We start from the raw sequence: 115,343 nt of genomic DNA on the forward strand, positions 1-115,343 counted from the left end.
GTCCATCAGGATATACAGATGAAGTGATAAGCTGGGTGGAAGGTAGGATGCAAGAACTTGGGGTAGAAACGAAACGAAATCATAAAGGTGGACTTATTGCTTCGATCGAAGGCACTGATTCGTCTCGACAGCGCATGTTAACGGCTCACGTCGATACTCTTGGAGCTATGGTAAAAGAAATTAAGAACGATGGTCGTCTTCGTTTATCTTTAATTGGTGGTTTTCGCTTTAATGCGATCGAAGGCGAATACTGTGAAATTATTACCGGGGATGGTAAGCGCTTTACTGGTACAATCCTTTTACACCAGACGTCTGTTCACGTTTATAAAAATAATGGTGAGATCAAACGAGATGAACAAAATATGGAAGTGCGCTTGGATGAAAGAGTAACTAACGCTGAAGATGTTAAGAAATTAGGAATTCGCGTTGGAGATTTTACTTCTTTTGATCCGCGTGTACAGCTAACAGAAAGTGGATTTATTAAGTCAAGGCATTTAGATGATAAAGCAAGTGTTGCTCTGCTTCTAGCAAATATCAAGAAATTGAAAGAAGAAAACAAAACGCTACCCTATACAACGCATTTTCTAATTTCCAACAACGAAGAAATAGGTTACGGAGGAAATTCAAATATTCCCGAAGAAACGGTTGAATACATAGCTGTTGATATGGGAGCGCTTGGGGATGGTCAATCGTCAGATGAGTATACTGTTTCCATTTGTGCGAAAGATTCAAGTGGTCCTTATCATTTTCGTCTTAGAGAGCATTTGGTCGGCCTTGCAGAGGAGCATCAAATTGAGTACAAGCTTGATATTTATCCTTATTACGGTTCAGATGCATCTGCGGCGATCCGTGCTGGTGCCGATGTTCGGCACGCACTAATTGGACCTGGTATCGATGCTTCCCATGCTTATGAGCGTACACATCAGGATTCGATGCTTCATACGGCTCATCTTATTTATCGCTATCTTTTATCCCCTATGATCGATTAAAGTAAAAGCCAGCCTTTCTCAAACGAAGGCTGGCTTTTCATTGCCCAATGATTTGATAGGTATGTATTGATTAGAATTGGTGAATGATGGAAATGAGGAGGGGGACCTATGTCTCAAAAAGAAATCATTCATCCAGTTAGTCATTCATTTGAAAAAAATATAGACTTTCTTCATAAAGAATTAGGAGTCGGTAAAAGCTTTGATGTGATTCAACTTGATTTGGACTATGCAGGGCGTAAAATGGCGATGTTCTTAATTGATGGTTTTGTAAAGGACGACATTTTACATTATTTAATGAAGTTGTTATCCAGACTTGAGCCCGATCAGCTTGAACCCGATCCGCTCGAAAAACTTATGAAAGTGCATATTCCATACGTTGAAATTGATCGACAGAAAGATCTAGATGTGGTGATGGATCTTGTTCTATCAGGTCCGACAGCTCTTGTAGTGGAAGGCATGAGTGAAGTCATCATGATTGATGCAAGAACATACCCTGTTCGTGGACCTCAGGAGCCGGATTTAGAGCGTGTAACCAGAGGGGCTAGAGATGGATTTGTTGAAACGATTGTATTTAACACCTCACTGACGAGGAGAAGAGTGAGGGATAAAACGTTAAGAATGGAATATATGCAAGTTGGTAGAAGGTCTAAAACAGACATATGCATTAGTTACATTGAGGACATAGCAGACCCTGAAATAGTAAAAAGAATTAAGGACTCTGTTAGTAACATTGATACTGATGGTTTACCGATGGGAGAAAAAACGATTGAGGAGTTTATTTGTGGTAGGCATTTAAATCCGTATCCTCTTGTGAGGTATACAGAACGACCAGATACTGCTGCTATTCACCTGTATGAAGGGCATGTTCTCATTTATGTAGATGGATCTCCCAGTGTACTTATAACGCCAACTACGTTTTGGCATCATTTGCAACATGCCGAGGAATATCGCCAAAAGCCGCTTGTAGGTGCCTACTTAAGACTGGTTCGCTTCATTGCTGTATGGATAGGTATTTTTATCTTGCCTCTATGGTATTTATTTGCTACAAATCCAAGGCTACTGGGGTCAAATATGCAATTTATTGGTGTGGATCAAGGGGGAACCCTACCGCTTTTTGTTCAATTTTTGCTGATTGAGCTTGGAATCGATATCCTTCGAATGGCGACAATTCATACACCTACCTCTTTAGCGACAGCACTAGGTCTTGTATCGGCTATCTTAATTGGTCAAGTAGCGGTGGAGGTTGGGTTATTCATTAATGAAGTCATTTTATATCTAGCCCTTGCCGCTTTAGGGACTTTTGCTACGCCGTCATATGAATTAAGCCTTGCCAATCGACTATTCCGTTTACTATTACTTGTTTTAACAGCCGCTTTCGGAGTAATCGGATTTGTTGTTGGTTTCACATTATGGATGCTGTTGTTATTACGTACAAAGTCTTTTCATATTCCATACCTATGGCCGTTTATCCCATTTTCCTATCGATCATTTCGAGATGTTATCTTTCGCTCGCCAATGCCTCTTAAAAATCGAAGACCTACCGTGCTGCATCCGAAAGATCCAGATCGTTAAGGGACACATTCTTTACTAAAGAATGTGTCCTTTTTGTGCGTATTGATTTTTTTTAAGGCTGTGGCTTGCTATAATAACATAGGTGAGGAAAATGAAAACATTCTATGATATTCAGCAATTGTTAAAACGCTTTGGCATGATTATTTATACGGGTAGTAGACTCGGAGATCTTGAGTTAATGGAAGATGAGGTGCAAGAATTGTATGAAATGAAAATCATTGAAAAAGAAGATTACCTTGTCGCCAGAATGATCTTACGAAATGAAATCAACAAGGAGAGAGACAAACATGAATGAAACGATCGAAACGATGTTCGCTCATCGATCAATACGAGCGTTTAAAGATGAACCATTATCAGAAGAGCAAATTCATACGCTAGTTAAGGCCGCGCAATCTGCGTCTACGTCAAGCTATATACAGGCATATTCCATTATTGGTGTGAAAGATAAAGAGAAGAAGAAACAATTAGCAGAGCTAGCAGGTGGGCAGAGTTATGTCGAAAAGAATGGTCATTTTTTCGTTTTCTGTGCCGATTTTAATCGCCATCAAGCAACTGCAGAAATGCATGGAACCGATGTGACGGAGACAATTCAATCAACTGAAAAATTTATGGTAGGATTAATTGATGCGGCTCTTGCAGCGCAAAATGCTAGTATTGCTGCTGAATCAATGGGGTTAGGAATTTGTTATATCGGTGGCATTCGAAATGATCTAGAAAAAGTAAATGATTTGTTGAACTTACCTCAATACGTAGTACCACTATTCGGCCTCTGCGTCGGATATCCTGATCAAGATCCAGATGTGAAACCACGGTTGCCTCTAGAGAACATCTATCATGTTGATGAATATGAACAAAATGAGGAAGTTTTTAAAGAAGAATTAACAAAATATGATGATGTCATTTCAGCTTATTATACCGATCGAACTGCAGGACAGCGTACAGGGGGATGGACAGCGATGATGGCTCATAAGTTAACGACTCCTGTTCGTACTTACATGAAGAAGTTCTTGGAAAACAAAGGCTTTCCGTTAAAGTAAAAATCGAGAGCATGAAAGGTGGATGATGATGAAAGAAGAAAAATGGTTTATAGGTGTTGATCTTGGAGGCACAACAATCAAACTTGCCTTCCTGGATTTTTACGGAGAAATCAAAGAGAAATGGGAAATCCCAACAGATAAATCGGAAGCTGGTCGTCACATTACCATGCATATCGCTAGGGCAATTGACGATAAAATGGAAGAAATGGCGTTAAGCAAAGAAAAGTTCGCTGGAATTGGAATGGGAGCACCTGGATTCATTGAGATGGAAACAGGCTTTATCTACCATGCTGTGAATATCGGATGGCGAAACTTCCCTTTAAAAGATAAGCTAGAAGTTGAAACAGGTTTACCGGTAATCATTGATAATGATGCAAATATTGCAGCACTCGGAGAAATGTGGCGTGGCGCAGGTGATGGTGCACGTGATTTGCTTTGTGTAACGCTTGGTACTGGAGTAGGCGGTGGCATTATTACAAATGGGACGATTATTCACGGTACGAACGGTATGGCTGGAGAGATCGGACATATTACCTCCATCCCTGAAGGTGGTGCTTCGTGTAACTGTGGTAAAACAGGTTGCCTTGAAACCGTTGCTTCTGCCACTGGTATTGTTCGTATTGCGATGGAGAACCTTAACTCTAATCAAGATAGCGTCCTTTATCATACATATAAGGAACAAAATCAACTTACTTCTCGCGACATTTTTGAGGCTGCTGACGCCAGTGATGTTTATGCTGAAGAAGTAGTAAACAAGGTCACCTTCCATCTTGGATTAGCCATTGCTAATTTAGCGAATGCTTTAAACCCATCTAAAATTGTCATTGGTGGTGGGGTTTCAAAAGCGGGGGATGCTTTATTAAAACCATTAAAAGACCAATTTGAAAAATATGCCTTACCTAGGGTTATGGAAGGCTCTGATTTTGCCATTGCAACACTTGGCAATGATGCCGGTGTGATTGGTGGGGCATGGTTAGTGAAAACAAAGATAGTGAAATAGTCCTAATTGTTCGCGTTTATTCCTATTGTTGTAGGGGTAAAGAAGAGATCAGTGGAGTCTGATCTCTTCTTTTTTTATGATTTTTTTGCACAGATGAAACTTTTTGGACGACTTATTCGTTATTAATAACGAACGCACTAAATAGAATCAAAATATTGTTGAACGAAATACTAAAATAAGGACAAAAGTTAGTTGATTAAATTTCGAAAACATACTATCATAGCGATTATGTATGGTCGTAGAAAGATATGGTAGCTTTTCCTTATATTCAACTAAGGAGGTACTAAGAAAACATGAAAAAGCTACAAAATAAGTATTCGTTTTTCCTCGTAGTAGCATTTATGCTGTGGTTAAAAACGTATCTTGTGTATGAATTTGCATTTAACATTGAACCTGAAAATAAAATGGAAGGATTTATCTTGCTTTTAAATCCGATTAGTTCTGTCTTGCTATTCCTGGGTTTTGCATTATTTGCCTCACCTAAATATCGCAACAGAGTGTTACTGGTCATTGATTTTATTGGTTCATTTATTTTGTTCGCAAATGTCGTTTATTACCGTGAATTTACAGACTTCATTACAATACCACTTCTTTTTCAAACGAATAACATGGGTGAACTTGGTAACAGTATCGCAGAGCTTGTAAGCGGATATGATTTCTTGTTGTTTTTAGATATCATTCTTCTCTCAGCTTACTTATTTGTACGTAAAACAAAAAGTTATGCTGTTAAGAAAAAAGAAATTGCACTTGTATTTGCAAGCGCTATAGCTCTTTTTGCAATAAATGTTGGACTTGCTGAAACCGAACGTCCCCAACTTTTAACTCGGACGTTTGATCGTGAAATGCTTATCAAATATATCGGTACTTATAACTATCATGTTTATGATGCTGTGCTTCAATCAAAAGCAAAAGCACAGCGTGCCTTTGCAGACGGTAGCGAAATTGTCGATATTGAAAACTATGTGAAAGCGAACCATGTTGAACCAAACCCTGATATGTTTGGTAAAGCGGAAGGTAAAAACATTATTCTCGTTTCTCTAGAATCCACACAAAGCTTCGTGATTAATGAAGAGGTGGATGGAAAAGAGATAACGCCATTCCTGAATGATCTGATCGAAGAGAGTTATTATTTCCCTAACTTCTATCACCAAACAGCACAAGGGAAAACTTCTGATTCTGAGTTTATTTTAGAGAATTCTCTATATGGACTGCCGAGCGGAGCGGTGTTCTTTACGCATTCAGGAAACGAATATAATGCATCTCCAGAAATTTTGAGTGAAAATGGTTACTATAATGCCGTTTTCCATGCGAATAACAAAAGCTTCTGGAATCGTGATGTCATGTATGACTCTCTTAAGTACGATAAGTTTTATGATATCAATGATTTTACAGTCACGCCTGATAATTCAATCGGATGGGGATTAAAAGATGAATATTTCTTTGATCAATCCATTAAGTATTTAGAAACGCTACCAGAGCCTTATTATGCGAAATATATTACTCTTACGAATCATTTTCCATTTACACTTGAATCAGAAGATGAATATATTCCAGAGTGGACATCAGATGATGGCACGGTCAATCGATATTTCACAACCGTTCGATATCAGGATGAAGCTGTTAAAAAATTCTTTGAGCGCATGAAAGAAGAAGGACTTTATGAAGATTCAATCTTTGTGATGTATGGGGACCACTACGGAATTTCTGAGAATCATAATAAAGCAATGGGTGAGTTTCTGGAAAAAGAAATTACTCCGTTTGAATCGACCGAATTACAAAAAGTTCCTCTTATCATCCATATCCCTGGTCAGGAAGGTGAAGTGATGGAACAAGTCGGCGGACAAATAGATTTGAAGCCTACTATTATGCACCTACTTGGAATTGAAACAAAAGACATGATTAAGTTTGGTAACGATTTGTTTGCTGAAGAACAGGATAACTTCACAATTCTTCGTGATGGAAGTTTCATTACAGAAGACAATCTTTATACTAAAAATGTTTGTTATGATAAGGAAACTGGAGAAGAAACGGATAAAGCGGCTTGTGAACCATATATGGAGAAAGCAAAGACAGACCTTGCTTATTCAGATAAAATTGTTTACGGCGATCTTCTTCGTTTCTTAGGAAAGCATAATGGGGAACAAGAAACCCAAGTGGAAAAATAGAACATTTGATAAAACCACACTTTTTAAAAAAAGTGTGGTTTTTTGCTCTCTCAAACCCCAAAAGACTAGGGTTGAGTAAACCATGTTAATAGAAAACCTTTATTCACGAAGCATAGGAGTCCCTTCTTCGGTCATATCATTGTAAGAAGGATATGACATGTGGGGGAGGGTGAAGCATGAGAATAAGAGTGAAAAGTGGGGACAGCCTTTGGAAATATAGTCGTGTTTTTCAAATACCACTCCGTCTTATTTTAGATAGTAACAATCTTGAAAATCCTGATCAGTTAATGATTGGAGAGCAAATTCAGATCCCTGGTTATGTAACAAAAAGTTATACCATTAAACAAGGGGATACATTGTGGAAAATAGCGGGTTGGTATGGAGCACCTTTAGACGGTGTTTTATTATTAAATGATAAAAACCCTTTTTCACTAAAGCCGGGTGAGAAAGTGAACATCCCCATTCGTGTCACGTGGTCACTGATAAATCCTAATCAAAGTTACGATTATGGGACGCTTGTTAATGATATCCGCAAAATACTTGGTGTCTACCCGTTTATTAAACAAGGGCTAATCGGTGAGACAGTGATGGGAAAACCAATTCCTGAATTAGTTGTAGGAACTGGTACGAAAAAAGTTCACATGAATGGCTCTTTTCACGCAAATGAGTGGTTAACAACAACATTAATCATGAAATTTGTCGATGATTATGCACGTGAATTAACAAGTAGTCAGCAGCTTAGTGGGGTCTATCTTCCTACTCTATATGAATCCACTTCTTTGTCACTCGTTCCAATGGTTAATCCAGATGGCGTTGATCTCGTGATTAACGGTTTACCTCAAGAGGAGCCATATCGCTCTTTAGCAAATGAAATTAACAATGGTAGTGACCAATTCAGTCGTTGGAAAGCGAACATTCGAGGCGTCGATTTAAATAATCAATACCCAGCTAAATGGGATATAGAAGCTGAACGTAAACCAACGAAGCCTTCTCCAAGAAATTACCCAGGAAAAGCACCACTAACTGAACCAGAAGCAATAGCCATTGCTGATTTAACTACAAGAAAGAATTTTGACAGAGCGCTAGCATTCCATTCACAGGGGGAAGTAATTTTTTGGGGATTTGAAGGACTTGAACCCCCCGAGTCCGAAATCCTTGTAACAGAATTTTCTCGATTAAGTGGCTACTTACCTATTCGGTATGTTGATAGTTTTGCAGGTTACAAGGATTGGTTTATTCAGGATTTTAGAAAACCGGGTTTCACCGTTGAAATTGGTAAAGGAGAGAATCCTTTACCAGTTAGCCAATTTAACCAGATATATCAAGATACGATAGGCATTTTTCTGTCTTCACTGTATATGTAGTGAGCTTGAATTCTAAGAGCTTTTTTGTCATAATAATAGTAATTTCATAATTTCTAAGACTAGGGGTGCCTTCATGTAAGGGAAGGCTGAGAAAAAGAAACCGTTATTTCTTTTACCCTTGAACCTGATCTGGTTGATACCAGCGTAGGGAAGTCGGTAGCGGTGTTTTTATACTACCCCCATTCCATACGCGGAATGGGGGTTTTTCACGTCCTAACGTCTTTTATCTCGTTTTTATAGAAATGTGAAGTAAGTCATAGCGATAATGGAGGAAGACAATCATGAAACAGTTTCAATTATATGTAATTACAGGAGAAGAATTTCATCCAGGTCGAGATGTAGTTGATGTAATGGAGGAAGCCATACGAGGTGGAGCAGACATTATTCAGCTACGCGATAAAACAAATTCAAAAAAAGTAGTGCTTGAAAAAGCACTCAAGTTAAGAGCGTTAACAAAAAAGTACAAGATCCCGTTCATTGTGAATGATCATATTGATATCGCGCTAGCTGTTGATGCAGATGGTATCCATTTAGGCCAAGATGATTTGCCTTTAGAAGAGGCAAGAAAGATCATAGGAGCTGATAAAATAATCGGAATTTCTACTCATCGTATCGAGGAAGCGCGTGCTGCAGAAAAAGGAGGAGCTGATTACATTGGTGCGGGTCCAATTTTTCCAACTAATAGTAAAAGCGATGTGGTAGACCCTGTTACGACTGAATATATCAAGGAAGTGATTTCTGAAATTTCCATTCCATTTGTAGCGATTGGAGGTATTAAACTGCACAATGTTTCTGACGTATTGCGTGCTGGCGCAAAACGTATTTGTGTGATTAGCGAAGTGGTAGGAAGTGATGATGTGAAAAGCACATGTGAACTATTCCAGCACGCGATTAATAGTGAGGTGATCGAGAAGTGAGGTTACAAATAAATGGCGAAGAGCACGATTTAAATGTCGTTACTTTGAAGGATGTCGTGAAGCATTTTGGTTTGCAAGAAGGACTGGTTGTAACAGAGGTGGATGAAGTCATCATTGATCGATCGGACTGGAACGATATGAAAGTGCATGATGGCATGAACATTGAACTTGTTCATTTTGTAGGAGGAGGTTGAAGCAATGATGAATGCACTCACAATAGCTGGAAAACAATTATCATCGAGACTTTTTCTCGGTACAGGAAGATACCCAAATCCCTTTGTTCAAAACAAGGCAATTGAGGCTTCCGGAGCGGAAGTTCTGACGTTCGCGATTCGAAGAGTGAATCTTTCAGCACCAGACGAAGATGCTATTCTTCAACATATAGAAAAACCTTTTCAATACTTACCGAATACTTCAGGAGCAACCTCAGCAGAAGAAGCGATTCGAATCGCTCGTTTAGCAAAAGCTTCCGGTTTAAGCGATTGGATTAAGATCGAGGTGAGCCAAGATGAAAAAACACTTATTCCTGATCCAATTGAAACACTAAAAGCAACGGAAATCTTAGCGAAGGAAGGGTTTGTGGTATTGCCATACACATCAGATGATCCTGCCCTTTGTTATCGATTACAGGAAGCTGGTGCTGCGGCAGTCATGCCAGGTGGGTCTCCAATTGGTAGTGGTCTAGGTATTTTAAATCCTTACAATATTGAACTGATTACGGAGCAGCTTACAGTACCTGTTATTGTAGATGCTGGTCTTGGAAGTGCTACTGACGTTACGCAAGCAATGGAACTTGGAGCGGACGGAGTATTGTTAAATACAGCGATAGCCAAAGCGAGAAATCCAGTAATGATGGCAGAGGCCGTTAAATATGCGATCCATGCAGGAAGGTTGTCGTATATGGCAGGGCGAATCCCTAAAAAGAAGTATGCAACAGCTAGTAGTCCAGTTCAAAACTAACGAAGGAGGGGGATCATGGCCAGAATCACAATTATTGGCGGCGGGGTGATTGGTTTATCCATCGCGTTTGAATGTCGTAAAAGAGGGCATGAGATTACTCTAGTAGAAGCGCAACAATGTGGTGGACAGGCTTCTGGTGCAGCTGCAGGAATGCTTGCTCCATATTCTGAAATCGAAGAAGACCCTGACGATTTTTTCCGGCTATGCCAAAGGAGTTTGCAGATTTTTCCTAAATGGCAAGAGGAGGTTAAACGTCATTCGGATATTGATTTTGAGTATAACGAAAGTGGCAGTCTGTATTGCATTTATCATGAAGCTGATCGCCTTTCTCTTGAAACAAAACAAGCATGGCAACAGAAATTTCATGTGAAATCGAAGCTCTTAACTGCAGAAGAAGTTAGGGAAAAAGAACCAGAACTTTCGGAAGACGTGGTTGCGGCATTATGGTGTCCAGAAGAGTCACATATTTATGCCCCTGGCTATGTGGCTGCGCTTTTACAAGCGTGCCACAATTTAGGAGTACGCATCATTGAAAATGCTGGAGAGGCGAAACTTGAGAATGGTTCTGTTGTGACGAAGGATGAACGAATAGAGAGTGAGGAGGTCGTCCTTGCAGCAGGAGCATGGTCAATGTATTGGGAAAACGAGCTTGGCTGTTCATTACCTATTTTTCCAATTCGTGGACAAATTTGTGCCTATGAAGCGCCGGTTTTAAATCACATTATCTTTACAAGTCAGGGTTACCTAGTGGCGAAAGCGAATGGTTCTGTAGTGGCTGGCGCCTCAGAGGATATAGCTGACTTCGATACAAACGTAACAGACCATGGAATTGGCCGTCTCGAAAAGTGGAGTAAGAAAGTGATGCCAGTCCTTGATAAGATGGAACCATTTCATAAATGGGCTGGTTTAAGACCTGCTACGCAGGATGGTTTTCCGCTTATTGGAAGGGTAGTGGAGAAACCAGGAATTATTTTGGCGACTGGACATTATCGAAACGGTATTTTGCTGAGTCCAATTACGGCAAAAATTGTTGCCGATGAGATCGATCAGATTCCCCAGCAAATCGCAATTGGCCAATTTAGACCTAATCGTTTTCAGTCTATTTAATAAGGAGAGGTTTTAATGTATAAAGCACTAACGATTGCTGGCTCAGATAGTGGAGGGGGGGCTGGTATTCAAGCAGATTTAAAAACATTTCAAGAACGCAATGTGTATGGGATGAGTGCGATTACAGCACTTACGTCTCAGAATACGGTTGGGGTACATCATGTATATCCCCAATCGATTGAAGCTGTACAGTCGCAGCTTGACGCTGTCCTTTCCGATATTGGAACGGACGCTGCTAAAACGGGTATGCTTTTTTCGAGTGAAATCATTCTTGCGGTTTCGAAAAAGATCAAAGAATATCAAGTTCCAAATCTTGTCATTGATCCTGTGATGATCGCAAAAGGTGGGGCTTCCCTTTTACAAAATGAAGCGATAGTGGCTATGAAAGAAAAGCTCTTTCCGCTCGGGGCCGTGATTACGCCGAATCTTCCTGAAGCAGCCGAGCTACTAAAGTGTGAAGCAATTACTTCTGTAAAGGAAATGGAGCAAGCGGCAAAAGCTCTACACGGAAGCGGTGCAAAAGCTGTCCTTATAAAAGGAGGGCATATGACGGATGATCACTCAATCGACGTTCTGTATGTAAATGACCGCTTCTATCATTATGAATCAAAGCGTATAGATACAAAACATACACATGGCACAGGCTGTACATTTTCTGCATGTATTGCAGCGGAGCTTGCAAAGGGGAAGTCTATTCCAGAAGCAATTTCGCTTGCAAAAGAATTCATTACAACTGCGATTAGACACGCTACTCCAATAGGAAAAGGAATTGGACCTACGAATCATGCTGCTTTTCGTCAAAAGCAGTCACCCATTTTGAAACCTTAACCCTGCCCTCGCAGGGTTTTTGTGTGTGATTAAGGTTACTTTTCGAATGAGGAGGGGAATAATACATAGACTAAGCAAGGAACTTTGAGAATGATGTTAACATGTGTTTGATAAAGCAATCCGATTTTCAAGAAAGGAAGTTCAATGAAAAAACTAATCGAAGTAGATCATGTATCAAATGAACGGGTTAGCAATGTTCAATTTTCATTAACGGAAGGCAGTTTAACAACAATTATCGGACCGTCAGGTGCAGGTAAGAGTAGTTTGTTACTTCTGCTAAATAGACTAGAAGATCCGGATAAGGGAGAAATCCACTTTAAAGGGAAAAAAATTAGTGATTTCCCTATATCGGAGCTGCGTCGAAACATTGGTATGGTATTTCAACAGGCTCATTTATTTGATGGAACGGTAGAAGATAATTTAAAATTTGGTCCTTCTCTTCAAAAAAAATGGGAGCCGAATGATGGTGTTAAGTTATTGGCGAAAGTACAGTTACCTGAAGAGTTTTTAACGAAAGAGGTGGAAAATTTATCTGGTGGCGAACAGCAGCGAGTGGCATTTGCAAGAACGCTTGCTAATAACCCTGAGGTATTATTGTTAGACGAGGTTACGAGCGCACTTGATATGCGGACGGTAGAGTTGATGGAAGAATTGTTACATAAGCTCGTGCAAGAAGAAGGGAAGACGATTTTAATGATTACACATGATCTTAAGCAAGCAAAAAGACTTGGAAGCTATACCCTTTTTATGAATGAAGGGAAGGTTGAAGAGCAAGGAGAAACATCTAGTTTGTTTCAACAACCGAAAACTGCTGCTTTAAAGCACTTTTTTGAAGGATAAGTTATGACAAACATATCGAACCTTTCTTTACTTACCATGATATTATTTGTCATGATACCTGTGTCGCTTTCCTATTTGTTCTCACTAGGGATTGGCAAGTCAGCTATTTGGTCTTCTATACGTGGCGTTGTTCAACTGTTTTTTATAGGGTATGTTCTCACATTTCTGTTTTCAATGCCAGATTGGCAGGGAATAGGCTTGTGGGTAGCTGTTATGCTTGTCATTGCTTCTCTTCAAGCAGCAAAAAGAGGAAAGGGAATACCGTACGCTTTTCTCCTATCACTCTCATCGCTTATTCTAATAGAAGTGTTTGTTTTGTCACTATGGATCGCATTTGATATTATTCCATTTCAATCTGAACAGGTTATCCCGATGAGCGGAATGATTATTGGTAATAGCATGGTGGCCACTGGTCTTGCATTTGAAAGAATGAAGAACGAATTTCATGACAGTAAAGGGAAAATCCTTGCTGCACTGTCACTCGGAGCGAATGCTTCACAGGCTTCCAAAATGATTATTAGGAAAACGATTCGCGCTGCAATGATTCCAAATGTTGATGGTTTAAAAACAATAGGACTTGTGCAATTACCTGGGATGATGACAGGACTAATTCTTGGAGGGGCTTCGCCGATTGAGGCCATTCGCTATCAGATTGTGATTTCAATTAGTATCTTTTCATCTGTATCGATTTGTGCGATGATTATTTCGTTAGTAACGTATCGGTTTTTCTTTAATCGGAAACTGCAGTTACTTGAAGGAAAGGGAGGAAGAAAATAATGGCGATTGTAGATGTTACCGTAATTCCAATTGGGACAGAAACACCAAGTGTTAGTAAGTATGTAGCCGATGTACAGGAGATTCTTGAATCCTTTTCGGATCGCATTACCTATCGTTTAACACCTATGAGTACCCTTATTGAAGGAGATATTTCTGATCTCCTTGATGTTGTTAAAGCGATCCATGAGGCGCCTTTTCAAGCTGGCATCGAGCGTGTAGCTACAAATTTACGAATTGATGATCGTCGAGATAAAAAAGTGAGAATGGATGATAAACTCGAATCAGTTAAAAGACATTTAAAATAAATGTTACGTGTATTGAACGTGTTTTGGTAGTATCAATGCCTTAAAATTGAGTATAAAAAAACAGCCGAAATGGCTGTTTTTTTTAGTGGCCTCCGCCGCCACCAGATCCGAAAAGAATATCGATCATTGTAGCAACAGTAAAGGCGCCGAATACAAGCACTGTTAATCCTGCAAAGGCAAGGCCCATAAAGTTTTTTTCACGAAGAGATCGAAAAACGCCCCAAACGCAAAATAAAGTAACGATTGCAAAAATAACTGCTAATCCCATTTGGAATACCTCCCTATCCATGCACTCTGTATCAGTATACCCGTAAAATGGCTGTTGCATGGTTGAATCGTAAATTTTTTTAACTTTCTGGTATGTACAATAAGTCCTTTCTTATTTTAACCGTTTTCTTTTCGTTTGTCGAGGTGTTATTCGCTCCATAATGTAAGTTCTATGTTGTAGGCTCGAGCGATACCCTCCATTAATTCAATGTGCATTCGATCAATAAAAAAGAGATTTTCATCCTTGCATATGAGGTGTTCCTCCATTTGCAAAAGTGCCATTTCTCTCTGCTGATTGTCTCCTTTATTGATCATAAAGTAAGAAATCATTTCTTTATAGAGATAGTGTTCGTTATTTTGAGAAGTAAATCCGTAGTCTGTAAATGAGCTCCTTAATTCCGAAGCTTGAGATAGATGAATAAGTGGGTAAAAACCTTCAAGTACATCTTTTGATTGATAATAGTTCTGAAGCGCGTTTGCTTCTTCTCGAGTAGATAGGATGACAAGCTGCTTATCTCGATCCAACACTTTTGCCATCTCAGCTGTTTTCTTGACTAGTTGTGCTATGAAACCAGGGAGTTTATGAACAGGTGGTTTCATCTCAACTCCAAACACGATATTCAATCGAAACATCTCCTTTTAATCCATCTTTTGTTTAGTGTAGAATAAGAAACATAATCTTTCAATGGAGGCGAACGTAATGAAATGGAAACAAATGGCTGTAGGCCCTGTGCAAGCAAACGCCGGAATCATCTGGAATGAAAGTAAGGAAGCCCTTCTCATTGATCCGGGAGCTGAAGGTGGACGGATTAAGAGAAAAGTGGAGAGCCTTGAAATAAAACCATTGGCTATTCTATTAACTCATGCTCATTTTGATCATATTGGTGCCGTTGATTTATTAAGAGAGACTTATAAGGTACCGGTCTATTTGCATACATACGAATCGAACTGGCTTTCAGACCCTTCTTTAAATGGTTCAAAACTTTTCCCGGTTGTTGAAAACATTTCAAGTAAGCCTGCTGATCATCTCTTTGAGGGAGAAGGGGATATGAAAATTGGTTCATTTGAATTTACAGTGTTTGAGACGCCGGGGCACTCACCAGGTAGCGTTTCGTTTTATTTTCAGAATGAGAATATTGTTTTTTCAGGTGACGCGCTTTTTGCAGGAAGTATAGGAAGAACAGATCTTCCAGGTGGAAATCAAAAACAATTGCTAAAGAGCATACATGATCGCCTTTTGGTCCTTCCTGAACATACCATCGTCGCGTCTGGACATGGGCCAACTACAACAATTGAAGCTGAGATGACTGAAAACCCATTTCTGAATGGCTTTTCTTTATAATCAATGTCATTAAAAAATATCATCATCAATGAAATCGAACGTAGTTCTGAAGAGTTCATTACTTTCGAGCGGTTTATGACGCTTTCGCTTTATCATCCAAAACTTGGTTATTATCAAAAGGATGTACCCAAAACCGGTATAAAAGGTGATTTCATTACCTCAACGAGTGTTCATGACGTTTATTCGCGCGTAATGGCCCGAGTCCTCATAAATGAGATACAGAGCAACGGGTATGCTCCGATCATTGTCGATGCGGGTTCTGGTGATGGAAAATTCATTTCTTCCTTTCTTGATGAAGTAAAATTCGTTGACCATCAATTTTATGAAAAGTTAACTTATTTTGTACTGGAATCCAGTCCTTATCACCAGCAATTAATTACAAATCGTACAAAGCAACATGATGTGGAGATCTTTCCTTCACTAACGTCAATGAAGAAAGTGCTCCCCAAGTTAAATGGGATACTATTCTCAAATGAATTGCTTGATGCGTTTCCTGTTCGTGTCATTGAAAAACAACATGAACTGGTTGAAGTATGTGTTGGTTTGGATGAGAATAATTGTTTTACAGAGGTATACAGGCCCTGTACAGACCCTGTAATTCTGAATTGGACTGCACGTCACCAGCTTCAAATTAGTGATGGTCAGAGGATCGAAATCCCACTTGCCATGGGAAAATGGTTGGATGAAGTTGGAAATTGGTTAGCTAATGGGAAAGTTATTACAGTAGATTACGGTTATACAAACGAAGAGTGGAAATCCCCAGAACGAAAAAGAGGCAGCCTTAGGGGATATAGAAATCATCAATTGATTGAGAACGTCTTACAGACCCCAGGGGAAATGGATATAACAACTCACGTTCACATTGATGCGATAAAAAACATAGGTTTGAGCCACGGAATGAAGTGGGTAAGCTGTATGCCTCAAGGAGAGTTTCTTTTAAAAGAGGGTTTACTTCAATTTCTTCAGCAAACTAGTCCTAATAATCCTTTTTCCAAAGAACACAAACAAAATCGGGCAATAAGGTGGCTTGCAGAGTCAAATCAATTTCTAGTAATGATCCAAGAAAAGCGCCAATAAAAAAAGACGATGTGTGAGCATCGTCTTTTTTCATTCCAATTAATGACCGCCTGATCCAGGCGTCATCATGAACACTGACCAGTAGGAAAAACCGACCATAAACAAAGTTAAGTATACACCAAAAATATACAAATAAGTACGTTCTGTTAAGTTTAAATAACTTAACGCTAAAAACATGCCGGCCTGGCCAAGGAACAGCAATCCCAATACAGGCATCTCACCAATGAAGCCCATGAGTGAGAAAATACCAGTCCAGAAAGCTAAAACTCGGTACATTCTAGGCATAAAAGTTCCTCCCTTGCTCGTTCATTCCCCATACATATCGTATTATATATGAGTTCTTGTGGAAAAGTAAATGCTAGTCTCATGGCAAAATAATGACTTTCCTTATTTAACCTTGAAAAGGGTTCCAATTTATTATCCCAAATCGTTCACAAAAATACAAATCTTTTTCTTGTACAATATTTGTTTAACTGTTGTATAATGTGGGTAAAGTTAGTTATCAACGGAAAACGAATCGGGGAGGATTTAAATTGGAAGATAAATTATTGTTTTATACGTACCCAAGCTGCACATCTTGTAGAAAAACAAAAGCATGGTTAAAAGAAAATGGTGTTGATTTTGAAGAGCGTCACCTATTCAAAGACACCCCTTCAATTGAAGAGCTAAAAGAAATTATTACATTATCCACTGATGGCATTGAAGAAATCCTTGCAAGAAGAAGTACCTCGTTCAAGAAACTAAATGTTGAAATCGACGATCTTACTCTTAGTGAAATGCTTGAGCTCATGCATAATGAACCAAAGTTATTAAGAAGACCAATTGTTACAAATGGAAAGAAATTAATTGTTGGTTATAACAAGTCGGGTTTACAAAATCTTAAGCAACGTAAAAAGAAACTTGCTGTCGTTTCTTAACTGGGCTAGCTGGATTCGAACCAGCGCATGACGGAATCAAAATCCGTTGCCTTACCGCTTGGCTATAGCCCATTAAATTCATGCACTAGTAGTATGATCGGTGACTTAAAAACTTATACTTATTTTTGTAAGAAGGATGGAATGTCCGGTCAATTAGTGGAATAAGATAACATCATAATCCATGTCACAGCGATATGCGGAAATGTTTCTGCGTATCGCTTTTTCTTATTGTCTTGTTAAAACAGTACGGGAAAAATCATATAAAATGAGTTATTCTAAAGTTAGTGGTAGAAAGTAGGTGATAAGCGCAGTGAAAACACTCATGATATTAGCAGTTTCAACCTTTCAAATGTTGATTATCGTCATGTTTTTTATCCGTATATTTTGGGTTCCATATGTAATGATCGGATATGCGCTTTCACTTGGTTGCTTGATTTATTTACTAGTAAAGGACCGAAGAAAAATGGAAAAGGAGGAACGAAATGATGATGATCGTAACTACTGATCATGTTGCAAACAAAACCATTAAAGAAGTCATTGGATATGTTAGGGGAAGTACTGTTCAATCGAAGCACGTCGGGAAGGATATCCTTGCAAGCCTTCGGACGATTGTAGGTGGCGAAATTACAGAATATACGGAAATGATGACAGAAGCTAGACAGAGGGCGATAGCGAGAATGGTAAAGGATGCTGAGGGTAAGGGGGCCAATGCAGTTGTGGCTTTCAGATTACAATCTTCAGCGGTTATGTCAAGCGCATCCGAAATTATCGCTTATGGAACTGCGGTGGTGATCGAGTAAATGGTCTGATGGGGGTGAGTTAGAATGTGGAAACAGCTTTTTGTCCAAACAGAACGAGGTAGATTTGAGGTGTTTGTAAAAGGGACTGGTCCACCTCTATGTGTGACGCACCTTTATTCTCAGTTTAATGCAAGCGGTGATTATTTCGCCGATGTGTTTACTAGAGAACACACTGTATATTTAGTGAATTTAAAAGAAGCAGGTAACTCTGATTCTGTGAGATCGCCTTATGAATTCTTTATGCTGGAAACAGTGTTTGATCTTGAAAGTATACGTGAAGCGCTTCAAATTAAAAGATGGATATTTGCAGGACACTCAACTGGAGGAATGCTTGGCTGTCTCTATGGGATTCATGCTTCTAATTCGCTCGACGCATTGTTGATTGTAGGGGCTGCTGCTAGGGAATATGCCACATCTTCTTCCGCTTGTATCTATCATGTTGAACACCCTCACTATAAGATGATGCAGCAGTTTATTGAACGGTTAAAAGATCCTTATCTCGAGGAAAATCAACGGCGAAAAATAGCTGAAGAGCGGACGAAACTTTCTCTTTATCGACCAGATCACTATAGCTCCTTTTTTTCAAAACCAATACATAAAAAGATGTCAGCAGCTAGAATGAATTTTTTCGCAAGAGAAATATTGCAGTTTGACGTAACCAAACAGTTGCCTGTCGTTAATACGCCTACTTTTATTGCTTGTGGGAGATATGATGTGCAATGTCCACTTCCTTTTTCCGAAGAAATGGCCAATTTTATTCCTCATGCACAATTAGTTATTTTTGAAGAAAGCAATCATTATCCATTCCTGGAAGAAAAGGAATTGTTCGAAGTAGTCATACAGGAGTTTCTAAAAACTAAATGTTTAAATTAAAAAAATCGATACTCAAAGAAGGATTTACCAGGAAACTGGCGAATCCTTTTCTTTACGATTTCAAAATCGTGAAAATTGACGGTAGGAAGGTGTGTTTTTGCTAAATATAGAAGAAAAGGGGAAAGACATTATTAAACAAGCGATGGAAGTAGGGGCATCAGATGTTCATTTTCATCCTAAGGAGAAAGGGGCATCCATTCAATTCCGAGTCGATAATCGCCTTTACGATGCACTATGGTTACCAATGGTCGTTGCTGAAAAGGTTTTGTCTCATTTTAAATTTCTGAGCGGAATGGACATTGGTGAAAAACGTCGTCCCCAAAATGGAGCCATGGATATGGTTCTTTACCCAAGAAAACTTCATCTCCGCCTTTCCACAATTCCCACTCCTTACCACGAAAGTCTCGTTATTCGCATATTGCCACAAGATGAAACTCACTCCTTTAAAGAACTTTTTCTTTTTCCCTCCATTGCAAACCGACTTCTTCAAATTGTTAGCTGTAATAGCGGTTTATTTATGATCACAGGTCCTACTGGATCAGGAAAAACGACAACGATGTACTCCTTATTGCAAACGTTAAGCGTAAAGCGACATCGACGCGTCCTCACAATCGAAGATCCGATCGAAAAAAGAAATCCGGATTTTATTCAAATGGAAGTGAATGAAAAGGCTGGACTTTCTTATTATGAGGGTTTTAAAGCCGGTTTAAGGCATGATCCTGATATTCTTGTCGTTGGAGAGATACGCGATGAACAAACGGCTCAACTCGCAATACGAGCTAGTATGACAGGCCATTTGGTTGTTTCCACACTTCATACGGGTAGTACTTTGGAATGTATTCCAAGATTACTCGAATTCGGTATCCCACTTCATAACATTACCCAGACCCTAAGAGGGGTTGCGACTCAGCGATTAGTGCCTTTAAAGTGTCCTTACTGTGATGTATGTTCTCTTGAATGTCTTAAACGGAGAACCCGTAGAAAACTCGCTGTTGTTGAAATCCTCGCTGGCCTACATCTTCAGAAAGCCCTCGATGATCCTGTGCTTTTAACCATACCAGGTCAAACCACCATTAAAGACTATATTCTTAGAGCTTATGCCCTTGGCTATATACAAAAAGAAACTGTTGAGAAGGAGTTGGGTTTATTTAATCGTGAAACGATCCAAATGGAAGCTTGATCGAAAAGCGGACTTTCTTTGTCGGATAGGGAAAATGCTTGAAGAGGGATACTCACTCTCGAAGTGTCTGGAAGTATACGCTCTATATCAAAATGATCATATCAGGTCAAATATTGAAATGATTATAGCAAGGTTAAAAGGTGGGGATTCTTTCCATGATGTACTCGCTGAGTTTCAGTTTCCTGGAGATATTTTATCTTACTTATACATGTCTGAACAGCGCGATTTTGCGACTGGCATATCTGCATCAGGACAGTTAATGAAAACGAGAAGTGAATGGCAAAAACGCTTGCGTAGTACGCTTGCTTACCCGATCTTTTTGTTTTGGATGACAGCCATCATGTTGTTTGTTGTAGGAAAATACCTCTTGCCCCAATTTAATGCCTTGTATTACACCCTTGATGTTCCTCTTCCTTTTATTTCGAGATTTTTTATGGAACTTGTTCGCTTTATGCCTGCTATTGTGATTGGTTGTGTTGTTATTGCAATTGCGCTTTATCTTTCAACATTAATGAAGAATAAAAAGATTTCTGCAGTAAAAAAAATGATGATTTATAGTAAGATCCCCTTCGTTCACCTCTTTATTCCTCTCTATCTCACGCATCATACTTCACTTCACTTAGGTCTTTTACTTCAAAGTGGTCTTTCCATTGCAGAGGCTTTTTCGCTGTTAACGAAGCAATCTCATTTCATTTTCTTTCAAGAAGAAGCGAAACGTGTATCTCTGTCGTTAATGCGCGGAGAGAAGTTAGAAGTATTATTTGATCGTACAAGTTTATATGTTCCTGAGTTCAAAGAAATTTTAATGCATGGGCAGGTAAGTGGCAATCTTGGAAAAGAGCTTATTCTATATGGGGAGGTGGTGGGAGAACGATTTGAGGAACTCGTGAAAAAAGGGTTTATGATTTTGCAACCTGTTAGTTTTGTCGGTGTTGGGCTTGTTGTCATGTTGATGTTTATGTCGATTCTTATGCCAATGTTTTATTACTTGCAAAATATTTAAGGGGGAAATGGTTGGTGAAATTAAGAAAATGGTTGCGACTAGTTAAACAAGAAAAAGGGTTTACGCTTATTGAAATGATGATTGTGATTATGATTATTTCAGTACTTCTTCTAATTGCAGTGCCAGGATTAACAAAAAATAACGATGTAGTTGAAGAAAAAAGTTGTGAGGCAACAATAAAAGTGGCTCAAACTCAGGTAGCGGCATACAAAGCAAACGAAAATAAACTTCCTGCTTCGATTGATGACCTAGTAGCAGATGAGTATCTTGACATGGAAGAAACGACATGTCCGGGTGGGGAGACGTTAACAATCACTGGTGGAAAAGTAGCATTAGCTACTAGTGAATAAAAAAATTCATTATTACCTAAATTCACTTGGCTATACCCTGATGGAAATGATGATGGTTCTTTCCGTTTTATCCCTTCTGTTGACTCTGGTTTTTCTCCATATTACACCTACGCAAAACGCTTCTTCGACAAGGCATTTCCTTGAAGATATTCAATCGGATCTCAGGTATACGCAGCAACTCGCTTATGTGAATGGCTCATCTTACCGTTTCTCTATTTCCCAAAGTAAAGGAACTTATAGCATTCAAAGTACTGCTTCTACGATTGTAAGAACAAATAAGATTCCAGAACATATCACGATCGATGAAGGAACGATGGGTTATCAAATTGTTTTTGGCGGTAATGGAAATGTTCAAAAAGCAGGAACACTTTATCTGAAGACGGGTAAGGAGGAATACAAGCTTGTGGTACAGGTGGGAGCAGGGCGCTTCTATATTAAAAAGTTGTAAAGGCTATTCTTTGCTTGATGCTTTAATAGCCCTTTCTATTCTAACTGTTTTATCTTCAAGTGTATTGCCGATATACAAGCACCTTTATGAAGAGCGAATAACGATCCTTAAGCGAAAACATGCCGTTATCCTTCTTGATGATTACTGGAATGATTTCGTTTTTAATCGCGCTTTACCACCTAAAGAAAAGATTGTTGAAGGTGTTGCTTTTTCCATTTTGGAAACACCAACTGAGTTGTGCGTCTCTTATCATGAACAGAAAAAGAATGACAACCTTATCTGTCGAAGTTTGCCTCATGAAGAATGAAAAGGGATTCACCTTACTTGAGCAGATGCTAACATTGACGGTCTTACTGGCCATTATTTGGATCATTCCTTTATTAATGAGCGCGGCTCTACAAGAGTCAAGGTCAGACTTTCAACAGGAAGAAGCAAGTTTGTTCTTTCACTTGTTTTCTAAAGAAATTCGAGAAGCCACTAATGTAGCGCATAGTAAAGGGAGTATAGAAGTAGTGAAAAGGGATGGAACGGTGGTTAAGTATGAAATGTATGGCTCTTCTATTCGCCGCCGCGTAAATAACACCGGTCATGAAATCGTCTTACAAGAAGTTCGGGGTTTTGTTATTGAAATTTCAGGCAGTAAAGTAATGATCGAGGTGGAGCTGAATAATGGAACCAAAGAAAAACAGGTTTGTTTTCAAATGTCTTGATCCATTAAATGAGCGGGGCTATATGACTGCCATGATGATGCTGATCAGTACACTTCTACTAGCATTCGTTTTTCATTTATGTCAGATCACAGTAAATGAACGCGCTTTTCTTGATCGTGAAGAGGAACAGTTCAAAAAGCAGTCCTTGCTCGTGCTGGGAATGAAAGATACAATTTCATATATACAGAAAACAGGTGCGAGAACGACTGAAAAGACATTTACTTATCAAGAAGGCACGGTTCATGCTGCAATTCAGTCTTTCCCCTCAGAAATTGTTCACATTACGTTAAGTGGAACAACGCGAAATGAAGCGCATATTTTTGCGGTGATCCAATACAATCAAACTTTGCAAGAAGTCGTAGAATGGAGTGAAGGATAAACATGAAAGCAATTTACTTAACAGGATTCATGGGTTCAGGGAAAACAACTGTCGCTGAAGCGTTATCGAAAGAGTTAACTCTTCCTGCGATTGATACGGATGAGCACATAACAAAAATGCAGGGAAAAACCATTTCAGCTATTTTTGAGGAGGATGGCGAGAAAGCATTTCGAGCTTATGAAACAGCTTCGCTCGAAAACCTACCGTCTGAAAATATTATTATTAGCACTGGCGGCGGCATTGTCTTAAACGAAAAAAATCGTTCTTATATGAAACGGAATGGTACATTGATTTACTTACATTGTGAACCTGATGAAATTGTGAAACGATTAGAACATGATACTTCAAGACCAATTCTTGCTGGAGGTAACAAACAGAATAAAGTGAAGACGCTCTTTGCTGAGCGACTTCCACTATACCGTGAAGCTGAATACGAAATCGAAACGACGAATCGTATAGTGAAAGACATTGTAGCGGAAATTTGTAGCTTAATTGGTTAAAATATTGAGTAAGTGGGCACCCTTAATGAGGAAGACCATTATAAAAGGGTGATCAAAATGTCATCAAATGATCTTGTGAAATATATGACGCAACAAGTTGTCTCATATATCGATCAGCCAAAAGAAGAAAGACAGCAGCAGCGTGCTGTAAAAAAGGCAAAGAAACAACCATTTTTGTTTCGGTGGTTTGGGATCATTCCAATGTCAGTAACCATGTTCATGAAGAAAAAGAAACGTGAAAGCTCGGACAGTTGAGTCCGAGCTTTTTTAAGTGGGATAGGGTTGTGATTCGATGCCGGGTACAAGGTGGAAAATGCCTCCATTAATGATTTCAGCAGTAATGGTTGGTTCATACTGTTTCCTTAAAGCCTCTTTTTCTACTTCATACCGTTGATCATTCGTATTACCCTGATAAAATTGGTCAAGAAGGTGCTGGTCCGATGCCCATCTCAACCTTGCTTCTTCTGCCCACTGTACATCTTCCTTTGCAAGCAGCATTTCAACGACTCCTTCAAGTCTTTTTAAGCCACTTTCAGGCTTAATGATAGGTGTTACTGTAAAAGCATAATCAGGGATTTTTGGGGTAAGTGCTTTTTTTAGTAGCAAGTTGTGAAAATCATCGACTACCGCTCCGCTAACAAGGTGGAGACCAAGTGAAAGAAGACGGTGTTTTTTTCTGTCACATTGGTACGAAATCTTTATATTAAGACCGAGCCACGGATGAAGAGGATATTGCTGTTGATAACTCGTTTGCACATCCTCATAAAGACGAATGGAGGAGGCGAGTTTTTTTGTGGATGAAAAAATTTGATGCAGTCTTGGTGCACCAAAATGAACAAACTCTCCATTTTCTTCAATATTTTGGTTGGTGATTAAAGTAAGTGTCATCGGTCGTGGCGTTCCACCGGTCTTTTCAAGATAGTGCCAATAAAAAGGTCGGTTCATTAATTCTTTATCAAGTTCAATGGTTAGTTGTACATTCAGGAGGCCAGGTTTTTCTTGTAGGATGCGACAGTCATTTGCAAGAAAGTATGAACGTAAATAGTTATGAATATTTTCTTGATGCATCTGAATCCTCCTTTTGATAATTAATAAGTTCTTTCATATTATCCATCTTAATCCGAATTTCACCCTCACTTTCAGAGTGAAGGAGAATATCAGAAATATGTTTTTCGATATCCCGCATGCCAAGTCGAGTTAAGATTTCATCTAATTGCCCTATGACACTTTCAAACAATTGGATTTTTTCATATAGCAGTGTAAGAATATGTTCTTCTACGGTATGTTTTGTAGCGAAATTATAAATGTGAACATCACCTTCTTGCCCCAGACGGTGAATTCGACCGATGCGCTGCTCAATCCTCATAGGATTCCAAGGAAGATCATAGTTAATCACGTGCTGACAAAATTGGAGGTTGATTCCTTCTCCGCCAGCTTCTGTAGCAATAAGGACTTTGGCATGGTTTTTAAATAGCTCTCTCATCCAATCTTTCTTTCCGCGTTTAAATCCCCCTCGAAACGGAACAGAAGTAATGCCGTGCTCTTTCAAAAACCATTGTAAATAGAGCTGCGTTGCTCGATATTCGGTAAAAATAATCACTTTTCCTTCAATCGATTGAATTAATTCAAGGGCTTTTTGAGCTTTTGAATTTGTTGAAACACCCTCAATCTTTTTAATTAAAGAATGGATAAAGGCTCGTGTGACTTCATCCAGAGCCTCTTTCTCAAGCATTTTTTTTAACGTCATATAAGCCGCTTCACGGCTTGAACAAATTTCCCTTAATAAGGTAATAATTGAAAATTGGCTTCGGGTAGAAATTGGCTCCTTTTTCAACGCTTCAACTGAACGATAAAGATCTTCTTCTTCAGGAGAGAAAGTAATAGGTATCGTTTTTACGATACGTTCTGGCCAATCCATTCCCGTATCTTCACGACGGTTTCTTACCATTACTTTCTGAATAAGAGTACGAAGTCTTTCTTCGTCTTCCGGATTTTTTTCTTTTCCTTTGTAATCCTTCTCAAAATTTTCAAAGCTACCCAAATGTCCGGGCTTTAGTAATGATACTAGGTTGAACACTTCATCAAGGCGGTTTTGGACAGGAGTAGCTGTTAAGAGAAGGCAGAATTTCTTAGGTAAATGTTGCACAAATTCATAGTTTTTCGTTCGACTGTTTTTTAACCGATGCGCTTCATCAATGATAACCATGTCATATTGCTGTTCATAAACAATTGACCGATGAGGTTCTCTTTTTGCTGTATCAATCGAAGAAACGACGACATCACACTGATCCCAAACATAGCTTTTCCTTTGGACGACAGCAGGAATATAAAATTTTGTATTTAACTCAATGGCCCATTGAGAAACTAACGAAGCTGGGACAAGAATAAGTACTTTTTTGACTAATCCGCGAATCATATATTCTTTAATAATGAGACCAGCTTCGATTGTCTTTCCGAGTCCAACTTCATCTGCTAGAATCGCTTTTCCGTTCATATCCTCAACAACTCGACGTGCTGCTTCGAGTTGATAAGGATGAGGGGTTAAATGAGGGAGGTGGGAAGGGGCTTGTAAGCCGGTAAACGATGGGATTGCGCGATGATTTTCAGCTTCAATGGCCAGTTTGAAAAGTTCCCAGTTAGCCCATGGTCCATCCTCATCTATTTGTTTGAGAAAGTGATTTGTCCACTCTTGATTGAATTGTAGTTCTGTCTTCAACATGAAAACCCTTTCTTTCAAAACTTTATTTACGAATGATATGTGGTTAATGTATAATATTGTTCGTGTTTATTATGTTAGTTGAAATACTCTTATTATTAAAAAGATTGTTGCCAACGCCACTATGGTAGTGGTAGGATTGAAATCGAAAGCATTAATAGTATGAATCAATCCGTATAATCCAATACCTTAAAACTGAAAATAGGCGAATGAAAGCAAGAGGAGAGACTGCTAAATGCAGCGCCGAAGGAGCAAGCAAATTTGTGAATCTCTCAGGCAAAAAGACTCTTGCTAGACGCACCTCTGGAGAGAGCTTCTAAAGCCGCCAAAGATGTAATTCTCGCACGATGCGAGGAGAAACTTTCAGGTCAAAAGGACAGAGAAAACGCGCTACTAATAGCGGGTTTCTCTGTCCTTTTTTCATGCTCTAAATCATTTGGTTTACATGGTTGGTTTTAGAAACGATGGTGTATGAGGTGAAATAGGTTGAAATGAATGTTTAGGAGGGAAAAACATGAGCGAATTATTGAAAACCCCGTTGTTTGAAACGTATAAGTCAATGGGTGCTAAAACGATTGACTTTGGTGGTTGGGCACTGCCCGTTCAATTTTCTAGTATTAAAGAGGAACATGAAGCTGTTAGAACGAGAGCAGGTTTATTTGATGTTTCTCATATGGGAGAAATCGATGTTAAAGGTGAACATGCGCTTGATTACCTTCAGAAAATGATGACAAATGATATTAGCAAACTTAAAGAAAATGGCGCTCAATATACCGCAATGTGTTATGAAGATGGTGGGACTGTAGATGACCTTCTTGTCTACAAGCATACTGAAGAGCATTACTTACTAGTCGTAAATGCTGCTAATACGGTAAAGGATTTTAACTGGCTGGAAAAACATCTCATTGATGGGGTTTCGCTAAGCAATGTTTCGAATGAGATGGCTCAATTAGCTATTCAGGGTCCGAAATCAGAAGTCGTTTTGCAACGTCTCACTGATACTGATCTTTCATCAATTGGCTTCTTTAAATTCCAAAATGATGTCTTGATTGCAGATGTTAAAACACTCGTTTCTCGGACGGGGTATACAGGCGAAGATGGTTTTGAGCTATATACCGCTTCAGAAGATGCTCCAGCGCTTTGGGAAGCTATCCTTTCTGCGGGAGAACCTGAAAATATTTTGCCGTGTGGTCTGGGGGCCCGTGATACTCTCCGCTTTGAAGCAAAGCTTGCGCTTTATGGACAAGAATTAACAAAGGATATCTCTCCCCTTGAAGCGGGTATCGGTTTTGCTGTTAAAACGAGTAAAGAGGCTAATTTTATTGGTAAATCTGCTCTCCTTCGTCAGCGTGAAAAAGGACTGGAGAGAAAGTTGGTTGGGATTGAAATGATCGGGCGAGGCATTCCACGGACGAACTATTCAGTTTATAAAGGTGATCAATTGATCGGTGTGGTGACAACAGGGACACAATCACCGACACTAAAGAAAAACGTTGGACTAGCGCTCATTAAAAAAGAGTATACAGAAATAGATACTGAGATTGATGTGGAAATTCGCAATAAGCGTGTACAAGCAAAGGTTATTCCGTCACCATTTTATAAACGTCAGAAATAACCGGATACTGAGGAGGAGAGAACTTATGAAACATCGCTACTTGCCAACAACTGACCAGGACAGGAAAGAAATGCTTGAAACGATAGGAGTGGACTCTGTTCAGGCTCTTTTTGAAGATATTCCAGAATCCATACGTTTTAAAGGCGATCTGAAAGTAGAGAAACAACTGTTTGAACCAGAATTGATACGTTACATGTCAAAGCTTGCATCAAAAAATGCTAATACTCTGGAAAATGCGTCTTTCCTTGGTGCAGGGGTATATGATCATGCGATTCCTTCTGTCGTTGACCATGTCATTCGTCGTTCTGAGTTTTATACGGCTTACACGCCATATCAACCTGAAATCTCTCAAGGTGAATTGCAAGCCATTTTTGAGTTTCAAACGATGATTAGTGAATTAACAGGTATGGACGTTGCGAACTCCTCCATGTACGATGGACCAACCGCTCTAGCAGAAGCGGGGCTGCTAAGTGCTGGACAAACTAAAAAGAAAAAAATCGTGGTATCAAAAACAGTTCATCCTGAAGCCCGTGCCGTCATTGAGACTTATGCAAAAGGTCAACGCTTAACGGTGGTTGAAGTTGATTCGAGCAATGGCGTTACTGATTTAGAGAAGCTAAAGCATGAAGTTGACGAACATACAGCATGCGTGATGGTGCAATATCCAAATTTCTTCGGCCAACTTGAACCATTACCTGAGATCGAAAAACTTGTACATGAGCAAAAAGCGATGTTTGTCGTTTCGAGTAACCCACTGGCACTAGGGCGCTTAACACCTCCTGGTGAGATGGGAGCGGATATTGTTGTAGGAGATTGTCAGCCATTTGGTATCCCTGCTCAATTTGGTGGGCCACACTGTGGCTATTTCGCAGTAACGAAAAAGCTGATGCGGAAAGTTCCAGGACGTTTGATTGGACAAACAACTGATGATAATGGACAGCGTGGTTTTGTACTTACGTTACAAGCAAGAGAACAGCATATTCGCAGGGATAAGGCGACGTCCAATATATGTTCAAATCAGGCACTTAATGCTCTAGCTTCCTCAGTTGCTATGAGTGCGCTCGGAAAGAAAGGCGTACGTAAAATGGCAGAGCAAAATATAAAAAAAGCTCATTATGCGAAAGCACGTCTTGAAGAAGCAGGTGTAGAGACTGTGTTTAATGGCGTCTATTTCAATGAATTTGTTATTAAAGTTAACGGTCCAATCAAGGAATTGAATCGCAAATTATTAACCAAAGGAATCATCGGCGGGTATGATCTTGGACGCGATTATCCTGAACTTAACAATCACATGCTTGTCGCAGTAACAGAAAATCGAACAAAAGCAGAAATTGATCTATTTGTAGAAGAAGTGGGGGGAGCTAAATGAGTAAGGACCAGGCATTAATATTTGAACTAAGTGAACCGGAGCGGATTTCATACAGTCTTCCTGAACTTGATGTTCCTGACATTGATTTAGATGAATGGTTACCTGAGGAATTCAATCGCAAAACTGAACCGGAGCTACCAGAAGTATCGGAGTTGCAGCTAATGCGTCATTATACCGCTTTATCGAAACGTAATCACGGGGTGGATTCTGGGTTTTACCCGCTTGGTTCATGTACGATGAAGTATAATCCGAAAATTAACGAAGATGTGGCAAGATATCCTGGTTTTGCATTTGTCCATCCGCTTCAAGAAGAGGAGACCGTTCAGGGTGCGCTAGAGATGATGTACAATCTTCAAGAAAACCTTGTCGCTGTTACAGGTATGGATGAAGTAACTCTCCAACCAGCAGCGGGTGCTCATGGCGAGTGGACCGGTTTAATGATGATTCGCGCTTATCATGAAGCGAATGGAGATTTTAATCGGACAAAAGTGATTGTTCCAGACTCTGCCCATGGGACGAACCCTGCATCTGCTACCGTAGCAGGATTTGAGGCAGTTACCGTTAAATCAAATGAAAAAGGTTTAGTTGATCTTGAAGATTTAAAGCGTGTTGTCAATCATGACACGGCAGCTCTTATGCTTACAAACCCGAATACACTTGGTCTATTTGAAGAGCAAATTACTGAGATGGCGACAATTATTCACGACGCTGGTGGAAAACTCTACTATGATGGTGCGAATATGAATGCTATTATGGGTGCAGCTAGACCAGGAGATATGGGCTTTGATGTGGTTCACTTAAATCTGCACAAAACCTTTACTGGACCACACGGTGGAGGGGGACCCGGTTCAGGACCTGTGGGAGTTAAATCAGATCTCATCCCATACCTTCCGAAACCAGTTCTTGTCAAAGAAAATGATAATTATCGTTTTGATTATGATCGTCCTCAATCGATTGGACGAGTGAAACCTTATTATGGAAACTTCGGAATAAACGTTCGTGCTTATACGTATATTCGTACAATGGGACCAGAAGGGCTAAAGCAAGTATCCGAAAACGCGGTTTTGAATGCAAATTATATGATGAGACGTCTTCAAGATGCTTTTGTTCTGCCGTATGAACAGCACTGCAAGCACGAATTCGTTATTTCTGGTAAGAAACAAAAGAAACTTGGTGTTCGAACGTTAGATATGGCCAAGCGTTTGCTTGATTTTGGGTATCACCCACCTACGATTTATTTCCCTATTAATGTCGAGGAGTGTATGATGATTGAACCGACAGAAACGGAGTCAAAGGAAACGCTTGATGAATTCTGTGATGTTCTACTTCAAATTGCTAAAGAAGCAGAAGATAACCCTGAAATTGTTCAGGAAGCTCCTCATACCACTGTCATTGGTCGATTGGATGAAACGACCGCTGCTAGAAAACCAATATTACGATACCAAAAGGCGTAACCTACCTCTCGTATCAGCATAATTAAATACTTTTCGAAAATAAAAAAGCAGCTGCCATGCAGCTGCTTTTTACTTCTTCTTTACTTTTCCGCCCCATTTTTTGAAGCCGCCTTTTAACTGATAAAGGTCCTTGATCCCGTGTTTTCTAAGGATGCTTGCAGCGCGAGCTACAATAATTCCGTTGTAATCATACATATAGACTGGCTGGTCTTTGCGAATTTCTTTAATACGCATTTTAAGTTGACTAACAGGAATATTTCTTGCGCCGAGAATATGGCCGTTATCAAATTCGTTTGGTTCACGAACATCAATCAGTTGGGCTTTACGATAGCCTGCTCGGAATTCTTCCTCCGTTAACGTTTTCAAATTCCTTTTTTGTATGTAGCGAGTAATGACAACATACACAATGATCGCGACGAGTAATGCGATAATCCATTCCATATACTTTGTTACACCCTTTCAAGTAAAATCGACAACCTTAAGTTTACACGTCTTTGCTCCTTTCCGCAAAAGAAAAAAAGAATTTTTGTGTAAATAATCAATGCCGAGTGGGGACTCTCCACTTTTTCTAATACATTAGTTGAAAGGGAGAGAAAAGTCTTTACTAGAGCAATCTTACTTGGCAAATAGTTGAGAGTGTTCATTGGTCATCCATTTTCACCTCTGCTAGAATAGGAGAGGTGTTAGAAATTAACTGTGATAAAGGAGTACCGATAATGAAGCAATGGGCATTTATTGATTCAGGAGAACGTTCTCCAGCTTATAACATGGCCTTAGATGAAGCGTTATTGAAATGGCACAGTGAAGGTGCCATACCACCAGTTATTCGATTTTACGGTTGGGATCCCCCAACTCTATCAATCGGGTACTTTCAGCGTATTGAACGAGACATCGACATGGAAGCCGTGGATAAACATGGATTAGGCTTTGTGAGACGGCCTACAGGAGGGAGAGCTGTCCTTCATGATAAAGAAGTTACATATAGCGTTATTGTCTCTGAAGATTATCCTGACATGCCATCAACAGTAAGAGAAGCGTATCGAGTTATTTCGGAAGGCTTATTGATTGGTTTTCAACAACTCGGATTAAATGCTTACTTCTCTGTTCCTGAAACTGAGGAAGAGAAAGAGGAGCTCCGGGCGCCGAGGTCTGGTGTGTGCTTTGATTCTCCCTCTTACTATGAACTTGTTGTAGAAGGAAGAAAAGTGGCCGGAAGCGCTCAAACACGTCAGAAAGGCGTTATTCTTCAACATGGTTCGATCTTGCTAGATATAGATGAAGATAAGTTATTTGATTGCTTTAAATTTAAAAATGACCGTATTCGTGAACGGATGCAAAGAGGATTCAGAAACAAAGCAGTTGCCATCAACGCTCTTCGTGATACTCCTGTATCCATTTCGGAAGCGATAAAAGCTTTTTATGATGGATTTCAAAAAGGTCTTGGAATTGAGCTAGTCCCGTATGAATTATCATCAGAGCAAGAAGCTTATGTAAACCAATTGGCGTTGGAAAAGTATGCAAATAAGGAGTGGAATTTTAGTAAATGAGCACCTTCTCTGGGTGCTTTTTCCTATTGACGAGAGAGGAACAAATGTTCTAAAGTTATCTTTGTTGTAAGAATGAGTCACTTTTTTCTTTAAACATAAAGTTTCATTGAAAGACAGAATGTGGATAAATGCGCAATAGACAAAATTCGTCTTTTTTCTCTGTTCTCGTAATGCAATCTTGATATATCGGGTAAAATCTTTAAATTTCACTCGATTTGAAAGTTGACAAATCGATAAGGTATCCGTTGTTTTACTATATGTAGTATTGGGTAAAGAATTCTGAACACTATATATGGTTAAAAATGATTGTCTGCGTCATGGACATGTGCTACTATTAATCAAGACGATTTATAACAGTTACATACATCTAGAGTTGCTCTTATATGTATAAATGTCGAAACGGAGGGGTTTATATGACAATACAAACCAATGAAAAAAGAAGGTCCATTAACATTGAACAGCTGAATAAAGATATTGAGATGTTTGCGCAAGTGCATCCAATTACAGAAGAAATGCACCTTAGTCACAAAGGTGTAAGTCGTCTTGTCATGCTAGATCGCTATGCCTTTAAAGACACAGAGAAAAAGACATTACAAAAAGGTGATTTTGTTGTTTTAACCATTAAGGAAGATCCGAAATTTCCAGCTAGAGGTCTCGGGTTTATTGAACAACTTGATCTAGCGTCAAAGAAGGCAACTGTTGCTGTTCATGAAGACTACGTAGGCGTACTAGATACAGAGGAAGAGAGAGAATCTGGATTGATTGTGCGCTCATTGGACGTTATTGAAAAGCCTCTAGAAGTTTATTATGAGCAAATTGCACGAAGGAACGCTCGCGGTTTAGCAGATGTGGAGAAGACGGATGGGGAGAAAACATATTGGGAAGATCGTTTTTATAATGAACTATCTTCAATGAACTTTGTTCCGGCAGGCCGAGTACTATATGGTGCAGGTGCTGACACAGAAGTAACGTATTTTAACTGCTATGTGATGCCTTTCCCACAGGATTCAAGAGAAGGCATTTCAGAACACCGCAAACAGGTTATGGAGATTATGAGTCGTGGAGGCGGGGTAGGAACAAATGGATCAACGCTTCGTCCAAGGAACACTCTTGCAAGAGGCGTTAATGGAAAGTCCTCGGGATCCGTTTCATGGCTTGATGATATTGCGAAACTTACACATCTTGTAGAACAAGGCGGATCACGCCGTGGGGCACAGATGATCATGCTTGCAGATTGGCATCCTGATATTATCGAATTCATCATTTCAAAAATGCAAAACCCACGTATCCTTCGTTTTCTTGTGGAAAACACAAAAGACGAGCAAATTAAAAAGCTTGCAGAAGATAAACTGAAATTCACGCCTCTTTCTGATGCAGAAAGGTCGATGTACCAGAGCATTTTAAATTATCGGAGTATCCCTGGTACAGGTGGTTTTGAAGAAAAAGTAATGCAAGACGCACAGGAGAAATTAGCGACTGGTGGTACGTATTCTGTTCATAATCCAGATTTCTTAACTGGGGCAAATATTTCAGTTTGTCTAACGAAGGATTTCATGGATGCAGTGGAAAACGATGCTGAGTATGAGCTGCGCTTTCCTGATGTAGAAAACTATACGAAAGAACAAATGAGTTTCTACAATGAGAACTGGCATGAATCAGGTGATGTCCGTGATTGGAAAAAACAAGGATTCCCTGTAAGAACGTATCGTAAAGTTCAAGCAAAAGAGCTTTGGGATCTTATCAATATTTGTGCAACATACTCTGCAGAACCAGGAATTTTCTTTATTGATAATGCAAATGAAAAAACAAACGCGACATCTTATGGACAAAAAGTGGTAGCAACGAATCCTTGTGGAGAACAGCCGCTTGCGCCTTATTCAGTTTGTAACCTTGCTGCTGTAAATCTTGCTGAAATGGCAGATAAAGAAACGAAAACAGTTGATTTCGAAAAATTAAGAGAAACTGTTGAAGTAGGCGTAAGAATGCAAGATAACGTTATTGATGCAACGCCTTATTTCTTAAAAGAAAACGAAAAACAAGCTCTAGGTGAGCGTCGCGTCGGTCTCGGAGTAATGGGTCTTCATGATTTATTGATCTATTGTGAAACAGTTTACGGCTCTGAAGAGGGAAATAAGTTAACTGATCAAATATTTGAAACAATCGCTACAACGGCTTATCGTGCTTCAGTAGACCTTGCTAAGGAAAAAGGTAGTTTCCCGTTCCTTGAAGGCGAAACTCTAGAAGAAACAAATAGGTTACGTGAAGCTTTTGTTAACACTGGGTATATGCAACAAATGCCGAATGACTTACGTGACAGCATCATGGATTATGGCATTCGAAACTCACACCTACTAACTGTAGCGCCAACAGGAAGTACAGGAACGATGGTAGGCGTTTCTACTGGTCTTGAGCCATACTTCTCATTCTCTTATTACCGTAGTGGTCGTCTTGGGAAATTCATTGAAGTGAAGGCGGATATTCTTGCTGAATATTATGAGAAAAATCCAGAGGCAAATACAGAAAAGCTACCAGAATGGTTTGTTTCCGCGATGGAACTTGCTCCTGAAGATCATGCTGATACACAATGTGTCATTCAGCGCTGGGTAGACAGCTCGATCTCTAAAACAGTCAACGCACCAAAAGGATATACGGTAAAGCAAGTTGAAGCTGTGTATGAGCGCCTATATAATGGAGGGGCTAAGGGTGGCACGGTTTATGTGGATGGTAGCCGTGATTCTCAAGTTCTAACGCTTAAAGCAGAGGAAAATTCATTCGAGCAGCTTGAATTTGAAGATGGTATGCAGGAAAAGAAACAAGTGGTTCTTGTCGATACGATTACTGATTTGCGCTCAACGGATGTGACAATTGGCTCTGAAGTAGGCAATACGTGTCCTGTCTGTCGAAAAGGGCAAGTAAAAGAAATCGGCGGCTGTAATACGTGTGATAATTGTAGTGCCCAATTAAAATGCGGGCTTTAAGATCGAAGAGTGAAGGATAAACGTTTTCCGTTTGTCCTTCATCTTTTTGTTAGACCCTATTATGTCATTTACCAAGACGATGCTCTTAATAAAAGCAAACGGAACCTTTCCTTGTATCCGCCCATACTATGGTGTATGCTTTTATTAACTGGCTTAAATGGAATAAAAGATGGAGGGAATCCAATGGCCACTACTCCAAGTATGGAAGATTATATTGAACGTATTTATGCACTAATAGACGGAAAAGGGTATGCTCGCGTATCAGACATTGCGGAAGCACTAGAGGTACATCCCTCCTCGGTAACGAAAATGATTCAAAAATTAGATAAAGGTAAATATGTCGTTTACGAAAAGTATCGCGGCTTCATGCTTACTCCCAAAGGGAAAAAGCTAGGAAAGCGACTCGTTGATCGCCATGCTTTGCTTGAACAGTTTCTAGGTGTTATCGGGGTTAATGAAGAGAACATATACGAAGATGTTGAAGGGATTGAACATCATTTAAGCTGGGACGCTATTGATCGAATTGGAGATCTCGTTCAATATTTTGAAGAAACGAATGTACGAGTGGATGAACTTAGAGAAGTTCAGCGAAAAAATGAAGACGCTCACGAGGAACAATCCGAGGTGTAATCGGATTGTTCCTTTTTTAGTGCTATATTCCGGCTTTGTCTATATGAATCAATTTCCTCTTTTTTGTACTAAATCTTACCGTATAAGATTAGGCTTTAATAAGGTCGGAAGGAGGTAAGATCTTGCATATTGACGGAGTGTTTTCAGGTGGGGGCGTTAAAGGAATTGCACTTGTTGGAGCCCTTCAAGCTGTAGAGAAGAAAGGTCTTGCATTTAAAAGAACAGCCGGAACGAGTGCGGGCGCTCTCATTGCAGCATTGATTATGGCGGGATATAACGGTAATGAATTAGAAAGTACGTTACTTGATACAGATTTAACGACATTGTTAGAGAAAAACTCTGGTTTTACCTTTCCGCTACTTCGCTGGCTGATGTTATATTGGAATCTGGGTCTTTATTCAGGCAAAGACTTAGAAGCCTGGGTTGAGGAGTTATTAAAAAGAAAGGGAATTCTAACATTTGGTGATTTACCTGAAGGTTCACTTAAAATCATTGTTTCTGATATTACGAAAGGAAGACTTGTCGTAATACCGGATGACCTTGCTCAATATGGATTCGTACCAGAACAGTTTTCTATAGCTAAGGCAGTGCGAATGAGCGCGAGCTTACCTTTTTTCTTCAAGCCTCAGCCTCTCTATACTATCAATGGGAAAAAACATTATATGGTAGATGGTGGAATATTAAGTAATTTTCCTTTGTGGGTTTTTCAGCCACCCGACAATAAAAAACCACTTAGACCGGTTTTGGGTTTTCAATTGAGTGCTAATTTTAATCAAATGAATGAAAATCACATTTCAAATGCTGTTGATATGTATCAGGCTCTCTTCGAAACAATGAAACGAGCTCATGATGCGCGTTATATTGAAGAGCAAAAAGCTCAAAATATTGTATTTATCCCAATTAATCAGGATCTAACGACTGCTTTTAAATTAGAAAGACAAGGACAGAAAAAATTAATCATGTTAGGTAAGGAGCGTACTTCTCAGTTTCTCAATACGTGGAGGAAAATGCCAGAAATAAAAAGAAAGGGTGGTTGATCGTCAACCACCCTTTCTTTTATTTCGTAATCATACTCTTACATTTAAATCTAAGCCTCTGCTAAAAAATCAAAATTCCCCGTGATTTTAGCACGGCAACAATTTTTAGAATAGAGCTCTATTTTTCTTCTTCCCTTTACGACCTTCAATGACCGTGAAAGGATTTTGTTTCTTATCTTCTTGTAATAAACGCTTTCTAGGCGTAAGTCGTTTGGAAGGAATGACCCTCAGGTGGGAGGCATTTCTTCTAGGTGCAGCTTTTTTCTTTTTCAATTTTGAAGATTGTTTTGCAGCTCTTTGATAGGCAGTTGATTGTTGCCCCATTTTTTTTGCCATCAGTTTTTTGGCAATAAAGATGATCACGACGGCAATGGCAGCAGTGATAAGGAGCTGCTTGAATAGTCCGCTTGGGTCTGTGAATATTTTCCATAAGAAACCAATAGCTGCGAGACCAATAACTAAATAAATCAGAGGTTGAACAACACGGCGCGACAAATGATTCACCTCCTGTTCATCTTTACACAACTTTAGTGCTTGAATCATCTTCCTCTCGTACTTTATCTCGAGAAAGTAGTTCGTTAAATGAGTGGATCGCCACATCTACTTGCTTATCGTCCGGATTTTTAGTCGTTAAGAGCTGAACCCACAATCCGGGATAACCAAGAGCTTTCAGAACTGGAATGTCTCTCACTTTATTTGTTAGCTGAAGAACTTCAAAAGAGACACCAAGGACAACCGGTATTAATGCTACACGATATAGTAACCTTACCCATAATGGGTCAGTGGGAACTAATAGATAAATAAATACGCCAATTACTACTGTGAAAAGAATAAAGCTACTTCCGCATCGGTAATGGAGTCGTGATTGTTTCTGAACATTATCAATTGTAATCGGTAACCCTGCTTCATAAGCATTGATTACTTTATGTTCAGCTCCATGGTACTGAAAAACTCTTTTTACAATGGGGGTAAGCGATATAAAGTAAATGTAGCCAAGCAGTAGAATTAGCTTAATAAAACCTTCAATTAAATTCTGAACTACGTGTCCAGGAAAAATAAACTCAAGTGAAGCAGCAGCAAGCGCAGGTAACAATGTAAAGATAGTTTTCACAAAAGCGAATGAAATAACGCCTATGGCAGCTGCACCTAATAAGAGAGTTAGTTTCGAAGGTTCTTCTTTACCAAGAACCTCCTCATCTTCAGAAGGATCGACATCATAACGCTCGCTAGAGAAGTTCAAATGCTTTGTTCCGTTTCCACTCGCATCAATTATCGCAACGACTCCGCGAATGAAAGGAATTTTTTTTAGCTTTGTTCGAATCGGTTTCGGCTGCTTAGGGACCTCTAGATAATCAATAGAGCCATCCTTTCGCCGAATAGCGGTTACAGATGTATGTTTCCCTTGAAACATGACACCTTCCACAACCGCCTGCCCGCCATATGCAGGCTTATTTGTATCAGACAATATCTCTCACCAACCTATAATATGAAGTAGAATGTTTTGAATCGATTATACTCTAACAAATGTACTTTATACCATTCTACAAGAAATAGGCAAAAACCTCTAGACAAGAGATGCTAATATTCATTTTCCCCAACGATAGCGATTTTAATCTTTTCAATACACAAATTTCTAATAAATAATTTTATCTTCATCAGGAAAAGCTAGGTGCGAGGTGAATGGAATGGAAAAAGAAAAGAAACAAGACTCGAAAGAGAACGAGCAACTTGAACAAAATAAACAAGAACAGCCTCTTTCTTTTACATCAAAAATTGTTACGATAGGAATTGCGGGTGGGCTATTTTGGGGGTTAATTGGCTATCTCACTTATTTATTTAAATTTACAAAGGTTCCACCTTCATTAATACTATCCCCGTGGGCACTTGGAGAATGGAAAAATGAGCAGCTTGGACAATGGATAGGTATTCTTTCAATTGGGCTAATCTCAATCCTTGTAGCTTTTTTGTATAAAGTAACGCTTGTGAAAATCAATAATATGCTTCCAGGGCTTGCATATGGTGTAGTGCTATGGGTGATTGTTTTTTATTTACTTAACCCAATGTTCATTGACCTCCCAACAATTACGAAGCTTGATCGCAATACGATTATTACAACACTCTGTTTGTACTTACTTTATGGCGTTTTTATAGGGTATTCGATATCGTTTGAATATCATGAGAATCAGCAAAAGCACACTTCCTATTCAAACAAATGAAGCTATGGTAGAATGTTCATGGAACATTCTCTTTTTTTTACACAACATAGGAGTCAGATGGTACTTACTAATTATTTGGATCAGGGAGACTTGCATGAAAACATTTTATGTCATTAATGGACCTAATTTAAATCGCCTTGGTAAACGTGAGCCTGGTATCTATGGAAGTGAAACGCTTGAAACATTAGAGCAACGATTGTCTCAATTAGCTAGCGAAAATGAGGCTACTGTTATCTTTCATCAATCCAACCATGAAGGTCAGATTATTGACTGGATTCATGAAGCAGAGAATGCTTCAGGAATTATTCTCAATCCAGGCGCCTTCACACATTATAGTTATGCCATACGTGATGCCATTGCTAGTGTTCCGACTCAAGTTGTAGAGGTGCACATATCAAATGTACATAAGCGAGAGTCATTTCGACATACGTCTGTCATTTCACCTGTTACAGAAGGACAAATTGTTGGGCTAGGGTTAAAGGGTTATGAACTAGCATTGCAGTCATTTTTTTGATTCTAAAGGAGGACGAAGTTGTGGAACGTATTGAAAATCTACGTCAGTCATTTAAAGAGTATGATATTGATGCGATGTTAATTACCTCAGCAAGCAATCGCAGGTATATTTCGCAGTTTACCGGAAGCTCAGGTGTTGTCCTAATTACTGAGAAAGAGGCGAAGTTTATAACAGACTTTCGCTATGTTGATCAGGCACAGGAGCAAGCAAAGGGTTTTGAAATTGTACAACATAAGGGTCCTATTGTAGAAGAAGTTGCGAAGTTAGCGAATGCACTAGGAGTAAAAAAGCTAGGTTTTGAAGAAACGCAAGTTACATACCAGGTCTTTAAAGCTTATGAAGGCAAAGTTGAAGCTAGTCTTGTGCCTATCAATGGCCTTCTTGAGAAACAACGTATGATTAAAGATTCGAGTGAATTACGCGTTTTGAAAGAAGCTACTGAAATAGCGGATGCTGCTTTTCAACATATTACAAGCTATATCCGTACGGGATTAACAGAACTTGATGTATCCAACGAGCTTGAGTTTTTTATGAGAAAAAATGGCGCAACCTCATCTTCTTTTGATATTATAGTTGCGTCGGGTATTCGCTCAAGCCTTCCCCACGGTGTTGCAAGTGATAAAGTCATTGGAAAGAACGAACTAATCACACTTGATTTTGGCGCTTATTATAAAGGGTATTGTTCTGATATAACACGTACAGTGGCTGTTGGAGATCCTGGCGAAGAGCTTAAAGGTGTTTATCACACAGTCCTTGAAGCTCAGCTTAAGGCAATGGAAGAGATTAAGCCTGGAATGAGCGGCAAAGAAGCAGACGCAATATCCAGGGATCTTATTGCAGCCAAAGGGTATGGCGACTACTTTGGTCATACATTGGGTCATGGTGTTGGTCTAGAAGTACACGAAGGCCCAGCGCTTTCAACAAAATCTGATACAGTGTTAGAACCGGGTATGGTTGTGACCGTTGAACCAGGTATTTACCTCTCTGGTAAGGGCGGAGTACGAATAGAAGATGATACAGTCATCACCGAGACAGGAAATGAGACATTGTCTCATTCCACTAAGGAATTGCTGATTCTCGGCGAATAATGAAAGTGAGGGACTACTTATGATTTCTGTTAACGATTTAAAAACTGGTCTTACGATTGAAGTGGATAATGGGATCTGGACAGTAATGGAATTTCAGCACGTAAAACCGGGTAAAGGAGCAGCTTTCGTAAGAACAAAGCTACGCAACCTTCGTACTGGTGGAATTCAAGAAAAAACATTCCGTGCTGGAGAAAAGGTTTCAAAAGCTCATATTGAAAATCGTAAAATGCAATATCTTTATGCAAGTGGAGATATGCACACATTTATGGATACAACAACATATGAGCAAGTGGAACTTCCTACAGAGCAAATTAATTATGAACTTAAATTTCTGAAGGAAAACATGGAAATTTCGATTCGCACCTATGGTGAAGAAACTATTGGTGTGGAATTACCGAACACCGTTGAACTTGTCGTTACTGAAACTGAACCTGGTATTAAAGGAGATACAGCTTCAGGGGGTACAAAGCCAGCAACTGTTGAAACTGGTTTAACTGTTCAAGTGCCTTTCTTTGTAAACCAGGGAGATGTTCTCATTATCGATACTTCTAAAGGTGAATATGTGTCCAGAGGTTAATCATTGTGAAACCGCTCTGTTAGAGCGGTTTTTTTTGATGAAAATAATGAGTGATTACTCACTTTACTATCAGAAAACTCGTGTTATAATAATAGTGAGTAATCACTCATTAGGAGGGATCATATGAAAACTTTTCCTGTTCAAGCTCAGGTAACGAAACGATATGGCAATACAACCATTCTAGACAATATTAAAATGACACTTAACAAAGGTGAGATATTTGGTCTTCTTGGCCCCTCTGGATCAGGGAAAACCACATTTGTGAAGTTGCTTTGCGGCATTGAAGAGGCTACTGAAGGTAAGGTCATCGTCCTGGATAAGCAAATGCCTGATCTTAATGTAATGAAGCGGATAGGTTACATGGCACAAGCGGACGCTTTGTATGGTGAATTAACCGCTTATGAGAATTTGGAATTTTTTGCAACACTTAGTGGGGTGCGTCGTGGTGAGCAAAAGGATCGCATTTTATCTGCTATGAGGCTAGTTGATTTAGAAAAAGAACTTCAAAAAAGAGTAGAAGATTTTTCAGGAGGTATGAAACGTCGTTTATCACTTGCAATCGCGTTATTACATGATCCTGATATTCTCATACTAGATGAACCAACTGTTGGAATCGATCCTTCCTTAAGACAAAAGATATGGGATACATTCGAAGAACTGCGAAGCAAGGGGGTCCTTATTCTTGTTACTACTCATGTCATGGACGAAGCTGAGAGGTGTTCAAGGCTTGGGATGATAAGAGGTGGCCACTTGATTGCTGTAGGCACACCTGAGGAATTAAAAAACCAAACAGATTCAAAGACAATTGAGCAAGCATTTCTATCGTATGGGGTGCAAACAAATGAGAATTAATGCAGTGGTAAAACGTATATTGAAGCAGTTTATTCATGACAAGCGAACAATGGCCTTAATGATTGTTGCTCCAATCCTTATTTTAACGATGTTATCCCTCGTGTTTAACGGAGAAGATCTTGAGTTGAAAATTGGCGTTCTAAATATACCTGATCAGCTCGTTGAGAAAATGGAACAGCATGCTATTGTTAAAAATGTTCCTTCAGAAGATGCTATTGAGTCACTATTGAAAGAAGATTATGATGCTGTAGTTGAATTTAGCAACGAAGAAAAGAAGCTATATCTTGAGGGGAGTAATCCTTCTATTAATCGAGCAGTCATTGAGCTCGTTAAAAATAGTGCGACGAAAAGTGACGAAAAAGTTAATATGAATATATCTTATTTATTTGGATCCGGTGACATGACATCATTTGATCATTTTGGTCCAGTACTGGTTGGTTTCTTTATTTTCTTTTTTGTATTTTTAATTGCAGGTGTTTCTTTCTTAAGAGAGCGAACTCAGGGCACGCTGGAACGTGTTTTAGCTAGTCCTATTAAACGGTGGGAGCTCGTCATTGGGTATGTGATCGGTTTTGGATTATTTACAATGGTCCAATCAGCGATCATCGCCCTATACAGTGTGTACGTAATTGATTTAAAGATGGAAGGCTCATTCTTTTATGTGCTGCTTATTACGCTCATGCTAGCATTGAGTGCCTTAACTTTAGGTATTTTACTTTCATCATTTGCAAAGAATGAGTTGCAAATGATTCAATTCATACCACTTGTTGTTGTACCACAAATCTTCTTTTCTGGATTATTTAACCTTGATACGATTTCAAATTATTTAAGTTGGATTGGTCCCTTAACTCCTTTGTATTATGGAGCGGATGCTCTTAGAAATGTTATGATTAAAGGACAGGGATTAACAGATTTGTGGATTGATTTACTTGTATTATTCGGATTTTCAATTACTTTTATGATTTTAAACATCTATGCACTAAAAAAACACCGACGCATTTAGAATCAGGGGGAGCTTATGAAAAAGACAGAAGAAGGTACAGATTGGCTTTTTGATGAAGAGGTGAGCGAGTCTGGTGATTTAACAGAAAAACAAAAGCGTATCGTGAAAGCGGCGGTTGAGATGTTTCAGGAAAAAGGGTTTTCAGCCTCCTCCACAAGTGAAATTGCCAGGCGTGCGGGAGTAGCAGAAGGCACAATATTTCGCCATTATAATACGAAAAAAGACTTGTTGCTCGCTATTGTTACACCGGTTATGAGTCATCTTGTCGCTCCTTTCATCGTAAAAGATTTAGACAAAGTATTAAAATCAGATTATGAGCATTACGAAGATTTCCTTAGAGCTGTTGTGAAAAATAGGCAGACGTTCATTCGTAAGCACCTCCCGATTGTAAAAATTCTCATTCAGGAAATTCCTTTTCATCATGAACTTCGCACGCAATTTATTGAGCATGTTGCAACGGACTTGTTTGATCGGTTTGAAAAAGTGATTATACATTTTCAAAAGAAAGGTGAAATAATTCAGATCCCCCCTTCCTCTGCGATTAGACTTTCCATTACAGCTATTCTAGGTTTCTTTCTTGCAAGATATATTATGGTGCCTGAACGTGAATGGGACGATGAGAAAGAGATCGAACTGACAGTTCAATTTATATTAAACGGCTTAAAACAATGACCACCCAGCATTTGGGTGGTTTTTTTTGATATATAGGCAAGAGGCATTGTTATCCTCTTCTGAATTTTAGGATGTCATCATAAGTTGTACAAACAATCTGTGGAGGTTTGAAATGATTCATTCCATTCTCGTGATGGGGTTACTTCGCCTACTATCTGGTGTAGTCGAGCTGATTGCAGCCGTTTTAATTCTTGTTATTCATGATCTTAAAACAGCTATGATCATCAATGCTATTTTAGCCGTTGTAGGTCCCATTATACTCGTTACAACGATGACAGCCGGGCTAATCGGTCTAGCGGGAGATCTATCAATTACGAAAATTCTTTTGATTATGGTAGGTGTAGGATTTATTTTAATTGGCACTCTGTCATAGATTTGGTAGAGACATAATTCAATCTTAATAGGAATAGTAGTGTAGAGAGAAACAAGCCTGGAGAGGAGGGACATTCGTGGAAGAAGCTCTTCGCGTGCTTCCGGAAAATGTAAAGAAAATTTTGCAAGAATACACTGAGTTGGAAAGATCGACGATTGAAGAAATTCGAATGCGCATCAACCGTCCGCTCGAAATAATGCTAAACGGTAAACCGAATTTTCCTCTCTTAAACGGACAAACGTACTTTATTTCAAAAGATGATGCTTCACAAATGATAAATAAACTTAGTCATTACTCATTGTATGCGCTAGAAGAAGAGTTGAAAAAAGGATTTGTGACGATCGAAGGCGGACATCGCGTTGGTCTTGCAGGAAAAGTCATTACCTTAAATGGGAATGTAAAAGCCATTCGAGACATTGCGTCTTTTAACGTAAGAATTGCAAAACAAAAGCTTGGTATAGCTGTACCGCTCGTATCATATCTTTATGCAGGGGGATGGACAAATACAATTATCTTAGGACCGCCACAGTCCGGTAAAACGACGATGCTTCGTGATTTAACTCGAATTATGGCTGAAGGCGATCACGTTAGAAGAATTCCATCAGCCAAAGTTGGTATTGTTGATGAACGATCTGAAATTGCTGGTTGTGTGCTAGGAATTCCCCAACATCGACTTGGAGACCGTGTTGATGTTCTGGATGCTTGTCCTAAAGCAGAAGGAATGATGATGATGATTCGATCCATGAGTCCAGAAATATTAATCGTTGATGAAATTGGTCGAAAAGAAGATAGTGAAGCCATATTTGAAGCGATAAATGCAGGAATTAAGCTTGTTGTAACTGTTCACGGAACGAGCATGGATGATTTACACCGAAGGCCAAGTATGCAAGGTTTAGTCAACTCTGGATCTTTTGAACGAATAGTCGAACTGTCACGGAAAGATGGTCCAGGAACGATTCATGCGATCAAAGATAAAACAGGTAAGGAAATTCGACGTAAAAAGGTGATCTAGCATGAAGCTACTAGGTGCAGTGCTCATTATGTTAGCAAGTACGTGGGCTGGTGTGGAATGGTCAAGAACAGTGAGCGAACGATCGCGACAGTTGCGACAGTTAAAGGCAGCACTTCAATCATTAGAAGCGGAAATTGTCTATGGCATGACGCCACTGAGCGTTGCCTGTAGTCACATTTGTAGGCAGGTTGGTCATCCTGTTTCCTGGTTTTTTGATTCATTTAGGAAAAAGCTCGATGCTGGTCAGGGGACGGCTTATGATGCCTGGATGCAAAGCATGGATGAGGTTTGGAAGTATACGGCTTTTAAGCAAGAAGAGAAGGAAGTAATGAAACAACTTGGTGCCACAATAGGACAACACGATCGAGAACATGAACAAAAACAAATTAAACTCGCCTTGATTCATTTGGAAAGAGAAGAACAAGAAGCGAGAGACAATCAAATGAAGTATGAGCGGATGTTCAAGAGTCTTGGTGTTCTTGGGGGGATTCTTCTTGTCATACTATTGATTTAGTCATTGGGAGGAAACGGAAATGAATCATGATGTAAATACAATATTCCAAATTGCGGGTATCGGCATCATTGTAGCCATGCTTCATACCATTCTCAAGCAAATGGGGAAAGAGGAGTACGCACATTGGGTGACGTTGATTGGTTTTATTGTTGTTCTTTATATGGTGATTACCATCATCGATGATCTTTTTCAGAAAATACGAGGGGTATTCCTTTTCCAGGGTTAGGGGGTGACTGCGATTGATATTTTGCAAATCGTTGGATTGGGATTAATCGCTACCTTCCTTGTTATTGTTGTAAAAGAACAAAAGCCTGTGTTTGCCTTTACGATTACGGTTTTCACAGGCGCTTTGATTTTTCTTTATTTAATTGGAGAGATACAACACATTATTCAAATGTTGGAAAGTTTGGCCTCAAAAGCGAATGTTGAAATTGTCTATGTTGAAACGGTGTTGAAAATAATTGGAATTGCCTATATAGCAGAATTTGGTGCACAAATTGTAAGAGATGCTGGTCAAGGTGCGATTGCTTCAAAAATTGAGCTTGCAGGTAAACTGTTAATCTTAGCCATGGCAATCCCAATTCTTACACTTATTATTGAAACTGTGCTTAAGCTTTTACCATCATAAGAGGGAGGAAGAGGACATGCCTCACATAAAAAAAACAATGTTGATGTTGCTATTCCTCTGCTTCACCCTTATGCAGGTTCAAACTACAGCACATGCACAGGGCGAAGAAGACGAGCCGATATCTACTCAATTTGTAGACAAGCAGTTAAATACCCTCGGCTTACAAGAGATTCAAACTTACTGGGACGAAGTGATTAAAGAGTATGGAGGTTTTTTGCCTGAAAGTCAAAAAGGATCCTTCATGGAATTTGTGAAAGGTGAAAAACAACTTTCTTTAAAGGCGTACTTATTGGGGTTACTAAAATTTCTTTTCCACGAACTACTCGTTCACGGAAAGCTACTTGGAACCTTAATTTTGTTAACAATCTTCAGTATTCTTTTACAAAATATGCAAAATGCCTTTGAACATAAAGCGGTGAGCACCGTAGCATACGGCATTATATATATGGTTTTAATTATACTTGCACTTAATAGTTTTCATGTAGCGATTCAGTATACTGAAACCGCAATTGCGAACATGATGAGTTTTCTTTTGGCGTTAATTCCTCTGCTGTTAGCTTTAATCGCTTCTGTTGGTGGTGTTGCTTCTGTGGCATTTTTTCATCCGATCGTATTATTTTTAGTTAATACAGGAGGATTGTTGATTCAAAAGTTTGTGCTACCGATGCTTTTTCTATCAGCCGTTCTTGCCATTGTAAGTACAATAAGTGATCAGTATAAAGTAACCCAGTTATCTAATTTAATTCGGAATATAGCGATCGGTACACTTGGGGTATTTTTTGCAGTTTTTTTAGGTGTTATCTCGGTTCAGGGGGCATCAACTGCCGTTGCAGATGGGGTTACAATTCGAGCGGCTAAATTTGTAACAGGTAATTTTATTCCTGTCGTAGGAAGGATGTTTACAGACGCAACGGATACAGTACTTAGTGCTTCAGTCCTCTTGAAAAATACTGTAGGACTAGCTGGTGTGGTGATCTTACTAATGATATGTGCCTTCCCTGCCATAAAAGTTTTATCATTAGTGCTGATTTATAACATCGCAGCGGCAGTCATTCAACCATTAGGTGGCGGACCAATCATTCAGTCGCTTAATGTGATATCAAAAAGCATTTTATTTATTTTTGCCGCACTTGCTATCGTATCACTGATGTTTTTTTTAGCGGTAACGATTATTATAGCATCTGGAAATATCACGTTAATGGTGCGTTAGGAGGTGTGAAGTGGCCATTATTACAGGCTGGATCACGAATATCATTGTTCTGATTTTACTTGCTACTGTACTTGAGTTACTGTTGCCAAATTCGAATATGCAACGATATGTCAAAATGGTCATCGGCTTAATGCTAATGGCAGTAATCTTATCTCCTATTCTAACGATTTTCACAAAAGATTTTGATTCCATGTTAAGATCTGCTGCTCTTACAGATTCGACTCCCGATGTGAGGATGGAAAATCAGATAGAATCAAAGAAAAGTGAAATACAAGCATCCAATGCTGCATATATTGAAGAACAAATGGCTGTCCAAATGAAAAGCCAGGTTGAAAAGGAGTTGAGGGATCAGTTTAATCTTGAAATCACGCAGGTAGGGCTTGAGTTACAAGATGGAGAGGGAGAAAAGAATATTGAACACATTGCAGTCACGGTAAGCAAGGCAGTAGAATCAGATGTTCAGGAAATTGAAGCAGTAACAGTGTCAGCTGAAATTAAGGAAGAGGAAGTTCACTCAACTGATGCACGATCAAAAAAAGTTGCTTATTTTCTAGCTGATAAATGGGGATTGTATCCAAACCAGGTTGGCGTTCAGGTGAAAGGAGGAGAGTAGGAACGTGGATGAGAAACCAACAAGCTGGCTAGCTCAATTAAAAAAACCGAAGAAGAAAAAAGGAATTCCAATCTATTACTTGATTATTGCTGCAGGCATTGGCATCATCTTCATGTTTTCCGGCAGTTTCTTCTCGACACCTGATCCTAGCCAGGATGTATTTAATGAACAGGGAAGCTCCTCAGAAAGTGAAGAAGTTTTTAGCCAAAAAAAGTCCAGTCCGTCGACAATGTCAGAATATGAAAATATGTATGAAACACAATTGAAGGAAGCGCTAGACGAAGTGGCTGGAGTATCAGATGCCACAGTCATTGTTAATTTAGATTCTACTGAGCAAAAGGTTGTTGAAAAAAACAGCACTTCTACTGATAAATATACTTATGAATCTCCAAATGATGGAGGGTCAAGAAAAATTGAGGAACAATCAAGTGATGAACAAGTTGTTATTGTTCAAAATGATAATGGTCAGGGTCCGATTGTAGTTAGTACAAAGAAGCCTGTTGTAAGAGGTGTTGTTGTCGTGGCAGTCGGAGCAGAAAACATGGAAGTGAAAAAAATGATCGTTGATGCAGTGACGAGACTACTTGATGTGAAAAGTCATCGAGTGATGGTTTTGCCGAAAAAACTAAAGGGGGAATCATAAATGGTCTTAAAAAAGCAAACAGTATGGTTATTAACAATGTTAAGTTTAATTATTGTTCTATCAGCTTATTATATCATGACACCTGGTACGGATAATGTTGCATTTGTGGGAGATCAAGAGGAGCAAAGCGAGGAAGGCGTAAAAGGAGAGGAAGCAAAAGAAACGAACGGTGTTGAAGATGAATCCGTTTCGATGAATGTTTCAGGAGATGAAGTCTTTGCTGCACTGAGACTTGAGATTCAAGAACAGCGAGATGCCGCGATTGAAGACTATACAGCTGTCATTGCAAGTGAGGCTTCGGCAGACTTGAGAAATGAAGCGCACGAACAGCGTCAAGAATTAATGGCATTATCTCAAAAGGAATCAGTTTTAGAAAACGTGATAAAATCAGAAGGTTACAGTGATGCAGTCGTTTATACTCTCGATGACGAAAAAGTAAGAGTTATTGTCAAAGCGGATCAGCTATCGAATGAAGAAGCCAATAATATTATGGTGCTTGCAGAAGAACAGCTAGGCGATGGACATCGAATAGCGGTAGAATTTCAACCAGTGGCAAAATAGAGATGGGGGAGTTACTCCATCTCTTTTTTTATTAGCGCTAAGAAAATTAGTAGTGAAAACGATTTCTTTATTTGTTACTCTTAGTGAAGAAGGGTGTTCGATGTTGCCTTCTACCAAGTAACCGTAAGATATGATATGATGAATAGGCTTAGGACCAGCTGTTAGATAATGGTCTTAATTGTGAGGTTTGATGGATTGTCAGTTTTATGGGAGATACTAATGATCAACCTTATTATGCTATAATCGCTATAAGTTGGAGCGTGTCTTCTAAACAGAAAACCTCCTTACTATTAAAATTAGCAAAAAGACGACAGGGAGTGGAAATCTTGTTAAAAGTTCAAGAAATTCGCGAATTGATCAAACTAATTGATCAATCAAGCATTGATGAATTTGAATATGAAAGTGATGGATCTAAGATCGTATTAAAGAAAAATGAAGTGCAATATGCTGAAGCACCTGTTCAACAACCTGTGCAGCAAACCATTGCACAACAGCCTGTTGAGTCTACTCAACCAGCTTCTTCCCCGGTAAAAGAGGAACCTGCAGCGGTTGAAAAAGAAGAAAAACAGGATGACTCATTACATAAAATTGAATCGCCAATGGTTGGAACCTTCTATGCGCGTCCAAATCCTGATTCAGAACTTTACGTGAAAACGGGAGAGAAAGTTTCTGAAGATAGCGTGGTCTGCATCATTGAAGCAATGAAGCTCTTTAATGAAATTGAAGCAGAGGTAAATGGAGAAATCGTAGAAATGCTAGTTGAAGATGGTCAGCTAGTGGAATACGGACAACCTCTGTTCTTAGTGAAAGCATAGGTGATGATGTTATGGAGATTAAGAAAGTACTTGTAGCCAATCGAGGAGAAATTGCTGTTCGGATTATTCGTGCTTGTGAAGAACTTGGTATTGAAACAGTTGCTGTATATTCTCAAGCCGATAAAGAAGCCCTGCACGTTAGGCTAGCGGATGAAGCCTATTGCATAGGACCAACTGCTTCAAAAGACAGCTATTTAAATTTCACCAATATCATGAGTATTGCAACGGTAACCGGTGTTGATGCGATTCATCCTGGTTATGGATTTCTTTCGGAAAATGCAGACTTTGCAGAGTTATGTAGAGAGTGCAATATTACGTTCATTGGACCAAGCCCTGAGGCCATTAGTCGGATGGGTACAAAGGACGTTGCTAGAACAACAATGAAGGAAGCAGGGGTTCCGATTGTACCTGGTTCAGAGGGAATCGTGAAGGATGCAGACGAAGCGGTAGCTCTAGCGAATGAAATGGGATACCCTGTTATAATTAAAGCGACTGCTGGCGGCGGAGGTAAAGGGATTCGAATTGCTAAGGATGAAAACGAATTAGTAAAAGGAATCAATATCACTCAGCAAGAAGCATCGACGGCATTTGGAAATCCTGGTGTTTATATTGAGAAATTCATCGAAGATTTTCGTCATGTAGAAATCCAGGTCCTTGCTGATAATCATGGCAATGCGATCCATCTTGGAGAGCGAGATTGCTCCATCCAAAGACGTTTGCAGAAGCTTGTAGAGGAAACCCCTTCGCCAGCTCTCGATGAATCAATCAGAAAGAAAATGGGTGATGCTGCCGTTCGTGCTGCGAAAGCCGTTCAATATTCTGGTGCAGGAACCGTTGAGTTTATTTTTGAGCCAACAGGGAATTTTTATTTTATGGAAATGAATACTCGCATACAGGTTGAGCATCCTGTGACTGAAATGGTAACAGGGATTGATCTGATTAAAGAGCAAATTCGAGCGGCATCAGATGAAACGTTACGTTATAAGCAGGAAGATGTCACATTTAAAGGGTGGGCTATAGAATGTCGGATCAATGCAGAAGATCCCGACAAGAAATTCATGCCATCTCCTGGAAAGGTTGACATGTACCTTCCACCAGGTGGATTTGGGGTCCGTGTAGACTCTGCTGTCTATCCTGGCTATGACATTTTGCCCTTCTATGATTCAATGGTTGCAAAGCTTATAACCTACGCTGATACAAGAGAAGAAGCGATTGCTAGAATGAAGCGTGCTCTTGGAGAATTTGTCGTGGAAGGTGTGAAAACCACCATTCCATTCCATATGCGTTTAATGAATCATGAGAAATTTGTGAGTGGCAATTTTAATACAAAATTTCTTGAGAAATATGATTTGACAGAACAATCAACGAATTCTAAGTGAGGTGTTCAAAATGAATGAACTTCAATCATTTGAAATGGAAGAGCACGATACTGGGCTTGGAAAAGTCGAAATATCACCAGAAGTTATTGAAGTAATCGGGAGCATTGCTGCTTCAGAAGTTGACGGCGTTGCAGAAATGAGAGGGAATTTTGCTTCAGGTGTTGTCGAACGCTTTGGGCGAAAGGATCATCGAAAAGGTGTTAAGGTAGAACTTGATGAGGACGGCATTATTCTTGATGCATACGTTGTGGTGAGCTATGGCTTATCCATTCCAGAAGTATGTGAAAAGGTGCAGGAAAACATCCGACAGGCGCTTCTTACAATGACTGCACTAGAAATCAGCGCGGTGAATGTGAGCGTTGTTGGAATTACATTTGATAAAAAAGAATTGGAAAACGAAGAATAAGCAGCGGGGCACGTCCCCTCTGCTTATTTTTTTGCTTCTTTTTCGAATGTGACACCAGCCAATTTTACTTATACCCGCCCGATTCACGAAAGTTGCCAAGTATATGAAAACAATTGGGCATTGCAAAACCTGTATTTGTCCTCTACAATATGCTATTATTTATTGGTATAGCAATATAAGCGTAAAGGGAGTATAGCAATGAAAAGAAGACATGCAAGAGAAAAAGCCATCCAGGTATTGTTTCAAATAGATGTAACAGACACCGATCCACGTGAGGCCCTGCAACACGTTTTAAATGAGGGAGAAGGTGACGAGTTTCTATCTGAGCTTGTCTTCGGAACGCTTGAGAATCTCGAAAAGATTGATGCAGTCATTAAAGAGAACCTTGTTAACTGGACCTTTAGCCGAATTGGTAATGTAGACCGTTCAGTTCTTCGAATGGCTACATACGAAATGGTAGTGAGAGATGATATTCCAGTAAATGTTAGTTTGAATGAAGCGGTTGAACTAGCGAAATTGTTCGGTGGAGAAGAATCGGGACGTTTTGTGAATGGAGTCCTCTCTAAAATCATGCAAAAAAGCTAATACCATTAGGAGGGGATCGTTGTGAAAGCGGATCGCTATATATCGGTTACAGCTCTTACGAGACACGTGAAGCGGATGATCGATAATGAGCCAGCACTTCAAGACGTCTGGTTACGTGGTGAATTGTCGAATGTGAAGCTTCACAATCGAGGACACCTTTATTTTACTGTGAAAGATGATAAATCCCGTGTTCAGGCAGTCATGTTCGCAGGGAACAATCGTCATATGAAATTCAAGCCGGAAAATGGCATGAAAGTCCTCATTCGAGGTGAAATTTCGGTATTTGAACCGTACGGTCAATATCAGTTGTATGCTAAAGAAATGCAACCCGATGGAATCGGAAATCTGTATTTAGCTTATGAAGAATTAAAACGAAAACTCGAATTTGAAGGATTGTTTTCAGAAACCCTCAAACAGCAAATACCGCGCTTTCCTACTGAAATTGGTGTTATCACTTCCCCAACTGGAGCAGCTATTCGAGATATTTTTACCACCATTAAAAGACGTTATCCTGCTGCAAGGATAACGGTGTTTCCCGTTCTGGTTCAGGGAAATCGGGCAAAAGGATCAATTGTTCAGGCGATTGAGATGGCAAATGCGATGAAAATGATCGATGTGCTGATTGTTGGGCGTGGTGGCGGATCGATAGAAGAATTATGGGCATTTAATGAAGAGGAAGTTGCCAGAAGTATAGCGAATTCTAAAGTACCGATTATTTCAGCCGTTGGCCATGAAACCGACTTTACAATTGCAGATTTTGTTTCAGATTTAAGAGCACCAACGCCAACTGGAGCAGCTGAATTAGCAGTGCCTAGCGTAGTAGAATTGAAAGAGCGAGTTGACCAAAGAGTACATAGGCTAATGAGAGTCATGCAAGAGAAGTTAGCTACCGATCGCGATCGATTGTCAAATCTCCAAAAGTCATATGCCTTTCGTTATCCTGACCAACTACTGAAACAGAAGGAACAGGAGCTCGACTTACAAGTGGAACGAATGCATAGAAACATGAAACGATTGCTTTCTTATACGACTGAGCGAGTTGATCGTAATCATAAGCAGTTAATGAAACAACATCCACAAAAACTTCTTAAAGAGGCGAGTCGAGAGCTTGGAGAGCTTAAACACTCGTTAAATAAAGAAATGCAACGTGTTTTACTTGGGAAACAACGTGATTTTTCACTTGCTGCGGGAAAATTGAATGCTTTAAGCCCATTAAAAGTAATGGAACGTGGGTATAGCCTCGCATATAAAGAAGAAGAACTCATTAAATCTGTTCATCAGGTTCAACCTGGAGATGTGTTGAAACTTGAAATGACAGATGGAAAAATTGATTGCCATGTTTGGGGATTAGAGGAGAGTGATTCGAATGGAAAAAAATGAGAACGCGACATTTGAAGAAGCGATGGAAAAGTTAGAACAAATTGTTGGGGCATTAGAAGAAGGAAATGTCCCTCTTGAAAAGGCTATTTCTCTTTTTCAAGAAGGAATGAATTTATCAAATGTATGTCATGAGAAACTGAAATCCGTTGAAGGGAAAATGGATCAAATTGTTGAAGAAAACGGTGAGATTAAGCGTTTTTCTGTGCAGGAGGATGAAGTGTGACTTCAGATCTCAGATCCTATATGAACGAATGCAAGCAACTGTTGGATGAAGAACTTCCCGCCTACATTGAACGACTTGAAATGCCAGAATCATTAAAGAAAGCAATGCTGTATTCCATTCATGCAGGGGGAAAAAGAATACGTCCAATATTATTACTGGCTACGGTAGAAGCCTTTGGTCGATCGACTAAGGAAGCCATTCCAGTGGCGTGTGCAGTTGAAATGATCCATACGTACTCGCTCATTCATGATGATTTGCCTGCAATGGACAATGATGATTTACGTCGAGGTAAACCGACAAACCATATCGTATTTGGGGAAGCTACCGCCATTCTTGCGGGAGATGCTTTGTTAACACAGAGTTTTGAGCTTATTGCAGATTCCAATTTAGCAAGTGAACAAAAAGTTGATTTAATTAAACTGTTATCACACGCCGCCGGCCCTTCTGGTATGGTTGGGGGACAAATGGCGGATTTAGATGGTGAAAAACAAGAGTTAACCCTGGAACAACTTGAGTACATTCATCATCATAAAACGGGCAAGCTGCTTGTTTTCTCTATCATGGCTGGTGCAATCATCGGTCATGCTACAGATCAGCAACGAGAGCATTTGCGTGCTTTTGGTGAACACATTGGCCTCTCCTTCCAAATTAGCGATGATATTCTGGATGTAGAAGGAGAAGAAGGCAAGATTGGAAAACTTCCGGGTAGTGATGAAAATAACGAAAAAAGTACTTATCCGAAGCTTCTTTCTTTAGAAGGAGCGAAAGAAAAGCTCAACTACCATACAAAAGAGGGGTTAGCTCATCTTGCTGCTGCTAATGTAGAAATAAGCACCTTACAATCTATTGCAAAATTTATCGTAGAACGTGATCACTAACACATAATTGAGCATAAAACGAATGTGTGGTATAATAAAATAAGACTGAGTGGTGCAGTATTCTAGTCAGTTCGCCATTTCTGAAGGCGGGCCTAAAAATCCGCCATAGGGCACATCGATGAAGTTCCTGGTGTTGGCTTGAGTCGCCCAGACTTGGGTCGATGCTGGGAGTTAAGGTCGCAGGGCGATCCACAAAGGCATGTGGGCGTTGACCCTGCTTCCGCGGAGGCCCATTCTTGTAGCAGAGCGGTTAACGCTGCCTGCTATGAATTGGGGTATGAACCTGTTTCAGCTGCATGGGAACGCAGTTGAACAGCGTAGCCTGCCTTGAGTGGAGCTAGAGGGGATTATGGATTATTGGAAATTTGCAGCTCGGCCGGCCGCTTTTTTCCTACCACCCATATGAAATCTGCTCTGCAAAAGAGGCTAGGAAATGTGTGGAACTGTTGAGGAAAACTCCTAGACTGTTCCGAGTGACACTTAAAGGGGATTATAGTGCGGACTAAGTGGTAATCCAGTCTAGCGCATGGTGACTACGCTAAGACCGATGTAAAGGGAAACCGCCTGAACGGCGACGTTTAGGTATCGATCTGGGAAAACCTACTGGACCTAAGCCGCAGTCTTTACTCTTTAAGTGACCACTCTTCGATACATAATACAACAGGGGTATTCAATTAACAGGGAACAGGGGGAAACGAACTGACTCCTTGAGGACCTGTTAGTTGGATACTTATTTTTATGTGATTATATAATGGACAAGGAGTAGATATGAAAGCTTCCGTATCAAAATCCATAAACTGGAGTTTAGCTATTGCCGTTATCACACTTGTGTTAGCGGCTATTTTTTCAATTATATCAACAGCGGTATTAAGTGGGGTTTCCTGGGCAATTGGGATGGTTGTGGTTCTACTAATCGTTCTAATTGGGATATTCTTTGATACAATTGGTGTAGCTTCCACTGCTGCAAACGAAGTGCCATTCCATGCAATGGCAGCTGAACGCCTTACTGGTGCTAAGCACGCGATTTTTGTGACACGTAATGCAGACCGAGTTGCTAGCTTCTGTAATGATGTAATTGGAGACATTTCGGGTATTATAAGCGGTACAGCCTCTGCAACCGTTGTCGTCCAATTGACACTTCAACTTGGACATAGTGACGGATCTTTGTTTCAATATATAATATCAGTCGTATTTACAAGCGTTATCGCTGCGTTAACGGTTGGAGGAAAAGCGCTCGGAAAAACGTTTGCCATCCACTTTTCTACAGGCATTATCTTTCAAGTTGGACGATTTTTATACTTTGTGGAAAAAACATTTAAGATCAAGATGGTAGACAATCAATCCAAAAAGAAAAAGGGAAACCGTAAATCGAAATAAGAAGGGGAGGACATTCCCATGGATTTAGAAAAGATTGAAAATCCTAAGTTTCTAAAGAATTATGATATGAACGAAATGACCGAGCTTGCTGAAGAAATTAGAAGTTTTTTAATTAACAAACTTTCCGAAACTGGTGGACATCTGGGGCCCAATCTTGGCGTAGTTGAACTGACAATTGTGCTTCATAAAATATATAATAGTCCAAAAGATAAATTTATTTGGGACGTTGGTCACCAGGCATACGTTCATAAGATTCTCACTGGACGAGCTTCGAGATTTGACACCCTCCGAAAATATAAAGGGCTTTGTGGCTTTCCGAAGCGAAATGAAAGTGAGCATGACGTCTGGGAAACAGGTCATAGTTCTACCTCATTATCAGCAGCAATGGGGATGGCTGCTGCCCGTGATATGAAAGGGACAGACGAAAACGTTGTGGCTATTATTGGTGATGGGGCTCTTACAGGCGGGATGGCACTAGAAGCGCTTAACCACATCGGCCACGAGCAAAAAGACATGCTTGTTATTTTAAATGATAATGAAATGTCCATTGCTCCAAATGTAGGTGCACTTCATAACATCTTAGGAAAGCTTCGTACAGCCGGTAAATATCATAAAGCGAAGGAAGAGCTTGAGTATCTACTAAAGAAAATTCCTGCGTTTGGAGGAGCACTTGCTTCAACAGCAGAGCGCGTAAAAGATGCTTTGAAGTATTTATTGGTTTCCGGGATATTCTTTGAGGAACTTGGATTTACTTATCTTGGACCGGTAGATGGTCATGATGTCGAAGCACTAATGGAAAACATTAAGTATGCTAAGAAGACAAAAGGACCAGTCCTTATTCACGTACTTACGAAAAAAGGAAAAGGCTATCAACCTGCAGAAAGCGATCAAATTGGCGTATGGCACGGTGTGAGTCCATACAAAATAGAAGCAGGAGAACAAATTAAACCGAAAGTCGCAGCGCCTGGTTATAGCAAAGTGGTTAGTGAAACAGTGCGAAAGCTTGCTGAGAAGGATGATCGCATCTCAGTAATCACGCCTGCAATGACAGTAGGATCTAAATGGGAAGCATTTGAAAAGCAATTCCCAGAAAGGCTTTTTGATGTTGGGATTGCTGAACAGCATGCTACTACAATGGCCGCAGGGCTAGCAACTCAGGAGTTAAAACCGGTTTTATCGATCTATTCTACGTTTCTTCAAAGAGCGTATGACCAGCTTGTTCATGATGTATGCAGACAAAACCTGAACGTTTTCCTTGCAATTGATCGCTCTGGTCTTGTTGGAGCAGATGGTGAAACGCACCAGGGCGTTTTCGATATTTCTTTTCTCAGACACTTGCCAAATATGGTGCTCATGATGGCGAAAGATGAAAACGAATTACAGCATATGGTTTATACTGGACTGAAATACAATCAGGGACCAATTGCAGTGCGATATCCTAGGGGAAATGGCATTGGAACAAAGATGGATCAAGAACTAAAAGAAATTCCAATTGGTAGCTGGGAAGTTATTCGTGAAGGTACAGATATTGCGCTATTATCGTTTGGTCCTACCCTGCAAGATCTCCTAAGTGCAGCTGAGAAGTTAGAAAAAGAGGGTGTTTCAGCTCGAGTTATTAATGCTCGTTTCATAAAACCTCTCGATGAGAAAATGATTGCAGATCTCATGCAAGAAGGAATACCAATGCTTACAGTTGAAGAAGCTATACTCCAAGGTGGATTTGGAAGTGCCATTCTTGAATATGTCAATGACAGTGGCTATCAGCATGGAAGTATTCAACGAATGGGAATTCCGGATGCTTATATTGAACACGGCAGTGTAGGCGAGTTATTAAAAGAAATTGGATTAACTTCAGATGATATTGCTGAGAAAGCGAAGAAAATGATTCCAGCTAAACAAAAGAGGGCATAAAAGAGCATGGCAAAAAAAGAAAGACTGGATGTACTCCTTGTCAATCGAGGTTTAATTGATACGAGAGAAAAAGCAAAGAGAGCGATTATGGCGGGTCTTGTCTTTTCAGAGACGGAAAGAATGGACAAACCAGGAATGAAAGTGTCAGAAGATATCCTTCTTCAAATTAAAGGGGATACGTTACGTTATGTTGGGCGCGGCGGTTTAAAGTTAGAGAAGGCGATCGACGTCTTCTCTCTTGATCCGAAAAACAAAATTGTTTTAGATATTGGCTCTTCTACCGGAGGGTTTACCGACTGTGCACTTCAAAATGGTGCTTCACTCGTTTATGCACTTGATGTGGGTTATAATCAACTTGCATGGAAGCTGCGTGTAGACGATCGTGTGGTAGTGAAAGAAAGAACGAATTTTCGATATGCGGTCAGAGAGGATTTTGAACAAGGACTTCCTGATCTAGCCACAATTGATGTTTCGTTCATTTCTTTAAAGTTAATCTTACCTGTTTTAAAAGAGATTTTGAAAGAAAATGGGGAAGTCATCGCCCTTGTCAAACCGCAATTTGAAGCGGGGCGTGGAGAAGTAGGTAAAAAGGGAATTGTTCGTGATAAAAAAATTCATCATCGAGTACTGAAAGAAATGATGGATTTTGCTGAACGAGAAGGCTATAAAGTTAACGGTATATCCTATTCACCTATTACTGGTGGGGAAGGAAATATCGAATTTTTATTATATCTTGGCTGGAAACAGGACGCCATCATCGAAAATGTTCCTTCTGCTGAAGAGGTTGTTGAAGAAGCACATCAGAAACTATAGAGGATGCACGAGGTGTGTCCTTTTTCTCGTTCATCATTCCACTGGGCATTTTGAATTGGAAGCAAACGGAAGTTGCGAGTGAATATTTATGAGGGTCTATACAAAAGACGAATAGGGCTATATAATAAGGCTGTCAGATTTTACTTGCCGGAGGTTATACAATGAATAAAGGGCAACGCCATATCAAAATACGTGAAATGATTGCGAATCAAGATGTTGAGACTCAGGATGAGCTTGTTTATTGTCTAAAAAGTGCAGGTTTTAATGTTACTCAAGCAACGGTTTCAAGAGATATTAAAGAGCTTCATCTTGTTAAAGTGCCAACAATCGATGGCAGGTATAAATACAGTCTGCCAGCAGATCAGCGCTTTAATCCGCTTCAAAAATTAAAGAGAACATTAACGGACGCGTTTATTAGTATAGATCATGCAGATCATCTTATTGTAATGAAAACGCTTCCTGGAAACGCCAATGCCATTGGTGCGCTAATTGATAATCTAGACTGGGAAGAGATTATGGGGAATATTAGCGGCGATGATACGATTCTAATTATTTGTAAAAGTGCGGATGCGGCTCCAATGTTATCACAACGTTTTATTGATATGCTTTAGAATAATGAATGAAGATCTTTGAAGGTGGGAGAATATGTTAGCGGAACTATCCATTCGTAATTTTGCGATCATAGAAGCGATAACCGTTTCATTTGAGCGTGGGTTAACCGTTCTTACTGGAGAAACAGGCGCTGGCAAATCCATTATTATTGATGCCATAGGGCTTTTAGTTGGAGGGAGAGGTTCAGCTGAATTCGTGCGTTATGGAACGAAGAAAGCAGAAATTGAAGGATTATTTCATATTGAGCCGAACCATCCAACAGTGCAAAAACTTGAAGATGTAGGAATTGAGTTTACAGATGACATGGTGGTGTTACGCCGTGACATATCACATGCTGGAAAAAGCATTTGTCGTGTGAATGGGAAGTTAGTCACACTTGGCATTTTGCGAGAGATTGGTCAAACGCTTATTGATATCCACGGACAACATGAACATCAGGATTTAATGCAATCAGATAAGCACCTTACTTTACTCGATCAGTTTGGAGACCGATCCATTGGGCCAGCTCTCTTGGAATATAGAGAGGTTTTTCAAAGATACAAAAAAATTCAGCAACAAATGAAGAATCTAACTGAAAATGAACAGCAAATGGCTCATAGACTTGATTTAATCCAATACCAACTTGAAGAAATCACGAAAGCTGAACTTTCTCCAAATGAAGATGATGAATTAATGGAAGAGAAATTGCGATTAGGAAATTTTGAAAAGTTATTCTCTGCGCTTCAGGATGTTTATGATTCCCTTCATGGAGATAATAAAGGGTTAGATTGGGTTGGGCTAGCGATGTCACAACTTGAGTCAGTTGTTGACCTTGATGAGGAGTTGCGTGGTTATCACGAAGAGGTCGCTAATCAATTTTATCTTCTTGAAGAGACGGCAGGTAAATTAAATACATATCGTGATCAACTTGAGTTTGATCCAGCACGACTAGATTTTGTAGAAGAGAGACTAAACGAAATCCAAATATTAAAGCGAAAGTATGGGGATTCTGTAGAAGAAATATTGGAGTATGCGGCTTCAATTGAAGATGAAGTAGACGAGTTATTAAACAGGGAAGGCCGCGTAGACGAGCTCCAGTCTGATTTAAAGGGCATTAAAGCCGATCTAACTGTAGAGGCTGATAATTTGACCGGTCTACGTAAAAAAGTAGCTGGTGAGCTTGTCGCATCAATTCATCATGAGCTTAGAGATCTTTATATGGAAAAAACAGAATTTGCAATTCATTTCAATGGGTCTGATGAAAGTAAAAAAGATTTCTTTCATAGGTCCGGACAAGATGATATTGACTTTATGATTTCTACGAATCCAGGTGAGCCGTTGAAAGAGCTATCAAAAACGGCTTCTGGTGGTGAGTTATCTCGTATCATGTTAGCATTAAAGTCCATTTTCTCGAAGCATCAGGGCATTACTTCCATTATATTTGACGAGGTAGATACAGGAGTAAGTGGAAGGGTGGCTCAAGCCATGGCAGAAAAGATTCAGCGTCTTTCTTCCGGGTCCCAGGTTCTTGTTATTACCCACCTTCCTCAAGTAGCTGCTATGGCAGATCATCACCTTTATATTTCGAAAGAAGAAACAGGTGAAGGTCGAACAAAGACAAGTGTTGGGAATTTAAGTGCTGATGAACAAATTGAAGAACTTGGAAGAATGATTGCTGGTGCTGAGATGACGGAGCTTACGAAGAAACATGCAAAAGAATTGTTGCATCAAGCAAACCAAATTAAATCATGATTTGAAATGCTATCCAACTCAGGGTAGCATTTTCATTTTTAGAGGTTATAATAACGGCGTCTCAAGGCAAAATTATAGATACAGCCATGTTGGAGGTGTGAGCAAGAGCGAGGAGAGTGAAGGATTGAAGATAGAGATGTTTCGTAAGTTGTTGGGTTTAGTTCTCCTTGGAGTTTTAGTCGGACTCGGCTTTTCAAAACCAGTACAATTATTTTTATCCATTCCAAATGAGATTATCATGTTTGAAGGAGATCAAACGAAAATTTCATCTGTTATTCCTGCCGTTGCAACACTTGGAAGCAATGAAGTGGCAAGTTTGGATCCACATGGAAAAGAATTAACGGTTAACGGAGACAAAAGCGGTTCAGATATCCTGGATTTAACTGTTGGAAAGATTCCAGTCAAGAAAGTTGATGTAAAAGTTCTTCCAGACTTTAAAGTGATCCCTGGTGGACAATCAATCGGTGTTAAGCTAAACACGCGTGGTGTTCTTGTTGTAGGTCATCATTTGATTCATACGAATCAGGGCGATCGGTCACCTGGAGAAATAGCAGACATTCAAGTAGGCGATATTATCACTAAGATAAATGGTCAAGCTGTTCAAAAAATGAGTGACATAGGCTCGATTGTTAAAAAGGCTGGAAGCAATGGAAATGCCTTAGAAGTGACAATTGTTAGAGAAAATGAAGAACTTAGTAAGAAATTGGTCCCGGTTAAAGACAAACAAAATGAAGCTTATCGAATTGGATTATATATACGTGATTCTGCAGCAGGAGTGGGTACGTTAACGTTTTATCATCCTGATTCAAAAAAATATGGTGCTCTTGGCCATGTTATTTCTGATATGGATACGAAAAAACCAATTGTCGTAAACCGTGGTGAGATATACCCTTCTTCTGTTACATCAATTGAAAAAGGAAGTAATGGACATCCTGGAGAAAAATTAGCTAGGTTTTCTAAAACAGATCAAAAGCTTGGTACAATTACCCGAAATAGCCCATTTGGTATTTTTGGTGAAATGAATAAAGAAGTGAAAAAAGGCATGTATGATCAACCAATGCCAATTGCACTTTCTCATCAAGTAAAAGAAGGTCCAGCAAAAATATTGACGGTAGTAAAAGGCAGTGAGGTAAAGGAATATGATGTAGAAGTCATCAGTTCAATTCCTCAAAAGTTTCCTGCTACAAAAGGGATGGTTATTAAAGTAACGGATCCAGAGTTATTAAAAGAAACCGGTGGCATCGTTCAAGGGATGAGTGGAAGTCCAATTATTCAAGATGGAAAAGTGATTGGAGCAGTTACTCATGTATTTGTAAATGATTCCACTTCAGGCTATGGCGTTCATATAGAATGGATGTTGGAAGAAGCAGGAATAAATATTTATGAAGAAAGTCGTAATGAGAAGCGAACGGCGAGCTAAAAAAGCTCAATGTTCGCTTTCTTTCGTTTTCAAACCATGGTATACTTTGGATGAAGAAAATTCGACAAAATTGAAAGAGAATTCAGAAAGTGTTGTTATATGTAGTAAATTGAAGGATACTCAAGATTAATGGAGAATTAATATTGTTTTTAAATGTTTTTAGAAATTTTAGAGGAAATTTATAACTTCCGTTGAATTTCTATACTACTACGGTAACCAAACTTGTGGAAGGAGAGACGGAGCCGTGCAAAAAATTAAAGTGTGCTTAGCTGATGACAATCGTGAATTGGTTAATTTGATTGAGGAATATATGTCACGACAAGAGGATATGGAGGTAGTCGGAACCGCTTCCAATGGGCAGGAATGCTTAGAAGTACTTGAAGATCAAGAGCCTGATGTACTGGTACTTGATATTATTATGCCGCACCTAGATGGTCTTGCAGTTCTCGAACGACTAAGAGAAATGAATTACACTTGTAGTGTTATTATGCTTACTGCATTTGGTCAGGAAGATGTTACTAAAAAAGCTGTTGATTTAGGAGCCTCTTACTTTATTCTAAAGCCGTTTGATATGGATAATTTAGCAAGTCACGTCAGGCAGGTTAGTGGCAAGAAAACCACGTTTACTACAAATAGCGGATCGTATAAGCGACCGCAACGTGAAAGTCGTCCTAGAAACCTTGATGCAAGTATCACGAGCATCATTCATGAAATTGGTGTACCAGCACATATTAAAGGTTATATGTACTTAAGAGAAGCCATTACGATGGTTTATAATGACATTGAATTATTAGGCTCGATTACAAAAGTGCTTTATCCTGATATTGCGAAAAAGTTTAATACGACTTCATCCCGAGTTGAACGCGCGATTCGTCATGCTATTGAAGTTGCTTGGAGTAGAGGGAATGTAGAGTCGATTTCGAACTTATTTGGTTATACTGTAAGCATGTCGAAAGCGAAGCCGACCAATAGTGAATTTATCGCGATGGTTGCTGATAAGCTACGGATTGAGCATAACATGGATAATTATTCCCATAGCAGGTAAGCTTGCTTTCACCTTAAAAATTATTACATTTTTAAAATGTTTATCATTAAAAAACAAAACCCCTTTCTTCGAAAGGGGTTTTGTTTTTTGTTTGATTATTATTTTTTTGACGAAAATCTCGGTTGTACTTTATTTCGTTTACGATCTCTATAAAAAATAAACCCGCCAACGAAAGCAAGACCAGCGATAAGGAAAACGAGACCGAGAATAAATTGAACGATAAGAGAAGTAAACGGTGGATTTAACACTCCGAAAAGAACATCTCTCATTAATTTAATACCAATAACACCAATGATTCCGGGAATTAAGACAACAAGTAAAGCCACTAACCTCATTACTGGTGCACCCTTTCCATACTTCACTAGTGCTATTGTAGCGAAGTCTGCATGAAGTGTCTATGTATGTCTATAACTAACAAAAAAACAATGGCGATAACCGTGCATGATTTGTCAAAAATATAAAATAGATGTATGATTAGTATGAAATATATTGCATGTATAGGATGCAGGTGATGAAGAGTTGCGAACATGTATGATTGTAGGTGCTGGAAAAGGTGGAGTGGCGCTTCTGGAGATATTGCAGGAAACCAAAATGATGGAAGTTATTGCGATGGTGGATTGTAACCAAGACGCACCTGGTATACTTAAGGCTCGTAATAGTGGGATTGATGTCTTTGAAGACTGGAAAGTGGCATTAGAACATTTTGAAATCGATGTCATTGTAGAAGCTACTGGAGATGAAGCGGTTTTTGAGGAAATCAGAGACAAGCGAGAAAAGCATACTGTTTTAATTCCCGGATCAGTAGCAAATATTGTTTTAAAGTTAATCGAAGAAAAAGAAGTGTTAATTGATACATTGCTTCATCAATCTAAACAACAGGAAATCATCTTAGATTCGACACATGACGGAATGATTGCGGTTAATGTCCATGAGGAAGTAACGTTGTTTAATCGCAGTGCTGAGAAAATTACTGGGATTAGCAAAGAGCAGGCTGATGGAAGAGTAATTGGATCTCTGATGGCTTCTAGTATGCTACCTCGTGTTCTTTCGTCTGGAAAAGCTGAAATTAATCAAGAACAGTTGCTACCAAACGGAAAGAAAATAATTACGACAAGAATTCCGATGTTTGACGATGAAGGAAGCCGAATCGGCGCACTGGCTGTTTTTAAAGACATGACGGCAATCGAGCAGATGGCACAAGAGGTAACAAATTTAAAAAGTATTCAATCAATGCTTGAAGCCATTATACAATCCTCCGACGAAGCAATTTCTGTTGTAGATGAAAACGGAAAAGGACTTATGATCAATCCGGCTTATACTAGGTTAACGGGTCTCAGCCGTGATGAGGTTATCGGCAAACCGGCAAATACCGACATATCTGAAGGTGAAAGCATGCATATGCGTGTGCTTAGAACAAGAAAGCCTGTGCGCGGTGTGCAGATGAAAGTTGGTCCTAAAAAAAGAGAAGTCGTTGTCAATGTTTCGCCTGTTATTGTTGATGGACGTTTGAAAGGAAGTGTAGGAGTTATTCATGATATTTCAGAATTACACTCTCTGAATAACCAACTACAACGAGCCAGGCAAATTATTAGAACGTTAGAAGCAAAGTATTCCTTTGAAGATATAATAGGGAAATCAGATGAGATGACTTTTTCTGTTCAGCAAGCTAAACTAGCTGCCTCTACTCCAGCGACCGTACTTCTTCGCGGGGAATCGGGTACAGGGAAGGAATTATTTGCACATGCCATACATAATGCAAGTGATCGTAAATATAACAAATTTGTCAGGGTGAATTGCGCCGCTATTTCTGAATCCCTATTTGAAAGTGAACTTTTTGGTTATGAGGATGGAGCGTTTTCGGGTGCCCGACAAGGTGGTAAACGAGGGCTTTTTGAGGAAGCGAACGGTGGGAGCATTTTTTTAGATGAAATTGGAGAAGTGTCTTTAGGGACGCAGGCAAAGCTCCTTCGCGTACTGCAGGAACGTGAAATTGTACGAGTGGGTGGGGCGAAGCCGATTTCAATTAATGTAAGAATCATCGCTGCGACGAATGCGAAACTTGAAAAAAGAATAATCGATGGTTCGTTTAGGGAAGATTTATACTATCGATTAAATCGCCTGCCGATTCAAATAGCTCCATTGAGACAACGGAAAGAAGATATTGCAGCCCTTGCGAAACATTTACTAACAAAAATCAATCAAGATTATGGAAGAAATGTGAGAGGGGTAACCCCAGCAGCTGTGGACTATTTAAAATCTTATGACTGGCCAGGGAACGTTAGGGAGTTTGAAAACGTTTTGGGAAGAATTGTGATTCACATGGATGTTTCAGAAACGATGATCGAATTACACCATCTTCCTTCGCTATTAAGTGAAAAGAAAGATGCTGAACTTCTGTCGGTCGAAAGAACCCCTGATAAGATGCTATCTCAGTTAGTTGATGAATTTGAAAAGAAAACAATTCGTCAGACGCTTGAACTTTATGAGGGAAATAAGACGGCGACCGCCAGGGCGTTGGGTGTGTCTCTTCGTAATTTATATTATAAAATGGAGAAACACGGAATTGAAAAGTCTAGCATGCAATGATTTGCGCGATGTGCAATTTGTTGCATGGTCGATTCAACTCAAACCCAGTTGCAGTAAGAATTTAAAATTGGCACGGAACTTGCATAATAGTATGATGGCGTAAAAGGAGGACACCGATGAATCTAGAACAACTTGTGAATGATCTATCCGAACAGCCTAACAAAACAGTTGCCCTTGCTGCTGCAGCAGATAAAGGAGTGATTGAAGCAGTTCGCAAAGCTATTATGATGCAGCTGGCTTCATTCATTCTATACGGTGATCAGCACGAACTGAAACGAATGTTAGCCGAGGAGGGATTAAATGAATCACCATTCCTTCAAATTGTCCATGTGGAATCAGAGCAAGAGGCTTCACGAATGGCCGTTAAAGCCGTAAGTAATGGAGAAGCCGATGTGTTGATGAAAGGGATGGTATCTACCTCGGTGATTTTAAAGGAAGTATTGAATAAAGAATATGGTTTGCGAAAAGGAAAAGTCCTTTCTCACGTAGCTGCTTTTGATATCGAAGGCTACGAAAGACTAATTTTTGTAACAGACTCAGGAATGAATATTGAACCCGATTTAACGCAAAAGGTTGAAATCGTTAAGAACGCAGTATCTATCGCGAGAAGCATTGGAATTGAGCTGCCAAAAGTTGTCCCACTGGCTGCGGTAGAAGTGGTTAATCCTGCTATGCAAGCAACACTTGATGCCTCAGCACTGACACAGATGAATAAACGAGGTCAGATTTCTGACTGCTTAATTGATGGGCCACTTGCATTGGATAATGCTATTTCCGAAAAAGCGGCAGAACAAAAAGGAATACACAGTGAAGTAGCGGGAAAAGCAGACATTCTTCTTGTTCCTTCTATCGAAGTAGGGAATGCACTCTATAAATCACTCGTCTACTTTGCACATGCAAAAGTAGGAGGAGTGATTGCAGGCGCTAAAGCACCGATTGTCTTAACTTCTCGAGCAGATAGTTCAGAAAGTAAAGTATATAGTATCGCGCTCGCAGTAAGTTCAGCTAAATAACTAGAAGATAACAGAGAGGAAGATTACTTATGGAACTTTTTACTTATATGGAGAAATACGATTATGAACAAGTGGTTGTTTGTCAGGATAAAGCTTCAGGATTAAAAGCAATTATTGCGATTCATGATACAACCCTTGGACCAGCTCTTGGTGGAACAAGAATGTGGACATACGCTTCTGAAGAAGCTGCATTTGAGGATGCGCTTCGTCTAGCTAAAGGAATGACTTACAAAAATGCTGCAGCAGGTTTAAATCTTGGAGGAGGAAAAACGGTTATTATTGGGGATCCTCGTAAAGATAAAAATGAAGCCATGTTCCGAGCATTTGGACGTTACATTCAAGGATTAAACGGTCGATACATTACGGCAGAAGATGTAGGTACCACAGTTCAAGACATGGATACAATTCATGAAGAAACAGAATATGTAACTGGCATTTCACCTGCATTTGGCTCTTCTGGTAATCCTTCTCCAGTTACTGCGTATGGGGTTTATGTGGGAATGAAAGCAGCAGCTAAGGAAGCATTTGGTACTGATTCATTACAAGGTAAAACAGTAGCTGTACAGGGTGTTGGGAATGTTGCATATAACCTTTGCAAACACCTTCACGAAGAAGGCGCTTCTCTAGTAGTAACTGATATCAACAAAGAATCAGTTGATCGCGCTGTAACTGACTTCGGTGCCAAAGCAGTTGATCCGGATGATATTTATGATGTCGACTGCGATATTTTCGCTCCGTGCGCACTTGGTGCCATTATTAATGACGATACGATCAACAGAATTAAAGCAAAGGTTATTGCGGGTGCAGCAAACAATCAGCTTCGTGAAACAACTCACGGTGATCAAATTCACGAAATGGGCATTGTCTATGCGCCTGACTATGTTATTAACGCAGGTGGCGTGATTAACGTTGCAGATGAGCTTTATGGCTATAATCGCGATCGAGCAATGAAACGCGTTGATGGAATTTATGACACGATTTCAAAAGTAATTGAGATTTCAAAACGTGATGGCATTCCAACTTATGCAGCTGCAGACCGTCTTGCTGAAGAAAGAATTGAGCAAATGAAGCAATCAAGAAGTCAATTCTTAATGAACTCTCAGCATATTTTAGGTCATCGTAGATAAACGGAGGGTTCGGAGTGACAGATAAAGTATATCGACTTCTGGTAATTAATCCTGGGTCAACATCAACAAAAATAGGCGTTTTTGATAATGAACGTGCCGTATTTGAGAAATCATTACGGCACGATACAGATGAAATCAACCAATTTAAATCCATCATCGATCAATATGAGTTTAGGAAAAACACCATTCTTGAAGCTTTAGACGAAGAAGATATTAACATTTCGAGACTGTCTGCTGTCGTAGGACGTGGAGGGTTATTGCGCCCAATTGAAGGTGGAACATATGCGGTTAATGAACGTATGCTTGAAGATTTACGTAATGGTTTTTCAGGTGAACACGCTTCCAATTTAGGGGGGATAATTGCTTTTGAAATTGCTGAACAGCTCAATATCTCATCCTTTATAGTAGATCCTGTGGTTGTAGATGAACTGCAAGATGTTGCACGAATTTCTGGAGTACCAGAAATTGAGCGTAAAAGTATTTTCCATGCATTAAACCAAAAAGCTGTAGCAAGACGAGTGGCTTCTCAATTAAACAGTAAATACGAAAATCTTAACCTTATTGTAACTCATATGGGGGGCGGGATAACCGTTGGAGCCCATCGTAAAGGAAAAGTCGTGGATGTGAATAATGGATTGCACGGTGAAGGTCCATTCTCACCAGAACGGGCTGGTACAGTTCCGGTTGGTGATCTTGTCTCGATGTGTTTTTCCGGAGAGTATTACGCTGATGAGATCATGAAGAAGCTTGTTGGACAAGCAGGGTACGTTGGTTATCTTGGGACAAACGATGCCGTGAAAGTTGAGCAGCGAATTCATAATGGCGATGAGAAAGCGAAACTAATTTTTGATGCCATGGCGTATCAGGTAGCTAAAGAGATTGGAGCGGCTAGTGCTGTTCTTGCAGGAGAAGTAGATGCGATTGTTTTAACAGGTGGGCTCGCTTATGGAAAGCAATTTGTATCTCAAATAACTGAGCAAATCAAATGGATTGCTGATGTAATCGTTCATCCAGGTGAAAATGAGCTCCAGGCCTTAGCTGAAGGTGGATTACGAGTGTTAAGAGAAGAAGAACAAGCGAAAGTTTACCCAGTTACTTCAATCGAATCGATCGTATAGTGTTTGTTTATGCGATGTGTAAAGTATCTTGTTTAAGAACAATGTGGAATAAAACGTTCAACAAAGGAGAATTTGAATGGCTGAAGAATATGATCTTGTCATAATGGGTGGAGGTACTGGGGGCTATGTTGCTGCCATTCGTGCTTCCCAGTTAGGTCTAAAAACGGCAATTGTTGAAAAGCGGGAACTAGGTGGTACATGTTTGCATCGTGGATGTATTCCAAGTAAAGCATTGCTTCGCAGTGCTGAAGTCTATGCCACAGCGAAGCATGGCGAGAAATTTGGTGTCATGGCAAAGGAAATTGCATTAGACTTTAAAAAAGTTCAGGAACGAAAGCAAGGCATTGTTGATCAGCTTCATAATGGCGTGAAGCACCTTATGAAACAAGGAAAAATTGATGTGTTTGAAGGATTCGGTCGAATTCTTGGACCATCAATATTCTCTCCAATGCCCGGAACAGTTTCAGTTGAGATGAATAATGGGGAAGAAAATGAAATGTTGATTCCTAAAAACGTTATTATTGCAACTGGTTCAAAGCCACGCACGCTTCCAGGACTTGAGGTAGATGGAGAGTATGTGATGACATCAGATGAAGCCCTTCAAATGGAAAGCCTCCCATCTTCTATTATCATTGTCGGCGGCGGTGTTATTGGAATTGAGTGGGCATCCATGCTTGTTGATTTTGGGGTAGAGGTCACTGTACTCGAATATGCCGATCGAATCGTCCCAACGGAAGACAAAGATATCTCTAAAGAAGCACACAAGCTTATGAAGAAAAAAGGAATTAAGCTCTTTACTGGTGCAAAAGTAATGGGTGATTCTTTAACAAAAGATCAGGGTGTATCTATTCAAGCGGAACATGAGGGAGAAACGAAAACATTTACGGCAGATAAGATGCTCGTATCGGTAGGACGAGAAGCAAACGTGAAAAACATCGGTCTTGAAAACACAACGATCGAAGTAGATAAAGGCGTCATCCAAACCAATGAATATTATCAAACAAAAGAATCTCATATTTATGCGATCGGTGATGTGATCGGTGGTATGCAGCTTGCGCATGTGGCTTCACATGAAGGGATAACAGCCGTAGAACATTTAGCAGATCAAGATCCAGAACCAATTGATTACACACAGGTTTCTAGCTGTATTTATAGCAGTCCTGAAATGGCGAGTGTAGGTTTAACCGAAGCCCAAGCAAGAGAAAAGGGGCATACTGTGAAAATTGGGAAGTTTCCTTTTAAAGCCATTGGTAAAGCGCTTGTATTTGGTGAATCTGATGGATTTGTAAAAATTGTAGCGGATGCAGATAATGAGGATCTTCTAGGTGTACATATGATTGGACCTCATGTAACGGATATGATTTCTGAAGCAGGTTTAGCAAAAGTCCTTGATGCAGCTTCATGGGAAGTAGCCCATACCATTCATCCTCACCCTACACTTTCTGAAGCAATCGGTGAAGCTGCTCTTGCAGTGGATGGAAAAGCAATTCATTCTTAATAAAAGGTTTATTTAAGGAGGTAAAACAATATGGCTGAAAATCGTCATGAAGCATTAGGACTTTCAGATGAAAGAGTGCTTGAAATGTTTGAAACAATGTTGATGGCTCGAAAGATCGATGAACGTATGTGGTTACTAAACCGCGCTGGAAAAATTCCATTCGTTATTTCTTGTCAGGGTCAAGAAGCGGCACAGGTCGGATCTGCATTTGCAATGGATCCAGAGAAGGATTTTGTTGCACCATATTATCGTGATATGGGTGTTGTCCTCTCATTTGGCATGACAGCAAAGGACTTGATGCTTTCAGGATTTGCAAAAGCGGAAGATCCAAACTCAGCTGGTCGCCAAATGCCGGGTCACTTTGGACAGAAAAAAAATAACATCATTACCGGTTCCTCTCCTGTAACAACACAAGTGCCTCATGCCGTTGGTTTTGCTCTAGCGGGCCGCATGGAAGGAAAAGACCTTGTCACGTTCTGTTCATTCGGAGAAGGGTCATCCAATCAAGGTGATTTTCATGAGGCAGCGAACTTTGCAGGTGTGCATAAGTTACCAGTCTTATTTGTATGTGAAAATAACAAATATGCTATTTCCGTTCCAGTATCCAAGCAGTTAGCTTGTGAGAAAGTGTCTGATCGTGCAATTGGATATGGAATGCCGGGCATTACGGTAGATGGAAATGATCCTCTTGCAGTCTATGAAGCTGCAAAAGAAGCGGTAGAAAGAGGCCGTCGAGGGGATGGTCCGACATTAATTGAGACAGTATCTTATCGTTTAACACCACACTCCAGTGATGACGACGATCGCGCCTATCGCACACGTGAAGAAGTGGAAGAAGCGAAGAAAAAGGATGCGATCATTACATTTGCGGCTTATTTAAAAGAAGTTGGCGTTCTGACTGATGAAATTGAAAAAGAAATTCACGAACGTGTTCAAAAAGAAGTAGATGAAGCAACAGAGTACGCAGAAAATGCGGATTATGCACCGGCTGAAGATGCAATGAAGCATGTATACGGAGAGTAAGGAGGAACCATTATGCCAGTTATTTCATATATTCAAGCGATAACCCAGGCCTTAAGAGAAGAAATGCAGCGCGACGAGAAAGTTTTTGTTTTAGGCGAGGATGTTGGTGTTCGCGGTGGTGTTTTCCGCGCAACGGACGGACTTTATGATGAGTTTGGTGAACACCGTGTCATTGATACACCACTTGCAGAATCAGCGATTGCTGGTGTTGGCATTGGAGCTGCGATGTACGGAATGCGACCAGTTGCAGAAATGCAGTTTGCTGATTTCATTATGCCGGCAGTTAACCAAATTGTTTCCGAAGCAGCTAAAATACGATACCGATCAAACAACGATTGGGATTGCCCAATTACCATTCGTGCGCCTTATGGTGGTGGCGTGCACGGAGCACTTTATCATTCGCAATCTGTTGAAGCGCTTTTCGCTAATGTCCCTGGACTTAAAATTGTGATGCCTTCTACCCCTTATGATGCAAAAGGTCTGTTGAAAGCTGCCATTCGAGATAACGATCCGGTATTATTTTTCGAGCATAAGCGCGCGTATCGTTTGATTAAAGGCCAGGTACCTGAAGAAGAGTATACTCTTCCAATTGGAAAAGCAGATGTGAAACGTGAAGGTGACGATATTACTGTCATTACATACGGTCTAAGTGTACACTTTGCACTTCAAGCAGCAGAGAAGCTAGAAAAAGACGGTATTTCTGCACATGTTCTCGATCTTCGTACAGTTTATCCACTTGATCGCGAAGCAATAGTAGAAGCAGCCAAAAAGACTGGTAAAGTTCTTCTTGTCACGGAAGACAACAAAGAAGGAAGTATTATTAGCGAAGTTTCTGCAATCATTGCAGAAGAATGTCTTTTTGATCTTGATGCACCGATTCAGCGCTTAGCAGGTCCGGATGTACCAGCTATGCCGTATTCCCCACCAATGGAAAAATACTTTATGCTGAATCCTGACAAAGTTGAAAAAGCGATGCGTGAATTAGCAGAATACTAAACGATTGGAAGAAGTGGAGGGTTTATTGTGGCAGTTGAAAAAATACTGATGCCTCAACTTGGAGAAAGTGTCACAGAAGGAACGATTGAAAAGTGGCTCGTCGAAGTGGGTGATTCTGTAAATAAGTATGATCCGATTGCAGAGGTAAATACAGATAAAGTAAATGCAGAGGTTCCTTCATCATATACCGGAGTTATTAAAGAACTAGTGGCTGAAGAAGGCGATACGATTGAAGTCGGTGAACTTGTTTGTTATATCGATGTTGAAGGTGGAGCACCTAAAGAAGAAAAACAGGAAGAGTCAACAGGTCAACAGGCGATAGAAAATATTTCTGAAGAAAAGAAAGAGCAGGATGAGGATCAGCCGATGAAACGTCGATACTCACCAGCAGTTCTTCGTATGTCGCAGGAAAATAATATCGACCTTGAACAAATTAGCGGTTCTGGTAAAGGTGGGCGTATTACCCGAAAAGATATCCAGAAGGTAATTGACTCAGGTGAAGTTCCAGCACCGAAGCAAGAACAAGCACCTTCTGAAAACAAAAAAGAAGAGAAGAGTGAAGCTCCTAAAGCTCCAGTCAAATCAGTCCCAGAAACAAAAGGCGCTGATGTTCCTGTAGCAGAGGGGGACATTGAAATCCCAGTTACAGGCGTTCGCCGTGCCATTGCGAACAATATGCTTCGTAGTAAGCATGAAGCTCCGCACGCATGGACAATGGTGGAAGTGGATGTGACAAATCTTGTTGAATACCGTAATGGCATTAAAGATGATTTCAAGAAAAAAGAAGGCTATGGTTTAACGTTCTTTGCTTTCTTTGTTAAAGCTGTCGTTGAGGCACTCAAAGAATTCCCTCAAATGAATTCAATGTGGGCTGGCGATAAAATTGTTCAGAAAAAAGATATTAACATTTCGATTGCGGTAGGTACAGACGAGTCTCTTTTCGTTCCTGTTATCAAGAATGCAGATGAAAAGTCAATTAAAGGCATAGCTCGTGAAGTGAAAGAGCTTGCCCAAAAAGCAAAAACTGGTAAGCTAAAAGGTGAAGAAATGCAAGGTGGAACGTTCACCGTGAATAACACTGGATCATTTGGTTCTGTTCAATCTATGGGCATTATTAATTATCCGCAAGCTGCTATTCTTCAAGTGGAGAGCATTGTGAAGCGTCCGGTCGTTATGAACAACGGCATGATTGCTGTCCGTGATATGGTAAACCTTTGCCTCTCTCTTGATCACAGAGTACTTGATGGGATGATTTGCGGTAAGTTCCTTGCTCGAGTGAAAGAAAACCTAGAAACAATCTCAAAAGAGAAAACGTCTGTCTATTAACATGAACAGCCATCTTAAAGGATGGCTGTTTTTTCGATGGATGAAAGCGTTTCTTGGAAAAGTATCGTGATTCGCGATACAATAAGAAAGAAGGCGATTTGAATTAAGGGAGGAATATGGAATGTCGATGGATTTTAATCTATTTATGAACGATGTTGTGGCAACAGCTCGTGAAGAGATCAAAGCAGCGGGATATAAAGAATTAACTACACCTGAAGAGGTCGAAGAGGTTGTAACAAGCAAAGGTACAACGCTTGTGATGGTCAACTCTGTATGTGGCTGTGCAGGAGGCGTGGCACGTCCAGCTGCCAAGATGGCGATTACTAACGAGAAGACTCCTGATCATCTTGTAACGGTTTTTGCGGGACAGGATAAAGAAGCCACTGCAAAAGCGCGTTCTTATTTCACTGGATTTGCACCATCTTCTCCTTCATTTGCTATTTTAAAAGATGGAGAAATCATTAACATGGTAGAACGTCACGAGATTGAAGGAAGCGATCCTGAGGAAGTTTCTGGCATGTTGCAATATTTATTCAATAAATATTGCTAATCATTTTTAATGAGCATCCGGCATTTTGCCGGATGCTTTTTTTATTGCATTATGTATATTGTATTCGTTTTCAATGTAGAAAAGAAACTTAATTGACGGTTGTTTTTGTGATATTTACAGAATTAACTGAAAAAACTTACTTTTATTTATATAAAAATATATGAATAAAAATGTAGAATGTAAATGAAATGTCTGGTATAGTGATAAATATTCAAGTTAACGAATTATTATACATTTATCAGGGGGAATAATTAATGAAGAAAAATTGGTTCATCATCATTGCTGGATTGTTTATGTTAATAGGACTTGCTGCGTGCGGCGCTTCAAATGAAGATGCTAAGAGTGAAGATGGAGGAGAATCAGAAAAAACGCTCGTAATGGGTACTTCAGCTGATTATCCACCATTTGAATATATCGATTCTGCTCAAGGAGAAGAGATCATTGGTTTTGATGTCGATATCGCTAACTATATTGCGAAAGAGTTAGGGTATAACGTTGAAATCAAAGACATGGATTTTAGTGGATTAATTACTGCATTAAGTAGTGAGCGTGTCGATTTTGTTCTAGCAGGAATGACACCTACAGCTGAACGTAAGGAAAATGTAGACTTCTCAGATATTTATTATTCAGCTAACCATATGATTCTATCATCAACAGATAATGAATTGGTAAAACCTGAAGATCTCGATGGAGCAAAAGTAGGGGTGCAGCTCGGCTCCATTCAAGAAGACAAAGCGAACGAATTAAAAGATAGCGGAATCGATATGGAAATCATTACGCTAAATCGTATTCCAGAACTGATTCAAGAACTAAAATCAGGACGTTATGATGCCATTATTATTGAAGACACTGTAGCAAAAGGCTACTTAGAAAGTAATGATGACCTATCTGGTGAGAATCTTCCTAATACAGAAGAGGCGGGATCGGCTGTCGCCTTCCCGAAAGATAGTAAGTTAACGAAAGAATTTAACGAAGTCATTAAGGAAATGAAGGACAATGGCAAAATGGACGAGCTTATTGAGAAATGGTTTGGTCAGGACACCATAGAATAACATCTTAGAAGAAAGGATGAAGAGGCATGAATTTGGATTTTGGACAATTCGTGCCTAATATTCCCTACATCCTGCAAGGAATATTGGTCACGTTAAAATTTGTTAGTGTTTCAGCTATCGTGGGATTCGCGCTGGGGACAATACTTGCTTTATTTAAGATAGGACGAGTAAAAGTTCTTAGTTGGTTAGCTGATGCTTATACATCTGTTTTCAGAGGTACCCCTCTTATCTTACAGCTATTATTATTTTATCATGCAACACCTCAGTTAACAGGGTATGATATATCGGCTTTTGAAGCTGGCGTTCTCTCATTTGGACTAAATTCGGCTGCCTATATATCTGAAATTATACGGGCAGGAATTCGTGCAGTAGACACTGGACAAAATGAAGCGGCAGCCGCCCTGGGTATTCCATATCGTCCAATGATGAAGGATATTATTTTACCGCAGGCTATGAAAAACATTTTACCTGCACTCATGAATGAGTTTATTACATTAACAAAAGAATCTGCGATTGTCTCAGTTATTGGCGTTTTTGATATTATGAGACGGAGTCAGATTGTAGCTGCTGAGAAATTCAAATACTTTGAACCGTTGTTAATCGCCGGAATCATTTACTATGTACTCGTAATGATGTTAACTCTAGTAGGTAAATTAGTAGAAAGGAGAATGAGTCGGAGTGATTAAAGTAGAGAATCTTCACAAAAAATTTGGTAAAAATGAAGTGTTAAGTGGCATTCATACAACGATTCAAAAAGGTGAAGTTGTGGCAATCGTAGGGCCATCTGGATCTGGGAAGTCGACTCTTCTTCGCTGTATGAACCAACTAGAACATGTAAGTTCGGGGACAATATGGGTGAACGATAAAAAACTAACGGATTCTTCAACCAATATTATGCAATTACGTCAGTCGATTGGAATGGTTTTTCAACACTTTCATCTATTTCCACATAAAACTGTGCTGGAAAACCTTATCTATGCACCGATGAAGGTGAAAGGTTTAAAGCGTCAAATAGCTGAGAAAAAAGCTAAAGAACTCCTTGAGCAGGTTGGTCTCTCGATAAAAGCTAATGAATATCCTAAACGATTGTCTGGGGGACAAAAGCAGCGTGTTGCTATTGCGAGGGCGCTGGCAATGGAGCCTGAATACATGTTGTTTGATGAACCTACTTCCGCACTAGATCCAGAGATGGTTAACGAAGTACTTGATGTGATGAAGGATCTTGGCAATTCGGGGATGACAATGGTCATTGTTACACATGAAATGGCTTTCGCAAGAGAAGCGGCCGATCGGATTTTATTTTTAGATGGAGGAAAGCTTGTTGAGGAAAGTGAACCTTCCGCATTTTTTAATAATCCTCAAACGGATCGAGCAAAAGCGTTTCTAAATAAAGTGTTATAAAGTGGACATTCGTGTTCACTTTTTTTGTCTTTAAGTACGAAATTTGGGTTCCTACATAGGTATTATAAGAAAAATGATCACGAAAGCGTTATCAAAATGAATTTAACTGTTCAATCAAGAGAAAATGGTTTAGACTCTGTTAATTGAAGGATATTAAAGTAGTAACTCTTATTGTGGAAGGAAGAATCTTTATTGAAAGTGAAAATTGGTTATCGGACATTAAAAACAGCAATAGGAACAGGGATTGCCATTACAATAGCGCAACTTTTCTCTCTTGATAACTATGTTTCTGCAGGCATTCTAACAATTCTTTGTATTAAACCCACAACTAAACGGTCATTTCGAAGTTCATGGGAACGATTTTTGGCTTGTTTACTTGGTATTGTATTTAGCGCGGTGTTTTTTGAAGGTATTGGTTATACGCCATTTAGTATTTCGCTCTTGCTGCTTTTCTTTATTCCGGTGGTTGTTGCGATAAAGGCAACGGAAGGCGTCATTACGAGTTCAGTTATCATTCTCCATATTTACAACTTTAATGATGTGAGTTGGGAGATTGTCTGGAATGAAGTAGCGATTATTGTGATCGGAATAGGTGTGGCGCTTCTATTTAATCTGTATATGCCAAGTCTCGAAAAAGATTTAATGAAAATCAGAAAACAAATCGAAGAGAAATTTTCTGTGATATTGATGGAATATGCGGTTTATCTTCGCGAAGGTGAAAGTAGCTGGGATGGGAAAGAGATTATCGAAGTAGAAGATTTGCTTCGGCATGCAAAGAATCTTGCGCTTAAAGATATTGAAAACCATATGTTGCGTGATGATGATAAGTATTATGTTTACTTTAAAATGCGTGAAAAACAGTTTGCCATCTTAGAGCGAGTGCTTCCTATTATTTCATCACTCGATCAAACTTATCTTCATGGGCGCACAATGGCTGATTTTATGGAAAAGCTGAGTCGCTCTGTCAAACCACAAAATACTGCGAATGTGTTTCTTGAAGAACTAGAAGCGATGCGTGAGGAATTTAGAAATTCCCCATTGCCAGCCGATCGTGCAGAGTTTGAAACACGTTCAGCCCTTTTATATTTTTTAAATGAAGTAGAACAATACCTGCTATTAAAACGTTACTTTAAACCAGGGGCTTTTTCAAAAGCTGAATGAATTCGATAAATGGATGCATGATAGTGAGTAAAAGGAGTGAACGATTTTGCTCTCTATCATATTATCACTGTGTTTGTCTGCATCCATTCTCTTTCCATTTGGTACTCATCCAAATCCTGGAGATCCGTTTCTTATCGTAAATAAGAAGACGAATGAATTAGCCTTTGTGGATGAGAATGAAGTACAGCGTGTTTTACCTGTGGCCACAGGTAAAAGTGTCGATCAAACCCCTGAAGGTCTATTTACGATCATTGTTAAAGCGGAAAATCCTTATTACAGAAAGAAAAATATTAAAGGTGGAGTGAAAGAGAATCCGCTAGGTACAAGGTGGATTGGTTTTGATGCAAAAGGTACAAATGGTCGAATTTACGGCGTTCATGGGACGAATCGTCCAGATTCAATTGGGAAATATACGACTGCTGGATGTATTCGACTTTTAAATGAGGAAGTTGAACTGCTTTTTAATGAAATACCAGTCGGAACCAAAATTCTTATTACTGCTAGTGACCGTTCATTTGATGAATTGGCAAGGAAAGCTGGAGCGATAGCGAAATCCACATCGAACTTAAATGAAGACAGAAAAGAAGAAGCCGTCAATTGACGGCTTCTTCTTTTCTATCAATTGTTGCCTTTCTTAGGCGCTACTTAATAACGGGTTCTAAAATAACATTGCTGTTGCTCCAGCAAATAAACTAAGAAGCAACGAAATAATCATAATATAAACAACGATCTTTGTAGCTTTCCGAGGCATGAGAGTCCCTCCCAAAATAAGCATTCTATCGTTATTTTACATTGATTCGTTAGGTTGAACAAGGCAATCCTTCAGGAAACAAGGATGTCTATCGACAAATTTTTCGAATTTAGAAGGAAAACGCTTACTTTATCCAGAATTAAATATAAGTTAGAGATCTAAATTTCACTTCGATTCGAATAGCCTAAGACTTCCAGGGAGGAATGGGGATGACAACAGAGAAGAAAGATTTTCAAACACAGTTTGAGGAATGGAAAGCACTAACTGAAAAGCTAATTGAAAAATTTCCGGAGAAGAAAGAAGCTTTTAAGACTAGCTCTGGAATTGATATAGCTCGTCTAGGACATCCTGAAAGTTTGGATGAGGACTATATGGAGAAATTGGGCTTACCAGGCCAATATCCCTATACTAGAGGAATTCAGCCAACAATGTATCGAGGTCGAACATGGACAATGAGGCAGTATGCCGGGTTTGGGTCGGCAGAGGAAACGAACCGACGCTTTCGGTACTTACTAGAACAAGGTCAAACTGGATTATCTGTTGCCTTTGATCTTCCTACTCAGATTGGCTATGATTCGGACGATCTGATGGCGAAGGGGGAAGTTGGTAAGGTTGGCGTTGCCATTGATTCACTCGATGATATGGAAGCGCTTTTACGGGATATTCCTCTTGATAAAGTTAGTACTTCTATGACGATAAATGCACCTGCATCTGTTTTGCTCGCAATGTATATTGTTGTTGCAGAAAAGCAGGGGGTGTCACAAGCACAAATCTCAGGAACAATCCAAAATGACATTTTAAAAGAATATATTGCTAGGGGAACATATATTTTTCCACCTAAACCTTCGATGAGATTAATTACAGATATCTTTGCTTATTGTGCTGAGCACGTCCCGCGATGGAATACGATTAGTATATCTGGTTATCACATTAGAGAAGCAGGGTCGACTGCGGCTCAGGAACTAGCATTTACGATTGCAAACGGAATTGCTTATGTCGATGCAGCAATTGAAGCGGGTTTAAAAGTTGACGATTTTGCGCCCCGACTTGCTTTCTTTTTTAATGGACATAATCAGTTTCTTGAAGAAGTTGCGAAATTTAGAGCAGCCAGAAGAATCTGGGCTAAAATTATGAAAGAACGGTACGGCGCGAAAAAACCGAAAAGCCTGCAGCTTCGCTTTCACACTCAAGTCGCTGGATCAACGTTAACCGCGCAGCAGCCTGACAACAATATAGTCCGGGTAACCATTCAAGCACTTGCGGCTGTTCTTGGAGGAACACAGAGCCTGCATACAAATGCGAAGGATGAAGCTTTAGCATTGCCTACGGAAGACTCCGCACGGATTGCTCTTCGAACACAGCAAATTATTGCAAACGAAAGCGGTGTAACGGATACGGTTGATCCTCTTGGAGGTTCATATTTTATAGAGAATTTGACCGATCAGCTTGAAGGATATGTTTTTGAATACATTCGAAAGATTGATGATATGGGCGGGGCAGTATCCGCTGTTGAACAGGGTTATATGCAGCGAGAAATTCACCAAGCAGCGTATGAGACACAAAAGAAAATTGAGAGTGGCGAAGAGGTCGTCGTGGGCATGAATCGGTACAAGTTAGAAGATGAGCCTAAGCCAGAATTGCATCGTATTGATCCTGAGCTTCAACGTAAACAAATTGAAAAATTGGAAACCTTACGTAGCAAAAGAGATCAACGTCGAGTGAGCGCTCGGTTGGAGGAATTAAGGGCTGGTTCTAAAGGAACGAGCAACTTAATGCCACTTATTATTAATTGTGTTCGAGATTATTGTACAGTCGGTGAAATCTGCGGCATCCTTCGAGAGGAATTTGGTGAATATACAGGAATCTAAACAAACGGGGAGTGGAGAAAGACATGAAGAAGATTCGCGTACTAATAGCAAAACCGGGTCTTGATGGTCACGATAGAGGAGCGCTTGTTATTGCTCAGGCACTTCGTGATTATGGAATGGAAGTCATCTATACCGGTTTAAGGCAAACGCCACAACAAATCGTTGCAGCTGCCATTCAAGAAGATGTGGATGCAATAGGATTGTCCTGTTTATCGGGAGCACATAACGAATTATTCCCTGAAATTGTTTCATTGTTAGAACAGCGTGAGGCGGGGGATATTATCGTTGTAGGGGGCGGGGTGATCCCATGGGAAGACATTCCGTTTTTAGAATCAAAAGGGATTCAAAAAGTATTTACCCCGGGAACTCCAACCAAAGATACTGCTATTTTTATTGAAAAAGCCGTGTATGAGCGAGATGGAATTGATCAGTCCGTAAAAGAACCGCCTAAGAAAATTGATCATATCGGAATTGCTGTATCTTCTTTAGAAGAAGCTCTTCCTTTTTATGTGAATCAACTTCATTTGAAGTTAGAAGCGATTGAAGAAGTGGTTTCAGAAGGTGTGAAAGTAGCGTTCTTGAAAATTGGCGAATCAAGGATTGAGCTGCTAGAGCCAATTGGAGATTCTAGCCCCATTGCCACATTTATTAGTAAAAGAGGAGAGGGCATTCATCATATTGCGCTTGCAGCTGATCAAATTGAAGACAGGTTACGTGAACTTTCAAAAAATGGGGTGAAACTGATTCATGAAACGCCTGTGAAAGGTGCTGGTGGAGCGAATATTGCATTTCTGCATCCTAAATCAGCAGGAGGGGTACTATACGAACTTTGTAGTAAAGTGACGAAGGAGGCAGAATAATGGACATGTACGATAAAATCAACGAACTGTACGATCGGCGCAGAGAAGTAGAGCTTGGGGGTGGAGATGAACGAATAAATAAACAGCATGAGAAAGGGAAATTAACCGCACGGGAACGAATTGATTTGCTCGTTGACCCAGGGACGTTTGTTGAGCTTAATTCGTTTATTGAGCATCGCTCTCAGGATTTTGGAATGGGAGATTTAAAGGCACCAGGCGAAGGTGTGGTTACCGGTTATGGGAAAGTTAATGGCCGTCCGATTTATCTCTTTGCCCAAGATTTCACGGTTTTTGGTGGAGCTTTAGGGGAAATGCATGCCAAAAAGATAGCACATGTCATGGATCTTGCAGCTCGAAATGGTGCACCAATTATCGGTCTGAATGACTCTGGAGGTGCGAGAATTCAAGAAGGTGTGGTATCATTGGATGGGTATGGACACATCTTTTATCGTAACGCGATCTATTCCGGAGTGGTCCCACAAATTTCGGTGATTATGGGTCCATGTGCAGGTGGAGCTGTCTATTCTCCTGCTATAACTGATTTTGTTTTTATGGTAGAAGATACTAGCCAGATGTTTATTACTGGGCCTAAAGTAATAGAAACAGTTACACGCGAGAAGATTACAGCTGAAGATCTTGGTGGGGCAAAAGTCCATCGGTCAAAAAGTGGTAATGCCCACTTTACAGGTAAGACTGAAGAAGAAGTTCTCGCAAGCGTTCGTGATTTGATCAGCTATTTACCATTAAATAATGAAGAGAAGAGTCCTATCATAAAGAGTGATGAACGCGATGATTTTTGTGCAGATCTTGCCGATCTTGTTCCATTTGATGCCACCAGGCCATATGACGTTAGAACGGTGATTGATGCAGTAGTAGATAAAGACTCATTTCTTGAAGTACAAAAATATTTTGCGAAAAACATTGTGATTGGTTTTGCAAGAATAAAAGGTGAGACAGTAGGAATGGTCTGCAATCAGCCAAAAGTAATGGCTGGTGGACTTGACATTGATTCTTCTGACAAGCTTTCGCGCTTTATCCGGTTCTGTGATTCTTTTAATATTCCATTGATTACGTTTGAAGATGTTACCGGATTTTTCCCAGGTATCAAACAGGAGCACGGTGGCATTATCCGTCATGGCGCTAAAATCCTTTATGCATACTCAGAAGCAACCGTACCGAAAATAACGGTAATTCTAAGAAAAGCGTATGGTGGAGCATATGTTGCTTTAAACTCCAAATCCATTGGTGCCGATCTCGTTTATGCCTGGCCAAATGCAGAAATTGCCGTGATGGGTCCAGAAGGTGCTGCTAACGTCATTTTTGCAAGAGAAATTAATGAGAGTGATGATCCAGAAGCAACGAGGGCCGCAAAGATTGAAGAGTATCGTGAGAAGTTCGCGAACCCATACATAGCTGCTTCACGTGGGATGGTTGATGACGTAATCGATCCAAGAGAGACGAGAAAGAAGCTGATTGAAGCGCTCGAATTAATGCGGAATAAGAAGGAAGATCGTCCAAAAAAGAAGCACGGCAATATCCCGCTTTAAAACGAATTCTAGGAGGCATACATCATGATTAATGAACAAAGACTAGTTGACGAATTTTTAGAGCTCGTTCAAATCGATTCTGAAACAAAACATGAGAAAAAAATTGCTGCCATTTTAAAAGAAAAATTCACTTCGCTAGGTGTAGAAGTTGAAGAAGATGATGCTGCAGATAAAACGGATCATGAGGCAGGAAACTTAATTTGCACGCTTAAAGGAACCGTTGAAAAAGCAGATCCGATTTATTTCACTTCCCATATGGATACAGTGGTACCAGGGAAAGGCGTTAAGCCAACGATGAAAGACGGGTACGTTGTAACAGATGGAACAACGATCCTAGGAGCTGACGATAAAACAGGCTTGGCAGCTATGTTCGAAGCCATTCGCGTTTTAAAAGAACAAAACATTGAACATGGGACGATCCAATTTATTATTACCGTTGGAGAAGAATCAGGGCTACAAGGTGCAAAAGTGCTTGACCCTGAGAAGCTAATCGCAAAATTTGGTTATGCGCTTGATAGTGATGGTGAAGTTGGTAAAATCATTACAGCCGCTCCAACGCAAGCAAAGATAAAAGCCACCATCTATGGGAAAACAGCTCACGCAGGTGTGGCACCTGAAAAGGGCGTTTCAGCGATTACAATGGCAGCAAAATCCATCGCGAAAATGCCGCTTGGTCGCTTAGATGATGAAACAACAGCAAATATTGGACGTTTTGAGGGTGGTTCTCAAACAAATATTGTTTGTGATTATGTGGAAGTGCTTGCTGAAGCACGCTCGCTCGTTCCTGAGAAAATGGAAGCGCAAGTAGAGAAAATGAAACAAGCTTTCGAAAAAACTGCTTCAGAAATGGGCGGTTCAGTCGATCTTGATATTAAGGTGATGTACCCTGGATTCAAGTTTAATGATGGTGACTATGTCGTTGAAGTAGCGAAAAAAGCAATGGAAAAGATTGGACGTCCCCCTGAGCTATTAACAAGCGGTGGTGGAAGTGACGCCAATGTTATTGCAGGTCACGGTATTCCTACAGTCAACCTGGCTGTTGGTTATGAAGAGATTCATACAACAAATGAACGTATGCCTGTAAAAGAGCTTGTAAAGGTATCTGAAGCAGTGGTTTCGATCATTAAAGAAGTTGCCAACGCCTAAGTTTAAAGAAATGTTTAGAACATTGTCGATTTTCGGCAATGTTCTCTTTTTTGTTACAGCTACCTCCGTGGCAACGTTTCTATATTATGTTAAAATAAGTAGGTAAAATGACAATTATTGAAGTGGAAGCGGTGTTAATATGGACTCTATTCAAACTCACAAACTAATGAATTATATGCGTGGCACATATAAAGTTTTGGAAAATGAATGGCAAAAAAATGCTAGAGAAATTGGGTTAACCCAAGCTGAACAGCATGTGATGTGGATCGTTTATTTGGAGGAAGAAGTAACCATTACAAAAATTTCAGAAATTGGCCTTTGGGACGTTTCAACGGTCATGCAGGTATTAAAACGTTTGAAAAACAAACGATTTGTTAAGCTAGAAAAGAAAGCCAACGATCGACGAGTATCTTACGTAACCTTAACGGAAGAAGGGCAAACCAAAGTGGAAGTAAGTACTCAGTACTCCTATGCTGTCATGAATTACCTTGACGAGTACCGGTCAAAATCAGTTGAAAATGCTGAATTTCTTGACGCGATGTATGAATTTCAAATGGACTTCAATCAGTACTTTCACGGAAGTGAATTTGTGAAATGGGTTGAACGAAAGAAAGTACCAACCACGTAAGACAGGAGATCTCTCCTGTCTTTTTAGCATGAGTGACAGGCACTACCCGAATGAAGGGGAACGGTGTCGATTTAAGGGTTAAGGAGATGTGTGAAATGGAGCGGAGTGCAAAGGGAAGAGGAAGAGTTATTTTTCATGTGGATATGAATAGTTTTTATGCGTCTGTTGAAGTCGCTCATAATCCAAAACTTCAAGGGAAGCCCCTTGCAATTGCCGGAAATGTAGAAGAAAGGCGAGGTATCGTCGTTACGAGTAGCTATGAAGCGAGAAAGAAAGGCGTGAAAACAACCATGCCAGTTTGGGAAGCGAAGAAGCATTGTCCTGAACTTCTTGTGATGCCGCCTAATTTTCCACTTTACCGGCAGACGTCTCTCCAGATTTTTGAACTCTTAGAATCCTATACCCCACTCGTCCAACCAGTGTCCATTGATGAAGGCTATTTAGATATTACAGAAGACTGTGGAGACAGAAATCCGATTGAGATCGCGGATGAGATTCAAAGACGCATCCATATTGAAATTGGTATCCCTTGTAGTATAGGAATTGCACCGAATAAATTTTTAGCAAAGATGGCTTCTGATATGAAAAAACCATTAGGGATTACCATTCTTCGTAAACGAGAGCTAGATCAATTGCTCTGGCCGCTTGATGTTGGGGAAATGCACGGAATAGGAAAGAAAACAAAAGAAAAATTACTTGAGTTAAATATTAAAACCATTTATGACCTTGCTCATGCGAATCCACTCCAACTTGAAATGAAGCTGGGTATTAATGGAAAGAGGTTATATGAACGTGCAAATGGACGAGATGATCGCCCAGTAGATCCAGATGCAATTGATGAATTTAAAAGCGTTGGTAATTCGACTACTTTTCCTGAAGATCTTATCGATCATCACCGTATTCATACTGCACTTACAAATTTAGCTGATTCCGTTGCTAAACGGATGGCTAAAAAGAATGTTCTTAGCTTTAATATTCAACTAACGATACGGTACAGCGATCGAACGACCGTTACAAGAAGTAGAAAACTTCAAAACCCTATCTCTCAATCTTCGGATATACTTGACGCTGCACAAACTCTCTTTGAAAAAAATTGGTCTGGACAACCGATTCGCTTACTGGGCATCACGGGGCAGCAGCTCGTCAATCGAAATGAGGCAACCGTTCAACTTGATTTATTTTCCTTTGAGGCAGACTCAAAACGAGAACAGTTACAAAATACTATCGGTACGATTCGATCGAAATATGGGGAAGGAGCTCTTCTAAAGGGAAATCAGCTTGGTAAAGATGGGAGTCATAAATTGCGAGATGAAAAGAGACGGGGAACAAGCCTCGATCGTGACTTTCTTTGGAAGTATAAGCAAGATAAAGAGTAAGTGATCTCTTTCCTCGTCTAAAAAGGAGCTGCTATTATGAAGATTGTTGATAAGATGGACCTTGTCCAGCAGGAAATGAAGAGAGTTTTAATTGGAAAGGAAAAAACGATTGAGCTTGTAATGATTTCATTGTTGAATAATGGAAATGTTCTATTAGAAGATGTTCCGGGCACTGGGAAAACCCTTCTGGCGAAATCCATGGCAGTCCTTCTCGGTGGTCAATATAAAAGAGTACAATTCACTCCTGATGTATTACCTGGTGATGTAACGGGTATTGAGTTTTTCAATCCTAAAAACCAAGATTTTGAATTGCGTCCTGGCCCTGTTATGACAAACGTATTGCTTGCGGATGAGATTAACCGAGCAACGCCTAGAACACAGTCGAGTCTATTAGAAGTAATGGAAGAAAAGCAGGTGACGATTGAAGGAACTACACTTAAACTTCCGACTCCTTTTATCGTTATAGCCACTCAAAACCCTCTCGAATCGCATGGAACTTTTTCATTACCGGAAGCTCAGATGGATCGTTTTTTTATGCAGATGCAAAGCGGGTATCCAACGCTAGAAGAAGAGAAACAAATGATTCAGATGCTGAGACTGACAAATCCATTCAATGATCTAAAGGCGATCTTTAAAGATGGGGAAATTGAATTGTTTCAAGAACAAGTGAAGCAAGTGGTCCTTTCTGAAGTCATTGAAGATTATTTGTTAAGTATCGTGCAAGCTACCAGGAACGGAGAATACATAAGTGTTGGCGTAAGTCCGAGAGGAACCATTGCCTTTATGAAAGCAGCACAGGGAAAAGCATTCATTGAAGGTAGGTCTTTTGTTACTCCTGAGGATATTCAGTTCGTAGCGCCATATGTCCTTAGTCATCGTCTTGTTTTGACGATGGAAGGAGCGATGCGTAAAACAAAACAAACTGTACTTCAAGAGATTCTTGCTCAAGTTGACGTTCCAGTTGAAGTAAGTGGAGGATCACCGGCATGAGGTGGGAATCACGTACTACACTCTCTTATTTCCTATCTTCCTTTATGGGGTTAAGTTGGGTATTTCTTATTGCTGCTTTCTACTTTCAATCGGTGGAATTATTCATGATAACCATGGCATTCATGCTCCTTACCTATGGTACTCGAATCTATTTAAAGAAAGCAACTGAATCTGTACAGATCGAAAATAAGCGTCGTACGCTTAAGCTTTTCAAAGGTGAGCATGATACGCTTTCTTTTTCGTTACAAAATCGAGGGAAGTTGCCGATTTGGAGCGGTGAGATGCGCTTTGCTCTTGAGCCTGTTCTCCACGTTACCAGTCTCGAAAGTGTGCAAAACACGAAAAACCTTCACTACTATTCCGTTCCTTTTTTTCTCAGAAAAAATGAACGGAAGCATATTTCCTTTCCCGTTCATGCTTATGAAAGAGGAGCTACACGCATAAGGAACCTTCAATTTACTATTCATGACCTCTTTGGTTTAGGTAGCTGCTTATCAAGATTTAATGGCTTCTCTCAAACTGAAGTATTGATATACCCTGAGTTGAGTGAGGTGAGAGGGGTTGAGCACCTTTCGACCTATGAAATGGGGAATCATGCTTATGAACATTCCCTTTATGAAAATTTGTCTGCTCCTTCCGGGGCCAGGGAATATGTGAACGGTGATTCGTTTAATCGTATTCATTGGAAAGCTACAGCAAGAACATCAGAATTAAAAACGAAAGTCTACGAGCGATCGATCGAGATGAAGTGGGTGTTTTTTCTTGATTTATCTGTTAAAAGAAAAAACAGTCCCGGCCAGGTCTCCAGTAATATTGAAGCTTACATTAGCCGTCTAGCCTTTCTTTGCACCATCGCTACGAAAAGAGCGGTAGCGTTTGAGATTTATATTAATTTAGATCCTGAAGGACCGGCTTCTTCTATGGTACTTGAAACGGGCGAGGGCAATGCTCAATTAAGTAGGGCGCTAGAATTAATGGCTCGCATTGATGATACAAGGCCACTTTTATCTTTTGAACGCATGAGTTCATTACTCAAAAAGCAAATAACAGAACGCTCTGTATTCATTCGAATAGGTGAGCCATTTCAATCAAATGAAGAAGAAGCATTTTATGGGTCTTTGAAAAACAAAGGTCACAAGTGCTATGACGTGACGATGTCTGATGGGCATGCGTACCTTAATGAGATTGAAAGGATTCAGGCTCAATGAATTGACTGAGAGAATTGCCGCATTTTCTCTATTACATTTACGATATGGTTTTCGTTTACTTCATTCTAGCGTTTTTTTATTTATATGAACAAACCTTGCCGCCTCTTTTTCCTTTTCTTATTCTTGCCATTGGGTGTGGCATTTGTTTTTTTCTCGTTTATTTTAAAAAGCGTGAGCAATTGACGTTTGCATGGATATTACCGCTAATCCTACTAACTGTTATGGTGGGTATATTATTAAGTGTACCGATTCTGTATGCCATTCTTCTTTCACTTACGATCGCATGGCGTAGCTACGTCAATATAAGAGAGACGAATCGAGATGACGATACGCTCGTTTTCTTTTTGACTCTAGCAGGTTCCTTTTTATTCTTTCTGTTCAGTAATTCTTCTGAGTTAAGGCAGGTCGTTTTTCTACTTCCTCTCGTTCAATTTCTGTTGTTCCTCCTATGTAGAGCAACAGTAGAGATAAGAAAAACAGGGGGACCTCAACAGGCAAAATGGGCAATGAGTTCGATTCTTCTATTGTTAGCTGTTTCTAGCGGTTTGTTTAGTATAATGATTTGGATGAAAGATCCTCTTATTAAGGTGATTTCTTATACGATTGGTGGAGCTGGATATGTCATTGGTTTGCCGATCTACTGGCTAACCTCAAACCTTCCTACTCGCTCTACTCAAAATTCTCTTCTCTTAGAAGGGAACGATCAAGTGGAAAACCAACAAGTAAATAAGGAACAAATGGTAAATGGACAAAGTCTAGATCTGCCACTTGAGCTTATTTTCTATACGTGCCTTACTATTGCGTTACTAGTTCTCTTATTTATCCTTTATAAAAAAAGGCTTACGCTAACTCGCCTTCCTGTAAGCTCCTTTGCGACTTTAACGAGTGAAATGTTGAAGGCAAGCGAAGAAAAGAAAGTAAGACAAATAAAACCACCATCGAATCAGATAAGAAAGCAGCTTTTTGATCTAGAAAAAAAGGCGTTGAAGTATGGGGTTGGGCGTCATACAGGAGAAACTGTAAGTGAATGGTTACGGAAAATCCCAGGGGAAACTGACAGCAAGAATATTGTTCGAGACATCTACATAAAGGAAAGATATGGGGAAAAACATCCTGATCGGCAGGAAGTCCTTCTATACAAACAGCATATGAAGAACCTCCATCAGGAATTAAGAGAGCATGCCTTACAGAAGTGGAAAAAAAACAAGAAGAAATAAATCAAAAACAAGATGTGAAAGCAACGGAACAATCATATTGTGGGTTCGGTCATACAAATATCCCCATAAGAATCCAGCTAGCACAGCGGCGAGAAGTAGAAGGAAAGCACCTGCATACAGGTGAGCACTCATATAAAGAAGAGCTGCTAGTAAAATTGGATATTTGATTTTACGTTTTTTAAGTTCTGTTTGGACAAGTCCTCTCCAAAATAGTTCTTCTCCTGGAATGATAATCAGAATCAGACTTACATAGTGCCAGGCTTTATCCGGTGCGACAAGGGTGTAAAGTTCGTCAACCTGTGTTATAAATTGAGGGAATAGAGCAAGCATAATGGTTTTACCCAATAAGAACACGAAATAAAGAAAAACACCGCTGAAGGTTCCCATCAATAGATGAAAGAAAGACGGCTTTTTCCATTTAACATGACGAATCGATATCCCTCCAAGGAGGAGAAGAGAAATCGTAAAGAGTGGCCAAAAAACGTCTTTAAACCAAAAGAAAGAAAGGAATAATAGGAAATGTGAAAGAAATAATGTGAAATATAATTGTTTGTTTGAAAGCATGCCACTCAGCTCCTGTATTAAATGCCTAAATACAGTGTAGCCGATCATTGATTTGTTTGCGACAAAGAAGCGGTAAGAAGGAGGATTGAAATGGAATTCACATTTCTAGGAACAGGTGCTGGTGTTCCTTCAACGAAACGCAACGTTAGTTCGACCGCTCTTCGGTTAGATTCTGGAGAAGTTTGGTTGTTTGATTGTGGGGAAGCGACACAACATCAAATTCTTACATCCACGATTACCCTTAGTAAGCTGACCAAAATATTCATTACTCATTTACATGGTGATCATATATTTGGGCTTCCTGGCATTCTTGGAAGTCGTTCTTTTCAAGGGGGAGAGTCGGAACTGAAGATATACGGACCTAAAGGGCTTTCTCGTTTTATTAATACCGCCATAGAAATTAGCGGTACGCACCTTCGCTATCCGCTCCGTATGATAGAAATAGAGGACGGTTTTCAGATGCAAGAGTCAGATATTACTATTAAGGTGGCTTTGTTAGAACACGGGATCGATAGTTATGGTTACCGGTTAGAAGAAGAAGATAAGACAGGCGCGTTACATGTTGATAAATTAAAGTCGATTGGTGTACAGCCAGGTCCAATTTATCAAAAGTTAAAGAATGGGAACTCGATTACACTAGAGAATGGGAAAATGGTGCACCCGAGTGAAGTGATCGGTCCACCTATAAAAGGAAGACATATTGTGTATTGTGGGGACACGCGTTTTAATGAGAAGACGATTCGTTTTGCCGCTAATGCCGACCTTCTTATTCATGAAGCTACTTTTTCAAATAAAATACCGTCGCTTGCATTTGAGTATTATCATTCCACCACAGAGGAAGCTGCTCGAATTGCTAAGACTGCTAAGGTAAAGAAACTGCTACTCAACCATATTAGTTCTCGATACCAAGAAGTTGATATGGAAGCGCTGGTTAGTGAAGCAAGAGCCGTTTTTGAAAATACAGATCTTGTTGAAGATCATATGACGGTTCATATACCTAGAACAAAACCGAGCTCATCTTGAGCTCGGTTTTGTTCTAGCCAATGACTTAATTCCAACCACGTTCATACTGTTTAGGTGCTTCTAGATCTGCCCCAAGTTCAGCTGCAGCAGTTCTGGCCCAGTAAGGATTTCTTAATAGTTCTCTCGCAAGCAAGACAAGATCAGCACGGTTGTTATGAATGATCTCCTCTGCTTGAAGAGGATGTGTAATTAATCCAACAGCTCCAGTTGCCATATTCGCTTCGTTTCGAATTTGTTCAGCGTGTTTAACTTGATATCCCGGAAAGGCATCAATGCTCGCTGGTACAACCCCGCCTGTACTACAATCAACAAGATCAACGCCTTGTTTTTTCATTTCGCTTGAAAAATAAACGAAGTCTTCCATTGTATTTCCATCTTCGTGGTATTCTTCCGCAGAAATACGTACAAACAGTGGACCGTTCCATACACTATTCACTTCTGTGATGATTTCTTGAAGAAAACGATAGCGATTTTCCTTTGAACCACCGTACTCATCTTCACGTTTGTTTGTTAAGGGAGATAGGAACTCATTAATTAAATAACCGTGGGCACCGTGAAGTTCAATAACATCAAACCCTGCTTTGTTTGCTCTTCGTGCACCTTCTTTAAAGGCCACAATCGTTTCATTAATTTGATCAACCGTCATCTCTTGAGGTGTCTTCATTTTATCACTAAAAGGAATGGCTGAAGGCGCGATTATGGGACCATCCAATACGGCTTTTCGGCCAGCATGGGCAAGTTGAATGCCTACTTTTGCTCCCTGCTCCTGAGAAAGGTGCACGATTTTCTTCAATCCCTCTATATGGTCGTCACTCCAAATGCCAAGGTCCTGTGGAGAGATGCGGCCCTGTTCGGTAACAGCTGCTGCTTCCGTAATAATCAAACCTGTTCCTCCTACAGCTCTAGAAGTATAGTGTGTGTAATGGAAATCGGTTGCTTTCCCGTCCATTGCTTCACACGAATACATACACATAGGACTCATAACAATTCGGTTAGGAAATGTAACGTTTTTAATCGTATAAGGTGTAAATAATGCTGATGACATGCGATCTCTCCTTTATTACTTCTTTCGTGACCCTAAGTATAGCATGTACAAAAATAGAAGTCGCAAATCGTGCTTTACTTTGTTATTATGCTCCAAATGTGTTTCCACCAAGGTTTTTTTTGTTGAGAAATTTGCTTGTTATGCATGATGTTTAGAGCAAGGTCAGGAACATCTGTCATTAAACCGTCAACTTCCCAATCGAGAAATTGTCTGATCCATTTTTCTTCATTGACCGTATAAGGGCGTACTTTTATACCGTGAGATCGAACGGTTTTAATAAGTGGTGCATGGATGGATTTGAAATGAGGATGAATCGCTTTAGCTTTTAGTTTTTTGGCGTATTGCCATGGTTCATGTAAATTCCCTTTGTAAAGAGGTGCTGTTTCTAATTTAGACCATAATTTATGTACTTCAATCAATCTTTCATGTTCAAAACTAGAAATCAGCGTGTTTTTATCAGAACGAAATTTTTTTATCATCGGTATGGCTGTTTGGGCGAGAAGATCATCATTCTCTCGATAATATTTTAATTCAATATTTAGCCACAAATCAGGATAATTGGAAGCGAAAGTCAATACTTCCTCCAAAGAGGGAATGCGCTCGTGTTGAAACTTTGGAGAAAACCAGCTGCCAGCATCAAGCTTTTTAAGATCAGCAAAAGTAGTATCGGTCACAATTCCTTTCCCAGATGTCGTCCGCTTTAATGTACGATCGTGAATGACAACAGGAACCCCATCTTTTGAAAGTTGGATATCAATTTCAATTCCTTCAGCTCCAAGCTCTACTGCTCGTTCATAAGCACTTATTGTATTTTCTGGACATTGTCGACTAGCGCCTCTATGAGCAAATATGATTGTCATAATTTTCCCCATTTCTTCTGGTCTTTTCAAGTTTTGTATGTATAAAATATGATAAAGTAAACTCCCATTCGAACCTTTAGGAGAACTTGAACCTTACCTTAACGGTTTGAAAATGGTTTAGGTGGTGAGACGGAGAGTCGTTCATAAAAGTCCGTCTATGCCCATTTAACCTACCAAAAACAGGGGGATTTTGCAAAAAAAGAGGAGGGGGCGATGAGATGGAGAAATGGCAATCAAAAGAAACGCTTATGTATTTGTTATCGAGACTTGTCGAACATCAGAGTATAACAGGTTCTTACCCAGAGGTAGCACTTGCAGAATATATCCATCTTCAGCTTCAGGATTTAGACTATTTTAAAGACAATCCTCAAATGCTTGCTCTTCATCCAACAAGTGATGGTCGTTCTTTTGTTACAGGGCTCATTAAGAATGGAACAGCGAAGAAAACGGTCATTTTAATCAGTCATTTCGACGTAGTCGATATAGAAGATTACGGACAATTCAAAAATCTAGCATTCAGTCCGTACGATTTAACAGAAGAAATATACAAGAATCTCGATAAAATGCCACTAGAAGTTCAGAATGATCTTGAGAGTGGAGAGTGGGTGTTTGGTCGAGGTGTGATGGATATGAAAGCCGGAATTGCCTTGCAGATGAGCATGCTTGAAAAAGCAAATGCAGGGGAGTTTGATGGGAATCTTTTATTTCTTACTGTTCCAGATGAGGAAGCCAATTCATTAGGGATGATCGAAGCCGTTCCAGTGCTCGTTGAAATGGCGAAACAACATGATCTCACCTATACAGCGTGTTTAAATTCTGAACCTGTTTTCACTAACTATCCTGGTGATCAAAATCTCTATGTTTATTCTGGATCAATTGGCAAGTTACTTCCTGGTTTTTTCTGTTATGGTCAAGAAACCCATGTTGGCGAGCCATTCTCTGGCTTAAACGCGAATTACATGGTTGCAGAAGTAACAAAAGAGTTAGAATTAAATGCTGATTTCTGTGAAGTCGTTGATGGAGAGGTAACACCTCCGCCAACCAATTTAATGCAAAAGGATTTAAAAGAAGGATATTCGGTTCAAATTCCACATGTAGGAGTTACTCTATTTAACGTGCTTGGAATGGAGAGTAGTATCCAACAGATTACAGATAAACTGATGAATGCCGTTAAAATTGCCGCCAGGCGTATTGAACTTCACTATTTAGAAAAAGCAACTGCCTTCTCTATGCTTCAAAGTTATGTTCCTGAGCCATTTAAGGTAAACGTGCTAACCTACGAACAACTTCATCAACGGGCTGTTACTTTGTTTGGAGAAGCCGAAATTAAACGTCGGCAGGATTACATCTCGGCAAACTTTAAAGATCTTGGCGATCGAGATCTTTCAACTCGAATGGTGTTTGATCTTGCGGCGCTTTGTAAAGATGATGGGCCAATGATCGTTCTTTTTTATAACCCGCCGTTCTACCCGGCCGTTTCTTCTCGTCATGATCCATTTATTCAAGAAACGATTCAACGTGTCATGGCCTATAGTGACACAAAGCATGAAGTGAAGTTGAAACCGCAACATTACTTTCCAGGGCTCTCTGATTTAAGCTTTGTTGGGTTAGAACGAACGAAGGAAACCATTAAGCCACTAATGTGCAATATGCCTTTATATGGGCAATCTTACACATTACCACTCGAGGCGCTGGAACAATTGAAGGTTCCTGTTATGAATCTTGGACCAAAGGGAAGAGATGCGCATAAATGGACTGAGCGACTTGAACTAACCTATTCTTTTGAAACGCTACATGAAATGCTTCCTTATACAATTAAACAACTCCTGCGGTAAAGCGTTTTTCTTCTACATGAGAAGGGAAGTTTGCTATCATGTAAGAATCCAGTTGAAAAGGAGATTCTTTATGATAAAAACGTTTCGTCGGATTGGGCTAGTGCTATTTGCTCTCTTCTTTATTTTTGCGGGTATTGCGCATTTTGTCCAAGGAGAAGGCTTCGCAGCAATGATTCCTGAATGGGTACCTTTCAGGCTTGGGGTGATTTATGTAACAGGAGTTCTTGAAATTGTATTAGCTATTTTGCTCCTCGTTCCATCTACGCGTAAGCAGGCACGATTTTGGACGGCAGTTTATTTAATTCTTATTTTCCCCGCCAATATTTATGCAGCGATTGCTGGTGTTCCAGCACCTGGACAGGAAGAAGCAAATACCATGTTACTTTGGATTCGATTACTCTTTCAACCATTATTAATTTGGTGGGTGCTATGGGCTGCCAAACAAAAGGATCATTCATCATTTTAAAACGTATTATAGAAGTTCCTTCATGTTCGCTATTTTGGTTCATCATAGTATCTTGTTAAATGGGAAGAATAATGACAAAACAAGTTCGTGAGGGGGAAACAGAGTAGTGGAGCAAGTAACCTTTAAAATTGATGGAATGACTGGTGATTATTGTGCAGCAGTGATTCGTAGCGCCTTACTAGAACTAGGTGGTGTTTCAGCTGTTGAAATTCATTTTAAAGAAGGAAATGCAGATGTTACCTTTGATCCAAGCAAGGTTTCTCGGTCAGCTTTGCAAGAAATAGTGGAAAACCAGGGATACGTTGTCTCATAGAAAAACCAGCTGACTTGTCAGCTGGTTTTTAATAAGTGAATTATTTTAGAATGTGTGTGCAGCATCTTTCGCGCGTGCAATTGCATTTTGTTTAATTTCTTCTGCTTTTTCTGGCATCGCGTTATGACCTTCTACAAAAAGTCCTTCGTAGCTTGGAACGCCGTAGAATTGCATCATCGTTGTAAAATAGCGATGTCCCATCTCCATTTCTGCTGCAGGACCTTCTGAATAAACACCGCCACGAGCTTGAATGTGAATCGCTTTTTTATCGGTTAAAAGACCAACTGGCCCATTTTCAGTATATTTAAAGGCTTTACCAGCTACTGATACAGAATCAAAATATGCTTTCATTACTGGAGGGAAGGAAAAATTCCAGAGTGGTGTTACAAATATATATTTATCCGCTTCAATAAATTCTTCACTTAATTCACTAAGACGCTGTACTTTTTCTTGCTCACTAGCAGATAATTCTTCGAAACCTTTGCCGGACTGTAATTTTCCCCAGCCGCTAAAAACATCCGCATCGATTTGAGGGATGTGCTCACGATAAAGGTCAAGGTGAACAACTTGATCGTTTTCATTTGTTTCCTTGTATGTGTCAATAAAAGCTTTCCCTACTGCCATACTATAAGATTGTGTATCATCGTGTGGATGTGCTGTGATGTATAATACTTTTGCCATTTCAATGTTCATTCCTTTCATGATGTGTGAATTTATCTCGAATTAAATTATTCTTAATTCAAGACAAATTATAAAGGATGTTGATTTTGGATTCAAGTATTTTGCTTATAATCATGATTATTTAGGTTGAAGTGGAATGAAAAAAGCCTTGCTTTTTAAGCGAGGCTTAGCTTTTAGGCTGCTGAAATGGATTACCGCTGAGGTTTTTTCTGGCTTCATCTGTAAGTATGAAAGGTTGCTTTTTTTCAACAGGGGTTGAAGAGGTACTAGAGCTTCCATCAAAATGAATTGGTTTACCAATCATTAGATCGCCTCCTTGTCTCTATTACGTTTATTTTACTTTGTATTTCAAACAAATGGAAGGTGTTCCATGATTTTAAAGGTGAATTTCTTCTATAAAAAAGAAAATGTGATATCTTTAGATTGTGAATCTTAATTACGAGCTTAAAATGATGTAAACTTAATTCACGACGTAACTTGTTAGGGTCTTCGCTAAAGGAGCTATTTTATGCACATTATATCAATTTTATTAGGGGTTTTATTTGTACTTAATCTTGGTTTTGCCGCTCTCGTTATTTTTCTTGAACGTAAAGATGCTGGTGCAACATGGGCCTGGCTAATGGTTTTGCTTTTTATCCCTCTTCTTGGTTTTGTCATGTACTTGGTCTTTGGTCAAAACCTCAGCAGAAGGCGGTTATTCGATTGGGATAACATTAAGAAAGTAGGAATTGAGGATTTAATAGAGGAACAGGTTAGTGAAATTAAAAGCGGTGTTTATCCATTTAGGCATGAGGAAATTGCGCGACATAAGGACTTGATTTATATGCATCTCGTTAATGATGATGCCGTGCTAACACAGGACAATGCGATTCACATTTTTTCAGACGGTAAAAAAAAGTTTGATTCTCTTCTTGAAGATATTGGGCGTGCTAAGGATCATATTCATTTCCAATATTACATTTTCCAAAAAGATGAATTGGGAAGGCGAATTGTAGAAAAGCTCGCTCAAAAGGCGCGAGAAGGCGTAAAGGTTCGCGTTCTTTATGATGAGATGGGGTCACGAAAAACTAGGAAGCGTTTTTTCAGAGAGCTGATTGAAGCAGGTGGAGAAGTGGAGGTCTTTTTCCCCTCACGTATTCCTTATGTTAATACGCGATTGAATTACCGGAACCATCGTAAGCTTGTTATAATTGATGGAGTCCTTGGTTATGTTGGTGGATTTAATGTGGGGGATGAGTATCTTGGATTAAACCCGAAGTTTGGATATTGGCGAGATACACACCTTCGTATCGAGGGAAGTGCAACCCTCGCTATGCAAACTAGGTTTTTGCTAGATTGGAATCATGCTGCACGCAATAAGGTAGGATATGAATCTTGCTATTTCCCAATCATTGAACCAATAGGGAAAGCTGGTGTTCAAGTTGTTAGCAGTGGACCAGATTCTGAATGGGAACAAATCAAGAATGGATATATTAAGTTAATCACTTCTGCAAAACGAACGATCTTTATCCAAACGCCTTATTTTATACCTGATGCTAGCCTTTTAGATGCCCTGCGCATCGCAGCTCTTAGCGGTGTAGATGTTAAATTAATGATTCCTAACAAGCCTGATCACCCATTTGTCTATTGGGCAACCTATTCCTATGTTGGCGAACTACTAAAAGCAGGTGCAAGAATATACATTTATCAAAATGGTTTTGTTCATGCAAAAACGATCACGGTCGATCGTGAAATTTCTTCTGTCGGAACCGCAAATATCGATGTGCGCAGTTTCCGATTAAACTTTGAAGTCAATGCCTTTATCTATGATGAACATATATCCACAGAATTAGAGAATGTTTTTATTGAAGATATGAAGAAAAGCGTGGAATTAACGGAAGAAGCCTATTTAGATAGGTCTCTTTGGATTCGATTTAAAGAGTCGATCTCAAGATTGCTGTCTCCTATTTTATAAATATTTTCCTATTCCTTTTCGAAAAGCGTGCTACTCTAGCACGCTTTTTTTATATGATTTACGGAATATAAGAGGCATTTCATGAAACATTCCTTTCTTCTATTTCGTATAGCTTATAGATGCAAAAGTTTGAATATATTTTCTAATAAGGAAAAAAGTCCTAAAGATCCTGTGTTATGATAGTTGGGAAGATAAGGAAATGAGCGGGGGATAGTCTATGATTAAGGAAAAAATGAAAAAAACACACGTGCCGTTTCGGCTGAATATTTTATTTCTATTTGTTTTTTTATTATTTTCAGTTCTTATACTAAGACTTGGGATGATTCAAATTGTACAGGGGGAAGATTTTGAAAGGATATCAGAGCAAACCGAAAATGTGACAGCAAAATCATCTGCTCCGAGAGGGAAAATGTATGATCGGTATGGACGAGTCCTTGTCGATAATGAGCCTACGTTTACGTTAACGTATATACGAAATCAAAATACGACACAGCAGGAAAGGCTTGAAGTGGCTCGCAAACTAGCTTCATTTATTGAAATGGATACGGATAAGGTGACGGAACGCGATTTAAAAGATTTCTGGATTATCACTAGACCAGAAAAAGCCAAAGCGAAATTATCGGATGAAGAATGGGAGGAACTTGAATCTAAAAAGGCTTATCAGCTTCAAATTGATCGCATAAAGGAAGAAGATCTTAAGGACGTTACGAGTGATAAAGATGAAATGAAAATTGCTGCAATCAAGCGACAAATGGATTCTGGGTATGCGCTTTCTTCTCAATCCATAAAAAAAGGGTTAACGCGGGAAGAAATTGCACAGGTTAGTGAAAACCTTGAAGATTTGCCCGGTGTCGATATATCTCCAGATGCTGAACGCGTCTATCCTTATGAGGAAACGATGGAAACGATGTTTGGTAATCTCGGACAAATTCCAAAAGAATCATTGGATGCTTATACGATGAAAGGTTACGATAATAACGATCTTGTTGGCATCAGCTATCTTGAAAAGCAGTATGAAGATTTATTAAGAGGTCAGAAATCCATGAAGAAATATGTTACGGACAAATCAGGAAAGCCAATTGGGGAACCTGAAGTGATTCCTGGAAAAAGAGGGAATGATCTAGTTTTAACAGTCGATATTGATCTGCAACAGGAGCTTGAAACGATTCTTGAAGAAGAATTAAGAAAAGCAAGAGCGCGCGGGAATCCATATGCAGACCGTGCATATGCGATCGGAATGGATCCAGAGACAGGTGAGATATTAGCGTTCGGCGGAACGAAATATAGCTCTAAGGACAATGACTATATTGAATATTCGTATGGAACTTTGTCAGAAGCATACGAAATGGGCTCAGCAGTAAAAGGAGCATCTGTGCTAACGGGCTATGAAACGGGAGTCATTAGTCACGGAACAACCCTATTTGATACCCCAATTTCTATACCTGCTACTAAAGATAAAGCCTCATATGCAAACCTTGGTTGGGTGAATGATGTCGAAGCGCTAGAACGATCTTCCAACGTCTACATGTTTAGGATCGCTATGATGATGGCAGGTTATGATTATGTTCCAAACACAAGTGGGATACCATGGGATCCAAATACATTTAATGAGGTTCGCTATCATTTTAATCAATTTGGCCTTGGAAACAAGACAGGAATTGATATGCCGATCGAAACCACGGGAATTAATGGTGGTATTCAGCAAATTGGTAACCTGATGGATTTAATGATTGGCCAATTTGATACGTACACGCCTCTTCAGATGGCTCAATATATTTCAACGATTGCAAACGACGGGAAAAGAATTCAGCCCCATTTCTTAAAAGAAGTTCATGAAGCATCCAACGTCGATGGCTTGTCGAATATTATTGTGGATCAGTTTGATACAAATGTGATGAATCGGATTCAAATGAGTCAAAGCGATATTACTCGTGTACAAAATGGCTTGTGGCGAGTAACGAATGGCAGCAATGGTACTGCGACGAAGTATTTTAAAGGAGTAGATTTTACTCATGCGGGTAAAACTGGTACCGCTGAAGTGAAGTTTGGACCTAATCATAATATTGATGGATTTAATTTAACTTTTGTCGGTTATGCTCCTTATGAAAACCCTGAAATCGCGTTAGCTGTCGTCGTTCCAAGTTTGAGTAGTGATCGAAATGAATCAGTCAACAAAGATATTGCAAGGCGGCTATTTAAAGCTTATTTCGATCTGAAAGATGAACCGAAACCTGTAGCACCTACGGAAGAGAAAGAATAAAATAAGAAAAGCCTCGCCATCGCGGCGAGGCTTTTGTTTGTTTACCAAACCCCAAGAACATCTAGCATAACGAATAGAATAAGAAGCGGTGCGACGAAACGAATAAGGAAATACCACGTTTCGAACAAGCCTTTCTTTAATCCACTACCACGTTTCAATTCTTCATATAGGGCAGATTTTTTCATTTTTAAAGGAACGAAAAGAGATATTAATAAAGCCCCGATTGGGAGTAGAACATTACTCACCGCATAATCAGCTAAATCAAAAATCGTTTTATTAAATAAGGTGACATCGCTTAAAACACCGTATGAGAGAGCTGATGGAATGCCAACTGCGAAAATGGCAAGTCCGATGATCCAGGCCCACTTTTTTCGTTTCTGAAGTTCTCCTTTAGAAATAACTGAAACAATGATTTCGAGCATTGAGAATGCGGAAGTTAAAGCCGCAAACAAGAATAGAACTAAAAAGGCAATGAAAAAGAGCATTCCGAAAGGTAATTGACCAAATACTGTCGGAAGCACATTAAATAAGAGAACGGGACCAGCTCCAGCTTCAAGGTCGAAAGCGAAGACTGCAGGAAAGATGGCTAAGCCAGCAAGAAGAACGATAAAAATGTTCATGACCACAATTGAAAGAGCAGATCGTGGTAAGCTTTGCGTTTTCGGTAAGTAAGAACTATACGTGACCATAACCGATACTCCGACACTTAGTGTGAAGAAAGATTGCCCCATTGCTTCTAAGATGGTTTGAGACGTTACTTTTGAAAAATCAGGTTGAAGCAAGAATAATATACCTTCCATTGAACCTTCTAGCGTAACGGCTCGAATGACTAGAATAATGAAGAGAAGAAATAAAGCCGGCATCATGACTTTACTTGCTTGTTCAATCCCTTTTTCAACACCTCTTGCTACGACAAGAATAGTTAAAATAATGAAAATAAACTGCGAGAAAATACTAATAAATGAGTTTGAGATCGTTGTTCCAAATACTTGCGCGTATTCATCGGATGAAAGTCCGGTTAACTCTCCTGTAATGGCTTTATACAGATAGGCAATGATCCATCCCCCGATGACACTGTAAAAGGATAGTAAGATGAAAGAAGTAACCATCCCCATAATTCCAACACGATACCACTTTGATTCCGGTGATATGGTTTTATAAGAATCTACTGCGTTGCTTTGAGCGGTTCGCCCTATTGAAAATTCCGCTAGGAGAAGTGGAAGGCCAAGGATCAACGTAAATAAGATAAAGATTAGAAAGAAAGCGCCCCCTCCATTTTGACCTGCGGTGTACGGGAATTTCCATATGGCTCCAAGACCAATCGCTGATCCTGCTGCAGCGAGAATAAATCCAAGTCTTGAAGACCACTGTTCGTTTTGACTCATGATGATGCTCCTTTCATTATTTATTGAATGCTGACTCCGTTATTCCACAAAAAAATCGCCCCTACGTTATCCGTAGGGACGATTGTTATCGCGGTACCACCCTGGTTGTGAGAAAACTCACCACTTCATTGTGTAACGATCTTCACCGTCTTTTGCGTGTGCAAAAGAAGCTCCAGAAATGAAATTCACGTCCTTTTATATACCGATTCTCACCAACCACCGGCTCTCTTTAATAGGGAAAAGGTTGCTACTTGTTTTCCTTCAAAGCAGTTCAATATTTATAGAGTTATTCAATTTTTATCATGACCTATTGAAAGTGTCAATATAATTTTATATATGGAAAAATTATCCGTGAAGCTAATCGTCTTTCTTCTCCTCTTCAAAATGAGCATCGACAGGACCTTTTTTCTGTTTCGGTTTCTTGCGGCGGATTGACTGTAAAATCTTTTTGTAGTTTAATGAAAAAGTTTTGGGCTCATAATGTTCAGAAGCTTTGATATCAGCCGTAGAAGCACGCATAAAAGACCAACCAAGCATAATCATAATAAAGAGAAGGGGAAATCCACCGACGATACTTGCGGTTTGAAGAGTACCAAGTCCCCCAACAAACATGAGGACTAACGGCATAAGGCAAAGCGCGAATGCCCAAAATAGTCGGTTCCAGCGCAATGGTTCGTCCTTCACCTCTTTTTGAACAACGGAGGCTAAAATATATGAGCTTGAATCAAACGTCGTCGCGAGAAAAATAATCGCTAACACGACAAAAATGAAAATCATAAACCAAGATAAGGGAAGTTGGCCAATTGTTTCGATGATGGCTCTTGGCGCTCCTTCATCATTTAGAACCTTAATGACATCAAATTCACCTGTTAACTGCATATGAAGTCCATAATTTCCGAGGATTCCAAAGAACAATAAACTTCCAAGGGTTCCATAACTAATGGTTCCAAGGATCATTTGTTTGATAGAACGGCCTCTTGATATTTTGGCAACAAATAGGCCAACAAAAGGCGCGTATACGAGCCACCATGCCCAGTAAAATACGGTCCAACTTTCAGGAAAACCAGTTTTATCATATGGACCAAGAGCATTGAATGGTTCCGTCCAAGTACTCATATGAAAGAAGTTATCCATCAACAAACCGACACTGTTGGTTGTCGTTTCAACGAGAAACCGGGTTGGGCCAAACAGTAATACAAAGAGAAGCAGAAAAATGGAGAGAACTAAGTTAATATCCGATAAAACTTTAATTCCTTTTTTTAATCCTGAATAAGCACTTATGGCAAAAATGGCTGTTACGAGAACAAGTATCAGCGTTTTTAAGACCATTGTTACGCCAATGCCCGTGAGAGCGTCTATTCCCTCTGCAATCATTGGTGTACCAAGTGCTAGTGTTGTTCCTGCTCCCCCAAGCAGACCAAACATGAATAGCACATCGATAATCGTTCCGAGAGGCCCATCTACTAAGTTTCCGATTAACGGTCTTGTCGCTTCGCTTATTTTTAGGACTGGTTTTTTGCGTACATAGTAAAAATATGCCATTGGTAAAGCGGGAAGCGTATAGATGGCCCATGCGATCGGTCCCCAATGGAAGATTCCGTATGTACTTGCCCATAGGATCGCTTCTTCCGTGCCTGGCTCTAACCCAAAAGGGGGACCCTGATAGTAATAAGCCCATTCAATTGTGCCCCAATATAAAATACTTGAGCCAATTCCAGCACAGAAGAGCATCCCTGCCCAAGAAAAATTGTTGAATTCCGGACGCTCGTCTTCTTCACCTAAACGCACTCTTCCGTTATCACTAAAGGCGACATAAATTAAAAAGAAAAAGATACCGAGTCCAACTAGTAAATAGAGCACCCCAAATTGGGTAGTCACGAACTCATTCGCTTTGTTAACAAATTCCTTTCCGCTTTCAGGAAAAAGTACAAGCGGAACGGTTACAAGTAGCAATAAACTCAAAGCACCCAAAAACGTAGGCCAATCAATTAAACGCTTATCCATAACCTTTTAAGCTCCTTTACGATAGCTAACTAAGCTTAGTTTCTAGCATGCCCACATTTTTATACAACGTTTTTATTCTTTGAGTGAGACTGTGTTTTGTTATACTAATGGAAGAGAATGTTGGATTAGAAGGTGATGAATGTGGAGAAATTTACTGAAGATGTTGTTTCGATTATTAAAGGAATCCCACCAGGTAGAGTCATGACTTATGGACAGATTGCAAAATATGCAGGAAAGCCACGTGGAGCAAGACAAGTTGTGCGAATTCTACATGCGATGAGTCAAAGGCATAAACTGCCGTGGCACCGTGTCATTAACTCGAAAGGCGAGATTAGCATACCAACAGAGGAAGGCTACATCGATCAAAAGATGATGTTAGAAGGGGAAGGGATTGTTTTTCTTCCTAATTCAAAAGTCGATTTAACTGTATATCGCTACGATCCACAACTAAAAGAATAGAAAAAAGATGGCCACCCCATAAAAAAGGTGGCCAATCTTTTAGTTCAAATGTCTGATTTCACATTCAAAAGCCTTCAATGTCATTAAGATAATAAGAATGATGGCAGATGCATTCATAACTTTTGTAAAAGGGGCTATTTGTTTTCCAATATGTTTGTGCTTTTCTAAAATGCGCTCTTGTTGAGCGGTCTTTCTAGGAGGAATCCGAGCTACATGTAGGAGCTCTTGAAAAATCCTTATTGTGAAATAATTTTAGGCATAAAGTAATCGAATTCATTCATTTAATGGAACAAAAGTGTAAAAAAAGACCCTCTTCTTATACGAAAGAAAGGAGGGTCTATAGGGAAGAAATGTTACTTGCTTTTCTCAATACAGGAAATTAAGCGTTTCTCGATATCATAACCAATTTCGCTTAGATTGTCTTTTCCTGTTAAGTTTAACAAAGTGGTTGGTTTTGGCATACCGATCTTCGTCTGCCCTTGATCATCAAAGATAACGATTTTGCAAGGAAGAAAATAGCCAACTAACTTATCTTCATTTAGAACACGCTCTGCCTCTTTCGGGTTACAAACTTCGAGAACGCGGTAAGGGGTTTGGAAGTCCATTCCTTTTTCTTGCAACTTAGCGGACAGATCAAAATCCCATAATACACCGAATTTTTCTGTTTGCAGTTCATCACTTAAGTCAGAAACTGCCTGGTCAACTGTTTTAGAGGTTTCAACTGTATAATGGAAACTCATAGAGCAAAACTCCTTTCATTAGTATTCTGTTTTCATTTATACCCTGCCTCGTATATTCTAAACGAAGAAACCTTAAAAAAAGCAAGCGAATATATCGCTTGCTTTTTTTCTTTATTTGGTCATTTTAAATGCTGCGTTTAACTGTCCGCGAATCATTTCATCTCTGATTTTATCTTTATCTTTCTGCTTTTCTTTCTTATAGAGCTTTTTAATTTCAAATGTTTGCATACCGTCTTCAATTTGATTTGCGATGTCCATTAGTTTTTCTACATCCGTAAACGAGAATTTTCTTGTACCACCACCAGAACGGTCAGGTAGAATAAGGCCTCTTTCTTCGTAGTAGCGGATCTTTCTCAAAGATAGCCCTGTTAATTCGCTGACTGATCCGATGGGCAAAACTTTTTTATCTTTGTATGACATCTCCAGTCACTCCCTATGCTCATATTCATAATGCAGCTACCGCTACATATACTATTGAAGTCTTCTAAACTGGCAATCTGGTATCATTATAGCATAGTCAACCATAATTGGTGATCAAGATGTTAGAATACCTAACATAAGTTATGCAGAGAATACAAAGTTTGTGTGAGGAAAGGTCCCAAGGTCCTTGCGAGTATACGTGTAGGGTGTCAAAATAGAAAGGTGCAAACGGTTGTATTAGATACTGAGGAGGATGCAAGGATGGTATATAAGGAAACCGTTTTGATCACGAGTAAAGTTACGATGGCCTTCTTGATGGACTTTGTAAAAAGTGCAAACCTCTTTAGTAGTTACATTATAGTAGAGGTTGAAGGCAAACGATTAAATGCGAAGAGTATTTTAAGTATGGGTAGACTGACAGCTCATTTTGGACCAATGACCATTATTGCGACGGGACTAGATAGTGAAGAAGCTTTAGTTCACTTAAAACAAATGTGTAAGGTTGTCCAGAAGAAGAGTGTGTGAATAGAAATATAGGGGTTCTATAAGATTTTAAACAAAACGTCCTTTTTGTTTAGCCCGGAAATTTCAGTAGGTGACCGGGCTATACACATTACTTTTGTTTTTGAAAAAGATTCCCTAGATCTTGTGAGCGATTCGTTGCATCTGTAATACAAGATAAAAGAGCTTCTTCGAAGTGATACGCTTTGAGCGTTGCGATTCCTGCTTGAGTCGTTCCCCCGGAACTTGTGATTTTTTGTCTTAAAAGTTCTGCTGGCTGTTTCGTTTGACGAAGCATCATAGCGGCTCCTTGAATGGTTTGCAAGATGAGTTCGCGTGCTATTTCCTCTTCAAGTCCGTTTTGAATAGCGGCTTTTTCCATACACTCTACCATGTAATAGAAATAAGCTGGACCGCTACCAGATAACCCTGTTACGGCATTCATCTTATCTTCCGGTACAGGCACAACGCTTCCAATCGTTTGAAACAGTCGCTTCGTAAACAGTAAGTCGTTTTCACTCGCAAACGCTCCGCCTGTAATAGCTGTTGCGGATAGCCCTATAGTGGCCGATGTATTTGGCATCGCCCGAACAATTGGAGTGGGAGTAGAGATTTTTTCTCCAATGTAAGTGGTTGTAATCCCTGCTAAAACGGAAATGATTAAATGGTTTTCATGAATATATGGCTGAATCATGCTTAAGGCATCAGGAGCGTCAGCTGGCTTCATTGCTAGAATAATCACTCTGTTTTGTTGTAACAATTCTTGAATATCTTGAGTAACATGAACGCTGTATGTTGTTTTTAATTCCTCAAGTCGCTGTGAATTGGAGCGATTCATTAACATAATTTCGTCAGGTTCTACAAATTTTTCGGAAATCATTCCTTCGACAATGGCTTCTGTAATGGAACCGGCACCAATGAAGCCGATGTTGTTTTTGGTCATCATCCTCATCCTTTCCAAATAAAACGCCCACTCATCCTTATGAAAAGGACGAATGGGCGTTATCCGTGGTACCACCTTATTTTTGATATCAACATATGATATCCTCTCGTTCCTTATAACGTAGGAAGCGGCTGTATTTCTACAGCGGACTCGAGGGTAGGTTCAAAGTAGTAATGGGAAGGGACTTTTCAGCCAATGAATCCCTCTCTCTGGCGCTTACTAGAACTTTTACTAATCCCTTTCAAAGCCGATACAATCATTCTAATTTTACATAGTATGCTATGAAAATAAAAAAATGTCAACCTCAAATGTCGGAAAATTCTAATTAAATTATCTCGATATAATGACAAAGAGAACGAACAGCGATAGAATAGAGGTAGGTGATGTAAAGAAAAGTAGAGGTGGCGGTAAATATGAATCTAACGAAAGAAAAGGTCCTGTCGATCACGGTTCCGACTCCATTTGCTGTGGGTCCGGTCAATTGTTTTTTGTTAAAAGGAGACGCCTTAACGCTGGTTGATACTGGTCCTCGTACACCTGAAGCGCAGTTAGAACTTGAGAAGCAACTAAAGAACTATGGTGTAGCTTTAGAAGATATTGAACAGGTGGTACTCACGCATCATCATCCTGACCATATCGGCCTTGTTGGAAAGATGATGCAAAAGGGAGTTAACGTTCTTGGACATTGGAAGAACGACCGATGGTTACAAATGAGCGATTCTTTTTTGAACGAAAATGAAGCGTTTATGACAGGGATTTACCGTGAAGCTGGAGTTCCTGAACAGTATTTCGATCATGTAAGTGATACACGTGGCTATCTTGCATATACAGACCGAGCGAAATGCGACCAGCATCTCTCGGAAGGAGATGATGTACCAGGCTGTACCGGTTGGACAGTGATGGAAACGCCAGGTCACGCCCAAAGTCACATTTCCTTATGGCATAAGGAATCGAGGATGATGATAGCGGGTGACCACCTGATTAAGAAGATTTCATCAAATCCCTTAATTGAACCACCATATGTAAAAGGGGCGGAGCGACCTAAGCCACTTCTTCAACAGAGAAGTTCTTATCGTAAAACGTTAGATGCTCACCTTCAGTATGTCTATACCGGTCATGGAGAGCCTATTCTAAATCCGGACGAATTGATCAAAGAACGTCTACATAAACAAGAAGAGCGTTCGGAGAAGGTAGCATCCTTCTTAAAGAATAAACCTATGACTGCTTTTGAAGTTTGTCAGCAATTATTTCCAGGCGTTTATAAGAAGCAAACAGGTCTTACTCTCTCCGAAACGATCGGACATCTTGATTATCTTGAGTCGGAACATGTTATTGTGAAATGTAAAGAAAAAGAGAAAACGGTTTATCGATCACGATCGTAAGAGGTGAAGCAAATGAAAAACTTAAAGAACAAAGTCGTTCTGATTACAGGGGCATCAAGTGGAATAGGAAAACAGTTAGCGATTGATTTAGCTAAAAAAGGAGCGAAACTCATTCTTGTCGCTCGCTCAGAAGAAAAATTAATGGAAGTAAAGCGTTTAATCGAACGGAGCGGAGCTTATGCGCCAGCAGTATGGACAATTGATGTTGGGGACGGAGAGCGTGTTGATCATGTTCTGCCAATGCTTTTGGAAGAGATGCCTCCGATTGATGTTTTAATTAATAATGCTGGGTTTGGAAAATTTGAAGCGTTCGTGGATGCCGATATGAAAGACATTGAAGCAATGTTTGACGTGAATGTCATTGGACTCATGCGATTTACTTCGCATGTGCTACCAGGCATGATCGCTGCAGGAGAGGGGCACGTAGTCAATATCGCCTCTCAAGCAGGGAAGCTTGCTACGCCAAAATCTTCTGGATATTCGGCTTCAAAACATGCGGTACTCGGATTTTCAAATAGCTTGCGGATGGAAATGAAAGAACACAAGATTCAAGTGACGACGGTGAATCCAGGTCCAATCAAAACGAACTTCTTTGAAACGGCCGATAGTAGTGGCACTTATACGAAGAACGTAGAAAAGATGATGCTCTCAGCAGAAAAAGTATCGCAGGAAATTATTTCTGCTATTGAAAAAGGCGCACGAGAAGTGAACCTTCCGAAATGGATGAATGCTGGAGCTAAGCTTTATCACACGGCCCCAGGGCTTGTAGAAAAGGTAGCTGGAAAGTTTTTTGACCAAAAGTAAGGTTATTAAGAGAGCATCAAAACGATGCTCTTTTTTAATTGGCTCATTTTCTGAAGAATTGGTATTTTTCTGTTATTTTGGAAAATGGTGTTGTTTTCAAACAAGAAAGAAGTTTACACTTAATCAAGATACGATGCACAAGTGAAAGAGATGAACTGACAGGGGGAGAAAATGAAAAGGAAATCAATCTTTGTGGAAATTTCAATTGAAACGGAAATGGAAGATTTATGGGATGCATCTCAGCAACCCCATCAGCATGAACAGTGGGATCTGCGATTCACTTCCATCACCTACCTACCGAAAGAAAATGAAAGTGATCCGCAACACTTTTCCTATAAAACAAACACGGGGATTGGAGTAGTGGTAGAAGGTTGGGGGAAAAGCGCTGGTGAGTTTAATAGCAAGGACGGATCGAGAACATCTTCGTTGCATTTTGGTACGGACCAGCAGATTTCGATTATCTCAGAGGGGAAAGGTTATTGGAAATACATACCCGATGAAAGCGGGAAAGTAACGTTTTTAACCCAATATGATTATGACACGCGTTTTGGAAGACTAGGTGCTTTGATCGATGCTGCGATCTTCCGTCCAATGATTGGGTGGGGGACGGCTTTAAGTTTTGATGTGTTGAAGCGATGGCTAGAGAAAGGAGAATCACCAGCATCCCAATATACCCGATTTATTAGCTATTGGCTGATCACGTTTATGTTTAGTTTCGTTTGGATGTATCAGGGGCTAGTTCCAAAAATATGGCTGAAGCATCCTGAAGAGGTCTCTATGGCAACGAGTCTACTACCAGAAGCTATTGATGCTTCTGTGGTTGTTTTTGTAATGGGGATAGGCGAAATTTTGTTTGGTTTGATCTGGTTGTTTTATCGAAACAGGTACTGGTTATTTAAGTTTCAAATGATTGCTTTCCCTTTATTAACATTGTCAGCTATTTTAGCTGCTCCACATGCATTGGCACATCCATTTAATCCTTTAATATTTAACGTTAGTTTGTTCGTCTTATCTGTTATTGGGATGAAGATTTGTCGTGATATTCCAACAGCAAAAAATTGTAGGCGAAAGAGATAAGGAGCATGGTCATGTCGATTTATAAAAAAGCACTAGGCGAGCATTTTTATCAGCTTCATCCGATGTTACAGAAAAGGTATACGTTCTCAAAACAACATGATTTCTTTGGAACAGGAGTGATGAAGAAGATTTCCGGTGGTCCTCGATGGCTCTATCCCATATTTTATCTTGGTACTAAGGCGAAACTCCTTTTTCCTGAGAGAGGAACCAATATTCCCTTTCAAATTAGAAATACGTTTAGGTGCGGGGTTGATGGAAAAGAACAGGTCCATTGGCAACGTATGTTTTCTTTCGGGCATAAAACGCGTTACTTTAATGCGCTCATGACTCTAGATGAGAAAAGGCATATTATAGAAGATTATTTAGGAGAACCTGCGTTACTATATTCAGATCTTGCTTTTCAGGTAAACGGTGATGATGGGAGTATGACGATTCAATCATTGAATCAGAGAATGGTGCTCGGTCGAAAAGAACTCCCTTTGCCACGATTTTTTCAAGGTCTAGCGACTGTAACTGAACGATACCTAGAAGATCGAGAAAGCTTTTATATTCACGTGACGGTGAAAAATCCCATTATCGGAACTGTTTTTTCGTATGAAGGAGAGTTTACAAGTGAGAGCGAATCATAACTCTTTTCCGGTTAGCCAAATACAAGGAAGGAAAGTGGTTGGGGAAGAAATTCTGAAAGAAATTGCGGATCATACTACTTCTTACAGTGGATTAGTGAGCGACATGAGCATTTATGAACCCCATCTTGAATGCCATGACCTCTCTCCAACAATTAAACATTTTTATGAACATACAACCGAATACAGATTGTTTGCTAGTGTAAAATGGTATAGATGGTTTAAACCTCTAGCAATGTTATATCGCTTTTTTAGTCGGAGAATCCTTCAAATCAACCTTCCATTATCAAGGAAGCCGGTCGAAATGACAGGAGATATTATTTCGGTTAATGAGCATATGGATGGAAGACTTCAGCCAAGAGCCTGGGTAAGAAAAGTGAATGGAGAAGTGTGCTTTGTTGCCCTTTATTCTTGGCACAAAAAGGGAGACAGAACGTATATGAACATCGGATTACCACTCCCTTTTTCTACAATGACTGGTATTCTTGAATTAAATCAATATGGAAAAAGTCTGCAGCTGTCTAGTAGAAAAAAACGCACTTCAACAGCTGATACAGGAACGTATTTATCAACGAAAAATAAACAATTTTCATTACCAATTGATGAAGAGTTTTTTGTTGAGCAGGTTGGGGAGGGATCTTTAAAGGCTCAGCACGAGATGAGGATTTTTTTCATTCCCTTTTTAACGATTGATTATATGATTCGTCATAAAGTTGTAATGGAGTAGGTTCGACACTGAGAGCGATAGTTCTAGAAGGTTAATTAATTGAGTCAATTTTAAGTGAAACAAACAACGATAAGCTGAGAGACAAAGTGAGGTTACAAGATGGTGGATGAGACAGTAAGAATATTTGATGAAAATAGAACCCCAATTGGTGCGGCTTCACGAGATGAGGTACATCGAATTGGCCACTGGCATGAGGTTTTTCAATGCTGGTTCGTTCGAAGAGAAGAGGGAGAAATAAAAGTGTATTTGCAGCTTCGAAGTTCCTTGAAAAAGGACTTTCCTGGTCTCTTTGATATTACAGCTGCCGGCCACTTAATGGAGGATGAATTAGTAAATGACGGAGTGAGAGAAATCGAGGAAGAACTTGGGATTCCCGTTTCTTACGATGAGTTGCATCCCTTACTTGTGATGAATGCATCGATCAAGCAAGATGATTTTATTGATAATGAAATCGCAAATATCTTTCTGTTTGAATACGATCAATCGTTCGATGCATTTAATCTTCAAAAAGAAGAGGTTGCCGGAATCGTTGAAGCTGATTTTGATGCGTTCTATGATCTCTGGATGGGAAATCAAACCGACCTTCATGTAGATGGGTTTTGGTTTAATCACAATGGGAAACGAAAGAACCTGACGAAAAAAATAAGCAAACGTCATTTTGTTCCACATGAATCCACTTATTATGAAACGATTGTTAAAGAAATGAAGAATTACTTCAGTCAAACACATGGAAAGTAGGAGAGATACGTATGGAACAAAAGCAGTTGCCGCTTGTAACGATTAGAGAACTCTCCCTTTTGGACGTAGAAGATCGTTATCAGTGGTGTCTTGATCGAGAAGTGACAAAGCATTTGAATATGCCTGAAAAATATCCACCGTTTACCCGAGAAGAAACAAGCAACTGGATTCAATTATGCATCAATCGAAAAAACGGATATGAACAGCGAGCGATCGTTACAGGAGAAGGAAAGCACATTGGTTGGGTAGATTTAAAGAATATTGATCGATTAAACGGTCATGCTGAGCTAGGGATTGCCATTGGTGATAAACGCTATTGGGGGAAAGGGTATGGCGTAAGCGCTATGAATGCGATGCTCGAATGGGGTTTTACTGAATTAAACTTAAATAAGATTTGGCTCAGAGTGGAAATGGATAATGAGAAGGCGATTAAGTCTTACAAACACAGTGGTTTTGTGGAAGAAGGTATCTTGCGAGAAGATCGCTACCGAGAAGGATGTTACGTCGATCGACTAAGGATGAGTCTCTTGAGAGGAGAGTTTCAAAACAGCCATTAATCTTGAAATGGTTCATTAAAATTCTCATACTTAACTAATCAATGAATTTTTTGCCTATTATTGTCATATTTTGTGTTATACTATCAGTTGTATAATGATATTATTCTATTTAACTTAAATTAATTGCTAAAGGAGAAGCCGTATGAATTGGTATTTGAAAGTATTAAAGAATTACGTGAACTTCCAGGGAAGAGCGAGACGTAAAGAATACTGGATGTTTACTCTTTTTAACATTATTATCTCAGTTGTCCTAACTCTAGTAGAAACGGTGGCTGATATTTCTCCATTTTTAACAGGGATTTATTCTTTATTCATCCTTTTACCGGGCCTTGCTGTAACAGTTCGCAGATTGCATGATACAGGTCGAAGCGGCTGGTGGATATTGATTGGTCTTATTCCTCTTATTGGTAGTATTGTTATTCTTGTTTTCACTTGTCTTGAGAGTGAGCGAGAAGAAAATCGATTCGGTTCTAATCCAAAAGCAGCTTAGTTTGTCGAAATTCAAAGAAAGACATTTCATTAAACCGCTAATCCATTCGATTGGCGGTTAGTCGTCTAGTTAGAATAGATCCAACTTGATTATTCAACACATTGGAGAGATGATTGTGAACCCGATATTAATGGAAGTTGAAACGTCTCTTGAAACAGAACGACTAACGTTAAGAATGCCCCAGCCTGGTGATGGTGAAGTAGTTAATGAAGCGATTCGCTCTTCCATAGATGAATTAAGACCATGGCTAGGTTTTGCGCGAGTAACACCAACTCCTGAAGAGACGGAAATTAACACAAGAGAAGCGCATGTTAAGTTTTTAAAGCGTGAAAATTTAAGGTATCTCGTTTTTTTGAAAGAAACAAATGAGTTTGTAGGTTCAACTGGTTTTCATAACATTGATTGGGATGTTCCAAAACTTGAAATAGGATATTGGATGGCAACGTGTCAGAGTGGCCATGGCTATATGACAGAAGCAGTTCAAAAACTTACTCAATATGCTCATCAGGGTTTGGGATGTAGAAGAGTTGAAATTCAGTGTGATCGAGAGAACGAGCGGAGTCGTGCAATTCCTGAACGATTAGGTTACCTTCTTGAGGGAACGCTCAAAAATGATGATTTGTCTATTGATGGGGAGCGCATAACGGATACTTGTATCTACTCAAGTACCATTTGAAGTTACTGCTAATAAAAACGCATGGCTGATCGATCTTTGGGGATCGAATAGCCGTGCGTTTTTTTTATGGTTGCTTAGCGCATTACGCTTCCGCCTGAAATCTTCAAAGATTCCCCAACAATGTTTTCAGAGGCGTTTGATAAGAGATAAACGATGCTGTTCGCTACTTCTTCGGGTTGTGTAATTCGTCCTGAAGGCATCGCTTCCTCCACAGCTTTTAATTCTTCTTCAAAGCTTTTATTTTCTCTTTTCCCTTTTGACTCAATG

General features: G+C 39.7%; 128 protein-coding genes, 1 tRNA gene, 2 riboswitches and 2 other annotated features (2 of these 133 running past the window's edge). Of the genes, 107 read left to right on the forward strand and 22 right to left on the reverse strand.

The genetic code is table 11. From position 1 onward, the window contains the following. The 15 genes from LC090_RS07895 to LC090_RS07965 all read left to right on the forward strand — a co-directional run. Positions 1 to 989 carry the 3' portion of a M42 family metallopeptidase gene (locus LC090_RS07895; RefSeq protein WP_226656930.1) on the forward strand. Its footprint begins 64 nt before the window's first position, so only the last 989 of its 1,053 coding nucleotides appear in the window; the start codon falls outside the window, past its left edge; its stop codon occupies positions 987 to 989. Between the two features lie 108 nt (positions 990 to 1,097). Next, positions 1,098 to 2,561 carry a spore germination protein gene (locus LC090_RS07900; RefSeq protein ID WP_226656931.1) on the forward strand — a complete coding sequence of 488 codons (1,464 nt, stop codon included), beginning with the start codon at positions 1,098 to 1,100 and terminating at the stop codon, positions 2,559 to 2,561. A 91-nt stretch (positions 2,562 to 2,652) separates the two neighbouring features. Then, positions 2,653 to 2,856, forward strand: a complete 204-nt coding sequence (locus LC090_RS07905) for a YqgQ family protein (protein WP_226656932.1) — start codon at positions 2,653 to 2,655, stop codon at positions 2,854 to 2,856. Next, positions 2,849 to 3,598 (forward strand): oxygen-insensitive NADPH nitroreductase, encoded by a 750-nt coding sequence (gene nfsA / locus LC090_RS07910; protein WP_226656934.1) that lies wholly within the window; start codon positions 2,849 to 2,851, stop codon positions 3,596 to 3,598. Before LC090_RS07905 ends, nfsA begins: the two co-directional genes overlap by 8 nt. A gap of 22 nt (positions 3,599 to 3,620) precedes the next feature. Continuing rightward, positions 3,621 to 4,598 (forward strand): ROK family glucokinase, encoded by a 978-nt coding sequence (locus LC090_RS07915; RefSeq protein ID WP_305076518.1) that lies wholly within the window; start codon positions 3,621 to 3,623, stop codon positions 4,596 to 4,598. A 293-nt stretch (positions 4,599 to 4,891) separates the two neighbouring features. Then, positions 4,892 to 6,763 carry an LTA synthase family protein gene (locus LC090_RS07920; RefSeq protein ID WP_226656936.1) on the forward strand — a complete coding sequence of 624 codons (1,872 nt, stop codon included), beginning with the start codon at positions 4,892 to 4,894 and terminating at the stop codon, positions 6,761 to 6,763. Positions 6,764 to 6,939: 176 nt separating this feature from the next. Beyond that, the gene (locus LC090_RS07925; RefSeq protein WP_226656938.1) at positions 6,940 to 8,127 is read left to right on the forward strand and encodes a M14 family metallopeptidase; all 1,188 of its coding nucleotides are present in this window, start codon (positions 6,940 to 6,942) and stop codon (positions 8,125 to 8,127) included. Positions 8,128 to 8,178: 51 nt separating this feature from the next. Then, positions 8,179 to 8,295: riboswitch (TPP riboswitch) on the forward strand. Positions 8,296 to 8,408: 113 nt separating this feature from the next. Then, a complete protein-coding gene (gene thiE / locus LC090_RS07930; protein ID WP_226656940.1) occupies positions 8,409 to 9,044 on the forward strand; it encodes a thiamine phosphate synthase in 636 nt (211 codons plus the stop codon). Then, a complete protein-coding gene (thiS, locus tag LC090_RS07935; RefSeq protein ID WP_226656942.1) occupies positions 9,041 to 9,238 on the forward strand; it encodes a sulfur carrier protein ThiS in 198 nt (65 codons plus the stop codon). The genes thiE and thiS overlap by 4 nt, the downstream gene beginning before the upstream one ends. A 4-nt stretch (positions 9,239 to 9,242) precedes the next feature. After that, positions 9,243 to 10,004, forward strand: coding sequence for a thiazole synthase (locus LC090_RS07940; RefSeq protein ID WP_305076520.1), 762 nt, complete (start codon positions 9,243 to 9,245; stop codon positions 10,002 to 10,004). A gap of 15 nt (positions 10,005 to 10,019) precedes the next feature. Continuing rightward, on the forward strand, positions 10,020 to 11,111 hold the full coding sequence (gene thiO / locus LC090_RS07945) for a glycine oxidase ThiO (protein WP_255648061.1): 1,092 nt from the start codon (positions 10,020 to 10,022) through the stop codon (positions 11,109 to 11,111). Positions 11,112 to 11,126: 15 nt separating this feature from the next. After that, positions 11,127 to 11,939, forward strand: a complete 813-nt coding sequence (thiD, locus tag LC090_RS07950) for a bifunctional hydroxymethylpyrimidine kinase/phosphomethylpyrimidine kinase (protein WP_226656944.1) — start codon at positions 11,127 to 11,129, stop codon at positions 11,937 to 11,939. Between the two features lie 144 nt (positions 11,940 to 12,083). After that, positions 12,084 to 12,779: an ABC transporter ATP-binding protein gene (locus LC090_RS07955; protein ID WP_226656946.1), complete on the forward strand. Its 696-nt coding sequence runs from the start codon at positions 12,084 to 12,086 to the stop codon at positions 12,777 to 12,779. 3 nt (positions 12,780 to 12,782) lie between these two features. Next, complete coding sequence (locus tag LC090_RS07960; RefSeq protein WP_226656948.1) at positions 12,783 to 13,556, forward strand: ABC transporter permease; 774 nt, start codon at positions 12,783 to 12,785, stop codon at positions 13,554 to 13,556. Beyond that, complete coding sequence (locus LC090_RS07965; RefSeq protein ID WP_226656950.1) at positions 13,556 to 13,861, forward strand: MTH1187 family thiamine-binding protein; 306 nt, start codon at positions 13,556 to 13,558, stop codon at positions 13,859 to 13,861. The genes LC090_RS07960 and LC090_RS07965 overlap by 1 nt, the downstream gene beginning before the upstream one ends. 82 nt (positions 13,862 to 13,943) lie before the next feature. Here the strand turns inward: LC090_RS07965 and LC090_RS07970 are convergent, their stop codons facing one another. Further along, a complete protein-coding gene (locus tag LC090_RS07970; RefSeq protein ID WP_224591960.1) occupies positions 13,944 to 14,129 on the reverse strand; it encodes a DUF2759 domain-containing protein in 186 nt (61 codons plus the stop codon). A 146-nt stretch (positions 14,130 to 14,275) separates the two neighbouring features. Continuing rightward, positions 14,276 to 14,752, reverse strand: a complete 477-nt coding sequence (locus LC090_RS07975) for a hypothetical protein (protein WP_226656952.1) — start codon at positions 14,750 to 14,752, stop codon at positions 14,276 to 14,278. Between the two features lie 76 nt (positions 14,753 to 14,828). On the opposite strand from LC090_RS07975, the gene LC090_RS07980 reads away from it, so the two are divergent. Next, positions 14,829 to 15,470, forward strand: a complete 642-nt coding sequence (locus tag LC090_RS07980) for an MBL fold metallo-hydrolase (protein WP_226656954.1) — start codon at positions 14,829 to 14,831, stop codon at positions 15,468 to 15,470. 3 nt (positions 15,471 to 15,473) lie between these two features. Next, a complete protein-coding gene (locus LC090_RS07985; RefSeq protein ID WP_226656956.1) occupies positions 15,474 to 16,547 on the forward strand; it encodes an SAM-dependent methyltransferase in 1,074 nt (357 codons plus the stop codon). Between the two features lie 39 nt (positions 16,548 to 16,586). Here LC090_RS07985 and LC090_RS07990 read toward each other — a convergent pair whose 3' ends face one another. Further along, positions 16,587 to 16,832 carry a DUF2626 domain-containing protein gene (locus LC090_RS07990; RefSeq protein WP_224591974.1) on the reverse strand — a complete coding sequence of 82 codons (246 nt, stop codon included), beginning with the start codon at positions 16,830 to 16,832 and terminating at the stop codon, positions 16,587 to 16,589. A 248-nt stretch (positions 16,833 to 17,080) separates the two neighbouring features. Between LC090_RS07990 and LC090_RS07995 the strand changes: the two genes are divergently transcribed. Then, a complete protein-coding gene (locus LC090_RS07995; protein WP_226656958.1) occupies positions 17,081 to 17,464 on the forward strand; it encodes a Spx/MgsR family RNA polymerase-binding regulatory protein in 384 nt (127 codons plus the stop codon). Here LC090_RS07995 and LC090_RS08000 read toward each other — a convergent pair. Further along, positions 17,465 to 17,536: transfer RNA gene (locus tag LC090_RS08000), tRNA-Gln, on the reverse strand. Between the two features lie 238 nt (positions 17,537 to 17,774). Between LC090_RS08000 and LC090_RS08005 the strand changes: the two genes are divergently transcribed. The 12 genes from LC090_RS08005 (at position 17,775) to LC090_RS08060 (ending at position 23,962) form a co-directional block, all read left to right on the forward strand. Beyond that, entirely contained in the window at positions 17,775 to 17,969 is a 195-nt protein-coding gene (locus LC090_RS08005) for a hypothetical protein (protein ID WP_226656960.1), read from the forward strand. Then, entirely contained in the window at positions 17,950 to 18,264 is a 315-nt protein-coding gene (locus tag LC090_RS08010; RefSeq protein ID WP_226658417.1) for a YbjQ family protein, read from the forward strand. The genes LC090_RS08005 and LC090_RS08010 overlap by 20 nt, the downstream gene beginning before the upstream one ends. Positions 18,265 to 18,288: 24 nt before the next feature. Then, complete coding sequence (locus LC090_RS08015) at positions 18,289 to 19,137, forward strand: alpha/beta fold hydrolase (protein ID WP_226656962.1); 849 nt, start codon at positions 18,289 to 18,291, stop codon at positions 19,135 to 19,137. A gap of 97 nt (positions 19,138 to 19,234) precedes the next feature. Next, the gene (gene comGA, locus LC090_RS08020; protein WP_226656964.1) at positions 19,235 to 20,317 is read left to right on the forward strand and encodes a competence type IV pilus ATPase ComGA; all 1,083 of its coding nucleotides are present in this window, start codon (positions 19,235 to 19,237) and stop codon (positions 20,315 to 20,317) included. After that, positions 20,292 to 21,320 carry a competence type IV pilus assembly protein ComGB gene (gene comGB / locus LC090_RS08025; RefSeq protein ID WP_226656967.1) on the forward strand — a complete coding sequence of 343 codons (1,029 nt, stop codon included), beginning with the start codon at positions 20,292 to 20,294 and terminating at the stop codon, positions 21,318 to 21,320. Before comGA ends, comGB begins: the two co-directional genes overlap by 26 nt. Before the next feature lie 14 nt (positions 21,321 to 21,334). Continuing rightward, a complete protein-coding gene (gene comGC, locus LC090_RS08030; RefSeq protein ID WP_226656969.1) occupies positions 21,335 to 21,670 on the forward strand; it encodes a competence type IV pilus major pilin ComGC in 336 nt (111 codons plus the stop codon). After that, positions 21,663 to 22,118, forward strand: a complete 456-nt coding sequence (gene comGD / locus LC090_RS08035; RefSeq protein ID WP_226656971.1) for a competence type IV pilus minor pilin ComGD — start codon at positions 21,663 to 21,665, stop codon at positions 22,116 to 22,118. The genes comGC and comGD overlap by 8 nt, the downstream gene beginning before the upstream one ends. Continuing rightward, positions 22,072 to 22,425 (forward strand): hypothetical protein, encoded by a 354-nt coding sequence (locus LC090_RS08040; protein ID WP_226656973.1) that lies wholly within the window; start codon positions 22,072 to 22,074, stop codon positions 22,423 to 22,425. The genes comGD and LC090_RS08040 overlap by 47 nt, the downstream gene beginning before the upstream one ends. Beyond that, positions 22,415 to 22,828, forward strand: coding sequence for a competence type IV pilus minor pilin ComGF (comGF, locus tag LC090_RS08045; protein WP_226656975.1), 414 nt, complete (start codon positions 22,415 to 22,417; stop codon positions 22,826 to 22,828). The genes LC090_RS08040 and comGF overlap by 11 nt, the downstream gene beginning before the upstream one ends. Then, positions 22,788 to 23,207, forward strand: coding sequence for a competence type IV pilus minor pilin ComGG (comGG, locus tag LC090_RS08050; RefSeq protein WP_226656977.1), 420 nt, complete (start codon positions 22,788 to 22,790; stop codon positions 23,205 to 23,207). Before comGF ends, comGG begins: the two co-directional genes overlap by 41 nt. Before the next feature lie 2 nt (positions 23,208 to 23,209). Then, positions 23,210 to 23,707: a shikimate kinase gene (locus LC090_RS08055; protein ID WP_226656979.1), complete on the forward strand. Its 498-nt coding sequence runs from the start codon at positions 23,210 to 23,212 to the stop codon at positions 23,705 to 23,707. Between the two features lie 57 nt (positions 23,708 to 23,764). Then, positions 23,765 to 23,962 carry a YqzE family protein gene (locus LC090_RS08060; protein WP_226656980.1) on the forward strand — a complete coding sequence of 66 codons (198 nt, stop codon included), beginning with the start codon at positions 23,765 to 23,767 and terminating at the stop codon, positions 23,960 to 23,962. A gap of 12 nt (positions 23,963 to 23,974) precedes the next feature. Here the strand turns inward: LC090_RS08060 and LC090_RS08065 are convergent, their stop codons facing one another. Together LC090_RS08065 and LC090_RS08070 are read right to left on the reverse strand one after the other, a co-directional pair. Next, positions 23,975 to 24,775 (reverse strand): YqhG family protein, encoded by an 801-nt coding sequence (locus LC090_RS08065; protein WP_226656982.1) that lies wholly within the window; start codon positions 24,773 to 24,775, stop codon positions 23,975 to 23,977. After that, positions 24,753 to 26,423 (reverse strand): DEAD/DEAH box helicase, encoded by a 1,671-nt coding sequence (locus LC090_RS08070; RefSeq protein ID WP_425590656.1) that lies wholly within the window; start codon positions 26,421 to 26,423, stop codon positions 24,753 to 24,755. Before LC090_RS08070 ends, LC090_RS08065 begins: the two co-directional genes overlap by 23 nt. A 209-nt stretch (positions 26,424 to 26,632) precedes the next feature. Further along, a riboswitch (glycine riboswitch) is annotated at positions 26,633 to 26,721 on the forward strand. A 216-nt stretch (positions 26,722 to 26,937) separates the two neighbouring features. On the opposite strand from LC090_RS08070, the gene gcvT reads away from it, so the two are divergent. Genes gcvT through gcvPB form a run of 3 tightly spaced genes read left to right on the forward strand, consistent with a single transcriptional unit; the run spans position 26,938 to position 30,861 of the window. Then, positions 26,938 to 28,038 (forward strand): glycine cleavage system aminomethyltransferase GcvT, encoded by a 1,101-nt coding sequence (gene gcvT, locus LC090_RS08075; protein ID WP_226656987.1) that lies wholly within the window; start codon positions 26,938 to 26,940, stop codon positions 28,036 to 28,038. A gap of 25 nt (positions 28,039 to 28,063) precedes the next feature. Further along, entirely contained in the window at positions 28,064 to 29,407 is a 1,344-nt protein-coding gene (gcvPA, locus tag LC090_RS08080) for an aminomethyl-transferring glycine dehydrogenase subunit GcvPA (RefSeq protein ID WP_226656989.1), read from the forward strand. Then, positions 29,404 to 30,861: an aminomethyl-transferring glycine dehydrogenase subunit GcvPB gene (gene gcvPB, locus LC090_RS08085; RefSeq protein WP_226656991.1), complete on the forward strand. Its 1,458-nt coding sequence runs from the start codon at positions 29,404 to 29,406 to the stop codon at positions 30,859 to 30,861. Before gcvPA ends, gcvPB begins: the two co-directional genes overlap by 4 nt. A 69-nt stretch (positions 30,862 to 30,930) precedes the next feature. On the opposite strand, the gene LC090_RS08090 is transcribed toward gcvPB, so the two are convergent. Then, positions 30,931 to 31,302 carry a rhodanese-like domain-containing protein gene (locus tag LC090_RS08090; RefSeq protein ID WP_098444188.1) on the reverse strand — a complete coding sequence of 124 codons (372 nt, stop codon included), beginning with the start codon at positions 31,300 to 31,302 and terminating at the stop codon, positions 30,931 to 30,933. Positions 31,303 to 31,577: 275 nt separating this feature from the next. On the opposite strand from LC090_RS08090, the gene LC090_RS08095 reads away from it, so the two are divergent. The 4 genes from LC090_RS08095 (at position 31,578) to LC090_RS08110 (ending at position 37,053) form a co-directional block, all read left to right on the forward strand. Next, on the forward strand, positions 31,578 to 32,408 hold the full coding sequence (locus LC090_RS08095) for a lipoate--protein ligase family protein (RefSeq protein WP_255648063.1): 831 nt from the start codon (positions 31,578 to 31,580) through the stop codon (positions 32,406 to 32,408). Positions 32,409 to 32,821: 413 nt separating this feature from the next. Further along, positions 32,822 to 35,386: a vitamin B12-dependent ribonucleotide reductase gene (locus LC090_RS08100; RefSeq protein WP_226656993.1), complete on the forward strand. Its 2,565-nt coding sequence runs from the start codon at positions 32,822 to 32,824 to the stop codon at positions 35,384 to 35,386. Between the two features lie 183 nt (positions 35,387 to 35,569). Next, on the forward strand, positions 35,570 to 36,016 hold the full coding sequence (mntR, locus tag LC090_RS08105) for a transcriptional regulator MntR (protein ID WP_226656995.1): 447 nt from the start codon (positions 35,570 to 35,572) through the stop codon (positions 36,014 to 36,016). Between the two features lie 122 nt (positions 36,017 to 36,138). Next, entirely contained in the window at positions 36,139 to 37,053 is a 915-nt protein-coding gene (locus LC090_RS08110) for a patatin-like phospholipase family protein (RefSeq protein ID WP_226656997.1), read from the forward strand. 105 nt (positions 37,054 to 37,158) lie between these two features. On the opposite strand, the gene LC090_RS08115 is transcribed toward LC090_RS08110, so the two are convergent. Together LC090_RS08115 and LC090_RS08120 are read right to left on the reverse strand one after the other, a co-directional pair. Beyond that, a complete protein-coding gene (locus tag LC090_RS08115; protein ID WP_226656999.1) occupies positions 37,159 to 37,548 on the reverse strand; it encodes an SA1362 family protein in 390 nt (129 codons plus the stop codon). A gap of 22 nt (positions 37,549 to 37,570) precedes the next feature. Continuing rightward, positions 37,571 to 38,518 (reverse strand): DUF1385 domain-containing protein, encoded by a 948-nt coding sequence (locus tag LC090_RS08120; RefSeq protein WP_226657001.1) that lies wholly within the window; start codon positions 38,516 to 38,518, stop codon positions 37,571 to 37,573. 220 nt (positions 38,519 to 38,738) lie between these two features. Here LC090_RS08120 and LC090_RS08125 point away from each other — a divergent pair, with 220 nt between their 5' ends. The 30 genes from LC090_RS08125 to spo0A all read left to right on the forward strand — a co-directional run bounded on the left by LC090_RS08125 (position 38,739) and on the right by spo0A (position 64,104). Further along, entirely contained in the window at positions 38,739 to 39,269 is a 531-nt protein-coding gene (locus tag LC090_RS08125; RefSeq protein ID WP_226657004.1) for a YqhR family membrane protein, read from the forward strand. A 94-nt stretch (positions 39,270 to 39,363) separates the two neighbouring features. Then, on the forward strand, positions 39,364 to 39,783 hold the full coding sequence (gene aroQ, locus LC090_RS08130) for a type II 3-dehydroquinate dehydratase (RefSeq protein WP_226657006.1): 420 nt from the start codon (positions 39,364 to 39,366) through the stop codon (positions 39,781 to 39,783). Between the two features lie 20 nt (positions 39,784 to 39,803). Continuing rightward, positions 39,804 to 40,871, forward strand: a complete 1,068-nt coding sequence (locus tag LC090_RS08135) for a M24 family metallopeptidase (RefSeq protein ID WP_226657007.1) — start codon at positions 39,804 to 39,806, stop codon at positions 40,869 to 40,871. Between the two features lie 19 nt (positions 40,872 to 40,890). Continuing rightward, positions 40,891 to 41,448, forward strand: coding sequence for an elongation factor P (gene efp, locus LC090_RS08140; protein WP_226657008.1), 558 nt, complete (start codon positions 40,891 to 40,893; stop codon positions 41,446 to 41,448). Between the two features lie 123 nt (positions 41,449 to 41,571). Further along, positions 41,572 to 42,300 carry an ABC transporter ATP-binding protein gene (locus LC090_RS08145; RefSeq protein ID WP_226657009.1) on the forward strand — a complete coding sequence of 243 codons (729 nt, stop codon included), beginning with the start codon at positions 41,572 to 41,574 and terminating at the stop codon, positions 42,298 to 42,300. Further along, positions 42,290 to 43,303, forward strand: a complete 1,014-nt coding sequence (locus LC090_RS08150; RefSeq protein ID WP_226657010.1) for an ABC transporter permease — start codon at positions 42,290 to 42,292, stop codon at positions 43,301 to 43,303. Before LC090_RS08145 ends, LC090_RS08150 begins: the two co-directional genes overlap by 11 nt. A gap of 15 nt (positions 43,304 to 43,318) precedes the next feature. Then, positions 43,319 to 43,975, forward strand: a complete 657-nt coding sequence (locus LC090_RS08155; protein WP_226657011.1) for a TetR/AcrR family transcriptional regulator — start codon at positions 43,319 to 43,321, stop codon at positions 43,973 to 43,975. 112 nt (positions 43,976 to 44,087) lie between these two features. Continuing rightward, positions 44,088 to 44,348: a DUF2619 domain-containing protein gene (locus LC090_RS08160; protein ID WP_226657012.1), complete on the forward strand. Its 261-nt coding sequence runs from the start codon at positions 44,088 to 44,090 to the stop codon at positions 44,346 to 44,348. A gap of 76 nt (positions 44,349 to 44,424) precedes the next feature. Next, on the forward strand, positions 44,425 to 45,360 hold the full coding sequence (gene spoIIIAA / locus LC090_RS08165) for a stage III sporulation protein AA (protein WP_226657014.1): 936 nt from the start codon (positions 44,425 to 44,427) through the stop codon (positions 45,358 to 45,360). 1 nt (position 45,361) lies between these two features. Next, positions 45,362 to 45,874: a stage III sporulation protein SpoIIIAB gene (gene spoIIIAB / locus LC090_RS08170; protein ID WP_226657019.1), complete on the forward strand. Its 513-nt coding sequence runs from the start codon at positions 45,362 to 45,364 to the stop codon at positions 45,872 to 45,874. A gap of 19 nt (positions 45,875 to 45,893) precedes the next feature. Continuing rightward, positions 45,894 to 46,100: a stage III sporulation protein AC gene (gene spoIIIAC, locus LC090_RS08175; RefSeq protein ID WP_048308951.1), complete on the forward strand. Its 207-nt coding sequence runs from the start codon at positions 45,894 to 45,896 to the stop codon at positions 46,098 to 46,100. Positions 46,101 to 46,112: 12 nt separating this feature from the next. After that, positions 46,113 to 46,502, forward strand: coding sequence for a stage III sporulation protein AD (gene spoIIIAD, locus LC090_RS08180; RefSeq protein ID WP_098445785.1), 390 nt, complete (start codon positions 46,113 to 46,115; stop codon positions 46,500 to 46,502). Positions 46,503 to 46,518: 16 nt separating this feature from the next. Beyond that, positions 46,519 to 47,712: a stage III sporulation protein AE gene (gene spoIIIAE, locus LC090_RS08185; RefSeq protein WP_226657021.1), complete on the forward strand. Its 1,194-nt coding sequence runs from the start codon at positions 46,519 to 46,521 to the stop codon at positions 47,710 to 47,712. Positions 47,713 to 47,722: 10 nt separating this feature from the next. Next, entirely contained in the window at positions 47,723 to 48,325 is a 603-nt protein-coding gene (spoIIIAF, locus tag LC090_RS08190; RefSeq protein ID WP_226657023.1) for a stage III sporulation protein AF, read from the forward strand. A 4-nt stretch (positions 48,326 to 48,329) separates the two neighbouring features. Beyond that, the gene (spoIIIAG, locus tag LC090_RS08195) at positions 48,330 to 48,968 is read left to right on the forward strand and encodes a stage III sporulation protein AG (RefSeq protein ID WP_226657025.1); all 639 of its coding nucleotides are present in this window, start codon (positions 48,330 to 48,332) and stop codon (positions 48,966 to 48,968) included. Further along, the gene (locus tag LC090_RS08200) at positions 48,969 to 49,529 is read left to right on the forward strand and encodes a SpoIIIAH-like family protein (protein ID WP_226657028.1); all 561 of its coding nucleotides are present in this window, start codon (positions 48,969 to 48,971) and stop codon (positions 49,527 to 49,529) included. A gap of 326 nt (positions 49,530 to 49,855) precedes the next feature. Next, positions 49,856 to 50,344, forward strand: a complete 489-nt coding sequence (gene accB, locus LC090_RS08205) for an acetyl-CoA carboxylase biotin carboxyl carrier protein (protein ID WP_226657030.1) — start codon at positions 49,856 to 49,858, stop codon at positions 50,342 to 50,344. Between the two features lie 11 nt (positions 50,345 to 50,355). Next, positions 50,356 to 51,723, forward strand: coding sequence for an acetyl-CoA carboxylase biotin carboxylase subunit (gene accC, locus LC090_RS08210; protein ID WP_226657032.1), 1,368 nt, complete (start codon positions 50,356 to 50,358; stop codon positions 51,721 to 51,723). Between the two features lie 10 nt (positions 51,724 to 51,733). Then, the gene (locus tag LC090_RS08215) at positions 51,734 to 52,129 is read left to right on the forward strand and encodes an Asp23/Gls24 family envelope stress response protein (RefSeq protein ID WP_226657034.1); all 396 of its coding nucleotides are present in this window, start codon (positions 51,734 to 51,736) and stop codon (positions 52,127 to 52,129) included. Between the two features lie 198 nt (positions 52,130 to 52,327). After that, a complete protein-coding gene (gene nusB, locus LC090_RS08220; protein ID WP_226657036.1) occupies positions 52,328 to 52,714 on the forward strand; it encodes a transcription antitermination factor NusB in 387 nt (128 codons plus the stop codon). A gap of 21 nt (positions 52,715 to 52,735) precedes the next feature. Then, positions 52,736 to 54,094, forward strand: a complete 1,359-nt coding sequence (gene xseA / locus LC090_RS08225; RefSeq protein WP_226657038.1) for an exodeoxyribonuclease VII large subunit — start codon at positions 52,736 to 52,738, stop codon at positions 54,092 to 54,094. Beyond that, positions 54,081 to 54,317 carry an exodeoxyribonuclease VII small subunit gene (xseB, locus tag LC090_RS08230; RefSeq protein ID WP_226657040.1) on the forward strand — a complete coding sequence of 79 codons (237 nt, stop codon included), beginning with the start codon at positions 54,081 to 54,083 and terminating at the stop codon, positions 54,315 to 54,317. The genes xseA and xseB overlap by 14 nt, the downstream gene beginning before the upstream one ends. Continuing rightward, positions 54,314 to 55,195, forward strand: a complete 882-nt coding sequence (locus LC090_RS08235; RefSeq protein WP_425590638.1) for a polyprenyl synthetase family protein — start codon at positions 54,314 to 54,316, stop codon at positions 55,193 to 55,195. Before xseB ends, LC090_RS08235 begins: the two co-directional genes overlap by 4 nt. A gap of 768 nt (positions 55,196 to 55,963) precedes the next feature. Next, on the forward strand, positions 55,964 to 56,572 hold the full coding sequence (locus tag LC090_RS08240; protein ID WP_226657042.1) for a hypothetical protein: 609 nt from the start codon (positions 55,964 to 55,966) through the stop codon (positions 56,570 to 56,572). Between the two features lie 18 nt (positions 56,573 to 56,590). Further along, positions 56,591 to 58,483, forward strand: coding sequence for a 1-deoxy-D-xylulose-5-phosphate synthase (gene dxs / locus LC090_RS08245; RefSeq protein WP_226657044.1), 1,893 nt, complete (start codon positions 56,591 to 56,593; stop codon positions 58,481 to 58,483). A 6-nt stretch (positions 58,484 to 58,489) separates the two neighbouring features. Further along, positions 58,490 to 59,296, forward strand: a complete 807-nt coding sequence (locus LC090_RS08250; protein WP_226657046.1) for a TlyA family RNA methyltransferase — start codon at positions 58,490 to 58,492, stop codon at positions 59,294 to 59,296. A 161-nt stretch (positions 59,297 to 59,457) separates the two neighbouring features. Then, entirely contained in the window at positions 59,458 to 59,907 is a 450-nt protein-coding gene (ahrC, locus tag LC090_RS08255) for a transcriptional regulator AhrC/ArgR (RefSeq protein ID WP_098444159.1), read from the forward strand. 34 nt (positions 59,908 to 59,941) lie between these two features. Continuing rightward, positions 59,942 to 61,639 carry a DNA repair protein RecN gene (recN, locus tag LC090_RS08260; protein ID WP_226657048.1) on the forward strand — a complete coding sequence of 566 codons (1,698 nt, stop codon included), beginning with the start codon at positions 59,942 to 59,944 and terminating at the stop codon, positions 61,637 to 61,639. Positions 61,640 to 61,763: 124 nt separating this feature from the next. Then, positions 61,764 to 63,059, forward strand: a complete 1,296-nt coding sequence (gene spoIVB / locus LC090_RS08265; protein WP_226657050.1) for a SpoIVB peptidase — start codon at positions 61,764 to 61,766, stop codon at positions 63,057 to 63,059. Positions 63,060 to 63,303: 244 nt separating this feature from the next. Continuing rightward, positions 63,304 to 64,104, forward strand: coding sequence for a sporulation transcription factor Spo0A (spo0A, locus tag LC090_RS08270; protein ID WP_226657052.1), 801 nt, complete (start codon positions 63,304 to 63,306; stop codon positions 64,102 to 64,104). Between the two features lie 98 nt (positions 64,105 to 64,202). Here the strand turns inward: spo0A and LC090_RS08275 are convergent, their stop codons facing one another. Then, positions 64,203 to 64,439: a DUF2627 domain-containing protein gene (locus LC090_RS08275; RefSeq protein ID WP_226657054.1), complete on the reverse strand. Its 237-nt coding sequence runs from the start codon at positions 64,437 to 64,439 to the stop codon at positions 64,203 to 64,205. Between the two features lie 184 nt (positions 64,440 to 64,623). Here LC090_RS08275 and LC090_RS08280 point away from each other — a divergent pair, with 184 nt between their 5' ends. From LC090_RS08280 to LC090_RS08345, 14 genes are all read left to right on the forward strand, one after another. Beyond that, the gene (locus LC090_RS08280) at positions 64,624 to 66,690 is read left to right on the forward strand and encodes a sigma-54 interaction domain-containing protein (RefSeq protein WP_226657056.1); all 2,067 of its coding nucleotides are present in this window, start codon (positions 64,624 to 64,626) and stop codon (positions 66,688 to 66,690) included. Positions 66,691 to 66,806: 116 nt separating this feature from the next. Further along, positions 66,807 to 67,703, forward strand: a complete 897-nt coding sequence (gene yqiS / locus LC090_RS08285; protein WP_226657058.1) for a phosphate butyryltransferase — start codon at positions 66,807 to 66,809, stop codon at positions 67,701 to 67,703. 29 nt (positions 67,704 to 67,732) lie between these two features. Then, complete coding sequence (gene bcd / locus LC090_RS08290; RefSeq protein WP_226657060.1) at positions 67,733 to 68,830, forward strand: Leu/Phe/Val dehydrogenase; 1,098 nt, start codon at positions 67,733 to 67,735, stop codon at positions 68,828 to 68,830. 14 nt (positions 68,831 to 68,844) lie between these two features. Continuing rightward, a complete protein-coding gene (buk, locus tag LC090_RS08295; RefSeq protein ID WP_226657061.1) occupies positions 68,845 to 69,948 on the forward strand; it encodes a butyrate kinase in 1,104 nt (367 codons plus the stop codon). A gap of 76 nt (positions 69,949 to 70,024) precedes the next feature. Further along, positions 70,025 to 71,446, forward strand: a complete 1,422-nt coding sequence (lpdA, locus tag LC090_RS08300; RefSeq protein WP_226657062.1) for a dihydrolipoyl dehydrogenase — start codon at positions 70,025 to 70,027, stop codon at positions 71,444 to 71,446. Between the two features lie 30 nt (positions 71,447 to 71,476). After that, the gene (locus LC090_RS08305) at positions 71,477 to 72,469 is read left to right on the forward strand and encodes a thiamine pyrophosphate-dependent dehydrogenase E1 component subunit alpha (protein WP_226657063.1); all 993 of its coding nucleotides are present in this window, start codon (positions 71,477 to 71,479) and stop codon (positions 72,467 to 72,469) included. Positions 72,470 to 72,481: 12 nt separating this feature from the next. Continuing rightward, complete coding sequence (locus tag LC090_RS08310) at positions 72,482 to 73,465, forward strand: alpha-ketoacid dehydrogenase subunit beta (RefSeq protein WP_226657064.1); 984 nt, start codon at positions 72,482 to 72,484, stop codon at positions 73,463 to 73,465. 27 nt (positions 73,466 to 73,492) lie between these two features. After that, positions 73,493 to 74,791 (forward strand): dihydrolipoamide acetyltransferase family protein, encoded by a 1,299-nt coding sequence (locus tag LC090_RS08315; protein WP_226657065.1) that lies wholly within the window; start codon positions 73,493 to 73,495, stop codon positions 74,789 to 74,791. Between the two features lie 121 nt (positions 74,792 to 74,912). After that, the gene (locus LC090_RS08320) at positions 74,913 to 75,341 is read left to right on the forward strand and encodes a BrxA/BrxB family bacilliredoxin (RefSeq protein WP_226657067.1); all 429 of its coding nucleotides are present in this window, start codon (positions 74,913 to 74,915) and stop codon (positions 75,339 to 75,341) included. 254 nt (positions 75,342 to 75,595) lie between these two features. Beyond that, positions 75,596 to 76,393: a transporter substrate-binding domain-containing protein gene (locus tag LC090_RS08325; protein ID WP_226657069.1), complete on the forward strand. Its 798-nt coding sequence runs from the start codon at positions 75,596 to 75,598 to the stop codon at positions 76,391 to 76,393. Positions 76,394 to 76,419: 26 nt separating this feature from the next. After that, positions 76,420 to 77,079, forward strand: coding sequence for an amino acid ABC transporter permease (locus LC090_RS08330; RefSeq protein WP_226657071.1), 660 nt, complete (start codon positions 76,420 to 76,422; stop codon positions 77,077 to 77,079). Further along, entirely contained in the window at positions 77,072 to 77,794 is a 723-nt protein-coding gene (locus LC090_RS08335; protein WP_226657073.1) for an amino acid ABC transporter ATP-binding protein, read from the forward strand. Before LC090_RS08330 ends, LC090_RS08335 begins: the two co-directional genes overlap by 8 nt. 192 nt (positions 77,795 to 77,986) lie before the next feature. Continuing rightward, the gene (locus LC090_RS08340) at positions 77,987 to 78,955 is read left to right on the forward strand and encodes an aromatic acid exporter family protein (RefSeq protein WP_226657075.1); all 969 of its coding nucleotides are present in this window, start codon (positions 77,987 to 77,989) and stop codon (positions 78,953 to 78,955) included. Between the two features lie 46 nt (positions 78,956 to 79,001). Continuing rightward, positions 79,002 to 79,556: a L,D-transpeptidase gene (locus LC090_RS08345; protein ID WP_226657077.1), complete on the forward strand. Its 555-nt coding sequence runs from the start codon at positions 79,002 to 79,004 to the stop codon at positions 79,554 to 79,556. Positions 79,557 to 79,613: 57 nt separating this feature from the next. On the opposite strand, the gene prli42 is transcribed toward LC090_RS08345, so the two are convergent. Next, positions 79,614 to 79,706, reverse strand: coding sequence for a stressosome-associated protein Prli42 (prli42, locus tag LC090_RS08350; RefSeq protein WP_224592116.1), 93 nt, complete (start codon positions 79,704 to 79,706; stop codon positions 79,614 to 79,616). A 209-nt stretch (positions 79,707 to 79,915) separates the two neighbouring features. Between prli42 and LC090_RS08355 the strand changes: the two genes are divergently transcribed. The 9 genes from LC090_RS08355 (at position 79,916) to LC090_RS08395 (ending at position 90,546) form a co-directional block, all read left to right on the forward strand. Further along, the gene (locus LC090_RS08355) at positions 79,916 to 81,574 is read left to right on the forward strand and encodes an acyl-CoA mutase large subunit family protein (protein WP_226657079.1); all 1,659 of its coding nucleotides are present in this window, start codon (positions 79,916 to 79,918) and stop codon (positions 81,572 to 81,574) included. A 23-nt stretch (positions 81,575 to 81,597) separates the two neighbouring features. Further along, positions 81,598 to 82,434: a methylmalonyl-CoA epimerase gene (gene mce / locus LC090_RS08360; RefSeq protein ID WP_226657081.1), complete on the forward strand. Its 837-nt coding sequence runs from the start codon at positions 81,598 to 81,600 to the stop codon at positions 82,432 to 82,434. Continuing rightward, the gene (locus LC090_RS08365; RefSeq protein WP_226657083.1) at positions 82,434 to 83,981 is read left to right on the forward strand and encodes an acyl-CoA carboxylase subunit beta; all 1,548 of its coding nucleotides are present in this window, start codon (positions 82,434 to 82,436) and stop codon (positions 83,979 to 83,981) included. The genes mce and LC090_RS08365 overlap by 1 nt, the downstream gene beginning before the upstream one ends. A 24-nt stretch (positions 83,982 to 84,005) precedes the next feature. Beyond that, positions 84,006 to 85,127, forward strand: a complete 1,122-nt coding sequence (locus tag LC090_RS08370) for a M20/M25/M40 family metallo-hydrolase (RefSeq protein ID WP_226657085.1) — start codon at positions 84,006 to 84,008, stop codon at positions 85,125 to 85,127. Positions 85,128 to 85,266: 139 nt separating this feature from the next. Next, positions 85,267 to 85,755 carry a MarR family winged helix-turn-helix transcriptional regulator gene (locus LC090_RS08375; RefSeq protein ID WP_226657087.1) on the forward strand — a complete coding sequence of 163 codons (489 nt, stop codon included), beginning with the start codon at positions 85,267 to 85,269 and terminating at the stop codon, positions 85,753 to 85,755. A 95-nt stretch (positions 85,756 to 85,850) separates the two neighbouring features. Then, positions 85,851 to 87,131, forward strand: a complete 1,281-nt coding sequence (locus LC090_RS08380) for a DNA polymerase IV (protein WP_226657089.1) — start codon at positions 85,851 to 85,853, stop codon at positions 87,129 to 87,131. Positions 87,132 to 87,167: 36 nt separating this feature from the next. Then, positions 87,168 to 88,121, forward strand: a complete 954-nt coding sequence (locus LC090_RS08385) for an AAA family ATPase (protein WP_226657091.1) — start codon at positions 87,168 to 87,170, stop codon at positions 88,119 to 88,121. Then, positions 88,118 to 89,329: a DUF58 domain-containing protein gene (locus LC090_RS08390; RefSeq protein WP_226657093.1), complete on the forward strand. Its 1,212-nt coding sequence runs from the start codon at positions 88,118 to 88,120 to the stop codon at positions 89,327 to 89,329. The genes LC090_RS08385 and LC090_RS08390 overlap by 4 nt, the downstream gene beginning before the upstream one ends. A 14-nt stretch (positions 89,330 to 89,343) precedes the next feature. Further along, positions 89,344 to 90,546 carry a hypothetical protein gene (locus LC090_RS08395; RefSeq protein ID WP_226657095.1) on the forward strand — a complete coding sequence of 401 codons (1,203 nt, stop codon included), beginning with the start codon at positions 89,344 to 89,346 and terminating at the stop codon, positions 90,544 to 90,546. On the opposite strand, the gene LC090_RS08400 is transcribed toward LC090_RS08395, so the two are convergent. Further along, entirely contained in the window at positions 90,514 to 91,110 is a 597-nt protein-coding gene (locus LC090_RS08400) for a CPBP family intramembrane glutamic endopeptidase (protein ID WP_226657097.1), read from the reverse strand. The two genes, LC090_RS08395 and LC090_RS08400, sit on opposite strands and share 33 nt — an antisense overlap. Positions 91,111 to 91,200: 90 nt before the next feature. Here LC090_RS08400 and rnz point away from each other — a divergent pair, with 90 nt between their 5' ends. Next, the gene (gene rnz / locus LC090_RS08405) at positions 91,201 to 92,133 is read left to right on the forward strand and encodes a ribonuclease Z (protein ID WP_226657099.1); all 933 of its coding nucleotides are present in this window, start codon (positions 91,201 to 91,203) and stop codon (positions 92,131 to 92,133) included. A 25-nt stretch (positions 92,134 to 92,158) separates the two neighbouring features. Here the strand turns inward: rnz and namA are convergent, their stop codons facing one another. Both namA and LC090_RS08415 read right to left on the reverse strand, forming a co-directional pair. Then, positions 92,159 to 93,178: an NADPH dehydrogenase NamA gene (gene namA, locus LC090_RS08410; RefSeq protein WP_226657101.1), complete on the reverse strand. Its 1,020-nt coding sequence runs from the start codon at positions 93,176 to 93,178 to the stop codon at positions 92,159 to 92,161. Between the two features lie 74 nt (positions 93,179 to 93,252). Beyond that, positions 93,253 to 94,038, reverse strand: a complete 786-nt coding sequence (locus LC090_RS08415) for a glycerophosphodiester phosphodiesterase (RefSeq protein ID WP_226657103.1) — start codon at positions 94,036 to 94,038, stop codon at positions 93,253 to 93,255. Between the two features lie 218 nt (positions 94,039 to 94,256). Here LC090_RS08415 and LC090_RS08420 point away from each other — a divergent pair, with 218 nt between their 5' ends. The 3 genes from LC090_RS08420 to LC090_RS08430 all read left to right on the forward strand — a co-directional run bounded on the left by LC090_RS08420 (position 94,257) and on the right by LC090_RS08430 (position 96,652). Beyond that, entirely contained in the window at positions 94,257 to 95,873 is a 1,617-nt protein-coding gene (locus LC090_RS08420; RefSeq protein ID WP_226657105.1) for a M20/M25/M40 family metallo-hydrolase, read from the forward strand. A gap of 70 nt (positions 95,874 to 95,943) precedes the next feature. Further along, a complete protein-coding gene (locus tag LC090_RS08425) occupies positions 95,944 to 96,339 on the forward strand; it encodes a DoxX family protein (protein ID WP_226657107.1) in 396 nt (131 codons plus the stop codon). A gap of 106 nt (positions 96,340 to 96,445) precedes the next feature. After that, entirely contained in the window at positions 96,446 to 96,652 is a 207-nt protein-coding gene (locus tag LC090_RS08430) for a heavy-metal-associated domain-containing protein (RefSeq protein WP_226657110.1), read from the forward strand. Positions 96,653 to 96,697: 45 nt separating this feature from the next. Here the strand turns inward: LC090_RS08430 and LC090_RS08435 are convergent, their stop codons facing one another. Next, positions 96,698 to 97,333 (reverse strand): FMN-dependent NADH-azoreductase, encoded by a 636-nt coding sequence (locus LC090_RS08435; protein WP_226657112.1) that lies wholly within the window; start codon positions 97,331 to 97,333, stop codon positions 96,698 to 96,700. A gap of 166 nt (positions 97,334 to 97,499) precedes the next feature. Further along, on the reverse strand, positions 97,500 to 97,637 hold the full coding sequence (locus tag LC090_RS08440) for a hypothetical protein (RefSeq protein ID WP_226657114.1): 138 nt from the start codon (positions 97,635 to 97,637) through the stop codon (positions 97,500 to 97,502). Positions 97,638 to 97,841: 204 nt separating this feature from the next. Between LC090_RS08440 and cls the strand changes: the two genes are divergently transcribed. Beyond that, the gene (cls, locus tag LC090_RS08445; RefSeq protein WP_226657116.1) at positions 97,842 to 99,287 is read left to right on the forward strand and encodes a cardiolipin synthase; all 1,446 of its coding nucleotides are present in this window, start codon (positions 97,842 to 97,844) and stop codon (positions 99,285 to 99,287) included. A gap of 217 nt (positions 99,288 to 99,504) precedes the next feature. Then, positions 99,505 to 101,547, forward strand: a complete 2,043-nt coding sequence (locus LC090_RS08450; protein WP_226657118.1) for a peptidoglycan D,D-transpeptidase FtsI family protein — start codon at positions 99,505 to 99,507, stop codon at positions 101,545 to 101,547. 41 nt (positions 101,548 to 101,588) lie between these two features. On the opposite strand, the gene LC090_RS08455 is transcribed toward LC090_RS08450, so the two are convergent. Continuing rightward, positions 101,589 to 102,932, reverse strand: a complete 1,344-nt coding sequence (locus tag LC090_RS08455) for a sodium-dependent transporter (protein WP_226657120.1) — start codon at positions 102,930 to 102,932, stop codon at positions 101,589 to 101,591. 71 nt (positions 102,933 to 103,003) lie between these two features. Next, positions 103,004 to 103,206 (reverse strand) — a binding site (T-box leader). 83 nt (positions 103,207 to 103,289) lie between these two features. Then, positions 103,290 to 104,936, reverse strand: a complete 1,647-nt coding sequence (locus LC090_RS08460) for a BCCT family transporter (RefSeq protein ID WP_226657122.1) — start codon at positions 104,934 to 104,936, stop codon at positions 103,290 to 103,292. A gap of 135 nt (positions 104,937 to 105,071) precedes the next feature. On the opposite strand from LC090_RS08460, the gene LC090_RS08465 reads away from it, so the two are divergent. Beyond that, positions 105,072 to 105,395, forward strand: coding sequence for an MGMT family protein (locus LC090_RS08465; protein WP_226657124.1), 324 nt, complete (start codon positions 105,072 to 105,074; stop codon positions 105,393 to 105,395). Between the two features lie 353 nt (positions 105,396 to 105,748). Here the strand turns inward: LC090_RS08465 and LC090_RS08470 are convergent, their stop codons facing one another. Continuing rightward, entirely contained in the window at positions 105,749 to 106,135 is a 387-nt protein-coding gene (locus LC090_RS08470) for a DUF302 domain-containing protein (RefSeq protein WP_226657127.1), read from the reverse strand. 111 nt (positions 106,136 to 106,246) lie between these two features. Then, a complete protein-coding gene (locus LC090_RS08475) occupies positions 106,247 to 106,555 on the reverse strand; it encodes a MerR family transcriptional regulator (RefSeq protein ID WP_098444122.1) in 309 nt (102 codons plus the stop codon). A 261-nt stretch (positions 106,556 to 106,816) separates the two neighbouring features. Here LC090_RS08475 and LC090_RS08480 point away from each other — a divergent pair, with 261 nt between their 5' ends. Next, positions 106,817 to 107,080, forward strand: coding sequence for an HPr family phosphocarrier protein (locus LC090_RS08480; RefSeq protein ID WP_226657129.1), 264 nt, complete (start codon positions 106,817 to 106,819; stop codon positions 107,078 to 107,080). Positions 107,081 to 107,168: 88 nt separating this feature from the next. Here the strand turns inward: LC090_RS08480 and proC are convergent, their stop codons facing one another. Then, positions 107,169 to 108,002: a pyrroline-5-carboxylate reductase gene (gene proC / locus LC090_RS08485; RefSeq protein ID WP_425590639.1), complete on the reverse strand. Its 834-nt coding sequence runs from the start codon at positions 108,000 to 108,002 to the stop codon at positions 107,169 to 107,171. Between the two features lie 38 nt (positions 108,003 to 108,040). Further along, positions 108,041 to 108,253 (reverse strand) — a binding site (T-box leader). A gap of 159 nt (positions 108,254 to 108,412) precedes the next feature. Between proC and LC090_RS08490 the strand changes: the two genes are divergently transcribed. From LC090_RS08490 to LC090_RS08530, 9 genes are all read left to right on the forward strand, one after another. Next, positions 108,413 to 109,381, forward strand: coding sequence for an MBL fold metallo-hydrolase (locus tag LC090_RS08490; protein ID WP_226657131.1), 969 nt, complete (start codon positions 108,413 to 108,415; stop codon positions 109,379 to 109,381). 12 nt (positions 109,382 to 109,393) lie between these two features. Further along, positions 109,394 to 110,185, forward strand: coding sequence for an SDR family NAD(P)-dependent oxidoreductase (locus LC090_RS08495; protein ID WP_226657133.1), 792 nt, complete (start codon positions 109,394 to 109,396; stop codon positions 110,183 to 110,185). A gap of 171 nt (positions 110,186 to 110,356) precedes the next feature. Continuing rightward, positions 110,357 to 111,262: a DoxX-like family protein gene (locus tag LC090_RS08500; RefSeq protein ID WP_226657135.1), complete on the forward strand. Its 906-nt coding sequence runs from the start codon at positions 110,357 to 110,359 to the stop codon at positions 111,260 to 111,262. A gap of 11 nt (positions 111,263 to 111,273) precedes the next feature. After that, positions 111,274 to 111,891, forward strand: coding sequence for a DUF4166 domain-containing protein (locus tag LC090_RS08505; RefSeq protein ID WP_226657137.1), 618 nt, complete (start codon positions 111,274 to 111,276; stop codon positions 111,889 to 111,891). After that, positions 111,875 to 112,615 (forward strand): hypothetical protein, encoded by a 741-nt coding sequence (locus LC090_RS08510; protein WP_226657139.1) that lies wholly within the window; start codon positions 111,875 to 111,877, stop codon positions 112,613 to 112,615. The genes LC090_RS08505 and LC090_RS08510 overlap by 17 nt, the downstream gene beginning before the upstream one ends. A 99-nt stretch (positions 112,616 to 112,714) precedes the next feature. Then, positions 112,715 to 113,353: an NUDIX hydrolase gene (locus tag LC090_RS08515; RefSeq protein ID WP_226657141.1), complete on the forward strand. Its 639-nt coding sequence runs from the start codon at positions 112,715 to 112,717 to the stop codon at positions 113,351 to 113,353. 11 nt (positions 113,354 to 113,364) lie between these two features. Continuing rightward, positions 113,365 to 113,910 (forward strand): GNAT family N-acetyltransferase, encoded by a 546-nt coding sequence (locus LC090_RS08520; RefSeq protein WP_226657143.1) that lies wholly within the window; start codon positions 113,365 to 113,367, stop codon positions 113,908 to 113,910. A 142-nt stretch (positions 113,911 to 114,052) separates the two neighbouring features. Then, a complete protein-coding gene (locus LC090_RS08525; RefSeq protein WP_226657145.1) occupies positions 114,053 to 114,400 on the forward strand; it encodes a DUF805 domain-containing protein in 348 nt (115 codons plus the stop codon). Between the two features lie 115 nt (positions 114,401 to 114,515). Further along, positions 114,516 to 115,076: a GNAT family N-acetyltransferase gene (locus tag LC090_RS08530; protein WP_226657147.1), complete on the forward strand. Its 561-nt coding sequence runs from the start codon at positions 114,516 to 114,518 to the stop codon at positions 115,074 to 115,076. Between the two features lie 74 nt (positions 115,077 to 115,150). On the opposite strand, the gene LC090_RS08535 is transcribed toward LC090_RS08530, so the two are convergent. Then, positions 115,151 to 115,343: the final stretch of an SDR family NAD(P)-dependent oxidoreductase gene (locus LC090_RS08535; RefSeq protein WP_226657149.1), read on the reverse strand. Its footprint extends 611 nt past the window's final position; 193 of the gene's 804 nt are visible here — the last part of the coding sequence; the start codon falls outside the window, past its right edge; the stop codon is at positions 115,151 to 115,153.

Origin of the sequence: Guptibacillus hwajinpoensis (assembly GCF_020524165.1) — a bacterium.
In the GTDB taxonomy this organism is placed as follows: Bacteria; Bacillota; Bacilli; order Bacillales; family Guptibacillaceae; genus Guptibacillus; species Guptibacillus hwajinpoensis_D.

Excerpts from the sequence above, each read along its gene's own strand:
- LC090_RS07900 (WP_226656931.1), top strand. The coding sequence starts at position 1,098 with ATGTCTCAAAAAGAAATCATTCATCCAGTTAGTCATTCATTTGAAAAA.
- LC090_RS07905 (WP_226656932.1), top strand. The coding sequence starts at position 2,653 with ATGAAAACATTCTATGATATTCAGCAATTGTTAAAACGCTTTGGCATG.
- nfsA (WP_226656934.1), top strand. The coding sequence starts at position 2,849 with ATGAATGAAACGATCGAAACGATGTTCGCTCATCGATCAATACGAGCG.
- LC090_RS07915 (WP_305076518.1), top strand. The coding sequence starts at position 3,621 with ATGATGATGAAAGAAGAAAAATGGTTTATAGGTGTTGATCTTGGAGGC.
- LC090_RS07920 (WP_226656936.1), top strand. The coding sequence starts at position 4,892 with ATGAAAAAGCTACAAAATAAGTATTCGTTTTTCCTCGTAGTAGCATTT.
- LC090_RS07925 (WP_226656938.1), top strand. The coding sequence starts at position 6,940 with ATGAGAATAAGAGTGAAAAGTGGGGACAGCCTTTGGAAATATAGTCGT.
- thiE (WP_226656940.1), top strand. The coding sequence starts at position 8,409 with ATGAAACAGTTTCAATTATATGTAATTACAGGAGAAGAATTTCATCCA.
- LC090_RS07940 (WP_305076520.1), top strand. The coding sequence starts at position 9,243 with ATGATGAATGCACTCACAATAGCTGGAAAACAATTATCATCGAGACTT.
- thiO (WP_255648061.1), top strand. The coding sequence starts at position 10,020 with ATGGCCAGAATCACAATTATTGGCGGCGGGGTGATTGGTTTATCCATC.
- thiD (WP_226656944.1), top strand. The coding sequence starts at position 11,127 with ATGTATAAAGCACTAACGATTGCTGGCTCAGATAGTGGAGGGGGGGCT.
- LC090_RS07955 (WP_226656946.1), top strand. The coding sequence starts at position 12,084 with ATGAAAAAACTAATCGAAGTAGATCATGTATCAAATGAACGGGTTAGC.
- LC090_RS07960 (WP_226656948.1), top strand. The coding sequence starts at position 12,783 with ATGACAAACATATCGAACCTTTCTTTACTTACCATGATATTATTTGTC.
- LC090_RS07965 (WP_226656950.1), top strand. The coding sequence starts at position 13,556 with ATGGCGATTGTAGATGTTACCGTAATTCCAATTGGGACAGAAACACCA.
- LC090_RS07970 (WP_224591960.1), bottom strand. The coding sequence starts at position 14,129 with ATGGGATTAGCAGTTATTTTTGCAATCGTTACTTTATTTTGCGTTTGG.
- LC090_RS07980 (WP_226656954.1), top strand. The coding sequence starts at position 14,829 with ATGAAATGGAAACAAATGGCTGTAGGCCCTGTGCAAGCAAACGCCGGA.
- LC090_RS07985 (WP_226656956.1), top strand. The coding sequence starts at position 15,474 with ATGTCATTAAAAAATATCATCATCAATGAAATCGAACGTAGTTCTGAA.
- LC090_RS07990 (WP_224591974.1), bottom strand. The coding sequence starts at position 16,832 with ATGCCTAGAATGTACCGAGTTTTAGCTTTCTGGACTGGTATTTTCTCA.
- LC090_RS08010 (WP_226658417.1), top strand. The coding sequence starts at position 17,950 with ATGATGATCGTAACTACTGATCATGTTGCAAACAAAACCATTAAAGAA.
- LC090_RS08015 (WP_226656962.1), top strand. The coding sequence starts at position 18,289 with ATGTGGAAACAGCTTTTTGTCCAAACAGAACGAGGTAGATTTGAGGTG.
- comGF (WP_226656975.1), top strand. The coding sequence starts at position 22,415 with ATGAAGAATGAAAAGGGATTCACCTTACTTGAGCAGATGCTAACATTG.
- comGG (WP_226656977.1), top strand. The coding sequence starts at position 22,788 with ATGGAACCAAAGAAAAACAGGTTTGTTTTCAAATGTCTTGATCCATTA.
- LC090_RS08055 (WP_226656979.1), top strand. The coding sequence starts at position 23,210 with ATGAAAGCAATTTACTTAACAGGATTCATGGGTTCAGGGAAAACAACT.
- LC090_RS08060 (WP_226656980.1), top strand. The coding sequence starts at position 23,765 with ATGTCATCAAATGATCTTGTGAAATATATGACGCAACAAGTTGTCTCA.
- LC090_RS08065 (WP_226656982.1), bottom strand. The coding sequence starts at position 24,775 with ATGCATCAAGAAAATATTCATAACTATTTACGTTCATACTTTCTTGCA.
- gcvT (WP_226656987.1), top strand. The coding sequence starts at position 26,938 with ATGAGCGAATTATTGAAAACCCCGTTGTTTGAAACGTATAAGTCAATG.
- gcvPA (WP_226656989.1), top strand. The coding sequence starts at position 28,064 with ATGAAACATCGCTACTTGCCAACAACTGACCAGGACAGGAAAGAAATG.
- gcvPB (WP_226656991.1), top strand. The coding sequence starts at position 29,404 with ATGAGTAAGGACCAGGCATTAATATTTGAACTAAGTGAACCGGAGCGG.
- LC090_RS08090 (WP_098444188.1), bottom strand. The coding sequence starts at position 31,302 with ATGGAATGGATTATCGCATTACTCGTCGCGATCATTGTGTATGTTGTC.
- LC090_RS08095 (WP_255648063.1), top strand. The coding sequence starts at position 31,578 with ATGAAGCAATGGGCATTTATTGATTCAGGAGAACGTTCTCCAGCTTAT.
- LC090_RS08100 (WP_226656993.1), top strand. The coding sequence starts at position 32,822 with ATGACAATACAAACCAATGAAAAAAGAAGGTCCATTAACATTGAACAG.
- mntR (WP_226656995.1), top strand. The coding sequence starts at position 35,570 with ATGGCCACTACTCCAAGTATGGAAGATTATATTGAACGTATTTATGCA.
- LC090_RS08125 (WP_226657004.1), top strand. The coding sequence starts at position 38,739 with ATGGAAAAAGAAAAGAAACAAGACTCGAAAGAGAACGAGCAACTTGAA.
- aroQ (WP_226657006.1), top strand. The coding sequence starts at position 39,364 with ATGAAAACATTTTATGTCATTAATGGACCTAATTTAAATCGCCTTGGT.
- efp (WP_226657008.1), top strand. The coding sequence starts at position 40,891 with ATGATTTCTGTTAACGATTTAAAAACTGGTCTTACGATTGAAGTGGAT.
- LC090_RS08145 (WP_226657009.1), top strand. The coding sequence starts at position 41,572 with ATGAAAACTTTTCCTGTTCAAGCTCAGGTAACGAAACGATATGGCAAT.
- LC090_RS08150 (WP_226657010.1), top strand. The coding sequence starts at position 42,290 with ATGAGAATTAATGCAGTGGTAAAACGTATATTGAAGCAGTTTATTCAT.
- LC090_RS08155 (WP_226657011.1), top strand. The coding sequence starts at position 43,319 with ATGAAAAAGACAGAAGAAGGTACAGATTGGCTTTTTGATGAAGAGGTG.
- LC090_RS08160 (WP_226657012.1), top strand. The coding sequence starts at position 44,088 with ATGATTCATTCCATTCTCGTGATGGGGTTACTTCGCCTACTATCTGGT.
- spoIIIAB (WP_226657019.1), top strand. The coding sequence starts at position 45,362 with ATGAAGCTACTAGGTGCAGTGCTCATTATGTTAGCAAGTACGTGGGCT.
- spoIIIAC (WP_048308951.1), top strand. The coding sequence starts at position 45,894 with ATGAATCATGATGTAAATACAATATTCCAAATTGCGGGTATCGGCATC.
- spoIIIAE (WP_226657021.1), top strand. The coding sequence starts at position 46,519 with ATGCCTCACATAAAAAAAACAATGTTGATGTTGCTATTCCTCTGCTTC.
- LC090_RS08200 (WP_226657028.1), top strand. The coding sequence starts at position 48,969 with ATGGTCTTAAAAAAGCAAACAGTATGGTTATTAACAATGTTAAGTTTA.
- accC (WP_226657032.1), top strand. The coding sequence starts at position 50,356 with ATGGAGATTAAGAAAGTACTTGTAGCCAATCGAGGAGAAATTGCTGTT.
- LC090_RS08215 (WP_226657034.1), top strand. The coding sequence starts at position 51,734 with ATGAATGAACTTCAATCATTTGAAATGGAAGAGCACGATACTGGGCTT.
- nusB (WP_226657036.1), top strand. The coding sequence starts at position 52,328 with ATGAAAAGAAGACATGCAAGAGAAAAAGCCATCCAGGTATTGTTTCAA.
- xseB (WP_226657040.1), top strand. The coding sequence starts at position 54,081 with ATGGAAAAAAATGAGAACGCGACATTTGAAGAAGCGATGGAAAAGTTA.
- LC090_RS08240 (WP_226657042.1), top strand. The coding sequence starts at position 55,964 with ATGAAAGCTTCCGTATCAAAATCCATAAACTGGAGTTTAGCTATTGCC.
- dxs (WP_226657044.1), top strand. The coding sequence starts at position 56,591 with ATGGATTTAGAAAAGATTGAAAATCCTAAGTTTCTAAAGAATTATGAT.
- LC090_RS08250 (WP_226657046.1), top strand. The coding sequence starts at position 58,490 with ATGGCAAAAAAAGAAAGACTGGATGTACTCCTTGTCAATCGAGGTTTA.
- ahrC (WP_098444159.1), top strand. The coding sequence starts at position 59,458 with ATGAATAAAGGGCAACGCCATATCAAAATACGTGAAATGATTGCGAAT.
- recN (WP_226657048.1), top strand. The coding sequence starts at position 59,942 with ATGTTAGCGGAACTATCCATTCGTAATTTTGCGATCATAGAAGCGATA.
- LC090_RS08275 (WP_226657054.1), bottom strand. The coding sequence starts at position 64,439 with ATGAGGTTAGTGGCTTTACTTGTTGTCTTAATTCCCGGAATCATTGGT.
- yqiS (WP_226657058.1), top strand. The coding sequence starts at position 66,807 with ATGAATCTAGAACAACTTGTGAATGATCTATCCGAACAGCCTAACAAA.
- bcd (WP_226657060.1), top strand. The coding sequence starts at position 67,733 with ATGGAACTTTTTACTTATATGGAGAAATACGATTATGAACAAGTGGTT.
- lpdA (WP_226657062.1), top strand. The coding sequence starts at position 70,025 with ATGGCTGAAGAATATGATCTTGTCATAATGGGTGGAGGTACTGGGGGC.
- LC090_RS08305 (WP_226657063.1), top strand. The coding sequence starts at position 71,477 with ATGGCTGAAAATCGTCATGAAGCATTAGGACTTTCAGATGAAAGAGTG.
- LC090_RS08310 (WP_226657064.1), top strand. The coding sequence starts at position 72,482 with ATGCCAGTTATTTCATATATTCAAGCGATAACCCAGGCCTTAAGAGAA.
- LC090_RS08320 (WP_226657067.1), top strand. The coding sequence starts at position 74,913 with ATGTCGATGGATTTTAATCTATTTATGAACGATGTTGTGGCAACAGCT.
- LC090_RS08325 (WP_226657069.1), top strand. The coding sequence starts at position 75,596 with ATGAAGAAAAATTGGTTCATCATCATTGCTGGATTGTTTATGTTAATA.
- LC090_RS08330 (WP_226657071.1), top strand. The coding sequence starts at position 76,420 with ATGAATTTGGATTTTGGACAATTCGTGCCTAATATTCCCTACATCCTG.
- prli42 (WP_224592116.1), bottom strand. The coding sequence starts at position 79,706 with ATGCCTCGGAAAGCTACAAAGATCGTTGTTTATATTATGATTATTTCG.
- LC090_RS08355 (WP_226657079.1), top strand. The coding sequence starts at position 79,916 with ATGACAACAGAGAAGAAAGATTTTCAAACACAGTTTGAGGAATGGAAA.
- mce (WP_226657081.1), top strand. The coding sequence starts at position 81,598 with ATGAAGAAGATTCGCGTACTAATAGCAAAACCGGGTCTTGATGGTCAC.
- LC090_RS08365 (WP_226657083.1), top strand. The coding sequence starts at position 82,434 with ATGGACATGTACGATAAAATCAACGAACTGTACGATCGGCGCAGAGAA.
- LC090_RS08370 (WP_226657085.1), top strand. The coding sequence starts at position 84,006 with ATGATTAATGAACAAAGACTAGTTGACGAATTTTTAGAGCTCGTTCAA.
- LC090_RS08375 (WP_226657087.1), top strand. The coding sequence starts at position 85,267 with ATGGACTCTATTCAAACTCACAAACTAATGAATTATATGCGTGGCACA.
- LC090_RS08380 (WP_226657089.1), top strand. The coding sequence starts at position 85,851 with ATGGAGCGGAGTGCAAAGGGAAGAGGAAGAGTTATTTTTCATGTGGAT.
- LC090_RS08385 (WP_226657091.1), top strand. The coding sequence starts at position 87,168 with ATGAAGATTGTTGATAAGATGGACCTTGTCCAGCAGGAAATGAAGAGA.
- LC090_RS08390 (WP_226657093.1), top strand. The coding sequence starts at position 88,118 with ATGAGGTGGGAATCACGTACTACACTCTCTTATTTCCTATCTTCCTTT.
- LC090_RS08400 (WP_226657097.1), bottom strand. The coding sequence starts at position 91,110 with ATGCTTTCAAACAAACAATTATATTTCACATTATTTCTTTCACATTTC.
- rnz (WP_226657099.1), top strand. The coding sequence starts at position 91,201 with ATGGAATTCACATTTCTAGGAACAGGTGCTGGTGTTCCTTCAACGAAA.
- namA (WP_226657101.1), bottom strand. The coding sequence starts at position 93,178 with ATGTCATCAGCATTATTTACACCTTATACGATTAAAAACGTTACATTT.
- LC090_RS08415 (WP_226657103.1), bottom strand. The coding sequence starts at position 94,038 with ATGACAATCATATTTGCTCATAGAGGCGCTAGTCGACAATGTCCAGAA.
- LC090_RS08420 (WP_226657105.1), top strand. The coding sequence starts at position 94,257 with ATGGAGAAATGGCAATCAAAAGAAACGCTTATGTATTTGTTATCGAGA.
- LC090_RS08425 (WP_226657107.1), top strand. The coding sequence starts at position 95,944 with ATGATAAAAACGTTTCGTCGGATTGGGCTAGTGCTATTTGCTCTCTTC.
- LC090_RS08435 (WP_226657112.1), bottom strand. The coding sequence starts at position 97,333 with ATGGCAAAAGTATTATACATCACAGCACATCCACACGATGATACACAA.
- LC090_RS08440 (WP_226657114.1), bottom strand. The coding sequence starts at position 97,637 with ATGATTGGTAAACCAATTCATTTTGATGGAAGCTCTAGTACCTCTTCA.
- cls (WP_226657116.1), top strand. The coding sequence starts at position 97,842 with ATGCACATTATATCAATTTTATTAGGGGTTTTATTTGTACTTAATCTT.
- LC090_RS08450 (WP_226657118.1), top strand. The coding sequence starts at position 99,505 with ATGATTAAGGAAAAAATGAAAAAAACACACGTGCCGTTTCGGCTGAAT.
- LC090_RS08455 (WP_226657120.1), bottom strand. The coding sequence starts at position 102,932 with ATGAGTCAAAACGAACAGTGGTCTTCAAGACTTGGATTTATTCTCGCT.
- LC090_RS08460 (WP_226657122.1), bottom strand. The coding sequence starts at position 104,936 with ATGGATAAGCGTTTAATTGATTGGCCTACGTTTTTGGGTGCTTTGAGT.
- LC090_RS08465 (WP_226657124.1), top strand. The coding sequence starts at position 105,072 with ATGAATGTGGAGAAATTTACTGAAGATGTTGTTTCGATTATTAAAGGA.
- LC090_RS08470 (WP_226657127.1), bottom strand. The coding sequence starts at position 106,135 with ATGAGTTTCCATTATACAGTTGAAACCTCTAAAACAGTTGACCAGGCA.
- LC090_RS08475 (WP_098444122.1), bottom strand. The coding sequence starts at position 106,555 with ATGTCATACAAAGATAAAAAAGTTTTGCCCATCGGATCAGTCAGCGAA.
- LC090_RS08480 (WP_226657129.1), top strand. The coding sequence starts at position 106,817 with ATGGTATATAAGGAAACCGTTTTGATCACGAGTAAAGTTACGATGGCC.
- proC (WP_425590639.1), bottom strand. The coding sequence starts at position 108,002 with ATGATGACCAAAAACAACATCGGCTTCATTGGTGCCGGTTCCATTACA.
- LC090_RS08490 (WP_226657131.1), top strand. The coding sequence starts at position 108,413 with ATGAATCTAACGAAAGAAAAGGTCCTGTCGATCACGGTTCCGACTCCA.
- LC090_RS08495 (WP_226657133.1), top strand. The coding sequence starts at position 109,394 with ATGAAAAACTTAAAGAACAAAGTCGTTCTGATTACAGGGGCATCAAGT.
- LC090_RS08500 (WP_226657135.1), top strand. The coding sequence starts at position 110,357 with ATGAAAAGGAAATCAATCTTTGTGGAAATTTCAATTGAAACGGAAATG.
- LC090_RS08505 (WP_226657137.1), top strand. The coding sequence starts at position 111,274 with ATGTCGATTTATAAAAAAGCACTAGGCGAGCATTTTTATCAGCTTCAT.
- LC090_RS08515 (WP_226657141.1), top strand. The coding sequence starts at position 112,715 with ATGGTGGATGAGACAGTAAGAATATTTGATGAAAATAGAACCCCAATT.
- LC090_RS08520 (WP_226657143.1), top strand. The coding sequence starts at position 113,365 with ATGGAACAAAAGCAGTTGCCGCTTGTAACGATTAGAGAACTCTCCCTT.
- LC090_RS08525 (WP_226657145.1), top strand. The coding sequence starts at position 114,053 with ATGAATTGGTATTTGAAAGTATTAAAGAATTACGTGAACTTCCAGGGA.